The sequence below is a fragment of the Acinetobacter sp. YH12041 genome, assembly GCF_013419975.1.
In the GTDB taxonomy this organism is placed as follows: Bacteria; Pseudomonadota; Gammaproteobacteria; order Pseudomonadales; family Moraxellaceae; genus Acinetobacter.
The window spans coordinates 1-115343 of record NZ_VOZC01000001.1; the positions used below are offsets into that span (position 1 = coordinate 1).

The window sequence follows — 115343 nt, forward strand, 5'->3', positions numbered from 1 at the left end:
GGACCAGAGTGGACGAACCTCTGGTGTACCGGTTGTGACGCCAGTCGCATCGCCGGGTAGCTATGTTCGGAAGGGATAACCGCTGAAAGCATCTAAGCGGGAAGCCTACCTCAAGATAAGATTTCCCCGAGACTTTATGTCTCCTGAAGAGCCGTTGAAGACTACGACGTTGATAGGTTGGATGTGGAAGTGCAGTGATGCATGAAGCTGACCAATACTAATTGCTCGTGAGGCTTGACTATACAACACCCAAGCAGTTGTATATAAAGCATCAATTGATTTCATATTGATCTAACGATCAGACGAAAACTTGATTTAGTTAAGCTAATCGAACAAACTACTACGACTCAGATACATCTGTTAATGCATTCTATTTGAAGAAAGCTAGGCAAACGAAGCGCAAGCAACGTAGATAAGACCATAGCGAGTAAGCATACCAGTTGTGCTGGCGACCATAGCAAGAGTGAACCACCTGATCCCTTCCCGAACTCAGAAGTGAAACCTCTTAGCGCTGATGGTAGTGTGGGGTCTCCCATGTGAGAGTAAGTCATCGCCAGCTCATTATTCCAAAAGCCCTCTGCTCACGCAGGGGGCTTTTTTTATATTTATATAATCACTTTTCTCTCTTTAACGACTAATTTTTTACAGCTGTATAATCTCTGATCAGCTGTAAAATGTTATACTACTCGTGTAAATATTTTTTATTCTCTGAGTCATATGCAGCAGATTCTCATAAACACATTTGTGTTGATATGGCTCAGTTTGATTTCTCCACAGCTATACGCTGTAACAGAATTAAATTTTGATCATCATCAGTATGTCAAACTCGATGGAGAATGGGATTTCTACCCCAATCAGCTGATTGATCCCACTTCTGGGCAGTGACCATCTCAGTTAACTTCCTCTAATCAGACTCTTGCTAAAGTTCATTTACCTAATTCTTTCCTGACCTTAACAGGTCATAAAGACCATATTGGAACTTTTCAAAAAGCCTTCAGGCTGCCTGAATCAGTCATCAATCATGCGGTTTATATTTATGTGCCTTATCAGTATGGGGCTTATCGCATGTATGTCGATGATCATCTCCTGATAGAAGTAGGGCAGGTAGGCATACATGGTCAGCATCAGACCATGATGGCGCCAAAGTTGGCTTCTTTCTTTCCCTCACAGCGGGAAGTGACGATTACCATTCAGGCTTCAAGTTATCACCATATCCGTGGCGGGCTGGAAAACAGCATGTTTATTGGCTTTAACCAGCCTATTCTGGATAAGTTTTATGATCAGGTAATTCCTTTAAGTGTGATCAGTGGCGTTCTGCTGATGATTGGCTGCTTTATGGTGTTCTTTGCAGTATTTCGCAGCCTTAAAACGCAAGCAGGTAATTTGCTGCTGTTTCTAGGGTTATTTATTCTGTGCTTGAGCCTACGTAGCTTCTTTGCAGTCTCATTCATTTATACTTTATTCACGAATATTTCCTAGGTATGGGGCACACGATTTGAGTATTTACTGACTGAATTGGCGACTCTGTTCTTCTTGATTTATATCTATTTATTGCCGTATCGACTGTTAAATCCTTATTTATTAAAAATCACAGCTTTGTTAATTAGTATCAATGTGGCTGTGACCCTGTTTACGCTGCCTTATATCTTCCAGAGCTTCTTTTTCCAAAGCTTTAGTATTGCAGTACTGGTTTTTATTAATCTGCTTTATGGCGCTTACCGCATGCACAAATCGCATGTGCGTTATTCCAAGATCAATTCTATTGCGGTGGTGCTGGTCTGCCTGACCTTCCTGCATGACTATTTACTTGCGCTTAAGGTAATTGATTCAGTTGAAATTGCATTTTATACCTCCTGTGCCTGTTTTATTTTAATTACCTTTCAGCTCAGCCGTAATTATGCGGTGCAAAGTATTAATACCGAGTTGTTAAACAAGCAGCTTTTGCGCCTGAATAAAGAACTTGATCAGAAGGTTCAGGACCGTACACGTGATATTACTCTGCTTAATGAGAAACTCGCGCAGCAGGTGAGGCTGGATTCGCTGACAGGTGCCTATAATCGCTTTGCCTTAAATGAACAGCTTCAGCAGCAATATGAACATGCGATCGTAAACCAAACTTCGCTGGCTGTTTACATGATCGATGTCGATTATTTTAAAAACTATAATGACTATTATGGTCATCTCAAAGGTGATTATATTTTAAAAACACTGGTTCAAACCATTCAGCAAATATTGCCTGAAAATGGTTTCCTGGCACGTTATGGTGGTGAGGAATTTGCAGTTTTACTGGCAGATATTTCCTGGCAGGAAGCCGAAGCTTTTGCCGAGCAACTTTGTGAGGTTATTCGTCAGCTCAATTTGGAACATGCCAACCGTGAGGATGACAAGACCTGGATCAGTATCAGTGTTGGGGCAGCGATTATGGATGCAGAGCATATCTATAAAAATGTTGACCGTTTACTGAAAACAGCAGATCAGCGGTTGTATCAGGCGAAAATTCTTCGCGATTCAGCCTGTATTAAATAATAAAAAATCCAATCAATACATCAGCTATCTTTATCCGATCAAGTTATATCCGCTTACGATTCCTTTACTTTTTTATTATTTTAGCCGCTGTCTGGAATGCTAAATTGGTACTTATCTGAATGAAATTAGCATGAAAAATAACAATGAAACAAACTCAAATTGCAGCAATTTTATTATTAGGCTTAGGTTCCTATAGCCTGACTGCCTGTGCCCAAGACAAGATTTCATCACCGGCAGCTGGGCAATCCGCTGCCCAAACCACACAGCAAGCCTATAAAGTTGAAGAATTTGCGCAATTAAATGAGCCATGGGCACTGACTGAGTTACCAGATCAGCGTTTACTGATTACCGAAAGATCAGGAAAATTGAAATTATTTAATCCAGCCAATCGCAGCACCCAAACTGTTCAGGGTATTCCTCAAGTGGCCTATGGCGGACAAGGTGGCTTAGGCGATATCGCACTCCATCCTGACTTTGCCAAGAATCAGTGGGTTTATCTCAGTTATGCCGAACAGGGACAGGGTGGTTATGGTGCAGTCGTGGTTCGTGGCAAGCTCGATCTCACCAAGAGCACGCCACAGCTTACTCAGATCAAAAAAATCTGGACTCAGGTACCGAAATTTTCTTCAGGACAGGGCCATTATGGGCACCGGATTATCTTTGGCTCGGATAACAAACTCTGGATCAGTTCGGGTGAACGTCAGCAATTCAATCCAGCTCAAGACATGAAATCCAATGCCGGCAAGATTATTCGTCTGAATGACGATGGTTCAATTCCTTCCGACAATCCATTTATGAATCAGGGTGAAATTGCCAAGCAGGTCTGGAGTCTGGGACACCGTAATCCTCTCGGTCTGGCATTTGATCCACAAGGGCAGCTTTGGGTGATTGAAATGGGGCCTAAAGGTGGTGATGAGCTGAATAAAGTGATGAAGGGCAAAAATTATGGCTATCCGATTGTCTCTAATGGGGAGCATTATGATGGCAAGCCGATTCCAAATCACAGTACCCGACCAGAGTTCGAAGCACCGGCATTAGATTGGACTCCCGTAATCTCTCCTTCAGACTTGCTGTTCTATACTGGCAATAGCTTTCCTCAATGGAAAAATAAAGCCATTGCTACAGGTCTGTCTTCTCAGGCAATGATTGTAATCGATACCACTCAAAATCCTGCGAAAGAAATACAGCGACTGGATATGAAAGAGCGGATTCGTGGTGCGATCCAGGCCAAAGATGGCTCATTCTGGGTGATTGAAGATGGTCCAAAAGCCAAGTTGCTTAAGATGGCCGCAGCTGAGTAAAAAGCTAAATAGTTAATATCAGAATGAAAGAAAAAGGCCCTAACTCCTGTGAGGGCCTTTTCAAATTTAGCTCAGATACCTTTCCTCCGGTATCGATCAGCATCCTACCGATGTTTTATTCTTGTTTTTGCAAGACTTCCTGTCTTGGTATGCACTCAATATAGCCTGAGTCAGAAAGACCGAGTAGAGGCATTGACCGCATCTGCTGTAGGCCAGAGGCGACAAGCTCACTTGAAAATATTTGTCCGATCAAATCCCAAGTTATCAGGACAATTTTACGATATGGTAGAGATAGAAGACCTTATTGAAGCTCATCTCTCTATTCAATAAAAAAATATTTAAAAAAATTCCATAACATAATAGAAAGGAGAAGCACATGCCTACCGTTCAAATTGAAGTCCGGCAGCAATATTCCCAGGCTGATGAAGAGCAGTTACTCGACAGCGTATTTCACTGTGTGAAAAATGCCTTTCAACTGCCTGACTATGACCGTAATATCCGGCTGGTGGTACATGAAGCCCATCGTTTTCAATATATGGTTCATCTGGCCCAGCCTGAATACTTTACCTTGATCAGTATTGACTGCTTCGCTGGCCGAAGTCTGGAGACCAAGCGCAAACTGTATCAGCAGATTATAGAAAGCTTGGGAAAACTGGGCATTCCGCCTGATCATATTCTGATTCATCTGCGAGAAAGTCCATTGGAAAACTGGGGAATCCGCGGTGGGCAAGCAGCCTGTGATGTCAATTTAGGCTTTAATGTAGAGATCTGACCTTTTTAGAAAAATACCAGATTTTAAATACAAAAAAGCCCCACCATCCTGTTGAGGCTTTTCTGGATTTGCTTTTCAGATCTGACTCCTGTCTGACCTGTCAACGTCCTGTTACTCTGTGCTTTTTATTGTTGTTGTATCGCTTTGCAGACTTCCTGTCTGTCTATGAATGAAACTATAGCCTTGAACTGAAAGTGAGAATAGGCGACAAATTCTGCGCTGCCTGTAGGCTAAAGTGCACATCGCTGTCGTCCTCAGGCACTGACATACTGGATCAGCTTATCCACGACATCTCTGAGTGTTTTATTGTCGAATTCATTCCCTTCAAAGCTGTAGTCTTTATTGCGACTAAAAATGTCCCGCAGCTCTACAATCGCATTGGTATCCACCATACCGAGCTGAGTGCCGACCTGGCGGATCTGGTCAATGGAACGTGAGCCGTTGGTGACACCATAACCGATATAAGCTGCCGGTTTGCCTTGCCATTCCTTGGCCAGATAATCCAGGGCATTCTTTAATGCTGGGCTATAGCCATGGTTATATTCAGGACTGATAAAAATAAATGCATCCGCAAGAGCAATAAAGTCGGCCCATTCCTGCTGTTTCGGCTGATCATAAATACCGGTCAATGGGGGATGAGAACCAGCAAAAAGCGGAAGGTCCCATTCTTTTAAGTCGACAAGTTCGGTTTCAAGCGTGCTAAAACCATATTTTTTAATTTCCTGTAGTACCCAATGTGCGACCTTAATTGCTGTACGTCCTTCACGCACACTGCCAACCACAATATAAATTTTCATATCTTTCCCTTTCTTATCGTATTCTCATCAAATTAAATTAATCAGATTTATTAATAGAGACTAGAGAGGATTTGTATCTAGAAACTAAAAAAGCTCCCGAAGGAGCTCTTTTAAATCATGTGATTAGCTGATATTACATCAGCTTCACGCCTTGCTGGCCAGCCGGAGTGACTTTGAAGATTTCGACTTCAAAGGTGATATTTTTACCTGCAAGCGGATGATTAAAGTCCACTTCGGTAATATCATCATTTACGGATCTTACTACGCCATACAAAGTCGATTTGGCCTTGTCTTCAAACTCGATCATGTGACCTTCGATCGGACGTTCGCCAAATTTCACCGTATCAAATTTTTGAACATTTTCAGGATTCCACGGACCAAAAGCTTCTTCGGGTGGAAGGCTGACAGTACGACGGTCACCAGCACGCAAGCCCATTAAGGCTTTTTCAAAACCTGGTAATAGGTTGCCATCACCAATGGTCAGGCTTACCGGTTCTTCACGGCTACGGGTATTGTCAATTTCTACGCCACTTTCGATCGCGACAGAAAAATGAAGCTCGACTTTAGAGCCGTCTTCAACACGAGTTTCCTCGTTAGGATTAATAAAATCAGTCATGTTGCGCCTGTGCACGTTGAATTCGGTGTTTTTCCAGGAAAAACGTATCAATCAGCAGCAGAATCGTACCTAAAGTAATGGCACTATCCGCAATATTAAAAGCAGGGAAGTGGCTGTTCTGATAATAGACATGAATAAAGTCAACCACATAACCCAAAGAAATGCGATCAATCAGATTACCAATAGCACCACCCAGAATCAGGGCAACTGCTAGTGGCAAGACTTTCATGCTCTTTGGCATACGCATCAGCCAGAACACGAAAACCACAGACACTAAGCCTGCAAGAGAAGTAAAGAAATAACGTTGCCAGCCACCGGCATCGGACAAGAAACTAAAGGCAGCGCCATAGTTATGTAACAGTGTCCAATTTAAAAAGGGCAGGACGGGCACCGGATCTGCATATTCCAGATGTGTTACCGCAATCCATTTGGTCCATTGATCTAAAATGATCGCCAGAATAGCCAGTCCGATCCACCACAAATTGTGAGGATAGAACTGGAACAGACCCTTTTTCTGCTGTGGGTTAGGCATATTTTCTCTCTTCACCTTGGCCGCTCGGGAGGTTAATAATACAACGACCGCATAGTCCTGGATGTGAGGCATGTGTATTCACATCAGGAAGCACGTGCCAGCAGCGTACACATTTCTCGCCATCTGCCGCAGATACTTTCACGCGTAGGCCTTCAAGTTCAGCGTCATTGCCTTGAGCAGCATCAAACGGATTCACGATCACCTGAGAAGTGATCAGAACGAAACGCAGCTCATCACCCAGACGGTCTAGAACAGCTTTCAGTTCATCATTGGCCCACAGCTCAACTTTGGCAGACAGGTTTGAACCCACCAGTTTCTCGTTACGCGCATTTTCAATGTGCTTGTTGACCGCAGATTTCACTGTAATCAGGGTTTGCCAGTCTGCTTCAGACAACAGGTTTGCCTGTGCTGAAACTGGAATATCGTACCATTCAGCAGTGAACACATATTTCTCGCTTTGACCTGGAATTAGTGGCCATGCTTCTTGAGCGGTGAAGCTCAGGATTGGTGCCATCCAGCGAACAAAGGCTTGTACCAGATGATACAGCGCAGTTTGCGCAGAATGACGTGCCTGTGAATCTGCTTTAGTGGTGTACTGACGGTCTTTGATGATGTCTAAGTAGAAACCACCGAGGTCGTTAATACAGAAATTGGTCAAGGCATTGGTCACGATATGGAAGTTCATATCTTCATATGCTTTCTTGATGGTTTCCTGTACATCATTGGCGCGTTGCAGGATGTATTGATCCAGTGCAATCAGTTGATCTACAGGTAGTGCATCAGTTTCCGGATTGAAGCCATTCAAATTCGCCAGCAAGAAACGCAGGGTATTACGGATACGACGGTAACCATCTGATGCACGGTTAAAAATTTCTTTACCTGCGGTCATTTCATAACGGTAATCTGCTGAAGCGATCCAGAAACGCAGGCCGTCTGCACCCATGTTCTTGATAATGTCTTGCGGAGTAATAATATTACCCAGCGATTTCGACATCTTGCGACCTTTCTCATCAACCACGAAACCGTGAGTCAGCAGACCTTTATATGGCGCACGTTGATTGATTGCCATAGAGGTCAATAATGAAGACTGGAACCAGCCACGGTGTTGGTCAGAGCCTTCAAGATACAGATCAGCCGGATCGGTCAATTCTTCACGGTCACGCAGCACTGCATAGTGGGTTGTACCAGAGTCAAACCATACGTCTAAGGTATCGCGAACCGCGTTGTACTGCTCAGCATCATCACCAATGAAGTCTTTCGCTTCACGGTTATACCAGGCATCAATACCTTCCTGTTCGATCAGTTTAGCCACTTCTTCGATCAGTTCAGGTGTACGAGGATGCAGTTCATTGGTGTCTTTATGCACGAAGAATGGGATTGGCACACCCCAGGTACGTTGACGTGAGATACACCAGTCCGGACGGCCTTCGATCATTGCCTGGATACGGTTTTTACCCCAATCCGGAACGAAGCTGATGTCATTTTCAATGGCATTCAATGCGCCCTGACGCAGACCTTTTTCATCCATGCTGATGAACCATTGTGGGGTCGCACGGAAGATAATCGGAGTTTTATGACGCCAGCAGTGCGGGTAGCTATGCTTGATAGGCTTATGTGCCCATAGCTTGTTAGCTTCGCCAAGCGCCGCAATAATTTGTGGATTGGCCTTGTAGATATGTTCGCCTGCAAATAGTGGTGAAGTCGGTAAATACACACCATTACCGCCCACTGGATTATCTACTTTCAGGTTATACAGCAGACCAACTTTATAATCGTCCACACCGTGGCCAGGTGCAGTATGTACAGCACCAGTACCGCTGGTTGCAATAACGTGTTCACCCAGAATCACTGGCACTTGACGCTCAGCGATTAAAGGATGTTGTAGTACCAGATTCTCAAGTTTCGCACCGGCAAAATCGGCAATCACTTCAACCGCGTTAAAGCCATAACGTTCAGTCGCAGATTCAACCAGATCTTTAGCCAGGATAAAGTTTTGCGCCGCTTTATCTTCACCACGTGCAACAACCAATTGGTATTCAATTTCAGCGTGCAGAGCAACCGCCTGATTCGCAGGCAGGGTCCAAGGCGTAGTCGTCCAGATCACGATATCGGTTGAGTCTTTAACTTCAACACCTAAACGTGCAGACAGATCCGCCAGATCCACCACGGTGAAACCCACGTCAATCGCGTCTGACTTTTTATCTTCATATTCAACTTCAGCTTCAGCCAGTGCTGAACCACAGTCCAGACACCAGTTCACCGGTTTAAGACCTGGCTGGATATGGCCATTTTTCGCGATTTCACCGAGTGAACGCACGATGTTGGCTTCCTGCTTGAAGTTCATGGTGAGGTAAGGATTGCTCCAGTCACCAAACACGCCCATACGGATGAAGTCTTTTTTCTGTAGCTCCACCTGACTCAATGCATATTCGCGGCAAGCTTTACGGAAAGTAGGCGCATCCACTTTAATGCCGACCTTACCGACTTTTTCTTCAACTTTCAGTTCAATTGGAAGACCGTGACAATCCCAGCCTGGCACATAAGGCGCATCAAAGCCGTCCATGATGCGGCTTTTAATGATGATGTCTTTAAGTACCTTGTTGACTGCATGACCTAAGTGAATCTGGCCATTGGCATATGGAGGGCCATCATGAAGCACGTATTTTTTCTTGCCAATTCGCGATGCACGAATCTGCTGATAAATGTCATCGGCATACCACTCTTCTAACCATTTCGCTTCACGTACTGCCAGATTTGCTTTCATTGCAAAGTCAGTACCTGGGAGGTTCAGCGTGGCTTTATAATCCACTGCATTTTCAGGAGTTTGCTTATCGCTCATGCAAGTTGTCTTCCAATTTAATCAGTCATTAGACTGACACGTTTTACAATAAAAATACGGGACATTAAAAGGGAAATGTGGGGTGTTTTCGACGAAACTCAAGCAGTTTCTCAACATCATCATCAATTCCGGCCTTTAACGCTTCAAGCGAAGGATAATCTTTTTCGCCATGCAGATAATTCAAGAAGGTTACCCGCATTAACAGGCCATACAGATTAGCAGAAACATCAGGAAAATGTACTTCTAATCGCCATTCCGGATGAGTCTGTTTGATCGCAGGGCGGGTACCTACATGACCGGCACCAAACAGGCTGCCCTGATCATAGCCGGCAATACCCGGCTGTTCAGGATTTTCTTGCTGAACCTTGGCGCTGAGTGATCCGGTTTCACAGACGACTTCAACCCCATAAATACCCTGCAGACAGGGTCTATGCCGGTTTAACCGGACATTAATGGTCGGGAAATCAATGGTACGACCAATCTGGTCGCCGTATTGCACCCGGCCGGTAATACTATAAGGACGTCCCAGTAATTTGGCTGCCAGAGCCAGGTCACCCGCTTGCAGAGTCTGACGGATGCGGGTAGAACTGACCCGTTCACCATCCAAGGCAATGGTATGCAGGTTGGTAACCTTAAATCCGTAGTCTCGCAGGAATTCACTATTACCTTGACGGTTTTTACCAAAGTGAAAATCATCCCCCAAGACCAGATGCGCTGCATTCAGTTTATCTTTCAGAATGTCGGCAAAGGCTTCGGCACTCAGGCTACGAAAATGATGATCAAACTTGGCGACCGCAATATAGTCCACACCCAGTTCGCTTAAATATTCCACTTTTTCACGCAAAGAGGAAATACGCGGCGGTGCTTCATAACCTTTAAAAAATTCAAGCGGTTGTGGCTCGAAAATCATCACAACAGTTTTTAGTTGCTCAGCTTCTGCAACAGCTTTTAACTGTTTGATCATGGCCTGATGACCCAGATGCACGCCGTCAAAATTACCAATCGTAACGGCGGTTTTTGGCAATTCAGAATGTGACGCTAAAGCATTGAGACGGAGCAGCTGCATAGGCGAAATCAGGGAATTGAAAAATAGGAAAGGCTATATATTGCCATAATCTCAACGATTCGTCTTGTTGTTGTGTTTTTATGCAAAAAAATTATTGAAAAATCACGAAACCCATCAAGAAGAAAGTGTGCCATCCAAGAATCTTCTGCGGTTATTTAAGTGAAAGATCTGCAAAACAGAAATCTAAAAACCCGCTTTTCATTGCCTGGATTTTGCTTTCTAATGTCACGGTTTTCTCAGTATCGAGTAGTTTGCATGTCAGATTCGGCACTCATTATGGCATTGGCCAGTGAATCCAAAGGTTTGTTCGAAGCAGAAGGTGTAGAAGTCCACTATAGTGGCATCGGCAAGGTGAATGCTGCTTTTAAGGCTTTTGAAGTGATTCAGAAAACTCGCTGTAAGACCCTGATTAATCTGGGCACCGCAGGCAGTTCCCATTTCAAGGCGCATGAACTGGTCGAAGTTAAGCGTTTTGTGCAACGTGATATGGATGTTTCACCCTTGGGGTTTGACGTCGGCATTACCCCGATGGATAATCATTTGCCGGGTGCAATTGATCTGGAACCGTTCTTTGCCCATTTACCGAAAGGGGTTTGTGGAACAGGGGACAGCTTTGAAATAGACTTACCAAAAGTGGCTTGTCAGCTGGTGGATATGGAAGGCTATGCGCTGGCCAAGGTATGCAGAAAATTGGATGTGCGCCTGATTTCAGTCAAATATATTACTGACGGTGCAGATGATAGCGCTCACTTGGACTGGGAAGAGAATCTGCTGCTGGGTGCGCAGAAATTATTGAATTTATATCGAACGTTAAAATAATAATAAAGGGTGAGAGAAGGGGTCGGCGACCATAAAATTTATGGTCGTATGCCAAATAATTTTTGCGTTGACCTATTTTTCTTGTGTACGCGGAAGTACGCCGTACAGCATCATATGTACAGTATGCTGGATAATCCGTTGTTGCATGCTGCGGTTACGTAAGGTCTTGCCTGTTACCATTTCCATCTGAGTCGCGAAATCTGCATAGTTCTGGGTTACCGCCCAGATATTCAGAATCAGCAGTTCAGGATCGATATCTTTAGAAATCTTGCCTTGTTCCTGCCAGTTTGAAATCACTTTGGCTTTACGCTTGACCAGTTTTTTCAATGGACCTTTTAAGATTTCTAAAATGTGCGGCGCACCCTGAATCACTTCCAGAGCGAACAGGCGTGAAGCTTTAGGCTGGGTACGCGATACTTCAATTTTTTGCATCAAATAATTGGTAATCGCTTCTTCAGGCTCAAGATCAGCTTCTAGCATTTGTAAAGGTGCCAGCCATTTTTGTAGAACGGTCGTTAAAACCTCTACATAGAGCGCCTCTTTATTTTCGTAATAATAGAAAATATTCGACTTATGCATTTCTGCAATTTGCGCGATCTCATCTAAACTCGCCCCATTAAAACCGTATAGGGAAAAAACATCGAGTGCAGCATTCAGCAGCTGGTTGCGTTTTTGAGTACTCTTTTTTTGTTCCATCAGCAAATATTAAAAACAATTAAAAAGGGAATTTTTAATTGTACGTCAAATCATCAGATTTGTGCATCAAGTCAGGTGCTAATTTTATGAATAATGATGATTTATTCTTTAGATTAAAGATATAATTAGTATCGGTTTAAGGCGCAGGAATTAAAAACCAAGCTTTTGAAAAGGTTGATGATTTTTTAAGTACTAATTATTACCTTGAAGCATCATAAAGTTAAAATAAAATTAATGAATGAAGTTGAAATTTTGCCAATTGCTGAATAAATAATCAGTGAGACAGATATTCTCTTGATTCGAAATAAGGAATCCAGAATAAACAGTTATTCCAGATTCCCTCACATTTTAGGTTGCCAGAACGGCATTCAGAACCTGCTGTTCAAGTTCGGCGAATTTCACATTCTTTTGTCGTGGACGTGGAAGATCAACTTTGAACTCTTTGGCAATATGGCCTTTATCCAACAGGATAATCCGGTCTGCCAGTTGTACGGCTTCACTCACGTCGTGGGTGACCAGAATCGCGGTAAAGCCCTGTTCAGTCCATAATTTTTCAATTAGGTTCTGCATATCCAGACGGGTCAGGGCATCCAGCGCACCAAGTGGTTCATCTAGCAATAAAATACGTGGCTTATGTGACAAGGCACGTGCCAGAGCTGTACGCTGACGCTGACCACCAGACAGTTGTGAAGGCCAAAGTCCAGCTTTTTCTTTTAAGCCGACTTTCTCCAGCATTTGTGATGCATTGTCATGCTGGTCTTTGGGTAAGCCGAGTTGCACGTTCTGTTCGATGCTGCGCCATGGCAATAAACGCGGATCCTGGAACATCACGCGGATATCATCAGCGGTGATGCCTTCACGGATATGACGTGCGGACTTGAATTTAATTTCGCCATAGCTCTGTTTTTCTAAATCTGCAATCAGACGAAGCAGGGTACTTTTACCACAGCCACTACGTCCAACAATCGCCAGAAATTCACCCGGCTGAATATGCAGGTCCAGATCTTCCAGTACCTTCACCGAACCATAGAACTTGTGCAGCTGTTCAATAATGATTTCGGCACCCGCAACGGCATTGGGGTTGATGTCGGTTGCAGCAGGCTCCTGCACTGTAGTCGGATCATTGGCAAGACGCCCTAAGCTGAGATCAGTCATCACATGCTCCTCAATATTTTTTCAATTATTTTTGATAGCCAGCATGCCAGCGCAGCAGGAATCGTTCTAAGGCCACGGCTAGGACATCTGCCAGTTTACCGAGCAGGGCATACAGTAAAATACCCACCAGTACGACATCAGTTTGCAGGAATTCACGCGCGTTCATGGTCATATAACCGATACCGGACTGGGCAGAAATCGTTTCAGCCACAATCAGCAGTACCCAGACCAGACCAAGTGAAAAACGTAGGCCGACCAGAATTGAAGGCATTGCCCCTGGCAGGATGATTTCTTTATAAAGCTGCCAGCGAGTCAGGCCATAGCTTTTACCCATTTCAATCAGCTGGGGATCGACTGAACGAATCCCATGATAGGTATTGATATAGATCGGGAAAAACACACCAATCGCGACCAGAAACAGCTTGGCTGATTCATCAATCCCGAACCAGAGAATGACCAGTGGAATTAAGGCCAAAGCCGGGATATTACGGATCATTTGCAAGGTGGTATCCAGCAGGGTAGAAGCCGTTTTGGATGAACCATTCAGTAGACCCAAAATTAGCCCTAGACCACCGCCTACCAACAAACCACTTAAAGCACGGCCAGCACTCACTTTGACATGTGTCCACAATTCACCGCTGAGCAGCAAATTCCAGAACGCGATGACTACGGCACTTGGTGCAGGCAAAATGCGGCTTTCCAGCAAACTGGTACTCGACGCGATTTGCCAGAGTAGAATTAATCCGACAGGAACTAACCAGGGCAGCAAACGCTGCCCAAGCTGTGTTCCACGTGAAACCTTCTTTTCTGCGAGGGTTTCAACTGAAACGACTTTCGACATTAAGCTGGCTCCTGAATACTCTCAGCCTTCTTGTTCTCATCTGGAGTGTAGTTATTTGCCACAATCTCACCGAATGGACCAGTCAGGTTTGGCTGAGCCAGTTTTTGCTGAGTTTCAAGCGGAAGTAATGGGAATACCAGTTCCGCAAAACGGATCGATTCTTCCAGATGTGGGTAGCCTGAGAAAATGAAGGTATCGATACCTAGATCAGCATATTCCTGAATACGTGCTGCGACAGTTTCTGGATCTCCTACAAGCGCTGTACCTGCACCGCCACGTACCAGACCTACACCTGCCCACAGGTTTGGAGACACTTCGAGTTTGCTACGGTCGCCATTGTGCAGCTCAGCCATACGACGTTGGCCGACAGAGTCCATTTGCTTGAATTTCGCTTGTGCAGCAGCAATGGTGGCATCATCCACATACTGGATGAGCTCGTCTGCTGCTCTCCATGCTTCTTCATTGGTTTCACGCACGATCACATGCAGACGGATACCGTAGCTCAGCTTGCGACCTTTCGCTTCCGCTTTGGCACGCACATTTTCAATTTTTTCTTTCACTGCTGCAGGTGGCTCACCCCAAGTCAGGTAACTGTCAACCTGATCAGTGGCCAGTTCAACGGCTGCATCTGAAGAACCACCGAACCAGAGTGGTGGATATGGTTTTTGAACTGGTGGATAAAGCAGTTTGGCATCATCTACACTGAGACGTTCACCATGGAAAGTGAAGCTTTCGCCGGTATGTGAACGGGTCAGAATTTCACGCCAGATTGTCGTATATTCAGCTGCAGTCTTGTAGCGTGTTGCATGATCTTCATAAACGCCGTCACCTTTTAGTTCTTGCTCATCACCACCCGTCACCAGGTTCAGCAATACACGGCCACCAGACAGACGGTCAAAGGTTGCAGCCATACGTGCAGTCAGGGCAGGCGTGGTAACACCTGGACGCAGCGCGACGAGGAATTTCAGTTTTTTAGTCGCATCAATCAGGCTGGCTGCGGTTAACCACGGATCTTCACATGAACGGCCAGTCGGGATTAATACACCTTCATAACCAAGATTATCGACCGCAACCGCAATCTGCTTCATGTAGGCATGATCAACCTGGCGTGCACCTTTGCTGGTACCTAAGTAGCGGCTGTCGCCATGTGTCGGGATAAACCAGAAAATTTTCATGTCTTTGATCCTTAGATTATTTGCCTGCCCAAACGGCTTGCTGAATATTGATAGATTTCGGAATGATCTTGAGTTCGCTGAAACGGTTTGCGAGTTCCTGCTGATCGGCAATTACTTTCTTGGTGAGCGGTGCCGCACCAGACGGATTCGGACGACGCTGGATAAAGGTCTGGCTGACAATCGGTTTTAGACCGGTACTTTGTGCAAAGATGCTTGCAGTTTCAGCCTTATGGCTTTGTACCCATTTATCTGCAACATTGACCTGCTTGATAATGCCTTTTAATGCTTGCGGATGATTTTTGATTAAATTTTCTGAAGCCAGGTAAAAGGTGTAATTGGGACTTAAGCCCTTACCTGAAGATAAAACTCTGGCTTTATCTTCTACTTGAGCCGCAGCATAGTACGGATCCCAAATTGCCCAGGCATCAATCGCCCCTTTCTGGAAAGCTGCACGCGCATCAGCAGGGCTTAACCAGACCGGCTGGATATCGGTCCATTGCAGACCCGCTTTGCGTACTGCCTGCACCAGTAAATAATGTGAGCTTGAACCGCGGTGTACGCCAACACGTTTACCTTTGAGCTGGCTCAGCTTGGTAATTTTGGAATTATGCTGGACCAGAATGGCAGAAGATAAAGGTTTTGCAGTTTCATAAGCAAAATAGTGCAATGGCTTATTGCCTGCCTGAGCGTAGACAGGAGGTGTATCTCCAGTTGCACCCACATCGATAGAACCTACCGCCAATGCTTCTAAAATTTGTGGTCCGCCTGGGAATTCATTCCAGCTGATTTTTGCATTTGGAAATTCTTTTTCAAACAGTTTTTGCTGCTGGGCAATGACCAGGTTCACAGAAGCTTTTTGATAGCCCACACGAAGCTGTTTAACAGAAGGATCTACTGCCCAAGCGGCACTTGAACCCAACATCGCGCAAGCAACTAATGCAGCGTTCATTCCATGACTGGAGGTCTTGAACCATGTGATTGCTTTGTTGTGTAGCTGATGTTGAGTCATGATTAAATCCCCTAAATTGTTCTTTGGTTTACTTCGCGATAATTGCAGATTGAATATTCAGTTTGGCTGGAATCAGTTGCTGGCCATAAAAGGCATCAGCCACCTGTTGTTGTTTTTGTGCCACTTCGGGAGTGAGTGGTTTTACCCCAAAGCCCATGCGTGAAATAGACGTTTTCAATACATCAAAGGCTAGGCCTGTCGGTTTTTCCAGAAGTTTGGCGGCTTCATCCTGATGAGCAGAGACCCACTCAGTGGTCAGATTGAGTTCATTCACGACAGCTTCAATAATCTGTGGGTTGGCTTCAGCAAACTTGCGATCTGCCAGATAGAACTGATGGTTACTGATGATGTTCTCACCCGTTGCGATGACACGGGCACCAATCTGATGTTCTGCTGCAGCGAAGAACGGGTCCCAGATCACCCAGGCATCGACAGCACCGCGTTCAAAAGCGGCACGGGCATCAGAAGGTGGCAGGTAAACCACTTCGATATCACTGAGTTTCAGATTGTTGGCTTCAAGGACTTTAAGTAGTAAGTAATGAACATTTGAGCCTTTATTTAAGGCAACACGTTTGCCTTTCAGATCCTGAACTGACTGGATATTCGAATCTTTTTGTACAATTAGCGCTTCAGCTTTCGGTGCTTCAGGCTGATTGGCCACATAGACCAGATTTGAGTTCGCTGCTTGAGCAAAGATCGGTGGCGCTTCACCGGCTTCACCAAAAGATACGCTGCCGACATTCAAGCCTTCAAGCAACTGAGGACCAGCCGGGAATTCAACCCATTTCACATTCACGCCTTGTTCTTTTAATGACGTTTCTAAGGTGCCACGTTCTTTTAAGATCGGCAGTACGCCATATTTCTGGAAACCAATATTCAGGGTCACGGCTTCCTGTTTTTTGCCACAGCCAGAAAGCATCATCACGCCAGCCACCGCAGCACTAAGGACCGCAGTTTTTGTGAATAATTGAATGTGTGATTGGCGCATGAATCAGAACTCCTGAAAATTTAGAAATGTGAAATGAAGAACTTAGGCATACGCTAAAGCTTTTTACTTTTCTAAAAAAATAACTATTCAGGAATTTCTAATGAAGAAAAAAGATAAATAAAAAAGTGCAAAACTTATGCAGGAAAGTGATTTACACATTAATTTAGGAAGAAAGAATTATTTATATAAGGCAATGAAATATAAAATTATTTATTCTAAATAAAGTGGCCAGATATGCTTATTAGAAAATCAGCAATAAGATTTTTATGCTGAATGCAGGTTTTATGAATATCGTTATCTAAAATAAAGATATGAGAGCGCATAAAAAAGTCACTTTAAAGTGACTTTTTACAGACAATTGAATTGCGCTGATAATTATAAAAAGCCTGTCGGGCATCGGGCAAATCATCTACTGATGCCGGTTCAAAGCCCTGTTCCAGAAACCAGTGTGCAGTACGGGTCGTTAAAATAAACAGTTGCTGAATACCCAGACTTTTGGCCTTATCTTCCAGATAATGCAGAATCTGGCTACCGCGGTTGGATTGACGGTAACTTGGATCTACTGCAACGCAGGCGATTTCTGCGGAACGCAGTTCATTGCCCGTAGTCGGAATCGGATACAGGGCAGCACAGGCCAGAATCATGCCGTCACGCTCAATTACCGCGAACTGGTCAATTTCATTTTCCAGACGCTCCCGCGAACGGTAAACCAGAATACCTTCTTCTTCTAAGGGGCGGAGCAAACGGATCAGGCCACCGACATCCTGAATATCGGCCATACGCACTTCTTCATAATGCGCATCGGTGATCATGGTGCCGGAACCATCCCGGGTGAACAGTTCTTCCAGCAAGGCGCCGTCATAGGTATACGAAATCAGGTGAACGCGATTGACGCCATTTCGGGAAGCTTCCTGAGCGGCCTTGAGCTGGAGCCGAATTTCAATATCCTGTTCATCAGAAAGAATATAGTCATCCAGTTGCTGTGGGGTTACTTCCCGTTTTAACTGACCCTTACTGTCGAGCAGACCATGCTGTCGACCCAAGATAATCAGTTTATCGGCTTTGAGGCGAGTCGCAGTTTTGGTGGCAACTTCTTCAGCTAGAAGGTTAAAAACTTCGCCTGTGGTTGAATAGCCGGTCGGACCGAGAATCACAATATTATGATTGTTCAGATGACGTTGAATCGCATCGGTATCAATGGCCCGAACTTCACCAGTTAACTGAAAATCGACCCCGTCACGGATGCCATAAGGTTTAGCTGTCACAAAATTTCCTGAAACGGCATCAATGCGCGCACCATACATGGGTGAATTGGCCAGCCCCATCGACAATAGCGCCTCAATCTGTAAACGGATCGATCCTACTGCATTCAGTACACAGCTTAAGGATTCACGTGTCGTCACCCGACGCTGCTGGTGGAAGGGGGTCTCGAAACCACTCGCAGCCAGATTCTGGTTAATCTGCGGACGCGCGCCATGTACCAGAATCAGCCGGATTCCTAAAGAATTGAGCAGGGCAATATCATGAATGATGTGCTGAAAGTTGCCATGCAATACCGCTTCACCATCAAACATGATCACAAAGGTTTTATTGCGATGAGCATTGATATAAGGCGCAGAATGGCGAAACCAGTGCACATATTGCAAGGTGTTGCTCGGTGAGGTTTCTGCTGCAGTCATAGCTGTGCCTATTTCAACATTTAAAGATCTAGCTTTGATTCTAATGAAAAAATACTGAAGTGGAAGTACAGATATAAAAAAACACCTGAAGCGAGCTTCAGGTGTCTGCTAGAAGGGCAGAAAAGAGAATGATTAGTTGATGATTCGAACAATCTTGTCATTACGATCGTTGACTAGTACATAGTCACCATTGATTTTATACCATTGCTGGTTTTTACCTGCTTTCGGCAAACGGCGTGCTTCATAGCCACTGACTTCAAAGCGACGGTTGTCATACTGGTTTGGCAGTTTTTGACCTACACGCCAGTCACGGCTTGGGTTAACCCCACGGTTGTTGTAACGACGGTCATCCCATTTTTTTGCATCTTTATGATTCCAGTGCGGTGCTGGTTTATGCGGTGCATAACGTGGATCATGATGCTGCGGTGCTGCCATTGCAGAAGTAGCAACCAGCGCACTAAGAGATAAGGCAATTGTAGTTAAAACTTTTTTCATGGCTCTCACCTAAAAATCTGTACATGTTTTCGATGAGATTAAATTAGCGAATAAGTAGATAGAAAGCGTGAGGCCAGTTTAGTGGAATTGTTAAATTCATGAAGGAATTTAGGAGATTAGCCACGATTAAAAGGAAAGCTCTAAAATAAGAAAAAGCCTAAAAAGGCTCATCCGAAAAATCAAAAAGCCCAAACGAGGTTGGGCTTTGCATCAGGTTCTAAATCAGTCTCCGATAATCCGGACAATACTGTTATTTTCAGAGTTCACCAGAATGTAGTCATTGTTGACTTTGTACCATTGCTGCTTACGGTCTGGTTTAGGCAGTTTATGGTCCTTATATTCGACCTTGTAGCCATTACTGCGATAATGCTGCGGCATGACATAGCCAGGCTGCCAGCGTAACTGTTGCAGACGTTTAACACCACGTTCTTCACGCATACGACGTTTATCATACTGGTCTTGGTGATCGTCATGGAACTCACGCGATTTCTTGGCCTGATGATGACCCGGACCCCGTTCCATACGCTGTTCATCATTGAAATGAGGGGCAGCGTTTGCAACATTTGCCAGCATGAATGCACTGCAGGACATCGCCAATGCTACCAGAACCTTTTTCATGTTGAACCCTCATTCAATTGTTCATTTTCTACAGTAACTAATGTACGGAAAAATTGCAGAGAAACTGTGAAGAACTGGCTGAAGTTTTATATCAATTACAGAGAAATTATGATTATGCCATGATTTTACATAAGCTTAGGATGCACTTCAGTCAGTTGACCAGTTATGCCCAGCCCCATTGGCATTTCAGCAAAACCGGGATCAAGATGCAAGCGCGATGTCCTGAATTGTGTATCAAAACCGTCTCAAAATAGTGGAAAAATATTCTTTTTAAGCGCCAGATCTTGATTCAGTCATTACAATTTTTTAGTTCCACTGTTCTGTTAAACCCTGTAAGGACTGAATGGCTTCAGCCACAGACTCTGCCTCGACTGCATCTTCTAAAGCCAAAATCAGGGCAGTTGATAACTGCAAATTTTCAATACGACGAATAGTTTCAGTTTTACGTTTTTGGTCTGCCATTTAATTTTCCTTCGCTTTGATTTAACTTGAAAAGCATTATAAAAATTTTATATTAATTTGGAAAACCGAATAATTTTATATTGTTGATTCATTAAAACGATTTATATCTGTTTTTTAAAGAATTTAAGAATAAAAAAGAGCACCATCCGTAAATGCGCTCTTTCGGGATTTAATGAACGATCTTAATAGGCATAGTTCAGGTCAGTATAGTCACTTAGAGACTTCTGCACATGTGCCTGAATAAAGGTACGCACATCTTCTGCTGTCATTGCTTTGCCCTGATTGCTGATCACATGTTCAATTTCAGGCTGACCTTCGATCTTGATGCGATAGACAAAGTGTTTCGCCACCTGATAACGATCATCCAGCTTCTCGATACCCGTCACATAATGATAGGAATGTTCAAAATTCAGATCGGTATGGGAAAAGACAAATTGATCAAACAGTTTTAGTTTTTGACCATTTTCGAGTGCCTGAATGTCATCGATAATGCTGGCATCAAACTTCATGCCGTATTTTTCAGAGATCGGCTGCTGATCGACCAGCAGAGAAACCATGCCATCTTCCAAAGTCGTCACGGTGATGTTGTTTAAGTCAGTCATGTTGCACTCAAATAAAAATCTGTTGGCGCTAGTATAGGGGAATTTGCAGCGAACTGAATAAAGACAGTATTGCAGAGATAAGAAAGGTCTGGCTGATTCAGTCTGAAATCTGGATGAATGGGGCAGGAGAATAAGCAGCTTTCAAATGAGCCTTATCTTTATAGAGTTTAAAAAACAAAAAGCCAATGCGGACATTGGCTTTTAAATAGGTGGCAGTTAAAGCTTAATCTTGAGCATCAATACTTTGACCGTTCATATGCAAGCTATCTTCACCCATCAGGTACAGATAAGCTGGCATGATGGAATCCGGTGTCGGTAAAGTTTTCGGATCTTCATTCGGATAAGCCTTGGCACGCATTGCGGTACGTGTAGCACCCGGATTGATACAGTTAAAACGGATATTCGAATTGACCCGCTCTTTGGCAAATAACTGGCTGACTGCTTCAATGGCAATTTTTGAAACTGAATAAGCGCCCCAGCATTCCCGGGCTTCACGACCTACGCCGGAACTGGCAAAGACCACAGAAGCGTGTTTGGATTTTTCCAGCAGGGGTAACAGGGCTTGAGTAATCACAAAAGGCGCACGAAGGTTAACTGCCATGACGTCATCCCAGACATTAACCGGATAATCTGCCAGTGGCACTCGCTCGCCTAAAATACCGGCATTATGCAAAATCCCGTCCAGACGGCCAAACTGCCGATCGAGCGTGTCGAGCAATAATTCATAATCACGTTCAGAGGCGCTAGATAACTGTAATGGGAGAATGGCAGGTTGCGGCGCACCCAAACTTTCAATTTCATCATAAATGACTTCAAGCTTGTTTAAGGTACGCCCGTGCAGAACTACAGTTGCTCCATGCAGGGCATAACTGATTGCTGCTGCACGACCAATGCCATCGCCCGCACCCGTGATCAGGATGATACGATCTTTTAACAGATCGGGGCGAGGTTGATATTCTGAATACTTCATTATCTACCTCCTCATTATTATTGTTAAGTGTCTTTAGTAGCTTCAGGAATCAAGACAGGACACTTGGCTCGCTCAAGACCAGTTTCTGAATGTGCTGATGTAACTCATTCACTGTATTCACTATATAGTCGGCTTGCCAGGCTGTTAAGTCATCTTTGTATTGCAGTGGTAAATAACCGTATGCTGCCAGTATGGTGTACATCTTGGCATTGCGGCCGGCATCAATATCCCTGGGATGGTCACCGACATAGATACAGTCCTCTGCAGCCAGCTGTAGCTGCTCGGCAGCCAGATACATCGGCTCCGGATCTGGCTTGGTTCGGGTCACATCTTCCGGACAGACCAGTACGGCACAGCGCTCGGTCAGGTTTAAAGCTTTGAGTAAAGTTTCGCTCAACCAGCGCGGTTTATTGGTCACAATTCCCCAAGGGATATCATTTTCCTCTAATTCTTTAAGTAGAGGATACATTCCGCTGAACAGATCTGTATCCACAGCAATATCTGCACCATACATATCCAGAAAACGCTGGCGATGATCCAAGAAAACCGGGTCTTCCAGTTGCAGTTCCGGATAGACCAATTTGACCATAGCACGTGCACCTTCTGAAACCTGGGTACGGATCAGATCAGCTTCCACCACGTCACGGCCGGCTTCACGGCACATATGCTGGATAATACGGATAAAGTCAGCTGCGGTATCAATTAAAGTACCATCGAGGTCGAATAGAACCGCCTTCATTGGGCAGCCTCTTGCGCACTTTCTTTAACGGTATACACCATATAGTTCACGTCAACATTCGGTGCCAGCCAGTAACGCTTGGTCAGCGGGTTATAATGCAGGCCAGTCATATCTTTCAGTTTTAAACCGGCATTACGGATGTCGTGCGCCAACTCAGAAGGCTTGATGAATTTGCTGTAATCATGTGTACCTTTGGCCAGCATACGCAGGATATATTCTGCACCAATGATCGCGAACAGATAAGATTTTGGATTACGGTTAATGGTCGAGAAGAAGACATGACCACCCGGTTTGGCCAGTTTATAACAGGCCTGAATAATAGAGGCTGGATCAGGTACATGTTCCAGCATTTCCATACAGGTAACCACATCGTATTGACCGGCTTGCTCTTCTGCCAGCTGTTCTACCGGAATCTGACGGTATTCAATATTGCTAACATCTTCCTGCTCAGCATGGATGCGTGCCACATTCAGTGGCGCTTCGCCCATATCAATGCCCAGCACCTGAGCGCCACGGCGCGCCATGCTTTCTGACAGGATGCCCCCGCCACAGCCCACATCCAGCACTTTCTTGCCGCTCAAGCCACCAGCATGTTCATCAATCCAGTTGAGACGTAGCGGATTGATCATATGCAATGGGCGGAACTCGGAATGCTGATCCCACCATATAGCTGCAAATGCTTCAAACTTGGCAATTTCTTGTGGATCAACATTCAATTGCGACATCGGTGTTACCTCAATCAGTCGTGATTATTTAAAATTTAAGTTCGCCCAGAGGCGGTATAAACAGATTTAACTTCTTGTAAATCAGTACACTTGTTTAGTGTAGCGATTCTGGAAAAAAAAGCGATAAAAGCTGTAAAAAAGTTCACAGAATAAAAACGAAACCGGCATAATTACTTTATAGTGAAGCCATAAATTAGACATAATGATTTAGAGGACGATAATCCCAATGAAAAAATTTATTTTAGGCACTGTAGCCGCATCTGTTTTGGCATTTTCTGGCAGTGCAATGGCCGCCAACTTTGTAGCAGGTCAAGACTATCAAGTCCTGGCGAATCCAGTAAAAGTTGAAAAGCCGGGGAAAATTGAAGTCCGTGAATTCTTCTGGTATGGCTGTGGTCACTGCTATTCTCTTGAACCACACATGCAAAGCTGGTTAAAAAAATTGCCTAAAGATGTACGTTTCGTGCGTACCCCAGCCGCGATGAATCCACTATGGGAACAGGCAGCTCGTGCGTATTATGTGTCTGAAGCTCTAGGTGTTCGTCAAAAAGCACATTTGCAGCTATTCCATGATATTCATGCGAAGAAACAGCCAATTCTGGAACAGGCTCAATTGGCTAAGTTCTATACCCGTTATGGTATTTCTGAAGCGAAATTTAATACCACTTATAAATCATTCCCGATTTCTTCAAAAATCGCACAGGCCAAAAATCTGGCTGCGACTTATCAGTTAAGCGGCGTACCAGCGGTAACCGTAAATGGTAAGTATGTGGTTCAGGGCGATGATGCCAAAGTGGTTCAAGTGGTAAATTATCTGGTTGAAAAAGAGCGTAAAGCTAAATAAAACCAGATCTGCATGAATCTAAAAACCCGCTGTTATATGCGGGTTTTTTATGTCAGGATAAAATTGAACTGCGAAATAGATTTCACTCAGATGAGATCTCAGGCTTGAGATAAAATTCCACGAAATAACAGTTCTAACTGCTTTAGGCTTTGCGCTTTGAAGTCATTTATCCGAGTTTGCCGCAGTGCAGGATCAGGCTGTGCCTGAAGCTGAATCCAGCCCATAGCCCAGTTTAATGCGAGAGGAACTAAGATCTGTGCCAGTGCGGTTAATTCGGCTGGAGAAGGAGATTGCTGGACGGCTGGAATCTGTTCCAGGGTATGCCTTAAATCTTGGGTCAGATAATGAATTTCCCGCTCAATCCCTTGTCTGAGAATGTTGGAACCGCCCCAACGTTCGGCACTGACAAATGTCCAGGCTTCGGGATGGGCATTGACTGCTTGAAAAAACAGTTCGATTTTGGCTGAAAGCTCATCCAGAGAAAAATCTGCAGGTCCCAACTGACTCAGCACACCTTTGAGATGAATTGACACCTGATCCAGAAGTTCCAGCCCCAACTGATCCATATTCTGAAAGTGTCGATAAAACGCAGCAGGCACCAGCCCGACTTCATGAGTGATTTCGCGCAGGCTGATGCTGCTAAATGCATAGCCACGGCTGCTCAATGCCAAGGTAGCATCGAGGAGGGCCTGGCGGCTTTGGTGCTTGCGTTCTTCACGTAAAGACATAGGGATTTTCCTTCGGCAGATTTGCAGTTTAGCAAAAAACATCTGTCCATCGCAGTAGCGCAGATGGACTGAAAAATCTATACAAGCAAAGCGTGTCCAGTGATTTTGTAAATGATCTGTCCTCTGTTCCAATCTTGGCGGAGGCTTCTGTTATACTGAGCCGCAATTATTTTTAGTCAACAGCAGGACCTATTATGCGTATCGACCAACGAGCATTAGATCAATTACGTGAAGTGAAAATTACCCGTAACTATACACGTTATGCGGAAGGTTCCGTATTGGTTGAATTTGGTCATACCAAAGTGCTGTGTACTGCCAGTGTGGACAGCTCTGTACCACGTTTCCTGAAAGGTCAGGGTCAAGGCTGGGTAACAGCAGAATACGGCATGCTGCCACGTTCAACACATACCCGTAGTGATCGTGAAGCTGCTCGCGGCAAACAAAGTGGCCGTACTCAGGAAATCCAGCGTCTGATCGGTCGTAGCCTACGTTCAATGGTCGACCTGAAAAAACTTGGTGAAAATACCATTACCATTGACTGTGACGTGATCCAGGCAGATGGTGGTACCCGTACTGCATCAATTACGGGTGCAGCCGTAGCATTGATTGATGCCATGAACGTATTGCTTGAGAAAAAGAAAATTAAACAGGACCCACTTAAAGGTCTGGTAGCAGCCATTTCTGTAGGTATTTTTAAAGATGAAGTCTTGCTGGATCTTTGCTATGAAGAAGATTCAAACTGTCAGACTGACTTGAATGTCGTGATGACTCAGGCAGGTGAATTTATTGAAATCCAAGGTACTGCTGAAGATAAGCCATTTACCCGTGAGCAATGCAATGACATGCTGGCCATGGCTGAAAAAGGGATTCAGGAACTGATCAAGAAACAGCAAGAAGCTTTGGGCTGGTAAGCTTTTCAAGTTGTAAAAAACGCATCTTCGGATGCGTTTTTTATTGTACCTACACATTGCCTGACAAAAAATGAACAGGATCTGTCTACTGTGTAACCTCTGTTTTAAGCGATGATCTTTTAACCAAATCTCATTCAGAGGGGTATAACATGAAAATATGGTTGATGGCATTTTCAGTATTTGCTGTACTGGGTTTAACTGCCTGTGATTCGAATTCTCGTGATGAAAACCGTGATGGTGCAAATATGAAACGAGGAAGTGATACCAATTAACAGAGTAGAGGCCATTCAACCTCTATGATTTATATCCTTGAGAATAAGAAAAAGGGTGCTATGGCACCCTTTTTTAATAATAAGACTTTAACCATTAAAACGCATCGACAGGTCAATGGCTTTGACATCTTTGGTTAGTACGCCCATCGAAATATAATCTACGCCTGTACTCGCCACTTCACGTAAGTTATCAATGGTGATATTGCCTGAGGCTTCCAGTTTACAGCGACCAGCCACATGTTTGACCGCATCAATCATTTGCTGCTGACTGAAATTATCCAGCATCACGATATCAGCCTCGGCTTCTAGGGCCTGATTCAGTTCATCCCAGGTTTCAACTTCCACTTCAACTGGTTTACCCGGTGCAATCTGGTGGGCCATGGCAATCGCCTGGCGAATGCCGCCGGCTGCCATAATATGATTTTCTTTAATCAAAAAGGCATCGAATAGGCCCAGACGGTGATTCTGACCACCACCGACAGCAACAGCATATTTTTGGGCAATACGTAAGCCTGGCAGCGTTTTACGGGTATCTAAGAGCTTGGTATGCAGACCGTCCAACTCTTTGACATAGGTTGCTGTTTTGGTCGCAACTGCAGACAGCGTCTGTACAAAGTTCAGGGCAGGGCGTTCTACAGTCAGTAGGCTACGTGCAGAACCGGCCAGTTTTAGAAAAGCTTCATTGGCAGCGACATGATCGCCGTCATTTTTTAGCCAGATCACTTCTACACTCGGATCATAGGCCTGAATCAGGGCATTGACCCAAGGCTGACCAGCAAGAACCATTGCTTCACGGCTAATAATCGTGGCAGTCGCCTGTTCATCTTCAGGAGTCAGCAGGGCAGTAATGTCACCATCGCCAATATCTTCGGAGAGTGCCTGTTGAATATTGATCTGAATCGACTGTTCTAGCAAAGCCTGAGATATGCTCATGAGTATTTCCGTATCTTTTTTAGCCGTGAAAAATTGTGCGTTATCTTAACACCGTTACATTAAAATGAGCGATTTTTCATACAGCCTGCCGGGATGAATTGAGATTTGCCTATGAAAGTTTTAGCATTAAGCCGGCTGCAATCCTGATATTGCAGATTTTATTTTTGTACAGGACAGTTTTATGCAACAGGCAGCTGAGTTTCAAATCCGGGACGGGCAATTGCTCGGGGCGCGCCAGATCCCTTCTCCAAATTTTAATCAGCGGCCTGAACATACCGACATCCAGTTACTGGTAATCCATAACATCAGTCTGCCGCCGTCACAGTTTGGTGGTGGCTATATTGAACAGTTTTTTCAGAATCAGCTGGAGTGGTCAGTGCATCCGTATTTTCGGACTATTGAAGGCATGCAGGTGTCGGCGCATCTGCTGATTTTGCGTTCTGGTGAAGTGCTGCAGTTTGTGAATTTCAATGACCGAGCCTGGCATGCAGGTCGTTCCAGCTATCTGGCCAAAAAAGAATGTAATGATTATTCCATCGGGATTGAACTGGAAGGCAGTGATGACCTGCCGTTTGAACAGGCACAATATGATGCCTTGGTCAAAGTCACCGCCTGTTTACAAGACTATTATCCAAAAATGCAACAGCATATTGCCGGACATTCGGACATTGCACCGGGACGTAAAACCGATCCGGGACCATATTTTGACTGGTGTGCTTTTCGTGCCCAGTTACAACATTATAAGAACCCATGACCCTTCAGGAAGTCATGTGATTAAGCAATGAACTTCTTTTGCAAGTTTCATTACAATAGGCCCAAATTAATTATTAGGTGAATAGGATGGCGCTTTGGCGTTCGACCGTAATTGTCAGTGCGATGACCATGTTGTCGCGGGTTCTGGGATTGGTCCGGGATGTGGTTTTACTGAATGTATTCGGTGCCGGTAAAGATTTCGATACCTTCGTGGTGGCATTTCGTATTCCAAACTTTTTCAGACGACTCTTTGCAGAAGGGGCATTCTCCCAAGCCTTTATTCCGGTACTGACTGAATATAAGACCAGTCGTACCCATGCAGAAGTGCAGATCCTGATCAGCCGGGTCTTTGGCTGTCTGGCCACTTTCATGACCACCCTGACCATAATTGCCATCATTGCCGCACCGGTGATCATGTATATCTATGCGCCTGGGTTCCATGGCGATGAAGCAAAGTTTGCGCTGGCCACAGACATGTTCCGCCTGACCATTCCCTACCTGCTATTTATGTCATTAACGGCTTTTGCCAGCAGTATTCTTAACAGTTATGGCTCTTTCAGTACGCCAGCCTTTGCTCCGGTTTTATTGAATATCGCCATGATTGCTGGTGCGCTCTGGCTCACGCCTTTTATGGCAGAGCCGATTATGGCATTAGGCTGGGCCGTTGTGATTGCCGGGATTTTACAACTGGCGATCCAGATTCCAGAATTATGGCGTAAAAACCTGCTGATTCCACCGAAAGTAGACTTCAAACATGAAGGGGTGGATCGCATCATGAAACTGATGCTACCGGCTCTGTTTGGTGTATCTGTCACACAGATCAATCTGTTACTGAATACGGTTTGGGCTTCTTTTATGCAGGATGGTTCAGTGTCGTGGCTGTATAGTGCTGAACGGATGACCGAGTTGCCATTGGGTCTGATCGGTGTCGCAATCGGTACCGTAATTCTGCCGTCTTTATCCACACAGCATACGGAAAAGAATCCGGAAAAATTCCGTGGCATGATGGACTGGGCAGCGAAAGTCATCGTACTGGTGGGTCTACCAGCCAGTATTGCCTTGTTCATGCTGTCAACACCGATTATTCAGGCATTGTTTGAACGTGGACAGTTTACCTTTGAAGATACCCAGATGACTGCCTTGGCACTGCAATGTATGAGTGGTGGTGTGATTGCCTTTATGCTGATTAAAGTCTTTGCTCCCGGCTTCTATGCCCAGCAGGATACCCGTACACCGGTACGCGTCGGTTTAATGGCCGTGGCAGCCAATGCGATTCTGAACGTGATCTTTATTGGTTTCTTTAAGCTGATTCATTGGGAAGCGGAGCATATGGCACTGGCACTGGCTTCAACCGGTTCAGCCATGGTCAATGCAGGTCTGCTGTATTTCTATCTGCATCAACGCAATATTTTCCGTTTTGGCGCACACTGGAAAAAAATCTTTATGCAATTCATGTTTGCCAATGTGGTGATGATTGCAGCCTTGGCCTATGCACTGAGCTGGTACAATGGTGATGTATCACAGTGGATGCGTGTACTGGAAGTGCTGATTTTATGTGTGGTAGGAGTCGTGGCGTATTTGGCCGCATTGGTCGCTGCTGGTTTCAGACCACGCCATATCAAACCGTAATTCATTTTGGGCGCATAAAAAAACAAGAGCCAAATGGCTCTTGTTTTTTCTGTAGGAAACTTTTCCTTAAGCAGAACTCAGTCGCTAGACCTTGCCGCGAGAAAGGAAACCAACAATGGCAAGAATAACGGCAATCACCAATAAGATAATTGCGAAATCCTTAGATAAGCCTGCTACTCCACCGAAACCAAGTAGACTGGCAATCAAGGCAATCACAGCAAAAATAATAGCCCAGCGAAACATATCAATTCTCCATGTGTTTTTATTCTCAAATCCAGTATAGGAATATTCGATTTTGGGCACTGTTAGTGTTTTGTTGATGTACTGTCTCTGATTTAACAATAGTTTACGTGATATTAATAAGATTCACGTCCCTACATTTCCTTTGTTGAGACTTGGTATAATAAGCTGATTTTTACCATAGCCGTTTTGATTATGTCTGATGCCTTACGTCCATACTTCTGGAAAAAATATAGTCTCACTGAGCTGACGCCAGAAGAATGGGAAGCGCTTTGTGACGGTTGTGGGCTTTGCTGCCTGATCAAGCTGGAAGATGAAGACACCCACGAAGTCGCCTATACCAAAGTGGCTTGCAAATTACTGGACTGCAAAACTGCCCGCTGTTCGGATTATCCGAACCGGCTGCAATATGTGCCGGATTGTATCCAGCTGACACCTGAGAAACTGGACACTATTCACTGGTTACCCTCAAGCTGTGCTTATCGCCGAGTTGCTGAAGGGAAAAGCCTGCCATCCTGGCATTATCTGAAGACGGGTTCACGACAAAGCGTGATTCAGGCCAAAAAATCCGCTGCTGGTCGCTGCTTAAGTGAAGTCGATATTGATGAAGATGAAATTGATGAATATATCGTGCGCTGGGTGCGCTAATGATTAGCGCAATCCAACCCCGTCAAATGATTAAATAAAAAAATTAAGCTGCCTGTTGTAGCAGTTGCTGTGCTGAAGACCCGGACATAGGACGATAAAAATAAAAACCTTGTCCGATCTGGCAATCACAATTGATCAATGTGTCTAGCTGTTCGGTATTTTCAATACCTTCGACCAGTACATCCAGAGAAATACTGGAACCAATCTGGGTAATGGCTTTGACAATGGCCAGCGCAGACGGATCATTGTTCATGCGTTCTACAAAGTTGCGATCAATCTTGATGCAGTCGACCGGATATTCCTGCAAACGGGTCAGGGAAGAATGACCGGTACCGAAGTCATCCAGAGAAATATGAATTCCATGTTTTTTCAGCAGGTTCAGTGCCCGGATCACATAATTGGCTCCGCCTTCAGACAAGCTCTGCTCGGTAATTTCCAGCTCAACCTTATGCGCAGGAATATCGAATCGGGACAGACGAGCCAGAAATTTCTCAGCATAGTCATCGCGCAGGAATTCAACTGGAGCTGCATTGATTGAAATTGGCAGAATATCCAGACCTTCGGCCTGCCAGCGGCTCATATCCTCAAAGACTTTCAGCTGCATGGTTTCACTGATGCGCGAAGCCAGATCATAGTCCTGGAAAGCTGAAAAAATATGAGAGGGTAACTGGATCTGATGCTGCTGATCCTGCCAGCGCAGCAAGGCTTCGAAACCAATCACCTCACCATCGGAGAGGCGAACCTTAGGCTGATAATAAGGAATAATCTGATCCGCATGAATAATCTTGCGTGCCAGCGTCAGTTGTTTGGTCATGTTTTCCAGTGATCTGAACATCTCCTGATTAAACATGCGAATCCCGCCACGACCACTATTTTTCAGATCATTCAGGGCAATATCGGCACATTTCAGCAGGTTAGAGCTATTCTGGGCATCACGCGGATAAACGGTACAACCAATACTCATGCCGATACTCATACGATGGCCGACATAACTCACTGGTTGTTCTAGTTGAGCATAGGCCAGTTGTGCGGTATTAATCAGCTGGGCTTCGTTTTCCAAGTTTTTGACCAGAATGGCAAACTCATCTCCGCCCAGACGGGCAACGACTATATTGTTGGAGCCAAAACAGGCCTGAAAACGCTTGCCCAAGACATGCAACAAATGATCTCCGGCAATATGACTCAGGGTGTCATTGATATGCCGGAAATAGTCCAGATCGATCAGGAGCAGGCCAACCATCATTTGCTGTTGCTTGGCTTTTAGCAGCACCTGTTTAAAGGTCTTATAAAAGGCATTGCGGTTATACAGTCCGGTCAGCTCATCACGCTGAATTACGGCTTTTAAACGGCTTTCGGCTATTTTTTGCTGACTGATATTACGTGAAACACACAGAATATTTTGGGGAATATTATTTTCGTCCAATACCGGAGTCAGTAAATGATCCCAATATTCTGGGTCCTGATTCTCTGTCTGGGCTTTTTCTACAAAACGGCTATTTAAGCCTTGAGCAGCCTGTTTTAAAGCGCGTTGTCCGGTTTTTTTAACTTCAGCGGGTAACAGGTTTAACCATGAATGCGGGGCAGGCTGCTGTTCAGGATCAATCCCTAACTTATGACAGGCAGACTGATTGATATGACGGATCTCGCCTTGTGGAGACATGACTTTAATACAGTCGACACTGGCATCCAGCATATTTTTCTGGGTAGAAATCACCTGAGACAGCTGTTGCTGAATCTCAAAATATTCATGAATATCGGTCAGGGATACTGACCATTGCAGCAGATGTTCCGCTGTATGCTGAAACTTGATGGCCAAGGCACACATACGGTAGCTGGAATCGGCCGATTTAATCCGGCACTGGGTATTAAAGCCTTGTTGCTGATTCAGGGCAGCATGCCATTGCTTAGAAAACGCTGGTTGATCATCTGCATGAATCAGGCTTTGCCATTCTTTAGGACCATATTCACTTAAATTGGTGCCTAAATAATCCGAAAGTGCCTGATTAAAATACTCAATATTATCCTTGCCCAGCACCCAGAGTGGATGTGGCACATCATTAATCAGATCCTGTAATAATCTGTATTTTGCCTGTTGTTCATTAGAAGATTGTATCGAGGTTGAAATAAGCGACTCAGCGCATTCTGCAGTTGTTCGTCTAGATTTATTATGCTTCATGCATCCCCACCGATACCACCCAAAGAGCATCCAATCAGTTGCTCAAGTCCATTCTAATTAATATGAGACAATGTGAAATTTACAAGCTTATTAACCTGTAATTAATCATGTTCTATTTATCTACTTTTCATAAGATTAATCCATTCATTGTAAAAAAAATAGAGCTTTCTTACATAAATTAAATTTTTCTCATAAATGTTTGAAATATTGGAATCAAAACTACCGGTGTTAGAATGAAAGCAGAATTTAATTTGAGCCAATAATAAGATGTCAGACAGTCATATCCCGCTTCCAGAACGCTTGCGGCCTCGCGACCTTGCAGAAATTATCGGGCAGGATCACTTGCTTGGAGAGAATGCACCTCTACGTCAGATGATTGACCAGGGGCATTTACCATCGATTATCTTCTGGGGGCCACCTGGAGTAGGTAAAACCACGATTGCCTTGCTACTTGCCCAAGCGGTGGACCGGCCATTTATCAGCCTGTCTGCACTCAATACTGGTGTGAAAGAATTGCGTGAAGTCATTGCAGAAAGTGGTGATCTGCTGACGCCTGTGGTGTTTATTGACGAGATTCACCGTTTTAATAAATCCCAGCAGGATGCACTGCTGAATGCCGTCGAAAAAGGTAAAATTACCCTGATTGGTGCGACCACAGAGAATCCGTCTTTTGAAGTAAATAGTGCCTTGCTATCACGTTGTCAGGTCTATACCTTAAATGCGCTGAGTGATGAAGCGATTCAGACTTTACTGACTCAGGCGATTCAGACTGATAAATTTCTGCAAGAACGCTATATCCAGATTGAAGAATTTGACGCCTTATTGCAGTTTGCCGCAGGAGATGCCCGTAAGGCACTCAATCTGCTAGATCTGATTGCCAGCACTTTTGAGGCTGATCAGGAAAATATCATTACCAATGCGATTGTGGTCAAAGTCGCACAGCAGAATATTGCCCGTTATGACAAGTCTGGCGAGCAGCACTATGATCTGGTTTCGGCCTTCATCAAGTCGATTCGTGGCAGTGATCCGGATGCTGCCCTGTACTGGATGGCGCGTATGCTCAAAGGTGGTGAAGATCCGGTCTTTATTGCCCGCCGTATGCTGATTGCAGCATCAGAAGATATTGGCAATTCCAATCCGAATGCCTTGTTGCTGGCGGGCGAATGCTTCCGCTCAGTTCAAGCGATTGGCATGCCGGAATGCCGGATTATTCTGGGACAATGTGCGGTTTACCTGGCGACTAGTGCCAAAAGTAATAGTACCTATCTGGCGATTAACAAGGCGATGGATCTGGCTGAAAAAACGGCCAATTTGCCAGTGCCTTTACATCTACGTAATGCACCGACCAAAATGATGAAAGAGCAGGGCTATGGGGTAAATTATCTGTATCCGCACAACTATCCGGAACATTTTGTCCTGCAAGATTACCTGCCGCCTGAGCTGAAAGGCACCAAGCTGTACGAATCGGCACGTAATAAGCGTGAAGTAGAAGGCGAACGTCTGCAACAACGTCGCTGGCAGCAGGAACAACAGCAGCAATAAGCAAAAAAAAGCCCAATTCAAGGAGAATTGGGCTGAAATAGGATGTCTTGGGGGAGATACATCCTAGAGGGTAAGGGTATAAATCTGGTCAGCAACATCAGATGGATTGCATCTGCTGAGGATGTTGCTGGGATGCAGTAATATTAAGGCATGCATTGAATAATGTAAAAACGATCATTTTTATTAATAAAATTCATTTTTTCGATCATAAGATTAGACAATAAAAAACCGGGCTATTAACCCGGTTCTTTGAAGCACTATTAGTGCTTAGATATCTTCAAGATTGATACCTAAACGTGCTGCAACTTCTTCGTACGCTTCAACCACGCCGCCTAGGCCTTGACGGAAACGGTCTTTATCCAGTTTTTTCTTGGTGTCTTTATCCCATAGACGGCAACCGTCTGGAGAGAATTCGTCACCCAGTACGATACGGTCGTGGAACACACCAAATTCAAGTTTAAAGTCAACCAGAAGCATATTACCCGCTTCGAATAATGCTTTAAGCACATCGTTCACTTGGTAAGTCAGTTCTTTCATTTTTGCCAGTTGTTCAGCAGTCGCCCAACCTAAAGCAATCGCTTGAGATTCGTTCACCATTGGATCGCCTAGCGCGTCATCCTTGAAGAACAATTCGAATGTAGGAGGAGTTAATTCTTTACCTTCTTCTACACCCAGACGACGGCATAAAGAACCCGCAGCATAGTTACGTACCACACATTCTACTGGAATCATTTTAAGTTTTTTCACTAACACTTCAGTTGGTGTCAGCAGTTTCTCAAAATGAGTTTCAATACCAGCAGCAGCCAGCTTTTCCATGATGAAGGCGTTAAAACGGTTATTCACCTTACCTTTACGATCCAGTTGTTCGATTTTTTCGCCATTGAATGCGGACGCATCGTCACGAAAAACTAAAATCAGGTGGTCTTCACTGTCCGTGGTATAGACAGATTTCGCTTTACCAGTATAGAGCAAGGTTTGTTTTAACATGAGGGAACCTTTTACAAAAAAAAATGCCTAGAAAATGTCTAGGCTGGCCAATTTTGGTAAATCTGGTTTAACAGTTCTGCTGCTTTTTCGCGGTCGGCAAAACTGTTATCGGGATTAAACACAGCCAGGGTGTTACTCGAACCTGCGGGAGAGAGTCTTAAAACATAGGTTTGCTGATCAACCTGAATCGTTACTTCATAACGATCTTTATTTTGACCAACGATAGAATGGTTAAGGCTGCTAAGCGTGGCAAGAGTGTATTGCCATATTGTAGCAGCATTTCCATCAATTTTGAGCAGTGGATTTTGATTTCCGTCAGTGACTAATTGCGGCTTTCCTGAAAAATTTTCTTGAGTTTCATCTGCTTGAGTTGAATTTACTGGCTGTGCAGTAGGGCGTGGCATCGCAAAGCGGTTACCACGCTGATTTTCAAGTTTTGGTGCATTTTCCAGGGCAAGCGGATCCACTGTCGGAGCAGGGTACAAAGGCGTTGCAGGACGAACCATTGACCCTTCAGGATATTGCAATGGTTGCAGCGTGGTTGTTTCTTTATAGTCCAAGGTACCGTTTTTAAAGGCCATTGAACTACAACCTGCTAAACTGAATACTGAAAGTGCCAGGGTAAGTCCTAAACGTAATTGCATAATCGTTGCTCTTTATTTAATGACGCTCGCTTCTACAAGTGCCTCATGAAGCGGAGCGCGATATTGTTCTGCAAGTGGTGTTAATGGAAGGCGAATACCTGTACCAATTAAGCCCATATCATGGAGAGCCCATTTCACAGGAATTGGGTTTGATTCGCAAAATAGAATATTGTGTAAATTTGCAACCTGAGCATTGAGCTCTTCAGCACGTGCAGCATCGCCTGCAATGGCTGCAGCACATACTTCACTCATGACTTTAGGTGCAACGTTGGCAGTCACAGAGATATTACCTTTGGCACCATGACCCATTAACTCATAGGCAGTTGCATCATCACCTGAGTAAACAGTCATGTTTTTGCCTGCCAGACCTTCAATCAGGGCAGCACCACGGGCTACATCACCTGTTGCATCTTTAATGCCTACGATCTGTGGAATATCTGCCAGACGGATCACGGTTTCATTAGCCATATCCACGCCAGTACGGCCTGGAACGTTATAAAGAATTTGAGGTAGGTCAACCGCTTCAGCAATGGCTTTATAATGCTGGTATAAACCTTCCTGAGTCGGTTTGTTGTAGTAAGGAGTAACCAGCAGGGCAGCATCAGCGCCAAGTTCTTTGGCTTCCTGAGTCAGCTCGATTGCTTCACGAGTCGAGTTTGCGCCTGTACCGGCAATGATAGGAATACGTTTGTTGGCAACACGAATGATTTCTTTGATCACTTGAGTGTGCTCGCTCATGCTGAGCGTTGATGCTTCACCAGTAGTACCTACAGCCACAATGCTGTTAGTGCCTTCTGCAATATGCCACTCAACCAGCTTCTCGAGACCCTTCCAATCTACGCTGCCATCTTCAAACATGGGGGTGACGATTGCGACAATGGAACCCTGAATGGTCTGTGCTTGCTGAGTCATTTTAAAAAACTATCCTATTTGTCCATCCGAAGAGAATGAGAAAACATATTTGGGATGGGTTTGTATTTTGATTTGTAGCAAATTCAATAGATTTGCACTGAATTGAATATTGCTTATGCAAATTATGACTGATCAAACGCATAAGAACAATATGCTTTAGTAAAAGCCACTGAATTCTTTATACAAAGCCTCTAGGCAACAATCAAGTTTTAATCGTTATGATTTTTTGCTGTCCAAATCATCCTTTATCCTCCAGCAGGATAAAAGCTAATGAATTCATTTTTTCAGGAAAAAATACACAGAATAAGTCACTTAAGTGAATTAAATAGATTTAGAAAACATTCTTTTATGGTGTTTTAGGGGAGTATTAATATTTATATTCGATGAATTAAGAGCTAAAATATATCGAATAATAAACCTCATTTATGAGGAATAAAAAGCAAAAATGCCTGAACTAATCTTTTTTTCGTATTAGTGATCGGCCCCGAATTTTTCTCACTGTTGAATTTCCGGGTTTGATGTATAAGTCTAAATCCAAAAATACTGGGATTTTAATACTTCTCATTAATTGCTTTTTTGACTTTATCGAACAGCATCTTAAGGTCATCAATTTTCTGGATTTTTCAGTATATCCGAGCAAATTGTTCAACTTATTGGTAGTTAATTCTATTTGAGCGCTCATAGATGATGGCCTCTCTTTTGAACGCTGATTGAACAAGGATATTCCAATGGAAAAATCAGACAATAAGCACGCGATCATCACGGTAGGGATCTGCTTTCTGATAGCTGTGATTGAAGGCCTGGATATTCAGGCTGCCGGGATTGCCGCTGCTGGTATTCGTGAGCACTTTGGTCTGGATAGCTCACAATTGGGTGTGTTTTTTAGTGCAGGGATTCTGGGCTTATTGCCTGGTGCACTGGTCGGTGGTCGATTTGCGGACCGTATTGGCCGTAAGAAAGTTTTAATCTGGTCAACCGCAATTTTTGCACTATTTACCTTATGTACCGTGTGGGTGAACAGTTTCCACAGTTTGCTGGCAGTCCGTTTTCTGGCGGGTGCGGGTCTTGGCGGTGCAATGCCAATCTTAATCACGCTGGCTTCTGAAGCCGTGGCTCCACAAAACCGTGGACGTGCCGTGGGCCTGATGTACTGTGGTATGCCAGTCGGTGCAGCAATCTTGTCTTTAATCGCAGCAACTGAATTCGGTGCAAACTGGAAAAATGTTTTTTACTTAGGTGGCTTATTGCCCATCATTGTGATTCCACTGATGATGTTGTGTCTGCCTGAATCTAAAGAATACATAAAGGCACAAAACAAGACAGCCGCAGAACGTGCAGCATCTCCTCAGGGTTCATTCAAGGATCTGTTTAACTCTGACAACTTGCTTCGTACGCTTTGCATCTGGGTGAGTTACTTCTTCACCCTGATGGTGGTGTACATTATGTTGAGCTGGTTGCCATCATTGTTCATGGAACTGGGCTTCACCCGTAAAGATGGTTCAACTGCACAGTTCTACTTTATGGTGACCGCAACGATTGGTACCGTGATTTTGGGTATGCTGACGGATCGCCTGAAAAAAGCGTATGTCATTCTATTGATGTACGGCGGTATCCTGGCGGGTCTATTAGCGTTGAACGGTGCAAGCTCACTTGAGCAAATGTACATGGCCGCAGCACTGGCAGGTGCCTTTGTGATTGGCTGTCAGGGTGTACTCTATGCCTTCGGTAGTATCGTTTACCCAACTGAAGTACGTGGTACAGGGGTAGGTGTTGCTTCCGCAGTTGGCCGTATCGGCGCCATGCTTGGCCCTGCAATTGCGGGTCAGCTACTGACAGCAGGCTTCGGTGCAGCAGGGGTGATCTCGGCAGCGATTCCATGTATCGTAATCTCTGCGGTATGTATGCTACTCCTGGTCAGCCGTACCAAGGTTTAAAAATAAAAAGATGAATATCCGAAAAGCCTGCACTGATGCAGGCTTTTTATTTTCCAGTATCAGTTCAGCTTAAGACAAATTCTTTCTATGTTTTGGAGAGCAATAGCTTTTACAGTTAACTCATCATGCGTTTTATCAGAATGCAGAGTCATTCTATTTTTACCTAAAGGGCTAAAAATTTTCTTTAGTTTTAAGCTATGCTTGGATGCAAACTCAGATTTCAAGGGATGAAAATGATGCAAAATGCGGCGCTGATTGTGGTGGATGTACAAAAAGGATTTACCCCAGGTGGAAATCTGGCTGTTACCAATGCCGATCAGATTATTCCGAATATCAACCGATTGGGGCAGTACTTTCAGAATATTGTGCTGACTCAGGATTGGCATCCGGCAGAGCATATCTCCTTTGCAGACAATCATCCTGCTCAAGCAGCCTATGACACGATTCAGCTGGATTATGGTTCTCAGGTCCTTTGGCCGAGTCATTGTGTACAAGGGACTGAAGATGCTGAATTCCATCCGGAGCTGAACCTTCCGCAAGCCCAACTGATTATCCGTAAAGGCTTTCATCAAAATATCGACAGTTACTCCGCCTTTATGGAAGCTGATCAAAAAACCAGTACCGGTCTGGCCGGCTATTTACGTGAGCGCGGTATTGATACCGTGTTTATCGTGGGTATCGCGACTGATTTTTGTGTGGCCTGGACTGCGATGGATGCCTGCAAACTCGGCTTTAAGGCCTATGTCATTGCGGATGCCACCAAAGGTATAGACCTGAACGGTTCGCTACAACATGCCTGGCAGGACATGCTGGCACAGGGTGTAAAACGGATTTATCTGAAAGATATTATTAATGCTGCCTAAGCGCTGACTTAAGGCGATTAGGGCCATTTGCCATTATGCAATGGTTTGTTTACTTTGAGGCATCCACAGATGCCTTGATTTCTTTTTCATGACCCCTGGATTTTCCCATGTCAGCACTTCTTCAATTTAGCCAGTTTGTCCAAAAGACCTTTGCTCTATGGGTCATTCTGTTTTCAGCCATTGCCTTGATGCTGCCGGATCTTTTTGTCTGGTTACGCGCCTATATTCCCTGGATGCTGGGTCTGATCATGTTCGGCATGGGCATGACCATGACGCCAGGTGATTTTAAAAGTATCTTGCAAAGTCCCAAGGCCGTTGCGATTGGGGTCGTGGCTCAGTTTATGGTGATGCCAGGATTAGCCTTTTTGCTCTGTCAGCTATTCCAGCTTCCGGCTGAAATTGCGATTGGTGTGATTCTGGTGGGCTGCTGTCCAGGTGGCACGGCATCTAATGTGATTACCTATATGGCCAAAGGCAATACGGCCTTGTCTGTGGCGTGTACTTCGGTATCAACTTTATTGGCACCGCTTTTGACTCCGGCAATTTTTTATCTGCTGGCCAGCCAATGGATTGAAATTAATGCCTTATCTATGCTGATTTCGATTCTACAAGTGGTGCTGTTTCCAATCATTTTAGGTTTGATTGTCCGTGCCCTTCTAAAAACCAAGGTAGAAGGCTATATCCAAGTAATGCCAGTAATTTCGGTGATTGCCATTGTCGCAATTGTGGCGGCCATTATTGCTGGCAGTAAAACCCAGATTCTGGAATCCGGGTTAATGATTTTGGGTCTTGTGGCTTTACACAATGGAATGGGCTACTTGTTGGGTTATTGGGCAAGCCGAATATTGAAACTGGCAGAAATCGATTGTCGCGCGGTTTCGATTGAAGTGGGAATGCAGAATTCCGGTTTAGGGGTAGCGTTGGCTGCGACCCATTTTGCCGCGTCTCCCATCACTGCGGTTCCAAGTGCTATTTTCAGCCTATGGCATAACATTTCTGGACCCGCCTTGGCGACGTACTGGGCCGCCAAAAGTAAGACAATTGAATCTGCATCAGCACAAGATACTTCCGCAGATAGATAACATCCTGACTGCTGAAGATTTTATTTCTCTCATATAAAAAGCCCGATATTCAATCGGGCTTTTTGCTTTCTGTGACTTAGGACGCTTTAGACTGTTTCGATTTGAGAATCTCGGTTCTGAAGCTTTGCGCTAGTTCAGCACTTTCCGCATCCATCCCATTGACCACAAAGGCATGACGGGTCAGAACATTGGTCGGATTTGGCATGCTGACCAGCTCAAAGTGGTCCGCGATCTGTTTCAACAAGGCATTAGGAACATGCAGTGCACTTTCCTTAGCGACTAGTTGCTGAACCAGACGTTCTGCAGCCTGAACGGAATTAAGCTGCATTTCTTCAACGGCTGAAGAAATTGCGCTACGTGTCTGCAGGACAAAACGTTTTTCTTCGCGATAACGCTTATACAGGACTTCTGAAAGCAACTGGAATACTGAACTGATCATGGTCAGACAGGCGAGGGCATCTGGCTTCTCTGCCGCAATACTGATACTGGCACCTTTTTCATCAAACTTGTGTACGGTACAAATATCCGTGCTGTTCAGTTTGTAGTGCTGGATGCACAGTTCAGTAGCTTTGTTCAGGAAAATCTGGCACAGATTGAAATAAGGAACCGATACCGTCTTATTCACACTATCTAGCAACTGTTTTGGATCATAGAACTGAATGTTCAAGCTCAGGCTATCGGTATCTAGGACCACAGGTTTACTGTCTTTTTCTTTCGGTTTGTTTTTCAGGGCTTGCTGTGCCTGGGCAATGGCGAGGGCAGCATTATGCTTTTCCTGTTCTAATGCCTGAGTTAAAGTCTGAATCTCGAATTTCAGTCGCGATTCATTATTGATACGTGCCAGATACTCGGTACGGCTTGGACGCGCTACCGCACGATAACCGACCCAAAGCAAACCATGAATAATGAAAGAGAACAGAATGGCGAGCCATTGAGTCCGCAGAATTTCACCAATACTTGGCTCAATCAGGGTGATTTCGATCACACCGACTTTTTTCTCGTTTTGCAGGGCATCACGGACAAAAACTTCCCCATCACGGGTCTTGGTCAGTCCACCAGTGGCTAAAACCTGACCATTCGCATCCAGGATACGAATTGAAGCAACGCTTGGGTTAGTCGCATAACGGTTGGCCAGAAGTGCCAGAGAAACGCGGTTCGCCGGTTCAAGCTCCGCCAGGCTGTCTGTGACCAGTTGGCTCGTCATGAGCTGTCCCTGGTTGGCACGGTTATCATTCAGTTGGTGAGTCGTTGCCAATACCAGTAAAAAGGTATGCAGAGCAAAACTTACAATCAGTAGGCTAGCAAATAGCCCTTGTCTAGGCGCATTCAACGTAAACTTCCAAGGCAATTCTGTTCAATTTCGATTATGATTCTAACAATAGTTGTAGCTCAGACCCGAGTCAATTCATGCGAGAAATCATTCTTATATCATTCTTAGGACCCGACCAGCCTAATCAATTTACACGATTAATGCAGGTTTTGTCCGCTCATTCCTTACAGATTCTAGATGTGGGGCAAGCGGTCATTCATAATCAACTGACCTTAGGTATTGTTGTATCGTCTGATGACCAAACTGCAACAGCATTAGCCATGAAGGAAATCCTGATTCTAGCACATGATATCGGGTTAACAGTGCGCTTTAAACCAATCTCTGCTGCTGAATATGAACAGTGGGTAAGAGAGGGCGGCCGCACGCGTTATATCGTAACGGCATTGGCCCCGGAATTAAATGCCTCTCACCTGCAAGCTGTAACCCAGATTGTGTCGAGTCAGGGCTTCAATATTGAAACCGTGACCCGTCTTTCTGGCCGTCCTGAGCTGGATGGTTCCAATACTGGCCCTAAACGTGCCTGTGTACAGTTTGGTCTGAAAGGCCAGATGCTGGATGCAGCAGCCATGCGTGCAGCCTGCTTAAGCCTGTCGAATAACCTGAATGTCGATGTGGCAGTACAGGAAGATAATGCTTACCGCCGTAACCGTCGTCTGGTCTGCTTTGACATGGACTCGACCCTGATCGAGCAGGAAGTCATTGATGAGCTGGCGATCGAAGCTGGTGTCGGTATCCAAGTCTCTGAAATCACTGAACGCGCGATGCAGGGCGAGCTGGACTTCCAGCAAAGTTTCCGTGCCCGTGTTGCTTTATTAAAAGGCATGGATGCATCGATATTGCCAAAAATTGCTGAGCGTCTGACCGTGACTGAAGGTGCAGAACGCCTGATTTCAACCCTGAAAGCACTGGGCTACCGTACCGCAATTCTGTCTGGTGGATTCCAGTATTTTGCAGAATATCTGCAAGCCAAACTGGGAATTGATGAAGTTCATGCCAACGTTCTGGATGTGCAGGATGGCGTGGTGACAGGCGAAGTCAAAGGTCATATTGTGGATGGCGCACGCAAGGCTTTATTGCTCCGTGAAATTGCCGACAATATGGGAATTTCTCTGGAACAGACCATTGCTGTAGGTGATGGTGCCAACGACCTGCCAATGCTTTCAATTGCGGGCCTAGGTGTGGCTTTCCGTGCCAAGCCTTTGGTTCGTCAAAATGCCAATCAGGCCATTTCCAGCGTGGGTCTGGATGGTGTGCTCTACCTGCTCGGTGTACATGATAAAGATCTGAGCCGCGCGTAACACATAGCTTTTCGGTGAAATCCAACGCGGCCTTAGGGTCGCGTTTTTTTATATTTTTAGCTTAACTTTTATCGAGGGACGGCGCAGCTTGTCTATAAATACCCCGATCATCTTAAACGGAAAATATTTTTTTTAAGTCGATGAAAGGGCATATGATTTTGTAATGACACGCCAACATCGACGCAGCAATTGATCCACAAATACTGTGAAAATAAAAAATGTAATGACAAAATAATATCGCGACAGAGTATGTCGTAAGGGGAGAAAACAGGACTTTTTTTATGCAAAAAACTCAGCATAATGCATGCATAGAGATACAAATCAACACATTCCATTTTATTGATTTAACGAAATTCAATAGGTAGGACGGTTGCAATATCAAGCATACACACTATCCTTTTGGATGGAGGGGTTTATATGGTAACAGCGAATCTAGCAACTCTCGTAGGCTTTAGTTTAGTCGCCGCGGCTGTGCTTGCTGTTTTCTTCTCGCCTTATCGTCGCTGGTTAAGTTTTATGGCTGCGGGAATGCTAGCCTGGGGCCTGATCGAAGTGATTCGAGTAGGTACTCAAGCCTTGTTTGAGCTCCCGATGACATATAGCTATCTGACAGCTTTAACGGCCGTGATGGTCGTAGTGACCTTACTGTTATTGCGTGAAGATCGACGTGCAGAGCGTGCTTTGGCTAAACGCCGTTATATCGAACATACACCAGTGTATGAAGATGACCAGCAGCAGCTATCTAGCCGTTAAGTTCTCTAATATCAGCGAAATAATGCACCTGCGGGTGCATTTTTCGTTTAGAAATATGATACAAAGTCCTGCATCTGCCTGGCTTTGATCTATGCTAGGATATTTGTCAATTTTCGTACAATTAGAATAGGCATAATTCCATGAAACTGTCCTCCATTCCTGTGCTCAAACTTCCTCTGGTTGACCTCAGTACCGATCCACTTGATTTGCTGGTCGCAGGTCTTGCATTACGTATGAAGCAGTTAGCGCGTACCAGTCCGAAATTTATTGAATTGGTACATGAACGCCAGTTCCGTATCCAGATCGGAACAGATGAAGGAATGGCACGTCAGATCGTTGTGAATAATGGTCATATTGATACTGTTTCAGGTGATGCAGAAAAAGCTGATTTTGTGCTGCAATTTGCTGACAGCGAACAGGGTGTAAAAACGTTGCTCAAAGGTGATCCGACTGCATTCATGACCGGTATGCAAAGTGGCACAATTAAAATGGAAGGCGATTTTGGTCTGCTGGTCTGGTTTAACCAGGTCGCGAAAATGATTCCGCCTAAACTGCCAAAACCGGTCAAAGAAAAAGTAAAAATGGCACGTCAGTTTATTAAAGAGAAAACTGGTAAGTAGTCTAAAGGCTTATTGAATAATCATTTTTCTACTGTAAAGTACCCCCTTTATTTTTAGGGGGTATTTTATGAAAAAATTAATTACAGCAAGTTTAATTGCTACATCATTAACCATGACAGGTTGTGCGAGTATTATTTCAGGATCAACTCAAACGCTGACATTTAAGTCCGTTCCTGAACAAGCATCAATTTCTATTGCAAATAAATCTGGTGAAAAAGTCCATACTGGCGTTACGCCTGCAACAGTGACGCTTAAGCGTGGGAATGGATTTTTTAAACCAGCAGCTTACGATGTAACGTTTAAAAAAGAAGGATTCCAGACTAAAACTGTTCAAGTTACTGGCACAGTAAATGGCTGGTATATCGCAAATATTATTTTTGGTGGCTTAATCGGATTATTGATTGTTGATCCTGCGACAGGTGCAATGTATACCTTAAATCCAAGTGACATCAATGCGGTTCTTGAAGAGAATCAGACTGCCTCACAAAAAGGACAACAATCCCTTACGGTTATGTTAGTTCAAGATATTCCAGCGGATATAATGATCCGAGCAAAATATATTACGACTCTCTAAGAGTGTATAAAAAAAGCCCTCATTTAGAGGGCTTTTTTCATTCTAGAACAATGACAGTTTATTCAACTTCCAGATTAAACGTTACTGGTCCATCATTAACCAGATGTACTTTCATATCGGCCGCAAAAATACCGGTTTGTACATTTTCGAACTGGCTCTGCGCATATTCAACCAGCTGTTCATACAAGGCTTTGGCATCGCTTGGCGGCATGGCTGGACCAAAATCCGGACGTAAGCCTTTTTGGGTTTGAGCCATCAAGGTAAATTGGGACACCAGTAGTAAACCGCCACCGGCCTGACTGACATTCCAGCCCATCTTGCCTTGCTCATCATCAAAGAAGCGATATTTCAATATCTTATCAATCAGTTTTTTGCCTTTTTCCAGATTGTCTTCTTTACCGAGGCCCAGAAAAACCAGAATACCTTTGCCAATTTCTCCGGTGGTTTCACCATCGACCACGACTTTGGCTTCCAGTACCCGTTGTAATAATGCACGCATAATCAATTTCAGTCAGATTCAAAATTGCCGCCATTGTAGCAAGATCAGACTCATCTGATATTAAGCTAATATCTAAAAAATGAGCTTAATTTATTGATTAGCATTGATAATATTTTAAACTATCTAAAAACACGATCATAATAATAAAAATTATCTGTTTTATCTATTTTATACTCTCACGTATCTTAGCTGCATGCAGGAAAGGTATTAAATTGAGAGATTTAGAAATGTTTAAGCGTTCATTACTTGTTGCAATGCTTGCAACGGTGACAGCTGCCCAAGCTGCGCCATTAACCAAAGATAACGGGGCACCTGTCGGTGATAACCAGAACTCAATCACTGCGGGTCCACAAGGTCCAACTTTGCTGCAGGATGTACAACTGGTTCAAAAACTGCAACGTTTTGGCCGTGAGCGCATTCCTGAACGTGTGGTTCATGCACGTGGCACGGGTGCTTATGGTGAATTCGTTACGACGAAAGATCTGTCTGATTTAACGATTGCTTCTTTATTCAAGGCAGGTACCAAAACTCCAGTTTTTGTGCGCATGTCTACCGTCATTCATGGTAAAGGTTCACCAGAAACCCTACGTGACCCGCACGGTTTCGCCATCAAGTTCTATACTCAGGAAGGTAACTGGGATTTGGTCGGTAACCAGACGCCAGTCTTCTTTATCCGTGACGCAATCAAATTCCCGGATTTCATCCATGCGATGAAACCAAGCCCGGTCACCAACGTACAAGATGCCAACCGTGTGTTTGACTTTCTGTCTAGCCAGCCTTGGGCAACCAACATGCTGACTTATGTTTATGGCAAGCAAGGTGTCCCAACCAGCTACCGCGAACAGGACGGTTTTGGTGTACATGCCTACAAACTGTATAACGACAAAGGCGAATACAAGTACGTGAAATTCAACTTCCGCTCTAAACAGGGCGTGAAGGGCTTGAACGTCAAAGAAGCAGCTGTGCAACAAGGTAAAGATTTCAACCACTTGACCAACGATCTTTATAACAACATCTATGCAGGTAATTTCCCGAAATGGGATCTGTATATTCAGGTGCTTGATCCTAAAGATCTGAACAGCTTTGATTTCGATCCGCTAGACCCAACCAAAATCTGGCCAACCAAACTGGTTCCAGAAGTGAAAGTCGGTACATTGACACTCAACCGTATGCCGAAGAACTTCTTCAATGAAACTGAACAGGCTGCATTTGCACCAGGTAATCTGGTCCCAGGTATCGAACCATCTGAAGACCGTTTGCTTCAAGGCCGTATCTTCTCTTATTCAGATACACAAATGTATCGTCTAGGTGCGAACCATCAGCAAATTCCGGTAAACCGTCCTGTGGTGAATGTGAATAACAATAACCAGGAAGGTCACATGAATGTGTCTGAACGTGACTCTGATGTGAACTACGAGCCAAGCCGTAAAGAGCCAAAACCGGCGACTGAAAAAGCGCGTGCAGTTGAAACGCCATTGACTGGTCATGTGCAACAGATCGGTACTAAAGAGCAAAACTTCAAGCAAGCAGGTGACTTGTACCGTTCATATACTGCCAAAGAGAAAGATGACCTGATCATGAACCTGGCGGCTGATCTGGGCAATGTCAAAGATTCAGAAACCAAGCACATCATGTTGTCTTACTTCTATAAGGCAGATGCTGACTACGGTATGCGCATGACTAAAGCTGTAAATGGTGACATCGCCATCGTTAAAGCCAAAGCTGCAAAATTAAAAGACTAATTCCGATTGGTCTTGAGGAACTGGTGACTAGGGCCTAGCGCATCACCTCCAAAAAGTCCTGTAATACTCCAAACCTTTCCTGCACCCTAGGGGGAGTTTTACAGGCACTCTGTTTTTTATTCCATCTCAGGTCAATTAAGTCTTTAGAGACTTAAATTTTCCTTTCGATTTCTGTTGGAGTTCATCATGAAAGTTCTACCATATGCATTTTTAGCCAGTATTCTTGCCTTTAGCTCCGCATTCGCAACTGCTGCTGAAGTGAAGAATGTCTCCCCTGCAAAAACTGCGGCAAGCGTTCAGATGACCTCACAACAGGAATTGATCGATCTGTTTTTTGCGGCCGCTAAAATCGGCAATAGCGAAGTGATCAATGAATTTTTAAAACACGGCTTTCCAGTCGATGTACGCAATAAAGATGGTTATACCCCGTTGATGATGGCGACCTATTATGGCCATCAGGATATCGTGACCACCTTACTGGCCAAAGGGGCAGACCGCTGCGCCCGGGACAATCGTGGCAATACGGCATTGATGGGTGCCTTGTTCAAAATGGAATTTGCCATTGCCAAACAGCTGCGTCAGGTCGACTGTGATGCTCAAGCCAAGAAAACCGGGCAAAAAACCACAGCTGAATTTGCCAAGGTGATCGGTCAGGAAAAGCAGCTACAGAAAATTATCAAGGAACAGGAAAACGGGGTGAAAGCAGTCAAATAACCGAGCAGGAAGCAGTTTATTTTCTTGAACTTTTGTCGATAATTCAGCTAGCTGTACGTAAATCCTGCAATATTGCCTAAACTTTTATGCTTTAATGCGGGATAAGCACAGCGATATTTTCCTTAGTTATGGCTCCAATTATCCACTCTTTGTTAGATACTGACTTGTATAAATTCACCATGCTACAAGTGGTATTACACAAGTTTCCGCAAACGCATAGTGTCTATCATTTCCGTTGTCGCAATCTGGAAGACACGGAATATCCGCTGACGGATATTCTGGATGATTTGAATCACCAACTGGATTTGCTGTGTCAGCTCAAATTTAAAGAAGACGAATTACAATATTTACGCAGCCTGCGTTTTATCAAAAGCGATTTTGTGGATTATCTGGAACTATTCCAGCTCAAACGGCGTTTTATTAAGGCCACCATCGATAGTGAAGGCCGCCTGGATATTACTATTGAAGGCCCCATGGTTCAGGCAATGATGTTTGAAATCTTTGTACTGGCCATTGTGAATGAATTGTATTTCAGCCGCATCCGTACACCTGAAGTGCGGGCTGAGGGTGAGCGCCGTCTTAAGGCCAAAATCGAACTTTTAAAACAGTATGATGCCGCGCAGAATCCGAATGATCCACCATTCTTGGTGTCAGACTTTGGTACCCGCCGTCGTTATAGTTTTGATTGGCAAAAGCATGTCGTCGAAGAATTCAATAAAGCTGCACCGCACGTGTTCCGTGGGACCAGTAATGTATACTTAGCCAAAGAATTGGGCATTACTCCGATCGGGACGATGGCGCATGAATTTCTGCAAGCCTTTCAGGCCTTGGATGTACGTTTGCGTAATTTCCAGAAAGCAGCCCTGGAAACCTGGGTTCAAGAATACCGTGGTGACCTCGGAATTGCCTTGACCGATGTGGTCGGGATGGATGCTTTCCTGCGTGACTTTGACCTGTACTTTGCCAAACTGTTTGATGGCTTGCGTCATGACAGTGGCGATCCCTATGAATGGGGTGACAAAGCTTATGCACATTATAAAAAGCTGAAAATTGACAGTAAAACCAAAATGCTGACTTTTAGTGATGGTCTGAATCTGGAAAAAGCCTGGAAATTACATCAATACTTCAAAGATCGCTTTCAGGTCAGTTTCGGGATCGGCACCAATCTGACCAATGATATGGGGCAGACGCCGCTAAATATCGTATTGAAACTGGTGGAATGTAACCGTCAATCTGTGGCGAAAATCTCCGATAGCCCAGGCAAAACCATGACAGATAATGATACCTTCCTGGCTTATTTACGTCAGGTGTTCAATATCTCAGAACCTGCCTAAAAATCTCTGCTTTATTCAAAAAACCGCTTCAATCATGAGGCGGTTTTTTCTTAGATGATGGTCTTTCTTAAATTAGCTTTAGCTAAAATTATGCTAAGGATCTAGATAAAAACAACATAATTGAAAAAATGAGCTGTGCTAAGATCAAAAGGATTTGACCGCAATGACAACTACTAAGATGACAGCTTCCGCCTTTGACTTTGGTCTGCTGATTGAAGCAGAAGATTTGGTTCCGCATTTGGGACACGAAAAACTTCGAATTGTTGATTTAAGCCGGGCGTCGGTTTATGAACAATTGCATATTCCACATGCCTTACATCTGCAACCCAAGCTGCTGGTTCGTCAGGAAGAAACAGCCATGGGCCTGTTACCGGACGTAGAAGGGCTGAAAGCTTTAATTCGTTATCTGAATATTTCTCCTGAACATCATGTCGTAGCTTATGATGATGAAGGTGGGGCATGGGCAGGACGTCTGCTTTGGAACCTGCATTGTTTGGGCTTTGAAAATACCAGTTTACTCAATGGTGGCATCCATGCCTGGCTGGGTGCGGGACTACCGACTTCATCGGATCAGGAAACGTTTACACCTGTCGATCATCTGGTTCCAGTCAATCTTGAGAGAAAGGCTGAGTTTCAGATCGATTATAATGAACTAAAACAACTCATTGAAAATGAAAATATTCAGGTATGGGATTGTCGTACAGAAGATGAATATACCGGCCTTCGTCTGGCTGCGCGACGCGGTGGTCACATCCCGGGCGCACGTCATTTTGAGTGGAGTACTGCCCTTAACCGGCAAAATCATTTAAAATTACATCCTTTACCACGTACTCAGCAGCGTCTGGAACAACTGGGATTTGATCTGGATCAGCCGGTTGTGGTGTATTGTCAGTCCCATCACCGTTCAGGTCTGGCTTATATTCTGGGTCGCTTATTCGGCTGGAATATTCGAGCCTATGATGGTGCGTGGAGTGAATGGGGCAACCGCCTCGATAGTCCAATCGCTACAGGAGAGGTGCCATCTTGAGCATCACATCGCGTCTAAAACAACAACTGTTTATCCAGGCCCAAAAAGTGGTGCCACAGCATCGCCTGTCCCGTGTGGTGGGAAAAATTGCAGCCAGCGAAAATCCGATTGTAAAAACAGCCGTGATCGCAGCATTCAAGACTAAATACGGGATTGATATGTCGATTGCTGAGCAAACCAATGCTTTAAAATTCAAATCATTTAATGATTTCTTTACCCGTGGACTAAGAACCGGGGTGCGTGCGGTCGATGCTGATTCAACTGCGATTGTATCTCCGGCAGATGGCGCGATTTCCCAACTGGGTAAAATTGAAAATGGCGATGTGTTTCAGGCCAAAGGCCAGAAGTTTACGGTTGAAAACCTGATTGCTGATCCGCAACTAGCAGAACCATTCAAGAATGGTGAGTTTGCGACGGTGTATCTGTCACCACGTGACTATCACCGTGTTCATATGCCATTTGCCGGGACTCTGACTGAAACTTTATATGTACCGGGTGAATTGTTCTCGGTCAACCAGACCACGGCCGAAAATATTCCGGGCCTGTTTGCCCGTAATGAACGTATGGTATGTCTGTTTGATACCGAACTTGGTCGTATGGCAGTGGTTCTAGTTGGCGCGATGATTGTGGCTGGTATTGAAACTGTAGCGACTGGCAAAGTAAAACCCTCTGGCCGTATCGAGCTGAATCAACATAATCTTTTCTTAGAAAAAGGTGCTGAGCTGGGTCGTTTCTACTTAGGTTCAACCGCTGTTATTCTGTTTGAAGAAAACAAGATGCAATGGGATGAGAAGTTTAAAGCCAATTCAACCGTGTTGATGGGTGAGGCTCTAGGTCACATTATCTAAGTGCCCAAAGCCTCCCTTTTAAAGGGAGGTTGGAGGGATTAAATATTTGCTAACTCAGAATAAGTAAATCCCCCTCATTCCCCCTTTAATAAAGGGGGAGGTTCTCTAAAAAGTGAGGGAACAAAAAAAGCGCCATCTGGCGCTTTTTATATTTAAACCTTATCGTTTGACTACGATCGAATCGATACCACTGTGCTGTAAGGTTTGCTGTGCAATAATGGCAGATTCCGCTGAGTCATAAGGTCCAGATACTACACGATACCAAACCTTGCCATTTTCCACACTGCGGACTACATCTGCAGATAAACCGTTGAGAATGATTTCTGCACGGCGGGCATCTGCCTGATCCGGGTCATCAAAACTACGGACTTGTAAAATATAGCTTGCAGAAGCAGGAGTTGGGGCTTCGGTTGCATCCAGACCCGGCTCAGTTGCTGTTTCTGATTCATCAACTTCTGGTCTTGGTGCCTCTACAATCACCACTGCTTCCTGATTTTTTGCTTCAGGAACCGCCTCTTCAGGAATCGGTGTTACTTGCTGTTGTGGCAACAGATCATAAAAACGGTAGTCTTTATTGGTATCTTCTTCTTGAGAATGCTCAGCTGTAGTCTGGTTTTTAGGTTTAACGGGTTCCCATGGCTTCCACAGCATGAGTGCCATTAAAAAACTTAACACGATTAAAATGATCACGAGTGTGCCGAGCCAGGTAGGAATAAGTGGCTTTTTAGGCTTATTCGGTCTTTCAGATACACCGCGCTGCGTTTTTCCAAACACTTGGGATTTCCTCTTATTTATCGGGGCAAATAGAAAAGGCATAACAGCAGTTATGCCCCTACTATGACTTCATCCTATGTGATCGTGATAGAAAAGTCATTATCTAGATCACAAATCACACAGAATTTTAATTTATCTGCATCTTCAAACACATAGCTAAAGTTACAAAATGTTTATTCAGCAGATAAACGGTATGAGCATGCTTACTTCGAGCAGGGCTCTCCGTCTTGCGTCAATGTAAAAGTAGTGCTTTGCATTTTCGCTTCGAGCATAGCTCTCGCCTTGCGAGCATACAAAACAGTGTTTTGCTTACATGCTCTCAGGCGCCGATACACCAAGCAGTTCCAGACCGTTACGCAGTACTTGGCGAACATTTACAGATAACAGTAAACGTGCCTGAGTCAATTCTGCATCATCGCCCAGAACCTTGTTGTCGTTGTACCAGCCATGGAACAGCGCAGCCAGCTCTTTCAGGTAGTTACCAATCTGATGCGGTTCATAGCTGTTTGCAGCACGAACGACAATCTCTGGATAAGCTGCCAGCTTTGCCAGAATTTCAGTCTCCGCTTCCAGCTCAAGTTTGGCTGCCAGACCACGTGCAGTGGCTGCATCAAAGTTCACACCTGTAGAGGCTGCCTTTTCTAACATACGGCAGATCCGCGCATGCGCATACTGGATGTAATACACGGCATTGTCCTTGCTTTGAGATACGGCAAGGTCAAGGTCGAAGTCAATGTGCTGTTCAGATTTACGCATGACATAGTAGAAACGCGCTGCATCATTACCGACTTCTTTACGCAGGTCACGTAAAGTCACGAACTGGCCTGAACGAGAGGACATCTGTACCATCTCTCCACCACGCCACAGGCTGACAAACTGAACCAGAAGTACAGTCAGTTTTTTCGAGTCATAGCCCAGAGCATCAATCGCTGCTTTTACACGTGCGATATAACCGTGGTGATCTGAACCCCAGATATCAATGATATCGGTATAGCCACGTTGTAATTTGTTTAGGTGATACGCAATATCAGACGCGAAATAAGTGGTTTGACCATTACGGCGTTTCACTACGCGGTCTTTTTCATCACCAAATTCAGTCGACTTGAACCAGATGTTGCCATCTTTTTCATACAGGAAGCCACGCTGATCTAGAGTTTGTAGCGCTTCACCAATTTTTTCAGTCAAAGTTGCTTCGCTAAACCATTGATTGAAAGTCACTCCGAATTCACCGAGGTCATCTTTAATATCATCAAGGATGGCTTTTAACGCAGCCTGATGGAAGACGCGGTAACCTTCATTTAATAAGGTTTGTGAGTTGAAGATCAGGCCATCAATGTGTTTTTCTTTATCGCCTGAAACAACCACTTTATTGCCTTCAGCATCCGGTTCGGCAGCATACTGTACGTCTTCAGGGACATCTTTATAAACGTCTGCAACAGGGCGAACATAGATATCGCCGTCTTTATCAATAATGCTTTGTGCGATTTCTTTAACGTAATCACCTTGATAGGCATTTTTCGGGAACACCAGTTCCTGACCTGTCAATTCTAAATAACGCAGATAAGTTGAAGTCGCCAGAATATCCATCTGACGGCCAGCGTCGTTGACATAATATTCACGGTCAACTTTGGCACCTGTCGCTTCAAGCAGATTTGCAACAGTCATACCATAAGCAGCGCCACGACCATGACCTACATGCAGGCTGGAAGTCGGGTTCGCAGACACAAATTCAACCTGAACGCGTTTTTCCGCATTGGCCTGGGTACGACCATACGTTGCCTGTTGAGCCTGAATCTGATCCAGCACAGCAAAACGCTGGTCTGCATTTAAAAAGAAGTTAATAAAGCCTGGGCCTGCAATTTCTGCCTTGCTGATATCCGCCACTTCAGGCAGGGCAGCAAGGATTTTTTCTGCTAAATCACGCGGTTTCATCCCCGCAGCTTTAGACGCGATCATGGCAATATTTGATGCAAAGTCACCGTGGCTGCGGTCTTTGGTACGCGTCAAATTACTTGTATTGTTCCAGTCAGATGGGAGTACGTTTTGTGCCTGTAAAGTTTGCACTGCATGATCGAGAGCTGCTTGGATTGCCGTATTCATAATCAGTCGAAAATAGATATCGCAGAAAAACAGCAAATATAGCAAATTTCCGACTCTTTAGGTAAAACCATTTATGGGGAATAAAAAATATACGATTAGCAGCCTATGGTTTCTATCCCTCGGTCGGTCATCAATGAAGGATCACATGAGAAAGAGGGGAATAAATAAGTTGCAAACTTTACTATAAAAAATGAATCATCCAGCAATCAAAATGGCCTATATTAGCCTGATTGAAACTATAAAAAGAGTCAGCATGGATTCAAAACAGCGTCCGACCATCATCGGCAATATTCCCAAACTTCCAGCCAAATGGGCCTTGGTCATTGTGCCTTTTATCTTGTCCTGCCTGATGAGTGGAATTATTTCCATGATTAACATGCTGCGCAATCTGGGCTGGATTGAGGGCTTTATGGCCCTCTGGTTTCATAACTGGATGATTTCCTGGGCGATTGCTTTTCCGATTGTGGTGACGCTTTTACCTTTTGTACGCAAATTTGCCGGCTTGCTGGTCGATATGTCAGGAAATCAGCCACCCAAATAATTGTTTTCTATCAATGAGAATTAAGAAAGAAGTTCTAGAAGGTAAAAAGCATTCACTAACAGATGGGCTCTCTAACTAAAAATCAATTAAATCAGATGCTCGACTGCAGCGCGGATGATCCCAAGGATCAGACCAATACAGGCCCCGACCACGACACCATTGACCCGGATCATATGCAGGTCACCACCGACTTCGTTTTCAATCTTGTCGATCATCTCAGTCGAATCCCATTCATGAATACGTTCACTGATAAAACGGATCACTTTCTCACTGTACTGGTCACTCAAATCGACAGCGATACCACTGAGACGGTTATTCAGCAACTCACGCACTGAAGTATTTGAAATAATATTTTCACCGACTTGCTGAATGGCGACTCGCAGATTCTCCGCAATCCCCGAATCCGACTTTTGCAAATCTGCTTTGATGGCATCGCATAAAATGACCACTGCACCACTGATAAAATTTAGCACTTGCGGACTGTCAAGCAGGGCATCTTTAGTTTCATTCAGTCGCTGGCTGGCCATACTTTCAGAATCTGCCAATTGCTGCATCAATTCTTGAGCTGTTTCTTCAATTTTAAGCCGCCACGGATGGTCGGGATCTGCCAGCATGGCTTCCACCCGCTGAATCACCGAATCGATACTGCGTTGCTGCACATCAATACCGATCCAGCTGGCGCCTTTGGCCAGACGCCAGACGCCCATTTCCTTGAATAAAGTGCGGGTCAGCTCACGGGTTTGTTCTGGATGTGAAGTCATCCAGGCATGTACCACATCTAGGCCGCGTTGCAGCACATCCTGATGGAAATCATTTTCCAAAACAGCGCGCAGCATTTCGCTGGCCAGGGTATTGATCTGGGTGTTTTTGACCCATTGCACACTATTGCTCTGAATAAATCCGGCGATCTGTTCCTGCCCGACAAATTCAAATACTTTGGGTACGGTCTGCTGAATCACTTGTGTGACTTGAGCATTATTCTGCGGATTGGCCAGCCAGCGGCCAGCAGCCAGACTTAAATCGGTACTGGCCAGACTGCGCTGCACAATTTGCGGGGAAAGGAAATTTTCCTGCACAAAGCGCCCCATAGATTCGGCAATCCGGGCTTTATTGCGTGGAATAATTTCAGTATGGTCACGTAAAAATTTTGGAATCGGTAACCGGCCAAAAGGATTGCGGAACAGCACGGTAATTGCATACCAGTCCGCCAGACCACCGACTACACCTGCTTCGGCAGAGAGCATCAGAATATGAATCAGCCAGACATATTCAGGCAGCAGTTTGGCAGTAATCATCAGCGCCAGCCAAGCCAGTACTGCGACGACCAGTGCAATAGTCGCAAAACGTTTACTGCGTTGTAAGCTCGGTGACGGCTGCTCTTTCTGCATAAATCATCCTGTTATTAGGGCGTGGCCGGCTGCGGTTGGAGTACTTGGCCGGATGGACTTACTCCATATTTAGCGCCAAGTGATTGTAAAATCAAGCGGGCATCAAAGGCATCTTTCGGCTCCTGACCGGCTTTAAAGCACTCAATGGTATAAGCCACTTGAGCAGGATCTAAAGTGACAGTATAGGGCTGGTCATAGAATGGATCGGGCCAGAATCCCGGATAGCGACGGGAATAACCATAAGGACGATAATAGCCGTATGGATAGACGCTAGGCGCCGGATAGACAATCGCCTGACGCGGTGGTTGCTGGGTACGGTTGCTTGGATCGTTCAGTACCCGGAAAAACTGGAAACCGTTCTGAACTGTGGTCTGCGCGGCTTTCAGCAGGGTAATTTCTTCGGCTGTACCGAAACTCATATTAGGTCGCGCCTGAAAACTGATGCGATAAGTGTTGGCATTCAGTGGAGTAGTGCTGTACTGGCCGAGCTGGTCAAAGGTAAGCGGCTTGGACGGTGTCGTTGCACAGCCAGAAAGCAGGGCAGTCGTCGCAAGGCTCAGGGCAATGACGGTTTTTTTCATCTTCGTTCTCCTGATAGGATGATCCAGCGAGTTACAGACCTCTAGAAGCTGCTATCTGGCTGGGTCAGGAAACTCAATTCTTCCTCGGTGGATTCACGGCCCAGAATCTGGTTGCGATGTGGGTAGCGTCCGAAACGGTCAATAATGATTTTATGCTTGATTTCATATTCGAGGTTTTCTGGATTGCCGAGGCGCTGAAATAATTTTAGCGCAAATTCATGGATTAATTTAGATTCGCTATGCATGAAAGGCATATAAAGAAAGGAACGTTGCTCCGGACTCAGCTGTTTATCCAGATCCTGGCTGATGGCTTCCTGAGCCAGTGCCAAAGCCAGACTATCCTGAGCAAAAGCACGCGGCGTATCCCGAAAAATATTGCGTGAGAACTGGTCCAGAACAATGATTTCAGCTAATCGACCATCAGCATTCTTACGCCATGACCACAGTTCAGCTCTACTCGCCTGTTCCAGAATATCACCAAATTTTTCCTTCAAACTTTGGTCGAACTGGTCACTTTTGGCAAACCAGTTGGGTTGAGTTTCAGGACTAAACCAAAAGTCTAAAATATCTTGATAATTCATATTGTTTACAATTTATTAGCATTTATTTGTCAATAAAATCACAAATTTCACATGTCTTATAGAGAAACTTTGTGTTAAAAATTTGCCCAACTAAAAATCAATGGTTTGCTTGAAAACTAGGCAGGGCAGCATGTGCTGTCTGGAAATCGCGGTATACTAAGCTAAACCGATGATTCTATTTTAATAGTTACCCCCATTAAGCGAGATTGTAATGAGTCAACCTGAATCGACTGCCCATGATGTATTACCGGAATGGGTAGATTCGTCGCTCATCAAAGGAATGCTGCGCGGTATCGAGCGTGAGAGCTTGCGTATGCAAAGCAATGGTTTCCTGTCACAGGAACCGCATCCTCATGCCTTAGGTTCAGCTCTGACACATCCGCATATTACGACCGATTATTCTGAAGCCTTGATGGAGTTTATTACTCCACCGAAAGAGAGTATTACTGAAGCTCTACACTATCTGACCGACATTCATGCCTTTGTACACCGTCATCTGAAAAATGATGAAAAGCTCTGGCCGATGTCTATGCCATGTATGCTCGACAGTAAGGATGAAAATATTCCATTGGCGCAATATGGCAGTTCCAATATCGGCTTATTTAAAACGCTGTATCGTCATGGTTTAGGCGTGCGTTATGGCCGTCGTATGCAGACCATTTCCGGGGTTCACTATAATCTGTCTTTCCCGGATCATTTCTTTATAGCGCTCCAGGAACAGGAAACTGATGAAGAGCTGCGCGCTTTAAGTCTGCAGGATTATCGCAGCCATCGTTATATGGGGCTGATCCGTAACTTTATTCGTTTAACCCCATTGGTGATTTTCCTGGTTGGTGCCAGTCCAGCCGTTTGCCAGTGTTTTATGACTGGACGTGATCACCACTTATTCCCGCTGGTACGCGGTACTTTATATACGCCTTATTCGACTGCATTACGAATGGGACGCTTTGGCTACCAGAATTCAGCGCAGAAACAGCTGGGTATTCACTACAATAATCTGCAGGATTATCTGGAAGGTCTGCAAAAAGCGGTCAGAACACCGTACAAACAGTTTACCCGTCTGGGTCTGGATGATGCCAATGGTCAGCCAATTCAGATCAATGACCATGTGCTACAGATTGAAAATGAATACTACAGTCTGGTGCGTCCAAAGCAGGTACCTAAAGAAGGTGAAACTCCATCGCAAGCCTTGCAAAATCGCGGGATCGGCTATGTTGAGCTGCGTGCTGTAGATGTCAATCCGTATAGCGCGATCGGGATCAATGAAGATACTGCCGGCTTCCTGGAAGTAGTGGCACTGTACTGCTTATTGCAAGACAGCCCGGCATTGCTGGATGCCGAACAGGAAATCATTGACCAGAATCAGGCTGAAGTGGTCAATCGTGGCCGCGCCTATAACGCTGCGATTATGGAAAATGGCCAGCGTTATATGATTGAAGACTGGTGTAATCTGCATTTGCAACGTATGCAGCCACTGGCTCAATTGCTCGATCAGGCTTATGAAACTGATCTATATAGCAATGCTATGCAAGCCATGCAGATCCGCGTCGATGAAGTTGATGCGACCTTGTCAGCCCTGATTGTCGGAGATATTCGTAGCCACAGCAGCATGTGGCAGTTTGGTCAGCATTTGGCCCATCAGCATAGCAATCTCTATGAATCACATCGATTAAGCAAAGAAACACTTAAATATTTCAATGAATTGTCACAAAAGTCATTGCAGCAACAACAGCAGCTCGAGCAAGATAACACGATCAGTTTTACTGAATATTTAGCCCAATATCGATAATAAATAAGAGGATTAACCATGCAATGGGGTTATCGCTTCGTGAGTGGTGTGTTGTTTTTGGCATCTGTTGCCGGGATGGCATTTGCTTTATATCTTGAGCATGGACAGGGTCTGAACCCTTGCCCATTGTGTGTGTTTCAACGAATCGGATTGATCGGACTAGGGATTATTTCCCTGATTGCCTTGCTGCATAATCCGAAATCCAATGCCATGAAGCGTGGTTATGCTTTCTTAGGCTCGCTGAGTATCTTATGGTCAGTCGGTGTCGCTGCACGGCACGTCTGGCTACAGAACCTGCCCCCAGATCAAGTGCCGAGCTGTGGCCCAGGTCTGGATTACTGGCTGGAAACTTTGCCGATGAAATCGGTATTACAGCAGGTATTAAACGGTTCAGGTGAATGTGCCGCAATTGACTGGACGTTCCTGGGGCAATCTTTACCGGTCTGGTCATTGATGTTCTTCAGTATTTTATTGCTGATCAGCCTGTGGCAGTTATTCCGCAAATATCAGACTGCGCCCGTCAAACGTCTAAGAGATAAATACTGATTTTCAAAATTGGAATCAAAAAAGCCAGTCTACAGACTGGCTTTTTTTTATCACTCTCTTAGAGGCGAACCAAATTTTTTACCTTCAATCAGGTTAGGGCAATGCCTTCAATACTGTCCAGATCGGTCACGTATTCATGAATTTGCGTATAGGTTTCATCTTCCACACTTGGATAGAACCAGCGTACAATCTGTTCGGCCACCAGTGGATGATACTGAATTTCAAAATGATTCAGTCCATAGAAAATCGCCTTATGTGCGTCGGGTACTTTCAGATCAAAACGCGGATGGGGATGTTCGCCCAAGGCACTTTTGACACTGACCAGATAATCACCGATCACATTAAGCGTTTTGTTGGTATGGTGTTCAAACTCGATCGTACCTGCCACCAGATAGGCATCAATATGCGCAGGAATCGGTGCCGGTTTACGGTTGTCGTCCATAAAGCCAATCCGTACCGGATTATGTTCCCAGTCATCATCCCGGACGCTGCCATGACGTAAGTCTAGAATTCCGTTACTACGAATATTCACCACATGTCCCACAATTTTCACTAAAGGAAAATGTCCGAGCTTTTCCTGCAAACTAAAACCAAAACGTTCCAGTACCGCACCATGATGCGGTGAGCCCAGACAGACCAGATTTTCTACCATCGGAATCCAGTCATAGACATTTTGTTTGCCATAGAACAAGGCGCTGCGTGACACCAGACCGCCCATACTGTGTCCGATCAGATCAATACTGGTAATTCCTGGATTACGTTTGACCAGATCCTGCAAGGCATTGGCCAGACTGCGGCCATTGGCTGAAATGCGGCGTCCGGTATTGTAGTTCAGGTACAGCATGGTGTTATGGTCACGCTGTGCCAGTAATTTTTCTCCAATGCCCGGATATTTGCGGGTTGACCAGTCCAGATGGTTCATGCACAGACCATGCACAAATAGGGTAATGCGTCCGGTTAGCTCACCTTGTTGCAGAGAACCATAATGATCGTAAATGAGCATCGGCAGGGCGAGAGGATTCTGATATTTCAGCAGATAATCGCCAATAATCCCGTTCAGGGCACTGACCATAAAATGCATGGTCGGGGTCAGAGGTTTATTATGTAATTTTGGAAATCTTTCAATAATACGGCGCAGTCCAGGCGCAATCAGGGTATTGCCATAATGAAAGATCATGTCATAAGACATTTGATACAGACGTACGATATAAGGAATATTCTGGAAAGTTTTGGAATTTTTTTCACTCAGCCCGAATACGCTCATTAAAATTTCACGCTGAATCGATTTAATCAGCTCCTGTACTACATCACTAAAGCGCATGGTGACCAATTGTGCCAGGCCTTCCAGGACATCTGCCTGGCTAAGCGGAGTTCGATCCCATCGACAATAGGTTTCATGCAATGGCGTTAAACTTGGCATTTGATCCTATCCTTTATATGAGCCGTAGACATCTTTCTTTTTTGAGCACTTCGCGGTATAAATTCTTTTTTTCAGTATTCTTGATTCTCAATTTATTCGGAATACTCTTAAAATAGCGAGAATTGCATAACATTAAAGGCTTTTTTGTCAGACAATTTAAGCAATTAAGTGGTTATAAAATGAAGTGTATTTCACACTTTTAAATTAAATTTTGACATTTTGTTTGTTTTTTATTGATTGCCGATGAATATCATTTACCTGCATGGGTTCAAGAGTAGTAGCAGCTCAATTAAAGGCCAGTTATTGGAACAATACTGTGCAAAGTACCCGGATATTCAGGTGCATTTACCCGATTTGAACATGCCGCCCATAGCTGCAATTCAGAAGATTTCTAAATTGATCCAGTCGATGGATCAGGTAGCATTAGTCGGCAGTAGCTTGGGGGGATTTTATGCGACATATCTGGTCGCTCAAGCGCATGTGCCGGCTGTACTGATCAATCCGGCAATGCGACCATGGCAGCTGTTTCGTGAACTATTTGATGATGAATTGCCCCTGCAGGTTCATCCGAACTGGTGCCTGAATGACGCAGATCTTGGCCAGCTCGAAGCCATGGCGCTACCAACTGCACAAGATGCAGACAAAATGTTAGTGCTGTTACAACAAGGCGATGAAGTTTTGGATTATCGTGAAGCACATCGCTATTATAGTTCAGCTCGTCCACCTGCACTGCTGATGACCGAGGCCAATGGCAGCCATGGCATGGATGATTTTGCGGAGAAAATTCCGCTGCTCTTACAGTTTTTATCCGACTGCATAAAAAAGGAAACCGAATAACGTGTCTCAATATACGGCTCAATCTCTTGAAGTTTTATCTGGTCTAGATCCGGTGCGTCGTCGTCCGGGCATGTATACCGATACCTCTCGTCCAAACCACTTGGCGCAGGAAGTGATTGATAATGCGGTCGATGAGGCACTGGCGGGACATGCCAATAAAGTCACGGTCACGGTGTATAAGGATGGTTCATTATCTGTTGAAGACAATGGCCGTGGTATGCCCGTCGATATTCATCCGGAATATGGTCAGAGCGGGATTGAAATTATCCTGACCAAACTGCATGCCGGTGGTAAGTTCAGTACTGATAACTATCAATTTTCTGGCGGTCTGCACGGGGTGGGGATCTCGGTCGTCAACGCGCTTTCTAGCCGCGTAGAAGTTGAAGTTCAGCGTCACGGCAACCTGTATAAAATGGCCTTTGAAAATGGTGAACCGACTGCACCACTAGAAGTGCTGAAAGGCAAGGCACCGAAACGTGCCACAGGGACAACTGTTCATTTCTGGCCGGAAACCAAATATTTTGATTCTCCAAAATTCGCGCTTAAAGCCTTAAAACATAACTTAAAAGCCAAAGCGGTATTGGCTGCTGGTCTGCAAATTAACTATATCGACCAGATCAATGATGAAAAGATCACCTGGCAGTTTGAAAATGGTTTGGTCGACTATTTGATGGATGAGCTGGAAGACCGTGAAATCATTCCGGCTCCTGCTTTTGTGGCGACAGGTGATGCTGAGCGTGCCAGTGCAGAATTTGCCATCTGCTGGAATGTGGAAGGTGGAGAAAGTATTCAGGAATCCTACGTCAACCTGATTCCAACCGCACAAGGCGGTACTCACGTGAATGGCTTACGTTCAGGTGTGACCGATGCCATGCGTGAGTTCTGTGAGCTGCGTAACCTATTGCCACGGAATATGAAACTGTCTGCAGAAGATGTTTGGGATGGGGTGAACTATATCCTGTCACTGAAATTCCAGGAGCCACAATTCTCTGGTCAGACCAAGGAACGTTTATCTAGCCGTGAAGCCTCAGGCATTGTGCAGAATATTGCCAAAGATGCGTTTGCGCTATGGTTAAACCAGAATTCAGACATCGCTATGCAACTGGCGGAAATGGCCATTTCCAAAGCGGGTCGCCGTCTAAAAGCAGCCAAGAAAGTTGAACGTAAGAAGATTGTCGCTGGTCCGACTTTACCTGGGAAGCTGTCAGATTGTGTTGGACATGATCTGGATCAGTCTGAACTGTTTATTGTGGAAGGGGACTCTGCGGGTGGTTCAGCCAAGCAGGCACGTGACAAGAATTTCCAGGCGATCATGCCAATTCGTGGGAAAATTTTAAATACTTGGGAAGTCTCTTCGGATGAAGTGCTGGCCTCTCAGGAAGTGCATAACATTGCAATCGCGATTGGCGTCGATCCAGGTTCAGATGACCTGTCTGAACTGCGTTATGGCAAGATCTGTATTCTTGCCGATGCCGACTCGGATGGCTTGCATATCGCGACTTTGTTATGTGCGCTGTTTGTAAAACACTTCCCGATTCTGGTCGAAGAAGGACATCTGTTTGTGGCGATGCCACCCCTATTCCGTATCGATGATGCTAAAGATGTGCACTATGCGCTGGATGAAGATGAACTGGAAGGCATCCTGAAAAAATGTAAAACTAAGAATCCGCAGATCACCCGATTCAAAGGTCTAGGTGAAATGAATGCCAGCCAGCTTCGCGAAACAACTTTGGATCCAAATACTCGCCGTCTGGTGCAACTGGATCTGGATGATGTGCACCTGACTTCAGGTTTACTGGATAAACTGTTGGCCAAAAAACGTGCCAGTGACCGTAAAGACTGGCTGGAACAGAAAGGTAATCTGGCGGATATTGTTGTTTAAAATGACTTGCTGCTAATACCTATTAAAAAGCCCGCAATCGCGGGCTTTTTAATAGCTCAATTTAGGACTCAACTTTTAAATAATGCCCATCTGCATAGACATTATGTCCAAAGCCACAACCTGAACTGCCATTGTTCTGTTTTAAAATCACCTGCTGCCCCTGTTTAGGATCAAAAGCAAAATTGAGATTAATTTTGCAGTCATCTGATTGATAGGTCGTTTGGGTTTTATTAACAGGCATTGTGGTTTCGAATTCACCTATATTTGGACCATAAATCATGCTATTTAGTCCCATATAGAGGCCATTAAAATGAATCTGATAAGAATTTTTAATCCGTTTGACTTGAATGGTATTCCAGTGACCGAAGCCAGCATGCTGTATATAGATGCCAGCCAAGTTTTGAGTTTTTTGCGGGGAAGGAAGCTGTTTTAAATTAAATTGACTGCTTTTGGCTTGAGGAAAGACTGAGAACCAGGCCCGTGCCCATTGTGGCTTTCCTGATTTAAAATAGCTTAAGCCAACATTATTAAAAGCAGTGGCAATGGCATTTTCGGAAAAAGATACACCACTGTTTTCACTATGCATCTCACAAAAAGCAGACCAGGAAGCTTGCTGTTGAAATTGTCCTAGCGCATTTTGATACTGTTTCTGATCATAAAATTTTCTTCCCGAGTTGGCATAGCTTTTCACCTTGGCACATTCGGATCGGAGTTCAGTTTCAAAGTCTGAATTGGCGAAACTAAAACTACTCAGAGGGAGAATACTGATAAAGATAAGCAACTTATTCATAATTTTACTCAACTGACATTATTCTGGTTTTAATAGAAAATTTTATCTATCAGTAATTTTTCTAACAGATTATTGATCCAATTAGATTAAGTTTTACATAAAAAATAAAATATTTTGGTTTAATTCAGGTTGAGTTGCATCAATACCAGATCGCGCCATTGTCCAAATTTCTGTCCAACTTCCGGCATATAACCGGTTTGTTTAAAACCTAATTTCTCATGTAAGGCAATCGATGCCTGATTTTCATGGTCAATGGCACCAACCATAACATGGATAGCATTTTGCCGCGCATGTTCAATCAGCTTGAGCATCAAGGCTTTGCCCAGACCTTGCCCAATAAAGTCTGCATGAAGAAAGACAGAATGTTCAACAGTGTGTTTAAAGCCCTGAATGGGTCGAAAAGTAGAATAATCCGCATAACCTGCAATTTGCCTGGATGCTGAATGCTCAGCCACCAATAAAGGAAATCCCTGAGCATTTAATTCACTTAGCATGTTCTGAAAATCCTGGATCGTTTTTGGCGTGCTATTCCAGGTTGAGGTTCCGTATAAGATTTCAGCATTGTAGATCGGGAGTATCTGTTCCAGATCTTGAATTTGAGCAGGACGAATAACAAAGCTCATAAGCAGATGCCAAAAAAGAAAGAGAATATCTAACCATAACCTGAATTTAGGCAATAAAAAAGCAGAACCGAAGTCCTGCTTTATTCATTCTAAAAACTTAGAAGTGGTATTTAACCAATGCGCTGACATCGTGTTGATCAACGTCAGTACCGAATTTGTTATTCCAAACAGAATGTTCAATACCAAGGTAAAGTTTAGTCTCAGGAGAGATATGCTTACCAACGTTCCATTTATATTGTGAAGTCCAGTTCAATTCGCTTTTCTGATCAGGACCTTCAGCGGTTGACCAGTCCAGGAAAGCATCTGCCAGGAACTCTTCGCCACCAATTTTAAATGGAACTGCATAAGTGATCGTCATTTGATAATCGTCTTTTTGCAGGTCATTGTCAGCTTTGTAGAAGTTAATATTCGCATAGCTAGTATATGGAATATCAAGTGCAAAACCGATCCCGTATAGGTAGTTATTAAAGTCACTCGCACCGCTATTGCCTTCCCAAGTAGTCGCAATAAGCACGTCTTTAATTGGGCCAAGTTCAAGCTTTTGACCAGTGACTGCACCTAAACTTAAACGCGGTGCAACTTCGAAGTAAGTTTCATTACCGAAGTCATTATTGGTACGGTCAGCAAAGGCAAAGATATCACCATATTTTAAACCAGCTGCATATTCAGCAGTAATGGTTGATTGATCAATTTTTTCATTACCAGCTTTATATGGTGCTTTATAGTTTTCACCATATAAAGCTGACAGACTAAAATCCTGCCAAACTGCTGCCTGAGTGAAAGCTGCTGTTGAAGCCAATGCACAAAGTGCCGCGATTTGTGTAAATTTCATTTAAATATCTCCCCCGAGAAAGCAGCTTAAGGATACTACAGATTAATAAGTAAAAATAAAGTCAAAATTGATCACTGACAGAAATATTTCATCGTCCTGAGCTGATGATAATTTGAGATATTGGGAGAAGAAGGTTTATAGGATATTTGAAGCGAGTTAAATTTTTATATTTAAATTAATTTTAAGAATTGAGACTCAATTTTGAAGCTGATTAAAGTAATTACATAGATCTTTTATGAACAGGGCAAAGACTGCTTTAATTTTGGGAAGGTCATGTGAATAGTATTTCGATTGTTCCAAATCTGGAAGGTCAATCACGATCCGGTAAGCAGTTGTCACGATCGGTTGTCCTTTTGCTAAAAAAATCAAAATATCACTTGCATATTTTCAAGAGAGGACCGATATTCGAAGTATAGGAACACGGTTCTGCAGACTCAAAAATGTGTTCATCATTCAATCTGGAGGGTTTTATCCAAAGCGATTTGAAGATGTGAAATGCAATATAAAACAGCAAGCTATACACGTGCCAAGATAAAAATTCTGCACTAAAAAGTTAAAATGATTTGAGGATGGTATTTTATGAACATTGAACTCCGTACCGATAAAAACATTCGCAATAGTGATCGTCTAATTACTTACGTTCGTACCGAATTAAATCAGGAATTCCAGCGCCACAGTGAGCGTATTACCCATTTCTCAGTACATCTTAGCGATGAAAATGCCGCCAAAGGAGGCGATGATGATATTCGCTGCATGATCGAAGCACGTCCTGCCGGCTTGAAGCCAATTGTCGTGAACCATCATGGTCATAATGTTGATACTGCCATTCATGGTGCCATCGACCGTTTAAAACGCAGTCTGGAACATGTGATTGAGAAAAAAGATAACGTACGTAGCACTCCGCTAAAACTTGCGGAAGAAGATACGGGTACAGATCTAGAACAATAAATAATTCGCAGATGAAAAAGGCCCCTACGGGGCTTTTTTCAATTTTAGATAAAATAAACGAATGAGAACAAAACAAATCCCGCTTTATTCGGCATAATAGTGAAAAACGAATTTGAAGTGAGCTCCATCATGTTAACTGCGCAACAACAGCTTTTTGTGCAAGCACTCGAAGAACTCAATCTGGGTCAGGTCAAACAGCTTTTGGCAGATGGACTTAACCCGAATTTTATTGATCTGGAAAAAGGCCCAGTTATTTCCATCTGGTCAGATGGCCTGTTCAAATGGTGGGAAGAAGTCTGCGAAGCTTATGAAGCGGGCAGTCCCTTAACTGCTGAAGAAAAACAGCAACGTCTGGATGTACATTTACAGATTCTGGAAGCGCTGATCCAGGCTAAAGTCAATTTGCATCTTTGGGATGCTGAAGAAGTTTATGGCCCGCTTTGGGATGCGGCCAGTGCAGCCTGTGTACCTGCAGTGCAGCGCCTATTAGAAGAAAAAGTCAATCCGAACAGCAAGGATGAAGAAGGATTAACCATTCTGTCATCGATTAGTGATTTATTCTTTGATTGTGATTTTGATGAAATTAACTGGGCAGAAGCACTGGAAGAAGAAAAACAAACCCTAGAATTATTGCGTAGTCATGGCGCAAAAATGACCAAGGAATTACATTAAATTTTAAGAAAGAGCTCCAACAAGATGAAGACAACTTTAAGAATATTGGGTTTGATGGCACTGACGGGTGTCAGTGCACAGCTTTGTGCTGCAGTTGAATTTGACCGACCAGGTGAAGGTTTGGGTACCAGTACCGTACCAGTGGGTCAGTTAGCTTGGGAACAGGGTTTACCGAGTTTCTCTTATAGCGAAGCGACTGTGGATGGAAGCAAGCTGAAACAAACCACTTTAAATGCCGACGTCTTGTTGCGTACCGGTTTGACTGATGATCTGGAATTACGTTTAGGCTGGGCTGGTCCGGCCTGGTCACAAACCAAGTTCAATGGTCAGACTGAAGAGGATGATGGTTTAGGCGATGTCAGTATTGGCCTGAAAAAAGCCATTGATCTGGATGATGAAAAACTCAGTATGGCGCTGATGGCTGAAGCTATTATTGCCACAGGTAATGCTAATTTTAGTAATGAAGAAGATATTTATAGCCTGAGCTCAGCAGTTGCTTATCAATATAATGATTTGGTGAATACTGCACTGACCATGCGTTATGAATGGCAGGATAGCAACTGGGCAATTACTGCGATTCCAGCTTTAGGCTATCAGATTACTGAGCGCTGGTCAGGTTATTCGGAACTGATTTATCGTAAAGCCGAAAGTCAGAATAATGAATATGCACTAGGGACTGGCGTCATGTATGCATTGAATGATCAGGTACAACTTGATGCCAGTGTTGGGGTAGATCTGGAAGGTCAGAATAAAGGTTACTTCTCAGGCTTGGGCGTATCATTCCTATTCTAAGCTGCTCTTATTCCGATATGACCAAAGCACTACAGTTTAAGATCGGGAGAAAAGTTTTTTCTCCAGTCTTATTGGGCACAGTGTTGCTTAGTAATATTGCTCAGGCAGAAGCGCCTTTGCTTTCGCCTGAGCAGGCTTTTCCTCTGAGTATCAGTTCAGTCACTCAGCAACAGGCTGAACTTAGCTGGGAAATTCCGCAAAACTATTATCTTTATCAGCATAAGGTAGAGGTAAAGCAGGGAAGTCAGCCGATGACCTTGCAATTACCACCCGCTGAAGATCTATATGATGAAAACTATGGTCATACCCAGGTTTATTATCAGCAATTAAAAGTTCAGATTCCGACCCACGCGGGTCAAACTTATCAGGTTAGCTGGCAAGGCTGTGCCAAAGACCGGCTTTGTTACCCACCCCAAACCATTGAATTCAAGACTGACTTATCCGGTCTAGTGCAATATGAATCTACTGGCTCGGGTAATAAACGGTTACTGGATCTAAGCAGTTCTTCCTCACAGCACAACCGGATTCTGGAAAATTCTGCTGATGATTTAGAATCAGGAAATACAGATAGTAAAATCGTTGAAGTCATTTCTACCCGATCCAGCAGCGACTCGGCACAAGACCAGCAATGGTCTGCACGTCTGGCTGAAAGTTCACTGGCTTACGGATTACTGTTGTTTTTTGGCTTGGGCATTTTGCTGGCATTTACGCCATGCTCTTTGCCGATGCTGCCAATTCTGACTTCACTGATTGTTCGTGATAGCAAAGGCATCAAGGCCTGGATAATTGCCCTAAGCTTTGTAAGCAGTATGGCCGCAGTCTATGCTGTACTGGGCTTGATCGCGTCTTCAGCCGGACTCAACTTTCAACGCTGGTTACAGCAACCTGCCACTTTGATGGCATTTAGTGCGCTATTTGTGGTGTTTGCTCTTAACCTGTTTGGCCTGTTTGAAATTAAAATGCCACAGCGTCTGACGCAGCGTCTGGACCGGGTTCAGGCGATGCAGCAAGGGGGTACCTTGGTCAGCGCTGCGGTTATGGGATCTGTTTCTGCCTTGCTGGTTGGTCCCTGTATGACGGCACCATTAGCCGGTGCATTATTATTTATTTCCCAGACCCAGAACCAATGGCAAGGCGCAGTGCTCCTATTTACTTTAGGCTTCGGTATGGGCACTCCGTTGCTGCTGGCCAGTATTATGGGGGCACGCATCCTGCCCCGAGCCGGGCACTGGATGAATCAGGTAAAAGTACTCTTTGCTTTCATCATGCTGGCTTTGGCCTTGTATTTTATTCGTCCGCTGATTTCAGAAGCTGCATTGCAGTGGCTGTCGCTAGGTTTGGGTTTAAGCTTTGTTGCCTATGTTCTGGCACGATTATTCTGGAAAAATACCGGACTGCGCTGGCTCTATCTCATCTGTTTGGCCATTGCAGTGCCTTATATTACATATAGTCAGTATCAGCATAGTCAGCGTTTTTTTGTTGAAACTGCCCAACAACAGGCGAGTTGGCATATAGCAAAAACAGCCACTGAATTTGAACAGTTACTGGCTACAGTACCGAAAGGGCAGAAGGTCATTGTGGATGTCTATGCTGATTGGTGTGTGGCTTGTCAGCCGATTGAACATAAAGTATTAAAGGCAGCTGCTGTCCAGCAGGCCTTAGCCCCTTATTTTCTGATCAAGCTCGATCTTAGTCAATATGATACTACGCATCAGGCTTTACTTAACCGATGGGAAATTCTGGGACCACCGACCTATTTATTTCTCGACACTCAGCAGCAGGAGATTCGCAGCTTACGTTTGACAGGTGCATTTAGTGAAGCAGAATTATTGGCACAGCTACAGCGTTTAGAGCAGCTCTAACATTCACTTTAAAGCTTTTCTGGTGCATGCTTTAAAGTGAATAAGGCCAATGAAAATATCAGGCTGGTTGAACTTTTAGAGGTTCCAGATAAGATTTCACCTGATTCCGTCCACCGGCTTTAGCCTGATAAAGGGCCTGATCGGCCTGACTCAGGAGTTGCTGTGGGCGTAATTCTGGTTTTGAAATAGCAATGCCAAAGCTGGCAGTCACCGGGATCAATTGTCCTTCATCACTAAAAATCTGTAGCTGCTGGATCGCGCTTCGGCAACGCTCTGCAACCTGCTGAGCTTTTTCCAGGCTGGAATTATTCAGGACCAGAATAAATTCCTCACCGCCGAACCGTCCCACCACATCACTCTCACGCAATTGCTGGTTCAGTACCGCACTGACTTGTACCAGTGTTTCATCGCCCTTGTGATGTCCATAGTAATCATTAATCTTTTTGAAATGATCCAGATCCAGCAGCACCAGGGCATAGTTAAAAGTTGCAGTACTATTTAACTGATCCAGACATTGATTAATGCTACGGCGGTTAAACAGATTGGTCAGAGGATCGATCTGGCTGAGATGGTTAATCAGCTGTTCGCGATAGCGCCATTGACTGAGTAAAATCTCAAATAAAATCATGCAGACAGCAAGAATCGGCAGGATAAAATACAGCATTGATAACAGCCAGAAGCTATTATGGAAAAACTGGTCCTGAATATTAAAAAGTGGTGAATAAGGCAGTTGTTGGTTAAAGCTTAGATAGGCACAAGTTACCAGAAACAGTGAGGCCGGAATCAGCATGCTATAGACCAGTCTCCGGTGAAACAGGACTAGACCTACCGTCATCAGGCAAACATAGGCAATTGTGGCTACCGGGCTAATCACGCCTACGATATATGCATCCCGACACAGGGACACCACAAAGATGCCCACTGCCAGATAGGGAAAATATCGTTCTATCAGTGCATTGCCCTGAAATTTATAACAGGGATAAATCAGAAGAACCAGCGCCAGTAAAAATAGGCCATTCATGTGAATCTCTGAACGAACGACATCAATATGGACATGCTGCCAGTATTGCGGATGTGACAGGACAAACAGGTCCCAGCTTAGCCAGCTGATATGTATGCCACAGCCCAGTGCCAGCATCAGGATACACTTTTTCAAAATTCCCCAGTTCATCACCACTTCATCTTCGATCAGATATTTCTTGAGTCGATGATTCTGGAATTTTTGTAATACTGCTGACATTCGCTTCATACAACAGGTCTGACCTTTATTGTTATTGCTAAGTTTTTAAAAGATGGAAAAATATTGCTTTAATTATTTACAGAAATATAACATAAAATTAATTCATTGATAATCAGTAATATTTATCAAAAATTAAAAAAAAGGAGAAAAATTAAGCTGGAAATTTATTGTTCTAAATACGCAATGAAGTGTTTTATTTAAACCCATTATTTCATTATTTAAAGTTTATTAAGCTATGTCCATTCCCGAACAATGAACGGACCAGATTAAGCAATGAAAATTTTACAGATTGATTCCAGTATTTTAGGCGATGCCTCTATTTCCCGTCAGTTGACTCAAGCTATTGTGGGACAGCTTCAACAGAAACATGGTGAGGCTGTTGAGCTTGAATATCTGGACTTGGCTGCACAGCCGATTCCACATTTAACTGCCGAAATTTTGATGGGTCAAAATCTTGAGCAGGCGGCTTTAGGAGAACAGATTTTACAGCAGTACTTACAGGCGGATATCGTGGTGGTTGGGGCCGCTATGTATAACTTCGGTCTACCTTCTACCTTAAAAGCCTGGATTGACCGCATTAGTGTGGCAGGGCGTACTTTTAAATATACAGAAAATGGCCCAGTGGGTCTGGCAGGTGAAAAGAAAGTCTATATTGCCAGTAGCCGCGGTGGTGTTTATGGCGAACAAAGCCCAGTCGATTTCCAGGAAGCTTTCCTGAAAACTGTATTTAACTTTACTGGCGTAACTGATGTGCACGTAATTCGCGCTGAAGGCGTCAATATGGGTGATGTAGCGAAACAGCAGGCAATTGAAACTGCGATGACGCAAGTAAGCCTGATCTAAAAAGCGATAGATAATCACTAAACAGAAAAGGTCAGCAATCGCTGACCTTTTTTATGGCTTCTTTTAAATTTCTAGTCTTGATCTAGACGATGAGCAAATTCTGAAAGATCCGCTAGCGCTTGTCGAGCCTCTTCAAACCAGGCACTAAACATCTGAAAGTTATGCCACATCCCGGTATATAACTTGAATTCAACCTCGACACCAGCCTGTTCCGCTTTTTCCTTGAAGCGTGTGGCATCATCCAGCAGAATTTCTTTAGACCCCACCTGTATATGCATCGGTGGCAAACCACTGAGATCGGCAAAAAATGGGGAAATTTCCGGATCGCCACGATCCATTGTACTCGGTACATAATACTGAATCCCGGTTTTCAGGGTTTCAATCGACAGTAGGGCATCATGTTTCTGATTATAGCGTAGTGATTCACTGGTCAGGGTCAGATCAAGGAAAGGGGAAAGTAGAATCAGTCCACTCACCTGTGGCAGGCCTTCCTGCTGTAATTTGAGTGCCAACGCCAACGCCAGATTAGCGCCACACGAATCTCCGGACAGAACAATGTCCTTAGCCTGAATGCCCTGATCTAATAACAGGTTATAGACATCAAACACAGCTTCCAAAGGTTCAGGATAAGCAGATTCAGGAGCCAGAGGATAATCAATATGCAGTACCTGCATCTGGGTGCGAGCGGCAATCTGGGTCATAAAGGCACGATGGGTATTTAAGGAACCGAGATAAAAAGCACCACCATGAATATGGAAAATCAGCTGGCTGGATTCCTGCTGTGGTTTGATTTCCTCGGCATGTACACCTGCCAGCCGGAGCGAACGGATTTGTACGGACTTATCTTGCGGAAAAATCTTGCACATCTGCTCCAGTGCGACCCGTAAGGAGCTTGGAGGAAGATTGAACCGACTAGGCGCGCGGATGGTCGCTTTTAAAAGACTTTCTGTAATTAATTGTTTCGTCACGGGGCTCATCTTCATCTTCTTTCCATCTTTTTCTGCTTTTATTGATTATGTAGATTATTTACCAACAATATTTACAAGGTTACACTAAATAGTCACAGGTAAAAATTGCAAAAATGTTGTGACTTTTTAATACTACATCGGTCTATCTCAGACTAGGGAAATGAAGAAAAATGAAAAAAATTACGCTAATGTTAGGACTACTCGGCTTATCTGCGCTGGCCAATGCTGCAGATCCTTTAAATGGTACCGTTTGGAAAACGATTGACGACGAAACCAAACAACCAAAGGCTATAGTAAAATTTACTGAGCAAAAAAATGGGACATTATCTGCAAGCATCCAATCGGTATTAACACCGGGTGAAGAAAATGCTTGTACAAAATGTGAAGGTCCGTATCACAATAAATCGCTGAAAGGTTTAACGATTGTGAAAGGCCTGAAAAATACAGGCGGAACCAGCTATGACAGTGGTTCGATCCTAGATCCAAAATCTGGTAAAACTTATAAGCTGAAAGGCAACCTGACAGATGGTGGCAAGAAGCTTGAGCTGCGCGGTTATATCGGCGTGTCTGCTTTAGGTCGTAACCAAACCTGGATTCGTGCCAAATAATAGATCATGACCGTTCTCTAAAAACTACCATAAAAAAGCCTGACAGAAGTCAGGCTTTTTTTATTCTTCCAGCTCATCTGGGATGATTAGTCTTTTAGCTTTTGATAAGCGGCTTCGTCAAAACCAGCGATAAAACCAGTTGCAGTCTGTAATACCGGACGTTTGATCAGGCTGGTATGAGTAGTTAAGGCGGTAATCAGATTATCTTCACTGGCAAGCGCATTTTCCTGTTCTTCTGCAGTGAGTTTACGCCAGGTAGTACCTTTCTTGTTCAGTACCACATCTTGGCCTAAAGCATCTAGCCAGGTTTTAACAGTATCCGCGTCAATTCCCTGTTTTTTATAATCATGAAATTCGTAAGCCAATCCCAGTTCATCAAGTAAATCAAAAGCTTTTTTCATCGAATTGCAGTTTTTAATGCCATAAATCTTGAGCATGCTCGCTGTATCCCAAACAGTTTATTTATTGATGGCTTAGCTTAGCTGAATTTATGCCGATCGCCTATGTGCTTCCAAGAAGCTTGTTTTTAAGCAATATTTAAAAGACATGTCATTCGATTGACATCGTTTAAGAGCAGAATGGGTATTAAAAAGTAAATGGTAAAGTTTAAGAATAAGAAAAAAATGAAGGTACTGAAATGAGAAAACCCGCATCTAATCATCCTGATTATGCGGGTCTCAATACAACGTCCGTTGTCACATCCATGAAAAACAAGCTAAATCTGATAGTTTGTTTTATTTTCTTCCTACGGCGTCCTGTCCTTATAGTGTCATCCTGACATATCCCTGTGCCGTGTGAGTATCATGCGCTGTTAGGGTCTGAAGATAAACCTGAAAATACGTCATGTAGTGTAGGTAATAAACCTTAATTGAGTGAACGATTGTTCACTCAATCTTTCGGTCAGTTTTAGATTTTATAGTCAATAATCACGGGTGCATGGTCACTAAACCATTCATCTTTATAGACCCAGGCATTTACAGTACGGTCTTTCCAGTCCGGTGAACAGGCCTGATAGTCAATCCGCCAGCCCACGTTCTTGGCGCGGGCTTGTCCACGATTTGACCACCAGGAATACAGTTCGGCTTCTTTACGAACTTCGCGGAACGTATCGACATAACCCAACTCATCATAAATATGATCCAGCCATGCGCGTTCATGTGGCAAGCAGCCTGATGCTTTCTGGTTACCGGACCAGTTTTTAATATCGATGCGTTTATGCACGATGTTGTAATCACCACAGACAATGATGGATTTGTCTTCATCGCGCCATTGTTTCAGGATCTTTTTATACTCTTCCAGAAAGTGATCTTTACGTGCCTGCGCTTCATCGCCCGAAGAACCTGAAGGTAAATACAGCGAACAAATATGTGCTGTTTTTTCCAGACCCAAATCAAATTCTGCCGAGATAAAACGGCCTTGAGAATCGGCCAATTCAAAACCCAGACCATCGGTAATCGAAACGAAAGGCAGACGGCTATAAATCGCTGTACCGGCATAACCTGGACGCTCGGCAGGGAACAGGTGGGTATACCAGCCTTCAGGCTTAAATTTGTCAGTCCACTGCGCATGGGTAATCCGGCTTTCCTGCATGCAGATCACATCGGCATCAGACTGTTCGATCCACTCCAGCAAGCCCTTGCTGACAGAAGAACGTAAACCGTTGACATTAATTGAAACGACACGAAGAATTTTTTGATCACCTGGATAGCTACTCTTTGGTATCATGCGCAAGTCTTACCCTTAATTAATGGATTTAGGAGCACCTCATGTCAACGCCAGCTCAGTTTAACCCGAAAGCTTTTATCGAACTCGCATTATCACGTGGTGTGCTTAAATTTGGTGAGTTTACTTTAAAATCAGGACGTGTGAGTCCTTATTTTTTTAATGCTGGTTTGCTCAATGACGGTGAAGCCTTGTCACTACTGGCTTCTGGCTATGCTGCAAAATTAACTGAATGTGACAATGTTGAAGTGATTTTTGGACCAGCATACAAAGGCATTCCTTTTGTAGCGGCTACAGCAGTGGCATTGTCTCAAAATCATGGCGTAAGCGTGCCATGGGGCTTTAACCGCAAAGAAGCCAAAGATCACGGTGAAGGTGGTGTGCTGGTAGGTGCTTCAGTGGAAGGGAAAAAAGTCTGGATTATTGATGATGTGATTACAGCCGGTACTGCCATTCGTGAAGTAGTCACCATCCTGAAAAATGCCGGTGCGCAAATTGCAGGCGTACTGGTTGCTCTTGATCGTCAGGAAAAAGGCCAAGGTGAATTATCTGCTATTCAGGAAGTGCAAAAAGAACTGGAAATTCCAGTACATGCGCTAATTACCATGAAAGATTTAATGAATTACCTAGATGCAAAAGGCGATAGCGAAGCATTGGCGAAAATGGAAGCTTATCGTGTGAAATACGGAATCTAAGACCTGATTCACCAGATAAAAAGTAAAGCCTTAGTAATCTAAGGCTTTACTTTTTATAGGAAGAAAGATTCTGTTCAGGCGACTGTATATAAAAGAAATATAAATAATAAGATAGAAATTCTGATCTAGATAAACTTTAAATTTGATAAGTTATATTATCTTCTTCAAAATTAAATTCTATCTAAATATTCTTCTCAATATATAAATCTTGATCAAAATTATTTTATCAAGAAAGAACAATATTTTTAAAAGAAACTCATTAAAGAATGAATTACCCCCCCATAAAGTCCCTTTACAAATAAAATGAATAAGGTAGTTATGGTCATTGTTTACAAATTGTAATCCGCCTATATTGAAATAAACATTACGTAATTAATTATAAGAATTTCATAATTTTAATTGATTTAAAATAAGAGTACTAGGAATGGATTACTGGAACAGTGTTTTATTTATATCGATTATAACGGTGGTAGGTTTGGCCATTATTGTCATGCTGGTGGGCTACAAGATGTGGAAAAACCTGGTGGTGACTTTACTGATCTCTACAACGATTGGCTTTCTGATTATATGTACTATTAACTTTATCTTTGGGGAAAATCTGAATTTGCCCTGGATTCCTGATCAGAGCTGGCATCATAAGATCACTTTGGAAATTGCCCTGATGAGCTTACTGATTGGCGGGGTCAGTACCTTTATTATTATGCTGGGAACCATGATTTCGAAAAATAATCGTTAAATCATAAAATTAGATGTATTTAGTTGAAAGATAATGCATTTATAAGCAAGGTATTATTATTTTTATTCAGGTTTTAATCAATTTTCTAAACGAGATAAAATACTCAGGGTGAGTATATATACTGATTTGATTTAGAAGATATTAATCCTCGTGTATTTCACATTTTTTGCAGTCCAATAAGACGCCCAGTTTTTCTTTACGGCCTTGTTCGGTCATGACCCAAGGACGGTTTTGCCAAGGTGGATCATGCCGCACATGCTGACCATGACCACAGGCCAGTTCAGCGACCCAATGATTTTCTTCATCCAGATGAAAGCCGACAATTGCCTGCTGCATGATAAATGCTCTTGTTGATTAAAGTATTTAAGCATTTATACAAAATTAGTCATGCAAAATCACCATAAACAAAAGAAACTGCACAGGCTATACTCCTTGCTAATGTATTTTTAAGAAAGAGCACAGAGACATGCGCGTACTTGTTGTGATGGATCCCATCGAAAATGTAAACCTGAAAAAAGATTCAACCATGGCCATGTTATGGGCAGCTGCACGCCGTGGACATGAACTGGGTTATGCATTACAGCAAGATTTATATATCGACCAAGGTAAGGCCTTTGGTCTGATCTCGCCTTTGCAGGTATTTGAAGACTATAACCATTACTACGAACTGGGTGAAAAGAAAAAAGAATCGATTGCGGCTTATGATGTGGTGCTGATGCGTAAAGATCCGCCATTCGACATGAACTTTGTCTATACCACTTATATTCTGGAACAGGCAGAACGTGAAGGAGCATGGATTATCAACAAACCGCAAAGCCTGCGTGACTGCAATGAAAAGCTGTTTGCTACTCAGTTCCCGCACCTGCAAGTTCCGACTTTGGTAACGTCGCAACAAAGCCTGATCCGTGAATTTTTAAAAGAGCATGTTGATGTGATTGTAAAACCATTGGATGGTATGGGCGGCACCGGAATTTTCCGTCTCTATCAGGATGGTATCAATATTGGCTCAACCATTGAGATTCTGACCAACAATGGTAACCAGCCGATTATGGCACAGCGTTATATTCCTGAAATTGTAGAAGGGGATAAGCGTATCCTGATGATCAATGGCGAACCAGTACCGTATTGTCTGGCCCGTATTCCGCAAAATGGTGAAGTGCGTGGCAATCTGGCAGCAGGTGGTTTAGGTCAAGCACGTCCATTAACTGAGAATGATAGAGCCATTGCAGCGCAAGTGGGGCCTTATCTCAGAGAAAAAGGTTTGGTATTTGTCGGTCTGGATGTGATTGGCAATTATGTCACTGAAATTAACGTCACCAGTCCAACCTGTATCCGTGAAATTGATACTCAGTTTGGTACCTCCATTGCAGATGACCTGTTTGATGTACTGGAAGCCGGTCTGGGTCAAGCCTAAGCTTTCAATAATAAAAAAGAGCCTCGTCTGAGGCTCTTTTTATTGGCCATAATGCTTGAATAAAAGCAGGGTCATTAAGATTCCTAATATAGAGAGGCTGGCGGTAACTGCCGCGATATAAGCCCAATTCTGTGTAGTCGAAACTAGTGCTGCGCTCAAAGGCGGCACAAAAAATTGAGCACAGGCTGAAAGCTGTAAAACCAGACCCACACTGGCTGCTGCGGCATTGGCACGCGGGGCATGCTGCAAAGTAATGGCAAAAACAGTGGTCGGGATAATTCCACCAATCAGTGAAAACAGTACAGCACTTATAAACTGTAAGTCGAACATGAGCCATGAACTGGCTGCAAAAGCCAGAAAGCTGCTGCACAGCATGGCTGTAAATCCGGTACTGAATAGCGTCTTGGGTTTCCAGCCACGTTGTAACAACATACCTGCACCAAAAGTGCCGCCCAGATTGGCAAGTACCACGATTGAAACCAGAATGCCTGCAACTTTTAAATCAATACCATGTTCGACGTACATGCTGGGCAGGAACCCGGTCACGGTAATCCACTGACTGGTATAACAGGCAAAAATAATAGCTAAACACAGAATGGGTGGATGGGTAAGGGTAACTTTGACAATCTGCCAGAATGAAGTATTTGACGGTACTGGTTGAGGAATTGTGTTAGATGCAAATGCCATTGAATCTATTCGCAGGTATCGTTTAATGATGCCTGCAATAATCAAGCATAGACTGCCGAGAATAGCCCAAATATTCTGCCAGTTCAGGTATTCGAGTAAAACAGGAATACTAAAAACAGCAAGACTGACACCGACACCCATATAGGAACTCCAGAGTCCCATTTTAAAATTCAGTGTTTCAGGCCGACTGATCCGTTTTAAAATTGCAGGCGCGCACAAGGAAATAGTTAAAAATCCAATCCCTTCGGTAAAGCGGAAGAAATATAAGGCTGTGGCATGCTGAATCCAGAGGCCAGCGATACTGCTCAGTCCTAAAATGATTAACGCCAAAATCATGCAGCGCTTTAAACCCACTTTTTCCGAAAAAGCACCAATACAAAGGGCGAATAGCATCCCGGCCCCTTGTACTAAAGACAGAGAAAACCCGGCTTGCGTAAAACTTAAGCCTAAATCCTGTTGCAGAATAGGAATAATAGCAGACAGTTTGCCGACATGCATGGCCGCCAGATAACCGGCTAAAATAATCCATAGATCACGAATTGATATTTTTGACATCTATAATGCTTGAATCCATTTAAGGAGTATGCAGATCAATTTGAAAAAAATTATATAGAGATAGGGATAACATAAAATTTTATTCAGATTTATATGATTTAGGCATAAGTTAATAGGATGAATTAAATGGAAAAATAGCCAGTAAATAGTGAAAAATGTATAGATTTAGGGAATGACTATAAAAAGATTAAATGAAAAATATTCAAAAATTATGCTTATATTTCACTTAAGTCTAAGGAAAAATGCAGACCTTATAATAAAACTAGTTTAAACTTCAAATTAGTATGAAAAAAACAATGAAACGCTTGTTGAAATAAGGTAAATAAACTTTCAAGGGCAAGCGTTTGTGATTACAATTGATGACTTAAATTAGACCTCCTGTTTCATTTTTTAATTGAAGAATTAGACCGTGACCGACGCTCAGCAAAAACAGCCTAAACATGTCATGATGATGGCCGCAGGTACGGGTGGACATGTGTTTCCAGCGTTAGCCGTTGCAAAAGATCTACAACAACAAGGAATTGAAGTGTCCTGGTTGGCAACACCAGCGGGCATGGAAAACCGATTATTAAAAAACCATAATATTCCAATTTATCAAATCGATATTCAAGGTGTGCGTGGCAATGGTTTTGTGCGTAAAGTCTTGGCCCCGTTTAAAATTTTAAAAGCCACTCTTAGTGCTATGAAGCATATGAAACAGCTCAAAGTCGAAGCTGTTGCAGGCTTTGGCGGTTATGTGGCAGGACCGGGTGGTCTGGCAGCGCGGATCCTGGGTATTCCTGTAATTATTCACGAGCAAAATGCAGTCGCGGGTTTTACCAATACCCAGTTGTCACGGGTCGCTAAAACGGTATGTCAGGCTTTTCCTGATACTTTCCCGGCACAAGACAAAGTAGTAACCACCGGTAATCCGGTACGTAAAGAAATTACAGAAATTTTAAATCCGTCCTGGCGTTATCAGGAGCGGGAAAAAGCTGGCCAGCCGCTACGAATTCTGATTGTTGGTGGTTCACTTGGGGCACAAGCCTTAAATGAACGTGTGCCGGAAGCCTTGAAACAGTTGAATGTGCCGTTAAATGTCTATCATCAGTGTGGTCAAAATCATGCTGAAGCAACGCGCGCACGTTATGCAGACAAACCCGCCTCCTTGCAGGTTGAAGTTCAGCCGTTTATTGAAGATATGGCCCAAGCTTATAGCGACGCCGATCTGGTCATTTGCCGTGCCGGTGCACTGACAGTTACTGAAATTGCAACTGCTGGTGTAGCTGCGATTTTTGTACCGCTACCAAGTGCGGTTGATGATCACCAAACTGCGAATGCCAAATTCCTGGCCAATCAGCAGGCAGCCAAAATCTGCCCGCAGGCTACTTTGACGCCAGACAGTTTAAAAACCTTATTAGAGCCGATGCTTGACCGTCAGGTATTGATGGAAATGGCGATCAAAGCACGCCGTCAGGCTCAACCCGATGCGACCCAGCATGTGGTCCGTTTAATTCAAGAATTGTAATCCGAGTAAATTATGTCTCCAGTAACCCCAGCAGACCAAGCAAAGAAATTAATTAAAGTCCCGGAAATGCGCCGGATCAAGCATATCCATTTTGTAGGGATTGGTGGTGCAGGGATGTGCGGGATCGCGGAAGTACTGAAAAACCAGGGGTATAAAGTTTCTGGTTCAGACATCAAGGCCTCTAAAACTACGGCTCAATTAGAAGAAAATGGTATCAAGGTCTATATCGGCCATGCAGCCAGCAATATTAAGGGTGCCAATGTCATCGTGGTATCTACCGCGATTGATAAGGAAAACCCGGAAATCAAGGCAGCTCTTGAAACCCGTACACCGGTAGTCCGTCGTGCAGAAATGCTGGGTGAGCTGATGCGTTACCGTCACGGGATCGCGGTTGCAGGCACTCACGGTAAAACCACAACCACCAGCCTGATCACCTGTATGCTGGCAGAAGAAAATCTGGATCCAACTTATGTGATCGGCGGTTTGCTAAACCGTACCGGTGTGAATGCCGCTTTGGGTGCAAGTCGTTATATCGTGGCAGAAGCCGATGAATCAGATGCCTCATTCCTTTATCTAGAACCAATGGCTGCCGTGGTAACCAATATTGATGCTGACCATATGGATACTTATGGTGGCAGCTTCGATGTTTTAAAAGACACCTTTATCCAGTTCCTACAAAAACTACCATTCTATGGTTTGGCGGTTGTGTGTGGTGACGATGCCAATATCCGTGAAATCATGCCGCGTATTGGTCGTCCATTACTGACTTATGGTTTTAATGAAGATAATGACATTCGTGCCGTCGATGTCGTACAGGAAGGTATGCGCAGCCACTTTACCGTATTACGTAAAGATCGTGAGCCGCTACGCGTGACTGTGAATCAGCCGGGTCTGCACAATGTACTCAATGCCTTGGCTGCAATTGGGATTGCAACGGATGAAGGCGTATCCGATGCAGCCATTTGCCGTGCACTGGAAGGCTTCAGTGGTGTAGGTCGTCGCTTCCAGGTACAAGGTCAATTCGAACTTGAAGGCGGCGATGTGAAACTGGTCGATGACTATGGTCACCATCCAAAAGAAGTAGAAGCCACTATTAAAGCGGCTCGTGCCAGCCATCCAGATCGCCGTCTGGTGATGATGTTCCAGCCGCACCGTTTCAGCCGTACCCGTGACTGTTTTGATGACTTCGTAGAAGTGCTTTCACAAGTTGATCAGCTGCTCTTACTTGAAGTGTATCCGGCAGGGGAAAAGCCAATTGTAGGTGCAGATAGCCGCGCATTGGCACGTAGTATCCGTTTACGTGGGGAAGTTGAACCAATCCTGATTGATCCGGTTGAGGGGAACCTGAGCCAGGTGATGAAAAAGGTATTGCAAGCAAATGACTTGTTATTAACCCAAGGCGCAGGTAATGTTGGAGCAATCTCAATCGAACTTGCTCAAAATCATTTATATGTAAAGTAAAATAGTCATGTTATGACTGATTGAACAGATTCAAAAGGTTTAAGGATATAAACGTGTCAAATGCTTCAAAATTCGGAAAAGTTGCCGTATTGCTGGGTGGTAAATCTGCAGAGCGTGAGGTTTCGCTAGATAGTGGAACCGCCGTACTTGAGGCATTAATGCGTTCTGGGGTCAATGCAGAAGCGTTTGATCCACAAGAGCGTAGTGTTACCGAGCTGGTAAATTATGATCGTGCGTTTGTGGTATTGCATGGTCGTGGCGGTGAAGACGGTCAGATTCAGGGTGCGCTGGAATGGTTGAATATTCCATATACCGGTACAGGCGTACAGGGTTCTGCCATTGGTATGGATAAAGTCAAAACCAAACAGGTTTGGCAGGGTTCAGAATTACCTACTGCGCCATATCGTATCGTGACCAAGAACTCGAATGCGCAAGAAATTGTATCTGCTCTAGATTTGCCGCTGATCATTAAGCCTGTACACGAAGGTTCGAGTATTGGCATGAGTAAAGTTGAAAAAGTAGAAGACTTTGCCGATGCGATTGCCAAAGCCACTGAACATGATGCCGTGGTTATGGCAGAGAAATGGATCACAGGCCGTGAATTTACCATTGTAATTCTGAATGGTCAGGCCCTACCTGTCATTCGTCTGCAACCGCCAGAAGATGTGGCTTTCTATGACTATGAAGCTAAATATCAGCGTAATGATGTGGAATATGGCATTCCATGTGGCTTAAGCGAGTCTGAAGAGAAAGAATTGCAAGCCTTGGCTCTACGTGCCTTCCAGGCGGTGGGTGCAAGTGGTTGGGGCCGTATTGATGCAATGCAGGATGAACAGGGTAAGTTCTGGTTACTGGAAGTGAATACTGTTCCAGGTATGACCAGTCATTCTCTGGTACCAAAAGCGGCTGCAGCCGTCGGCTATAGTTTTGATGCGCTCTGTGTAGCGATTCTGGAACAAACATTAAACGGTGCGGCACACTAAGTTATGGCTCAACTCCCAGCAACCATGCGCCGTAAACGTGCTGCGATTACCTCAATTCACGACAAGCCGCCGACACGCAAAGAAAAACTGACCAACCTGGGTGGTTGGGTCTTGTTGTGTGTCGCGCTGGTGGTGCTGGCTTTTGGGATTTTTGGCCTGTACAAGGTGATGACGGATGCTCAGGTAGCAGAGCTGAAAGTGGCAGGAACGCGTTCAGCAGCTGAAGAGCGCCAGGTCATGCAGTACGTTTCACCGATTGTGACTGAAAACTATTTTACTTCGGACCTGGAATCGATTCGTGACCGTGCACTGGAATTGTCCTGGGTGGATCGTGTCGTGGTATCTCGTGCCTGGCCAGACAAAATTCATGTCCGGGTAATGCCGCATCATGCCATTGCACGTTGGGGAACAGGGCGTTTACTAAGTGACAGTGGTGTGATTTTTACGGAAGTCACACCCAAGAATTATCAGGCATTACCGTTACTACATGGGCCGGCGAGCCATGCAGAAACCATGATGCGACGTTATAATGAAATCAATCAGTTATTTTTACCACAAGGTATTCGTTTAAAAGAATTATATTTAACTGAACGAATGACCTGGTTTATGCAGTTTGATTCAGGTTTGCGTGTGATTGTCGATAAAGACCAAACCATGAGCAAGTTGCAACGTTTGAGTCATCTGTCCTATAGCGAACTAAAACCGGTATGGTCGAAAATTTCAGCGATCGACCTGCGTTATCGCAATGGATTGGCGATTCAATGGAAAAATTCAATTCCGCCTAAAATTGTAAATGGTCAATTTATTGTAACCATTAATGACACGGGCGTTGAGAATAATGTAACAGTAAAGCCATAATGACCGGCTTTAAAAACTAGAGGCCTTATAAAGCCATAAATCTAACAAACACGTAATGGTAGTAGTTAATAATGAGTGAAGCTGTTCCCTCGGTTGTGGCGATTGACATTGGGACACACAAAGTTTCAGTTTTGATTGGTAAGGTACACGCGCCAGACAATATCCAAGTGATTGGGATGGCGACCGCTCGTAACCGAGGCATGAATAAAGGAAAAATTGTCAGTCTCGATAAAGTCATTACCGCCATTAAAAACGCCGTACAAGAAGCGGAAGATATGGCTGAATGTCGTGTGCATTCTGCGTGGATTTCGATCCCAAGTGCTGAATTAAAAAGCTTTTATGCCTCGGGTCGTACCACCATTGATAATAGTGAACATTCAATTACGACCAGTGAAGTGGTACGGGCACTTGAGCTGGCCAAAGCCAGTCATGTCACCTCAGATCATTATCTGGTCAGTGCGGTGCCTTTAGGCTTCGAGCTGGATGATGCGCCGGAATGGGTACTCAACCCGATCCGTATGTCGGCACATAGCATGACGGGACATTATCATTTGATGATGTTACCGATCAGCACTATGCAGAATATTGACCGCGCTTTAAAAGGGGCCAATATCGGTGTGGAGAAAATGGTGGTGTCCTGTCTGGCTACTGCTGAAGCCAGCCTGCTGAAAGATGAAAAAGAATATGGCGTGTGTCTGGTGGATATCGGTGCGGGAACCACCAATATTGCTGTTTATTTGGATGGCCGTTTGGCGTTAACCCATACTATTCAGCGTGGCGGTGAACATGTGACCCGTGATATTGCAGCAGTTTTACAGACCACGACAGAAGAAGCAGAACGTCTGAAATTGCTCTATGGCTGTGTTGACCTAAAAGTGGTTAAACCAGAGCATATGATTCAGTTCCAAGGCATTGATGGACCACAAACCATTAGCCGGATTGAACTGACTGAAATTATCATGGCGCGTTATGAAGAAATCATGGGTCTGGTGCGTGATGAACTGGTGAACCATGGCGCGATGCAGGGACTGTATCATGGTGTGGTGCTGACTGGTGATGCCAGTCAGATTGAAGGTATGGTCAGCTTTGTACGCCGTACCTTGGGTGTATCTGCACATCTGGGCAATCCGCCGGTACAGGTCTATGCGGATGAACAGCACCAGGCGGCTTTACGTCGTTCCCAGTACGCAACAGTGGCTGGTTTGCTGATGTTTAGCCAGAGTGATACCCAGGAAACCCTCGTTGAGACCGAAGACGGGGACAAGTTATCAGTAACACAGCGCATTAAACGGGCATGGTCAGGTTTTAACGAAACGTTAAAAGCGATCTTTTAAGCGATTTTTATTGTGAATATTGTTGGGAAGTTGTAGTTAATCGGGCTTGTACTTGACAAGTGCTTGCTTGAGCAGCATTCTTAAAAACAATTTTTATCAAGATTAAGGCAGTATACGGGCTTAGTGACTGCCAATTATGAATTAGGAATTTTATAGGTCATGGCCTCATTTGAATTTTTCGAAGAAGATCATAGCGATAGCAATGGTCAAGCCCGTTTCACTGTATTTGGTGTAGGTGGTGCGGGTGGTAATGCTGTACAGCATATGTTGCAGTCCGATATCCAGGGCGTAAAGTTCGTCTGTGCCAATACAGACAAACAGGCACTGGATCGCATGGAAGCCGAATTTAAAATTCAGCTGGGCGAGCAAAGTACACGTGGTCTGGGTGCTGGAGCAAATCCACAGGTCGGTCAAGCGGCAGCAGAAGAAAGCCGTGAACTGATCCGCCAGCAGCTTGAAGGTACCGATATGGTATTTGTCACCGCCGGTATGGGTGGTGGTACAGGTACCGGTGCTGCGCCAGTCGTTGCTGAAATTGCTAAAGAAATGGGTATCCTGACTGTTGGTGTCGTGACTACGCCATTCAACTTCGAAGGTAAACGCCGTCTGCAATCTGCCGAGAAGGGGATTGAAGCACTAGAGCAGCATGTAGATTCTCTGATCATCATTCCAAACCAGCGTCTATTGAAAGTCTTCCGTGATATTTCAATGAAGGATGCGTATAAAAAAGCGGATGATGTACTGTTGAATGCGGTACGTAGTATCTTTGATCTGGTGGTACGTCCTGGTCACATTAACCTTGACTTCGCCGATCTGAAAACTGCAATGAGTACACGTGGTTATGCCATGATGGGGGTAGGCTTGGGTCGTGGTGAAAACCGTGCACGTCAGGCAGCAGAGCAGGCGATTCGCAGCCCATTACTGGATAACGTCACCATCATGAATGCCAAAGGTATTCTGATTAACGTGACTGGTGGTGATGACGTAACCTTCGGTGAAATCGAAGAAATTACTGATGTTGTAAACCAGATCGTGGATCTGGACGAAGGTCAGGTCTTCTACGGCACAGTATTTGACCCTGATGCTCGTGATGAAATCAGTGTAACGGTGATTGCGACTGGTTTGACTCGCCATGCTGCAGATTCGGTTGAGCCAACTAAACGCGCGAATGTACAGGCAGTACGTCCATCATCATCACAGGCAGTAGTTGAAGATGATGATGTACCGGCAATTCAGCGTCAGCAAAATGAAGCAGGTGCAGCAGCTAATCCTGCCGCTTCAGTTTCTAGTCCGCGTCCAACGCCAATGAGCATCCAAGATTATCTTAAAAATCAACAGCGCAAATAATATGTAACAGCATGTGTTTACGATGATTGCACAGAAAAGGTGGCTTTAGAGCCACCTTTTGTTTTTTATCAATGGCCAAATATGCTAACGTATAGCGGTTTTATTGGTGAACAGATGATAAAAAGCATGTTGAAACAACGTACCCTGCAACGTATCGTGAAAGCGAGCGGAATCGGTCTTCATAGTGGGCAGAAGGTTATGATTAACTTTGTGCCACACCACGCCGATGGGGGCATTGTGTTTCGTCGTATTGATCTGGATCCACCTGTCGATATTCCTGCAGATGCCTTATTGATCCAGGAAGCCTTCATGTGTTCGAACCTGGTTCAGTCAAATGCCAAAGTGGGTACGATTGAGCATGTGATGAGCGCCATTGCAGGATTAGGTATTGATAACCTGATTATTGAAGTGTCAGCTTCAGAAGTTCCCATTATGGATGGCAGTGCCGGACCTTTCATTTATCTGCTCATGCAGGGCGGCTTGCAAGAACTAGATGCACCAAAGAAATTTATTAAAATTATTAAACCTGTTGAAGCCCTGATCGATGATAAACGGGCGATTTTCAGCCCACATGACGGCTTTCAGCTAAATTTCACTATTGATTTTGATCATCCTGCCTTTAAAAAAGAACATCAATCTGCCAGCATCGATTTTTCTACAGAAACCTTTGTTTATGAAGTCAGTGAAGCGCGTACATTCGGCTTTATGAAAGACCTTGACTACTTGAAAGCCAATAATCTGGCTTTGGGTGCAAGCTTGGAAAATGCCATCGGTGTAGATGAAACCGGCGTAGTCAATGAAGAAGGTTTGCGTTTCTCGGATGAGTTTGTACGTCACAAAATTCTAGATGCAGTTGGTGATTTATACCTGCTAGGCCACCAGATTATTGCCAAATTTGATGGTTACAAATCAGGGCATGCTTTGAATAATCAACTATTGCGTAACGTGAAAAGTGACCCAAGCAGCTATGAAATTGTAACATTTGATGACGTAACTCAATGTCCAATTAGTTATGTAACTGTGACATAAGTCCTTGTCTTTGTGTCTTTGTGTTATAACTTAGCTGCGTCTAATGTGACACCTGTCACATAAAAACAACATTGGAATTTATTACATCTCATTGCAATGTTACTTTTTATTGCTTGCCAAACGTAGTAAAGCTTGGCTAAGCTTAGGGTCGCTTATAAAGTCAGCAGCACCGCGAAGTAATTCCTGTGTTTCTGGACTCAAGGCTCTTTCAGATTTTTCTGGAACCGGTTGAACAGGGGATGGATTCCTTAAGCAAACCTGGATTTTAGTGAGATCTTTTAATTCGTTTATTTGAGAGAGTTGTGAGATGTATTGCTTTTGAAGATAGGCCAATTGAGAAATCATGGCTTGGTTTTCACCAGTAATCGTTAACACACCATTTTGATAGCAGGCAACTTGCCATTGTTCGGGTTGAGGCAATAGCGGTTGTACGAGTTTCGTAAGCTTCTGCCATGCAGAAACTTGTGATGAGAGAAACGAAAAGTTTCCTGTTTTTATCTGTTTTCTTGTTTTTTGAAAGACGTTGACAGGTTCCGACATACATAATTCCTACATGTTTATGTCTTAATCTTATGCGCTTCTTAAAGTGGATATCAAGGAAGAGATCTTCAAGAAACTCGATTAGCAGTTTAGAGAGGTTTTTTATGCATATGCCTATGCGACGTATCCTATTGGCATTTTCTATTTCGGTTTCAGCTGCTTCAGTAGCTTTTGCAGATTTAGTGGATCTGAATCAACAAGATGCTACACCTGACCGTCTTGAGCAGTTAACACGTACTTTATCGCAGGGTTCTTATACCCATCCTGAAGATATTGATATTCCCGCACAAACTAAATTAAATGTTCAGCTACGTGAAAAACCGGTTGAACTGAATAATCAGACCATTGCTCAAAAATATGGCAATTCTTCATCCAGTAAAGTTGCATCTTCAAATAATCCTTATTCGTGGTTAGTGGCTCATCCATTACCCGACATGAAACGTGTCAGCTCAAATTTTGGCGGCCGTACCATGGGTGGTCGTGCTGAAAATCACTCAGGTCTAGATCTGGCTGCTACAAGCGGTACACCGATCTATGCAACTGGTCCTGGTATCGTAACCAAATCGGGTTGGGGTACAGGTTATGGTCAGTATGTCGAAATTAACCATGGTAATGGATACCTTACTCGTTATGCCCATGCTTCACGCTTGATTGCACGTGTGGGAGATCAGGTGCAAGCCGGTGATCATATTGCGAATGTAGGTTGTACAGGTCGTTGTACTGGTCCTCATCTACACTATGAAGTAGTAAAAGACGGTCAACGTAAAAATCCTTCAACTTATTTAGCAATGTTGCCTTAAGCGTAGCTTTGCTCAAAATAACTGAAATACTTTAATACGTCTGATACTTGATACTCATAAAAAATCAATCAAACCGCTTTTAAGGCAATTAGACTGAACATTTCTTCCAGGGAGTAGAGAAGGAGTTCGGTCTAATTGCTTTTAGATATTATATTATCACCGAGAATTATAACTGTCGTATAAAAAAGCGCCATTATTGACTTCTTTTTGTTACTTTGTGTAAGAAAGTGTCAATGGATATTTAGATAATAAATAGTACTCCAGAACCGCATTCAGCCAGAGCCATACCTGCATAAGCCGTAAATATGATACATATAAGTGATCAATTTGGCTTTCAGGAACTGTAGATTATGGCGTTTTATGGAGATACCGACGCTCAAGAAACCCAAGAATGGCAAGATGCTTTTGACTCCGTTTTGCAGCACATGGGAACCGAGCGCGCCGCCTTTTTACTTGAAAAACTTTATCAACGCGCAATTGCCAAACATGTTCCTATTCAGCGTTTAAATACTCCCTACTTAAACACTATTTCTGTAGAAGAACAACCTGCGATGCCGGGCGACCAGGACATGGAGCGCCGTATTCGCGCGCTGATCCGCTGGAATGCTTTGGCAATGGTGCTTCGCGCAAATAAAACCGGTGATGACTTAGGTGGTCACTTGGCCAGCTTTGCTTCATCTGCCACTTTATACGATGTGGGTTTTAACCATTTCTTCCGTGCCAATAACGACAGCTTCGGTGGCGACCTGATCTACTATCAAGGTCACTGTGCCCCGGGGATTTATGCCCGCTCATTTCTAGAAGGCCGCTTAACTGAAGAGCATCTGAATAATTTCCGTCGTGAAGTCGGCGGCAAAGGTCTGCCTTCTTATCCTCATCCTTACTTGATGCCAGACTACTGGCAGTTCCCGACGGTATCGATGGGCCTGGGTCCAATCATGTCGATCTATCAGGCGCATATTCAAAAGTATCTGATGAACCGTGGCCTGATTAAGGAAGAAGACCGTAAAGTCTGGGCTTATCTGGGCGATGGCGAAATGGATGAGCCGGAAAGCTTAGGCGCGATTTCACTGGCGGGTCGTGAGAAGCTGGACAACCTGATCTGGGTGGTGAACTGTAACTTGCAGCGTCTGGATGGCCCGGTACGTGGTAATGGCAAGATCATTCAGGAACTTGAATCATTGTTCCGTGGTGCTGGCTGGCGCGTGATTAAAGTTGTCTGGGGTCGTCATTGGGATCCGCTACTGGATAAAGACAAATCTGGTGCACTCAAAGCGATTATGGAAGAAGCAGTAGATGGTGATTATCAGCGCTATCAGGTGAAAGGTGGTGCTTATGCACGCGCACATTTCTTTGGTAAATATCCAGAAGCAGAAGCTTTGGTCAAAGACCTGAGCGATGAAGATATCGATAATCTGAACCGTGGTGGTCATGATCCGTACAAAGTCTTTGCTGCCTATGCAGAAGCGACCAAGGCCAAAGGTCAACCAACGGTCATTCTGGCGAAAACCGTAAAAGGTTATGGTCTGTCTGATGAAATTGAAGCGGTGAACAAGACGCACCAAATCAAGAAAATGCAGCTGGAATCATTGAAATATGTACGTAACCGTTTCAACTTGCCATTTACTGATGAACAACTGGAAGAAATTCCATTCTACCGCCCAAGTGAAAATTCGCCTGAAATTAAATATATGAAGGCACGCCGTGAGGCACTGGGTGGTTATCTGCCAGCACGTCGCAAAGAAAGCGAATCTTTACCGATTCCTGAACTTTCTGTATTTGATGCTGTGCTTAAAGGTTCAAACGGTAAAGAACAGTCCACCACCATGGTCATGGTTCGCCTCATCTCTGCATTATTAAAAGAGAAAGCAATTAAGGACCGTGTGGTGCCGATCGTGCCAGATGAAGCGCGTACCTTTGGTCTGGAAGGGATGTTCCGTCAATTGGGGATCTATGCAGCGCATGGTCAACAATATACCCCTGAAGATCAGGAACAGTTGATGCATTACCGTGAAGCCAAAGATGGTCATATGCTACAGGAAGGGATTAACGAAGCCGGTGCAATGAGTGCATGGGCGGCGTTGGCGACCAGTTATTCAACCAATAACCTGCCAATGATCCCGATGTACATGTACTACTCAATGTTCGGCTTCCAGCGTATTGGCGATATTGCCTGGGCAGCAGGTGATGCACAGGCGCAAGGTTTCTTGCTGGGTGCAACCGCTGGCCGTACTACCTTAAATGGTGAGGGCTTGCAGCATCAGGATGGTCATTCGCATATTCTGGCCAACACCATTCCAAACTGTGTCTCTTATGACCCGTGCTTTGGCTATGAGCTTGCCGTGATCGTGCATGATGGTCTGCAACGTATGTATGTGAATCAGGAGCGTGTGTTCTATTATCTGACCTTGATGAACGAAAATTACGAACATCCACCAATGCCGCAAGGTGCAGAAGAAGGCATCAAGCGTGGTATGTATCTGCTGGAAGAAGACGAAAAAGCGACGGTTCAGTTGATGGGTTCAGGCGTGATTCTGCGTGAAGTCATCAAGGCCGCAAAAATCCTGCGTGAGGAATATCAGATTCATGCCAATGTCTGGAGCGTGACCAGCTTTAACGAACTCGCTCGCGATGGTATGGCATGTGAAGAATATAACCGCCTGCATCCACTGGCTGAAGAAGCGAAAGAGCCATGGGTGTCTCAGCAGTTACGTGACAAGGACGGTATTGTGGTATCGGCTACCGATCACATGCGTGCCTATAGCGAACAGATCCGTGCCTATCTTCCAGATAGCCGTCCATTCGTAGCCTTGGGTACCGATGGTTATGGCCGTTCAGATACCCGTGGCAACCTGCGTAGCTACTTTGGTGTCGATGCTGCACATATTGTCGTAGCAACCTTGAAGAAGCTGGCAGATGAAGGCGAAGTCGATGCACGTTTAGTGAAAGACGCGATCTCTAGCTTTGAGTTAGATACTGATCGTCCGGTGGCTTGGGCACCTCAGGCGACTCCTGAATTGCATCCAGTTGCTGACTACAAAGAGGAGAACTAATCATGCAAATTACGACTCCAGATATTGGTGTAGACAAGGCAACTGTGGCAGAAATCCTGGTGAAGGTGGGTGACACCATCGCTGTAGATGAAAGTATTGTGCTGCTGGAATCGGATAAAGCCTCTGTTGAAGTGCCAAGCACTTCAGCAGGTGTGGTCAAAAACATCCTGATCAATCAGGGTGATGAAGTATCTGAAGGTACTGTCTTGATTGAACTGCAGGCTGAAGATGATGCCGGTACGGTAGAAAGTCAGGAAGCTGATGCTGCTGACAAAACTTCGGAAAATACCCCAACTCAATTGCCTGATGAGGAAATTCTGCAGGAAGTGGCGACACATCAGCCTAAAGCCTCTAGCCAAAGTGAACAGTCCTCTCAATCGGCTTCTACATCTACTGTAGAAGTGAAATTGCCGGATATTGGCGTAGAAAAAGCCCTGGTGGGTGAAATTCTGGTTCAGGTTGGCGATGAAGTTGAAGTTGATCAAAGCCTGGTCGTGGTTGAATCGGATAAAGCGACAGTTGAAGTACCAAGTACGGTTGCAGGTACTGTGGAAGCGATTCATATTCAGGAAGGTGATTCAGTCAAAGAAGGAGTGCTGATTCTGACAGTGAAAACTGCAGATTCGGCACCAGCTGCTGAGCAAGCAGCGCCTCAAGCGGCAGAAAAGCCGAAAGCTCAAGCAACACCTGAAGCCAAAACTGAAACAGCGTCACAACAGGCGGCATCCCCTGCAGGCGATATTGAAGTAAAAGTACCTGACTTGGGTGTAGACAAGGCTGCTGTAGCAGAAATTCTGGTACAGGTCGGTGATACGGTGGAGAAAGACCAGAGCATCATTGTGGTCGAATCAGATAAAGCGACAGTAGAAGTGCCGAGCACGACTGCCGGAGTGATTAAGGCGATTCATGTTGAGCTGGGCCAGAGTGTTTCTGAAGGTGTGGCACTGATTACGATTAAAGCTGAAGGACAAGCATCACCTGCTGCAGCTCCAGCGGAAAAATCAGAAGCACCTGCAGTCAAAGCTACGCCTGCACCAGCCACAGCTCCAAAAGCTGAACCTGCTGCGACACCTGAAACGCATAGTGCAGACAAGCTCACCAAAGAGCAGAACGCTGCCAATGCCAAAGTTTATGCTGGTCCTGCTGTGCGTAAACTGGCTCGTGAACTGGGTGTGGTATTGGCAGAAGTGAAGGCTTCTGGTCCGCATGAACGTCTAATGAAAGAAGACCTGTTTGCGTATGTGAAAAATCGTCTGACTGCACTGCAAACAACAGTTGCACCTGCGGCAGTTACAGCTCCTGCTGGTTTGCCAAAACTGCCTGATTTCAGTGCTTTTGGTGGGGTAGAAGAGAAAGCCTTGACACGTCTGCAACAGGTTTCGATTCCGCAGTTATCGTTAAATAACTACATCCCACAAGTGACCCAGTTTGATGCAGCCGATATCACTGAGCTGGAAGCTTGGCGTAATGAGCTGAAAGGCAACTTCAAAAAAGAAGGTATTGGCCTGACCATCATGGCTTTCATTATCAAGGCTGTAGCTTATCTGCTCAAAGAAGAGCGTGAGTTTGCCGGTCACCTGTCTGATGACGGTAAATCGGTATTGCTACGGAATGAGATCCATATGGGCATTGCGGTTGCGACGCCAGATGGTCTGACTGTTCCTGTATTACGTAACCCGGACCAGAAGTCGATCAAGAAGATCGCTATTGAGCTCGGTGAGTTAAGCCAGAAAGCGCGTGATAAGAAATTATCACCTAAAGATCTGCAAGGTGCGAACTTCACCATCACCAGCTTGGGCTCAATTGGCGGTACAGCATTTACGCCGTTGGTGAACTGGCCGCAAGTGGCGATCTTGGGTATTTCTCCTGCGACCATGCAACCGGTATGGAATGGGGAGGGCTTTGATCCACGTTTGATGCTGCCACTGTCACTGTCTTATGACCATCGCGTAATTAATGGTGCCGATGCTGCACGCTTTACCAATAAGCTGACCAAGCTGTTAAAGGATATTCGTACACTCTTGATCTGATTCATGAATGTATGAAAATAAAAACCCTGCTCCGGCAGGGTTTTTTTATATGACAATTTGTAAATATAAACACGGTTGGCTATAATGGGCGCACTTCATTGGGGAGTAGCCGCCTTTTGCGCAAAGCAGAAGGGTGATGGTCAACATATTTGCTCAACAGGGCATGGTCATCATAGCAAAGAACCAAATAAGCTTCTCGAAGCTTTCTTTTGTTGGCAAGACCTTTGATTTACCATTCTGCAGATTTTGGCTGGCGGGAAGGGTGAATCATCGGTAGAAAATGCCAGCCAGAGAAAGACCGCATGTACGAATTCCTGCTTTCCACGGCCATCGTTGCACTTGCCGAAATGGGTGATAAAACCCAGTTACTGGCTTTGCTTCTTGCAGCACGTTTCCGCAAACCGACACCGATTTTAATTGCAATTTTACTGGCAACCCTGATTAACCATGGTCTTTCAGCAGCCCTGGGGCAATGGGTCACTACCGTTATTGGGCCAGAAATTTTGCTGTGGATCGTGTCAGTCGGTTTTATTGGGATGGCAATCTGGATGCTGATTCCGGATGAATTAGGGGATGAAAACGACAGTATCAATAAATGGCAAAAGTACGGCGTGTTTGGTGCGACTTTTGTGCTGTTCTTCCTGGCTGAAATTGGCGATAAAACCCAGATTGCGACAGTGGCACTGGCAGCACGTTTTGACAGTGTGCTTTGGGTGATGATGGGTACTACCGTCGGAATGATGATTGCCAACGCACCTGCGGTATTTATCGGTGATAAACTGGCGAATAAACTTCCAATCGGCCTGATTCATAAAATTGGCGCCAGTATTTTCTTGATCATTGGTGTCGGCACCTTGGCACAACATTATTTATTTTAAAAATAAAAATCAATTTCGTATAAATCCTGAGCTAAAAACTCGGGATTTTTTATTGTGAAATTGTGCTCAATTTACTGATAAATAAAGTGATATATCCAGTTTTATTGATTGTAAGTTCATTTAATTCCCTATATGTTATATGCCTATAGAAAAACCATCCTAAACGAAAAAAATTGGGGATTACTGATGGCCTTCGAGCGCACCACATCGCAAGTCTTGTTTGATAATGGGACACATAAATGTATTAGTTTTACCAGTCTCGTTAAAGGTGAAGGTGTCCAGGCAAACCAATTTCTGATTTTAGACAATGAGCGTGCTGCAGTACTTGATCCGGGCGGTGATTTAACTTATGTACCGTTGACAATGGAACTGAACCGCTATACCCGGTTAAGCAATCTGGATTATGTGATGGCATCGCATCAGGATCCGGACATTATTACGTCCATGCCGCGCTGGCTGGTCTATACCGAAGCCAAAGTCGTAGCTTCCAAGCTCTGGGCGCGTTTCTTGCCGCATCTGAATTCAGCCTTTATGAGTGACCGTATGAAAGGTAACTGGCTGGATCGTCTGGTTGAATTGCCGGATCATGGTCAGATCATTCCACTCGGTCAATCCAGCATTATTGCTATTCCAGCGCACTTTTTACATTCAGTCGGTAATTTCCAGTTTTATGACCCGATTGCCAAGATCCTGTTTTCTGGTGATATGGGGGCGTCAATGGTCGAGGATGCTTCAAAGCCACTGGAAAATTTTGCAGCGCATATTCCGAAAATGAAAGGATTTCACCAGCGCTATATGTGCAATAACAAGGTGATTCGTTTATGGGTACAGATGGTACGTACCATGGATGTAGACATGATTGTGCCACAACATGGAACACCATTTGTGGGTAAAGAACAGATTAACCAGTTTCTGGACTGGATTGAAACACTGGAATGTGGCACTGATTTAATGGATGAAACTGTTTTTACTTGTCCTGAATAGTTCAAGAAAATTTTAAATTTTTTCTTGAGTAGAAAAACAACATTTTTTATATTTTCCGCCGGCAAAAAAAACTGTTTTTGATGACGAGAATTTATAAGAAATGTTGTCTCAAGTTCCTACACAAGATGCATGTTTAAGTTGTGGCGCATGTTGCGCCTATTTCAGGGTTTCATTTTATTGGGCAGAGGGGATTCCCATGCCTGAGCACTATACTGAGCCTGTCACCTCGGTCTATTCATGCATGGCGGGAACCAATCAGAAAAATCCGCGCTGTGTTGCGCTAGAAGGCAAGATTGGCGAGCAGGTGAGTTGCGGCATGTACGAGCTACGTAGCTCATCCTGTAAAGAAGTGCAGATCGCTGATGCCCAGTGCAATAAAGCACGGATGGCACACAATATGATTCCATTCATCCAGATTGAGCCGGATGAAGCCGAAAATGATGATAATTTCGAACGGGTGAGCTAAATTCAAACTCAAGATTTAAAAAGCAGGGTATGGACTCTGCTTTTTTTATGGGAGAAAAAATTAGTAAGGGATTTTGTAAAGCAAATAAATATGATGACTACTCTGGCATATTTAAATTGTTGATTGAATAGTCAAATTTACAGGTTTAGATATTCGGATTAAATCTAAGTCCAGATTTAGACAAAATAAATTTTGCAATTGCAATGAAATTTAGAGCTAAATTTGTTTATAATAGCGCACGGAAATTACCAGTGAGACTGTTATGTTGACCATCGTTCAAGACGCGTTAACCTTCGATGATGTCCTATTACTCCCTGCCTACTCTACTGTTCTCCCAAAAGATGTCTCTCTAAAGACACGCCTGACTCGCGGCATTAACCTGAATATCCCACTTGTTTCAGCAGCTATGGATACTGTGACTGAGTCACGTATGGCAATTGCGATGGCACAAAATGGCGGTATCGGTATTCTGCACAAGAACATGGATATTGCTGCCCAGGCCGCAGAAGTACGCCGTGTGAAAAAATTTGAAGCCGGTATGGTGAAAGATCCGATCACAGTTACCCCAGAAACTACAGTACGTGAACTGATCGCTGTAACTCAAGCGAATAACATCAGTGGCGTACCCGTGGTTAAAGACGGTAAAGTGGTTGGTATCGTGACAGGTCGTGATACACGTTTTGAAACCAATCTGGAACAGCCGGTTAGCAATATCATGACTGGCCAAGACCGTCTGGTGACTGTGCGTGAAGGCGAATCGAAAGAAAACATTCAGGCCTTATTGCAAAAAAACCGTATTGAAAAAGTGATCGTTGTTGGCGAAAACAACGAATTAAAAGGCTTGATCACGGTAACTGATTTCCGTAAAGCGGAACTTTATCCAAATAGCTGTAAAGATGATTTAGGTCGTCTACGTGTAGGTGCAGCAGTCGGTACGGGTGCTGAAACACCAAGCCGTGTAGAAGCACTGGTTGATGCTGGTGTAGATGTGATCGTTGTGGACACTGCACATGGTCACTCTGCGGGTGTGATCGAGCGTGTACGCTGGGTCAAACAGAACTACCCACAAGTTCAAGTGATTGGCGGTAATATCGCCACTGGTGATGCTGCGCTTGCCTTGCTTGATGCGGGTGCGGACGCCGTAAAAGTGGGGATTGGTCCTGGCTCAATCTGTACAACTCGTATTGTGGCTGGTATTGGTATGCCACAAATCTCTGCAATTGATTCTGTTGCACGTGCATTGAAAGAACAGATTCCATTGATTGCTGATGGTGGTATCCGTTTCTCTGGAGATATGGCAAAAGCGATTGGCGCTGGTGCAAGTACCATCATGGTGGGTTCACTGATGGCCGGTACTGAAGAAGCACCGGGCGAAGTTGAATTCTTCCAGGGCCGTTACTACAAGGCTTACCGTGGTATGGGTTCTTTGGGTGCGATGGCTGGTGCGACTGGTTCTGCTGACCGTTACTTCCAGGATTCTAAAGCCGGTGCTGAAAAACTGGTTCCTGAAGGTATTGAAGGTCGCGTACCGTACAAAGGCCCAATGGGCAATATCGTGCATCAGATGATGGGCGGTCTGCGTTCTTCTATGGGCTATACTGGTTCTGCAACGATTGATGATCTTCGTCAAAATGCCAAGTTTGTGAAAATCACATCTGCCGGTATGTCTGAGTCTCACGTGCATGATGTAACCATCACCAAAGAAGCGCCAAACTACCGTATGGGTTAACTTTCGCTGATTGTTTACTCTAAAAAAGCCGTCATCCTCATGACGGCTTTTTTGTTTTGGTGTACAGTGTTGCACAATGAAAAAGGATGATGTAAATCACCCGCTAAGAAGTGAGACAAAGCATGAGTTATTTTGGTACCGATGGTATTCGTGGAAAATTTGGTGAGTTACCGATTACACCTGAATTTGCCCTGAAATTAGGTTTTGCGGCAGGAAAAGTATTAAAACGAAATAGCAAAAAAAACAAACCATTGGTGGTACTGGGGAAAGATACCCGTTTATCTGGTTATATTCTGGAATCTGCGCTACAGGCAGGACTCAATGCGGCAGGTGTTTATGTGCATCTGCTTGGACCTTTGCCAACACCTGCCATTGCCCATTTGACCCGTGCTTTGCATGCTAGTCTCGGTATTGTCATTTCTGCATCACACAATCCGTATTTCGATAACGGGATTAAATTTTTCTCGAGTGAAGGCAAAAAACTGCCTGATGCTTTGCAGGATGAGATCAACCAGGAACTGGAAAAAGAACTGGTGATCGAAGATAACGCGAACTTGGGTAAAAGTTTCCGTGTGAAAGATGCTAATGGTCGTTATATCGAATTCTGTAAGTCGACTTTCCCATACCATTTAGACCTGAATGATTTAACCATTGTCGTTGACTGTGCCAATGGTGCAGCTTATAGCGTTGGCCCTGCGGTTTTCCGTGAACTGGGTGCTAAGGTTATTTCCATCTATGATGAACCGACCGGTCTGAATATCAATGAGAACTGTGGTTCAACTCATCCGGAAAATCTGCAAAAAGCAGTGGTTGAGCATGGTGCTGATTTAGGCATAGCCTTCGATGGTGATGCTGACCGCGTGATTATGGTCGATAAAAACGGTGAGCAAATTACCGGCGATCATATTCTGTATATTCTTGCGACTCAGGCAAAAAATAAGCCAGCTGGGATTGTTGGTACCTTGATGAGCAATATGGCGCTGGAACTGGCCCTCGAGAAAGCTGGGGTAGAGCTGCTACGTGCCAAAGTCGGTGACCGTTATGTACTGCAAGGTCTGGAAGAAAAAGGCTGGTCGATTGGTGGTGAGCCATCAGGCCATATCCTGACTTTGGACAAGAGCACCACAGGCGATGCGATTATTGCTGCGCTGCAAGTCTTAACCGTGATGGTCGAGCAGAAGAAAGCACTGCACGAGTTAGTGGCTGATTTTAAATTATTGCCGAATGTCTTGGTGAATGTACGTCTGAATACCATGTTTGACCCGTACTCAGTGCCTGCTTTGACTGCAGAATTTAGCAAAGCTGAAGAACAGCTCAAAGGCCGTGGCCGTTTACTGATCCGTAAATCAGGGACTGAACCGGTGATCCGTGTCATGGTGGAAGGCGAGGATCTTGCAGAGGTAACCACACTGGCAAATTCATTGGCTGATGCGGTACGTGCCAACGCCGCTTAAATGGGGGAAGAGTGAATGAGCGATCTGATTAAGGATCTAAGTGAACTGCGTCTGAACTACCAAAAAGGCGAGCTACATGAAGATCAGGTCAATCCCAATCCGCATATGCAGTTTTTGCAGTGGTTTAACCATGCACTTGCTGCACAGCTGCATGAACCTTATGCCATGTCATTGGCAACTGCAAATGCACAGGGTCGTCCGCATGTGCGCACAGTGTTGCTGCGTGGTGCGACTGAAGCGGGTTATGATTTCTATACCAATTATGATAGTCAGAAAGGTCTGGATCTGGCCGAAAACCCGTATGCTGAACTGCTGTTTTACTGGCAGGAACAGGAACGTCAGATCCGGATTAGCGGTAAGGTAATTAAAATTTCGGAAGAAGAATCAACTGACTATTATCATAAACGTCCGCGCGAAAGTCAGATCGCTGCGCATATCAGTACCCCGCAAAGCGGTGTGGTTGCGAGTCGTGAAGAACTACAGCAACGTTTCTGGAATCTGCATCAGCAGGTTGCCAATCAGGAAGAGCTGGATAAGCCGGGATTCTGGGGCGGCTATCGTTTGCAGCCGGATTATTATGAATTCTGGCAGGGCCGTCCCAACCGTTTACATGACCGCCTGAGTTATGAAAAAATCGATGGGGCGTGGAAACTACAACGATTGATGCCATAACAATGCCTAAACTTGAAATCAAGCAAAGACCTTTACTGACACGCCCTGAATCTTTTCAGGGCGTGCCTTCATTTGTAGCTAACATTCTGGCACGCCGTGGCGTGGAATCTGAACAGGAGCTGGAGCTGAAACTCAAGCATCTGCTGGCTCCGACCATGAAAGGCTTAACGGAAGCGGTCCAGCTGATTGATCAGGCTATAGATGCCGGCCAGAAAATCGTAATTGTCGGTGACTATGATGCTGATGGGGCGACCAGTACCACACTGATGGTACTTGCTCTGCGTGATATGGGTGCTCATGTCGACTATCTGGTTCCTGACCGGTTTAAGTATGGTTATGGCCTGACACCTGCGATTGCGGATCTGGCTTTTGCTAATTTTACGCCGGATCTTTTAATCACAGTGGATAACGGGATTTCCAGTCATGAAGGCGTGAAACAGGCGCAAGATCATGGTATGCAGGTGATTATTACCGATCACCACTTAACTACCAAGCCTACACCTGCAGCAGAGGCTGTGGTCAATCCCAATCAGCTGGGTTGTGATTTTCCAAGTAAGGCCTTGGCAGGTGTAGGGGTAGCTTTTTATGTTCTGGCAAATCTATCGACTCATCGTAAAAAGTTGGGTAAATCTTCAACGGTTATTACCAATTATCTGGATCTGGTCGCTTTAGGTACTTATGCAGATGTCGCAAGTCTGGACTATAACAACCGTATTCTGGTGGATGCCGGCTTAAAACGGATTCAACATCATCTTTGCCGACCTGGCATCAGTGCCTTGCTGGAGATTGCTGGTCGTGATGCAGCTACGCTCAAAGCACAGGATCTGGGTTTTGTGCTTGGTCCACGTATTAATGCTGCGGGTCGTATGGAAACCATGGATATCGGGATTGAGTGTCTGCTCGCTCCGGATCTGGCAACCGCTTATCCACTCGCAGAACAGCTGAATCAGCTCAATGTCGAACGCCGTCAGGTAGAAGGCAAAATCAAACAGGAAGCTTTGACTGAACTGGAAAAAATCCAGCTGGATGAGAATACTTTGCCAGCCGCACTGATCATGTTTGAACAGCACTGGCATCAGGGCGTGATCGGGATTGTAGCGGGGCGCTTAAAAGAACAGTTTCATCGTCCAAGTATTGTGTTCGCAGCAGATGAAGATGGGATTCATATCAAAGGTTCGGCACGTTCCATCGAAGGGATTCATATCCGGGATAGCATTGAACGGATAGCAGAGCAGTATCCGCATCTGGTCAGCCATTTCGGTGGACATGCGGCTGCAGCGGGACTAACCATTAAAAAGCAGCATTTTGCTGAATTTAAACAGGTCTTTGAACAGCTGATTGCAGAGATGGATGAAAGCCTATTTACCGCTACGCTGTGGACTGATGGGGAACTACCGGCATCAGCTTTCCAAATTGAAACGGTCGATTTACTGCAAAACTTAAGTCCATGGGGGCAAAAGTTTCCTCAACCGATTTTTGAAGGCATCTTTAAGATTCTGGATTACCGCTGGCTCAAGGATGTACATCTGAAATTACGTGTTGCCTTAGAGAATGGACAGGTTGTGGATGCGATTGCTTTTAGTGCCATCGATAAATACAAGTTTGATCCGATGAAGCAGCATGTTCGTCTGGTCTATGAACTGGATAAAAATGTATTTAATGGCAATGTCAGCCTGCAAATGCGAATTGCTCATCTGGAACAATAAATTATTCAAATAAAAAACCGCTCAATTGAGCGGTTTTTTTGGACTTTTAATCTTACAGATTAGAAGCGGTAAGCAGCTCGTATATTGAATATATCAGCATTATCACCAAAATCAATAGAACCTTCTAGGCTAACTTGCTGGTTAAAGAATTTCTTCGCACGAATAGTAAAGACATCGCTACCTTCAAAGTCAGAATCAGAGTAGCCCAGACCAACACTGAAAGTCTTGTCTAAATATAAATCTGCACCGAGATTATAGGCATCAATGTCACCAAAGCTTGCGCCCCCCTCAAAATTCATATCATATTGACCAACTTGAGTAACATATTTGGCACGTAAGGTTGGATCAATTTCATCATCTGCATCATCTTGAGAAATGCCAATAAGACCGATCGCAACTAAGAAGCCAGGCACAGGTAAATAACCGACTTCAGCTGTATAACTAGTCTCATCAACAGCATCATTATCAAAATGAGAAATATTGCCGTTCAAATAAAAATCTGAGTTCGGAACAAAGTATTCAATGCCTGCGCCGATGCCAAAAGTGTCAGAATCATCTTCATAACTTAGAACGCCATTTATATTACTAGCGCGATTTAAGAATGCAGCTTCATTTAATGGAGAGTTTTTAACTTGAACCTGATTAAAATAATAAGTACCGTCAATCGCGAATCTTGTGTCTGAACCACCTTGATCACGATCAATAATACCAATAGAGCCCCCAACTTCAGTTTGGTAAGCATGAGCAGTTCCTAGGCCAGCAAGAAGTGCTGTAGCAAGAGTAAATTTCTTAAGCATTTAGAGTTCTCTCTTTGTTATAAAATACATCTGTTTTATTAACAGCTGTAACAAATTGTACAGATAATAATCGCCCCGTCAATGTGCAAAAACTACCTAAATGCTTGTTTAAAGTGCAATAAAAAACCCATCCGAAGATGGGTTTTTTATAGTGAAATTTCTTAATCTGAATTAGAAGCGGTATTTTGCAGCCAAACCGAATGAGTTGTAATCTCGGTTAAACTGTTCGCCAAAGCCTACACGACCTTCCAAGCTCACTTGTTCATTAAAGAATTTACGAGCGCTTACACCAAACTCACTACGATCTGTCAGATCATTGTTATGGTAGTCAGCACCAACACTTAAAGTTTTATCGATGAAGTAGTCAGCTTTTAAGTTGTACTCATCCAGGTCGCCAAATGCAGCGCCAGCTTCAAGGTTAATGTCTTTACCATTGCTCAAGGTAGTCACATATTTAGCACGTAATGTTGGATCTACACCGTCGTCCTGGTCATTATCCCAACCTTTCACACCTGCTGCAATTAACAGACCTGGTGCAGGTAAATAACCTACTTCTGCAGCATAAGTAGTTAGATCGTTATCAAACTCATCATTATCTTGCAGATCATGGCCACTTACTTTACCACTTAAGTAAAAATCTGAATTTGGTACGAAATACTCTGCGCCTACACCATAACGATGCGCTTCAGAATCACCAACTTCTCGGTATTCATACTCAGCTTTCACATTACTTGCACGGTCAAGGAAGGCTGCTTCGGCTAATGGTGCATTACGTGTTTCAACTGGATTAAAGTAATATGTGCCATCAACACCAAAAGAGCCGCTTGAGCTACCATTATCCGGGTCTGTTAGGCCTGCAGATGCACCCACTTCTACTTGATAAGCATGAGCTGCTGTACCTGTAAGAGCTACGGCTGAAAGTAATGCTGAAGCGATTGCTAGTTTTTTCATGCGGATACTCCCCTCTGAAAAATATGGCTAAAATTAATACACTTTTTGTTACAACTTTAAGTCTAGACCAATTCCAATAATCGTCAATCAAAGGAAAGTTACTACATTGTGAGTAAGGTAATATTATGTAATTTTCATTTAATAACTAATTGAATTCAAAAACTAAAAATGAAATGTTTTGTTTTATTAAAAGTGTGTAGATATTGTGGAATGTATTGAAAATGCTATTTTTTTATCTTATTTTGTAGAGGTTTTAGGGTTTTAAAATGAATCAAAAACTGAGTATAAAAATACAGCGAAATATATTTAACAATAGAATGAGAAAGTATTAAAAATAATATTTAGCTATTTTATCGGGCTGACAAATTTTGTAATTAAAAAATGTGCTAGTGACATTTTCTTACTTAGCTTTAAAGATGGATTTATCGCTATAAATTGGCGAAATAGACTGTGATATAATATTGACCTAAGAATTTATACCTAATTTTGATTGAGAGTAATTCACGTGGAAATTAATCCGTATCTAAACCAATTAAAAGACTTAAACGAACGTGGTCAAACACTACGGGGGTATCTTTGACTACGATCTGAAAAAAGAGCGTTTAGAAGAAGTCCTGCGTGAATTAGAAGACCCGGCGATCTGGAATGACCAGAGTCGTGCTCAGGCCATGGCCAAAGAAAAAGGCGAGCTTGAAAGTGTACTTAATGTACTGGACGGCTTAACGACCCAGCTTGAAGATGCCCAAGCAATGCTTGACCTTGCGGTTGAAGCAGATGAAGAGGCCATGCTGGAAGATGTGCAGGCTGAGCTGAATGCGGCTGAAGAAGGACTGGCGAAGCTTGAGTTCCGTCGTATGTTCAGCAATCCGATGGATCCAAACCCTTGCTATGTGGAAATTCAGGCAGGTTCCGGCGGTACCGAAGCACAGGACTGGGCATCTATGCTGCTACGTATGTACATGCGCTGGATCGAACGTCATGGTTTTAAAGCTGAACTGATGGAAGAATCTGATGGGGATGTTGCCGGGATTAAATCTGCGACGATTCGTGTCGAAGGTGAGTATGCTTATGGCTGGTTGCGTACCGAATCTGGTGTACACCGTTTAGTGCGTAAATCACCATTTGACTCGGGCAACCGTCGTCATACGTCATTTTCTGCCGTGTTTGTCTCACCTGAAGTAGATGACAATATCGAAATTGAAATCAATCCTTCAGATGTCCGTACCGATACCTACCGTGCATCAGGCGCGGGTGGTCAGCACATTAACAAAACTGACTCTGCCGTGCGTTTAACTCACATTCCAACTGGTATCGTGGTGGCGTGTCAGAACCAGCGTTCACAACATGCCAACCGTGACCATGCCTGGAAACAGTTGCGTGCCAAGCTGTATGAGCTGGAAATGAATAAACGTAATGAAGCTGCACAGGCATTGGAAGATTCTAAGTCCGATATTGGCTGGGGTAGCCAGATCCGTTCTTATGTTCTCGATGATTCACGTATCAAGGATTTGCGTACAGGAGTGGAAAATTCCAATACTGGCGCAGTTCTGGACGGTGATCTGGACAAATTTATCGAAGCAAGCCTGAAACAGGGCCTGTAAGAAATCGTTTAAAAGCTGGCGTAACAAAGCTTTAACAGACTGTGACTCTTATATCTAAATTATTCGATATATAAATCGAAAAAATACGATATAATGGTCGCAGATGCTGAATGAAGTTTCGTTGCGCCACTGATTGTGATGTGCCTATGGACCTTGATCTAATTTTTAAAGCCTTAGCCAATCCGACCCGTCGACAAATTCTGGAGTGGTTAAAATCTCCAGAGCAATATCTGTCTGCGGAAGAGTGTGGTGGCTTTCAACGTGGGGTCTGTGCAGGTCAAATTGAACGTTTGGGCCAGGTTTCACAGTCCACCATGTCCAATCACCTGTCGGTATTACAGCAGGCTGGCCTGATTACTGCGACCAAGCATGGACAGTGGTCATATTTCTCCCGCAATGAAACTTTGATTCAGCAATTTATCGAACACCTACAACAACACCTTTAACAGGTGGGAGTAACGATGGCTGAATTAAATTCTCCTTTAACGCTCGGTGCGTTAGAGCTTAAAAACCGTGTCATCATGGCGCCGCTGACCCGTAGCCGCGCAACTGCTGATCGCGTTCCAACCCCCATGATGGTTGAATACTATGCGCAACGTGCAAGTGCTGGCCTGATCATTTCTGAAGCGACAGTGATTTCTGAAGAAGCCAATGGCTATCTAAATACCCCAGGATTGTTTACCGATGCTCAGGTCGAAGGCTGGAAAAAGGTCACTCAAGCGGTTCATGAGAAGGGCGGTTTGATTGTTGCCCAGCTTTGGCATGTTGGTCGTGTATCGCATCCGGATCTGTTAAATGGTGAAACACCAGTCTCTGCAAGTGCAGTACAACAGGCGGGTCATGTCAGCTTGTTACGTCCAAAACGTCCATACGTTACGCCACGCCCCTTGGAAGTTTCTGAAATTCACGCGATTACCGAGCAATACAAGCAAGCCGCGATTCGTGCCAAAGAAGCCGGTTTTGACGGTGTTGAATTACATGCTGCCAATGGTTATCTGATTGACCAGTTCCTGCAAAGCAAAACCAATCAGCGTGAGGATGAATACGGCGGTTCAGTCGAAAACCGTACACGTTTCCTGCTAGAGGCGACTGATGCACTGATTGAAGTATGGGGTGCGGATCGAGTAGGGGTACATTTTGCGCCGCGTGGTGATGACCATGACATGGGCGACAATGATCCACGTGAAACATTTGGCTATGCCATGGAGCAACTGGGCAAGCGCAAGATTGCCTTCTTCTTTACCCGTGAATATCTGGCTGAAGACAGTATTTCCGAATATATGAAAGAGCGTTCTGGTGGAGTGCCTTATATTGCCAATATGCAACTGAGTCGTGAAGATGCGATTGAGCTGTTGGCAGCTGAAAAGGCAGATGCAGTCGCATTTGGTAAAGCCTACATTGCAAATCCTGATCTATACGAACGTCTGCTTGATAATGCACCGCTTAATGAGCTGAAAATGGAAAATATGATCGGCAGTCAGGTGGCTGAAGGTTATATTGATTATCCAACTTTGGCAGAAGTTAGAGTATTAAGCACCATAGAATAATTCGAAATAAGAGCCACATCGATTAACATGTTGATGTGGCTCTGTTATATTTTGCCGATTGAATCTGTTTTGGGGCGCAATGTGGCTACTCCATTCTGGTATAACGCAGCCTTGGCGCTAGCGAAACCGCTTTATCAATCCCGTATACGTAAACGTGCAACCAGTCCGGAACAATTACAACAAGAACTGCTGGAACGTTTTGGTCCTTTCCAGTCCCCTAAAAACCTACAGACGATCTGGTTTCATGTGGTATCCGTAGGGGAAACCAATGCCGCTCAACCTTTAATTGAACATTATTTAAAACTTGGGCATCCGGTTCTAGTGACCAATACCACCAAGACTGGGCAGGCACGTGCCAAATCTCTCTTCTTAAAAGAACCTTATTTAGACTTATTCCAGGCTGTATATTTGCCAGCTGACCAGAAAACCCTGATTCGTGATTTTTATCAAAAATATCAGCCTAAAGTGCTGTTATTAATGGAGACTGAGCTCTGGCCAAATCTGATTGACCAGGCACCGAATTTTAATGTGCGTTGCCTATTATTGAATGCCCGTCTTTCTGAAAAATCTGCCAAAGGCTATGGCAAAGTCAAAGGCCTAACCCGTGGCATGCTTAAGAATTTAACCGGCCTTTTGGCTCAGGATACAGCAACCCAGCAGCGTTATATTGATCTGGGTATAGCTTCAGAAAAAACTCAGGTCTTGGGCAATATCAAGTTTGATATCACGGCACCGCAGCAATTTATTAATCATGCTGCCCAATTGAAACAGGAATGGTCTCTACAAAGTCGGAAAATTATCACTCTCGCCAGTACACATGCCCCAGAAGAGCAGCAATTGATGGCTGAGCTTAAAGCTGCGTTAGATGCAACTCCAGCATTGGTTTGTATCGTGGTGCCACGCCATCCGGAACGTTTTGATGAGGTGTTCCAAGCTGCACAGTCCTTAGGTTTAAGAACCCAACGTCGTAGTCTGGGGCAACGTATCGAAGAAGATACTCAGGTTTATCTGGCAGATTCCATGGGCGAGATGTGGCTGTGGTATGCCTTGAGCCGAGCCTGTTATGTTGGCGGCTCTTTGAATGAACCAGGTGGTGGGCATAATATTCTGGAGCCGGTTGCGCTGAATGTCCCAACGATTCTGGGTAAAAACTATTTTAACTTTCAGACGATTGTGGATGAGTTTGTCCAGGCGCATGCCGTAGAAGTGGTGCAGGATGCTAAGCAGGCTGCTGAGACTTTGCTAGAAATTCTGAATAATTCAGCTAAAGCTGAAAGCTTGAATACTGCTGCACAAAAGATTATGCAGCAAAATCAGGGTTCACTTGAAAGGCATATTCAGGTGATTGATCAATATCTTTGATTATATTCTGATTTGTGAAGAAGCCGATTTTCATGAATTGACTGTATAAGGTTAAAACTAAGCCTTATCTTTATAGATTTAATGCTAGCGCTCTTCTTTCTTTTACTTTTGTTTCGGCAAAAGTAACAAAACCATTTGTCATCCACAAAAATCGTCATATACCATCTTTTTGCAAAGATATCGCAGAACCTATATAAGGCAAAAAGAGTCCTGCCTAGGACAATTGTGGATGACGTTTCCGCGTATCCAGTGATGGATTTGTTGAGTTAATTTTTTATGAATATCGTCCTGCTTGATCCCCGCCAAACTGAATCTGAACTATGGCCGATTAGCTCAAAGCGACAACTGGAGCATTTGCAACAGCATCTTGAGATTCAGGTTGGTGACACATTAAAAGTTGGGATTCGGGAAGGGAAACGGTATTTAACTGAAGTTGTCGAAATTTCTGAAAAAGCAGTTTTATTGAAACCCATTCAAGAAGAATCAGTTCCTGCAAAGCTGCCTGTTACCTTGATTGTGGCCTTGCCACGCCCTAAAGTTTTGCGCCGTCTGATCATGGATGCTGTGACCATGGGGGTAGAAAAGATCATTTTATTGCATAGCTATCGGGTGGATAAAAGCTATTGGCAGACCCCATTTTTGCAGCAGCTGAATCATTATATCGATCTCGGGCTAGAACAGGCAGGAGATACGCTTGCTCCGAAAATTGAGCTGTATAAACGCTTTAAACCTTTTGTTGAAGATATTTTGCCGGGACTCATTACAGCAGACTGTCCAGCCTTTGTTGCACATCCTTATGCGGAACAGCCGATGCCATATGCACTTCAGCATCCTTGCACGATTGTCATTGGCCCCGAAGGTGGCTTTATTCCGTATGAAGTTGATTTGCTCATAAAAAACGGCTGCCAGGCAGTGAGCCTTGGCAACCGTATTCTCCGTACTGAAACGGCGATTTCATATGTTTTAGGTCGACTGTTTAGCGCGAGCTGAGGCATCTTCATGGCCATCGCCACGATAGACTTTCACTTCCTGCACCGGATATGGAATCGAAATATTATGTTCAGCAAAGGCTTGTATCACCCGTTCCTGAACTGCACTGATTGAGGTGCCTATGCCTGTTTCAGTGGTATTGACCCACCATAAGGCTTTGAGAGTAATCGAGAAGTCTGCCAGTGCAATCACATTGACGCTAAATGCAGGTTGACTCAGGATGGTCGGATCTTTATCCAGAATTGCAGTAATAATATCCTTGGCTTTCTGGATATCATCTTCATAACCGATCCCGACCGAAAATTCACAGCGGCGACGGGTATAAGCAGTATTCACTGTCACTGCACTGGTATAGACCGTAGCATTTGGAATTACGATACGACGACCATCTGGCGAGCGTAAAAAGGTTGCACGAATCTGGATATCTTCCACGGTACCTTCCAGACCATTCACGATAATGTCATCGCCAATCTTGAAGGGTTCGCCCAGCAAAATCAGTACACCTGAGAGCAGATTCTGGAAAATATCCTTAAATGCGAAACCGATCGCCACCGAACCAATCCCAAGCGCACTCATCAGCTGACCCGGGGTGAAACCTGGAATCGCAATCACCAGCCCGATTAAAACACCGAAGAAAACAATCACGGTACTACCGACACGGTTCAGCACCAGTACCAGATTCTGTCGGGTATAAGTACGGTTTTCTAAAGTCTTACGGACAAAAAACTTAAACAGTTTTGACAGTAACCAGAAAATGACAATGACTGTCAGTGCGATGCAGAAATAAGGCACACGCTCCCAGAAACCCTCCATGATCTTGTCAATGGTGCTATAGGCATCATTGTACTTGGAGGTATGTTCGATCACGGTTTGGGCAGTTTTTTCAGTCGCCTGATGCAGGAGCTCAGTCGTCCCTTCAGTTACCTGGCTTAAAGTATTCTCTTGTTCAGCCACAAAAACTCCACAATTTAAATTTCGCTTATTTTGCCTCAACTACAGCAAAAAATTAACAACAGCGAAATTTATACACAATATATTTATGCAAAACAGACACAACTGTCTTAAAAGAACTCAGTCGTTTTTTGTTTCACTTCACTTGGGATTCTTGAAGGTTCACCTTCACTCATATAAGAGAATAACGCAGTCGTCGCCAACAGGCTGAGTACGGTAAAAATGATTACCAGCCAGGCCACAATTTTTTCCCAGACGGGGCTTGTACGTATCGGGCCATACTGATTGCTGCCTCTTGTTCCTGGAAAAAGCAGGATATAAATCCAGACCAACAGATTGATCAAAGGCACGAAGAATAGCAGCATCCACCAGCCACTGCGGTCCAGATCGTGTAAGCGTCGTACCGTAATCACAATACCGAAATACAGATAGACCAGCATGATCGCTAAGGCAAACAGGCTGGACAGGCCGTGCAGGGAGATTTGCCAGTTTGAATCTACTGATAGGCTGGCAATGTTCACAATATCAATACTTAAACCTAGCGCAATACTGCTGCATAAGAAAATAAACTGTAAAAATGCAGACCAGGCAATAAAACTCAAACGTCCAAATCGGCCCCTGATCGATAGGGGATGATCTGCTGCAGGAAAAGGAGGAGGGAAATAGGAAGGTTCAGTTGAATTCATGGGCAAGATCCTAAGCCTGTATAAAATACAGCGAGAGTGGGCGACTCATTTTATTTGACGATAGCAATATCTAGCTGACTTTGGCCATAGCTGAGCATTATCCGAAGTTATTCTGATTGAATTTGAATAAATAATCTACGACGAAAGCATGATTGTCGGATTTGAAATATGCAGTACATACTGCCATTATGCATAAAAAACAATCAACAAAATGCCATCAAGCTCTCGTGATGAGATAGAACAAGATCAAGGAAGCGAACAATGAAAGAAATCTATCCAGTACCAGTAGAATTTAAGAAAACCGCACGTACCACTGATACAGAGTATTTTGAGCGTTATCAGCAATCCATTGAACAACCGGATCAGTTCTGGGCTGAACAGGCACAGCGCCTGGACTGGATCAAACCTTTTACCCAGGTTAAAAATACCAGTTTTGATAAAGACAATTTTAAAATTGAATGGTTTGCAGATGGCCAGCTCAATGTCAGTGCCAACTGTCTGGATCGCCATCTTAAGGAACATCCTTATAAACCAGCGATTATCTGGGAAGGGGATCATCCATCCCGTCACAAGATTATTTCTTTTCATGAGCTTTATGATGAAACCTGCCGTTTCGCCAATGTCCTGAAAAAGAACGGAATTAAAAAGGGCGACCGGGTGGTGCTGTATATGCCAATGGTCTCGGAAGCCGCAATTGCCATGCTGGCCTGTGCCCGAATTGGTGCAGTGCATTGTGTGGTGTTTGGTGGTTTCTCACCTGATTCTCTGGCCAGCCGGATTGAAGACAGTCAGGCCAAAATGGTGATTACCGCAGATTCGGGCATGCGTGGTGGCAAAGCTATTCCACTGAAAGCCAATGTGGATGAAGCCCTGAAAGTCGCCGGTACCGAATCGGTTGAACATGTCATCGTTGTACATCGCACCGGCAATCCGGTAGAAATGCAACAGGGGCGTGATCTCTGGTATCACATGGAAATCATGACCGTCAATGAGATCTGTCCGCCTGAGCCGATGAATGCAGAAGATCCGCTATTTATTTTATATACCTCGGGTTCAACCGGAAAACCTAAGGGCGTACTACATACCACAGGCGGTTATCTGACTTATGTGAATTGCACCTTCCGCGAAGTTTTTGACATTAAACAGGATGATGTGTTCTGGTGTACTGCCGATGTCGGCTGGATTACCGGGCATTCCTATGTACTGTATGGTCCGCTCTCTAATGGTACGACTACGGTCATGTTCGAGGGAGTGCCGCAATATCCGAGCTGGGCACGTACCGGACATATCGTCGACAAGCACAATGTGACCATTCTCTATACTGCACCGACAGCCATTCGTGCCATGATGCGTGAGGGGGATGCCTATGTACGGGAAAGTGATCGTAGCAGCCTGAGAATTTTAGGTTCGGTCGGTGAGCCGATTAACCCGGAAGCCTGGAACTGGTATTACTCGGTAGTCGGTGAAAGCCGCTGTCCGGTGATTGATACCTGGTGGCAAACCGAAACTGGTGGCTTCATGATTACGCCTTTACCAGGTGCGACCGACCTGAAACCGGGTTCTGCAACCCGACCATTCTTTGGTGTGCAACCCGCCATTGTCGATGCAGAAGGCAAGGAAATTGAAGGGGTGGCGGAAGGAAATCTGGTAATTAAGGATTCCTGGCCCGGTCAGATGCGCACCATCTGGGGTGACCCAGACCGCTTTATTGACGCCTATTTCTCGACCTATCCGGGTACCTATTTTACTGGTGACGGCGCACGTCGTGATGAAGATGGCTATTATTGGATTACCGGTCGTGTCGATGACGTACTCAATGTTTCAGGCCATCGTCTGGGTACGGCAGAAATTGAAAGTGCATTGGTTGCACATGAGGCAGTTGCCGAAGCTGCCGTAGTGGGTATGCCGCATGACATCAAAGGTCAGGGGATTTGTGCCTTTGTTACCTTGCAGGCAGGAACTGAAAGTACTGAACAGCTGCGCGGTGAACTGGTAGCTTGGGTACGTAAAATTTTAGGGCCAGTGGCAACGCCAGACGCCTTGCACTGGGCACCTGCTTTACCTAAAACCCGTTCAGGTAAAATCATGCGCCGGATCTTAAGAAAGATTGCTGCCAATGAGCTGGACAGTTTGGGTGATACCTCAACCCTGGCAGAACCACAGGTCGTGGATCACTTGATCGCTGAAGTGCAGCGTAATCAGGCATAAGTTTAGGACGTTCAAATACCGGCATTATTTGCCGGTATTTTTGTCTCAGGAATAAGCTCTGCATGCTTTCGAATATAGTGCCAAGCTGCAATCTGCTAAGCTAAAACTATGCTGAACTTAGGTCAAAAGAATGAATGTACGACAACAATATCTAGATCAATCTCCCCTGCAAATTGCCCAGCAACTGACAGAAACTTTTGCCCAAACAGCCGCAGCTCGTGACAAGCAGGGCGGTAATCCTAAAGCCGAGCGTGATCTGATTCGTCAGAGCGGTTTACTGGGCCTGTCTATTCCAAAACAGTACGGCGGTCAGGAAGCAGACTGGCAGACAATTTTTAAAACCATTCAAATCATTGCCCGAGTCGATAGTTCATTAGCACATGTTTATGGGTTTCATCATTTGCTGATTGCAACGGTTCAATTATTTTCCCAACCGGAACAATATGGCCCATGGTTTGAACAGACCGCTCGGGAAAACCTGTTCTGGGGCAATACCCTAAATCCACTGGACCGTCGTACTACCGCAATAAAAGTTGCTGAAAAAGAATATATTTTTGATGGGCATAAAAGCTTCTGTTCGGGCTCCATTGATTCCGATATTTTACTGTGCTCAGGCTATAACGATGCTGGAAAATTACTCATTGGGGTGATTCCAACAGCACGTAAGGGCGTAAGTTTTCTCGGTGACTGGAATAATATGGGTCAACGCCAGACCGATAGCGGCACCAGCCATTTTGAGCAGGTCAGAATTCATGAAAATGAATTGCTGTTAAATCCCGGTCCACTGAGTACACCGTATTCAAGCTTACGTCCTTTAATTGCCCAGCTGATCTTTGTACACATGTTCCTCGGTGTAGCAGAAGGTGCGTTTGAAGTGGCCAAACAAACCGTACAGACTCAAAAAGCCTGGTCTAAATCACTGGTAGAAGAGGCTGTGAATGACCCTTTTACCCAGAAGCATTTTGCCGATTTTTATGTGCAGCTCGAAAGTGTACGTCTCTTGGCAGATAAAGCGATTCAAACCTTACAGGCCGCGTGGGATCTGGGCAATGATCTCACTGCCGAGCAGCGTGGTGAAGTTTCAGTGGCGATTGCTACAGCCAAAATCGCGGCCACCAATACATCTCTCTATATCACCCAGAATATTTTTCAGGTGATGGGCGCGCGTGCGACCACAGCCAAACTGAATCTGGACCGTTTCTGGCGTAATGTTCGCACCCAGACCTTACATGATCCGGTAGATTATAAATATCAGGAAGTTGGGGAATGGATATTGACCGGGAAAGTGCCTGATCCAAGTTTTTATTCTTAATATGAAAATAAAAAGCCTCCAATATTGGAGGCTTTTCATATTAGATGAAGTGATAGTTTCTTCTAAATCTGCTTAAAGGCTTCTATGGCTCGTACACGAGAGGCTTTTAAATCGACAATCGGTTTTGGATAATCCAGTTCCAGATCAGGATTTTTGGCATAAGGTTCATGAATGGATTTGGCATCCAGATGCGCCAGTTCAGGCACCCACTGGCGGATATAGTCTCCATTGGGATCAAACTTCAGGGACTGGCTGACCGGATTAAAAATCCGGAAGTAGGGCACAGCATCCATGCCGGTTGATGCGCACCATTGCCAGCCGCCATTATTCGCAGCCAGATCGCCATCAATCAGATGCTGCATAAACCAGCTTTCACCCAGTCGCCAGTCGATCAGCAAGTTCTTACACAGGAACATCGCAGT

111 protein-coding genes, 2 rRNA genes and 1 riboswitch (1 of these 114 running past the window's edge) are annotated in these 115343 nt (G+C 44.4%); of the genes, 64 read left to right on the forward strand and 49 right to left on the reverse strand.

The features are described 5' to 3' along the window. From FTU00_RS00005 to FTU00_RS00030, 6 genes are all read left to right on the forward strand, one after another. Positions 1–242, forward strand: a 23S ribosomal RNA gene (locus FTU00_RS00005); the annotation flags it as partial. Between the two features lie 202 nt (positions 243–444). Then, a 5S ribosomal RNA gene (gene rrf / locus FTU00_RS00010) occupies positions 445–559 on the forward strand. Positions 560–1038: 479 nt separating this feature from the next. Continuing rightward, positions 1039–1479 carry a hypothetical protein gene (locus tag FTU00_RS00015; RefSeq protein ID WP_180178848.1) on the forward strand — a complete coding sequence of 147 codons (441 nt, stop codon included), beginning with the start codon at positions 1039–1041 and terminating at the stop codon, positions 1477–1479. A gap of 54 nt (positions 1480–1533) precedes the next feature. Then, on the forward strand, positions 1534–2526 hold the full coding sequence (locus tag FTU00_RS00020; protein WP_180178849.1) for a GGDEF domain-containing protein: 993 nt from the start codon (positions 1534–1536) through the stop codon (positions 2524–2526). Between the two features lie 143 nt (positions 2527–2669). Further along, positions 2670–3827, forward strand: coding sequence for a PQQ-dependent sugar dehydrogenase (locus tag FTU00_RS00025; protein WP_180178850.1), 1158 nt, complete (start codon positions 2670–2672; stop codon positions 3825–3827). Positions 3828–4203: 376 nt separating this feature from the next. Then, complete coding sequence (locus FTU00_RS00030) at positions 4204–4599, forward strand: tautomerase family protein (RefSeq protein WP_180178851.1); 396 nt, start codon at positions 4204–4206, stop codon at positions 4597–4599. Between the two features lie 254 nt (positions 4600–4853). Here FTU00_RS00030 and FTU00_RS00035 read toward each other — a convergent pair whose 3' ends face one another. From FTU00_RS00035 to ribF, 5 genes are all read right to left on the reverse strand, one after another. Continuing rightward, positions 4854–5396: an NADPH-dependent FMN reductase gene (locus FTU00_RS00035; RefSeq protein WP_005232867.1), complete on the reverse strand. Its 543-nt coding sequence runs from the start codon at positions 5394–5396 to the stop codon at positions 4854–4856. 133 nt (positions 5397–5529) lie between these two features. Continuing rightward, positions 5530–6012 (reverse strand): peptidylprolyl isomerase, encoded by a 483-nt coding sequence (locus tag FTU00_RS00040; protein WP_125278879.1) that lies wholly within the window; start codon positions 6010–6012, stop codon positions 5530–5532. After that, entirely contained in the window at positions 6005–6544 is a 540-nt protein-coding gene (gene lspA / locus FTU00_RS00045) for a signal peptidase II (protein ID WP_004781354.1), read from the reverse strand. The genes FTU00_RS00040 and lspA overlap by 8 nt, the downstream gene beginning before the upstream one ends. Further along, entirely contained in the window at positions 6537–9383 is a 2847-nt protein-coding gene (gene ileS / locus FTU00_RS00050) for an isoleucine--tRNA ligase (protein WP_180178852.1), read from the reverse strand. The genes lspA and ileS overlap by 8 nt, the downstream gene beginning before the upstream one ends. A 64-nt stretch (positions 9384–9447) precedes the next feature. Beyond that, complete coding sequence (gene ribF / locus FTU00_RS00055; RefSeq protein WP_034705207.1) at positions 9448–10449, reverse strand: bifunctional riboflavin kinase/FAD synthetase; 1002 nt, start codon at positions 10447–10449, stop codon at positions 9448–9450. A gap of 255 nt (positions 10450–10704) precedes the next feature. On the opposite strand from ribF, the gene FTU00_RS00060 reads away from it, so the two are divergent. Beyond that, positions 10705–11268 carry a 5'-nucleosidase gene (locus FTU00_RS00060; RefSeq protein WP_180011126.1) on the forward strand — a complete coding sequence of 188 codons (564 nt, stop codon included), beginning with the start codon at positions 10705–10707 and terminating at the stop codon, positions 11266–11268. A 72-nt stretch (positions 11269–11340) separates the two neighbouring features. Here the strand turns inward: FTU00_RS00060 and FTU00_RS00065 are convergent, their stop codons facing one another. The 14 genes from FTU00_RS00065 to ubiG form a co-directional block, all read right to left on the reverse strand. Then, positions 11341–11964, reverse strand: coding sequence for a TetR/AcrR family transcriptional regulator (locus tag FTU00_RS00065; protein WP_005232857.1), 624 nt, complete (start codon positions 11962–11964; stop codon positions 11341–11343). 348 nt (positions 11965–12312) lie between these two features. Further along, the gene (locus FTU00_RS00070) at positions 12313–13119 is read right to left on the reverse strand and encodes an ABC transporter ATP-binding protein (RefSeq protein WP_180159631.1); all 807 of its coding nucleotides are present in this window, start codon (positions 13117–13119) and stop codon (positions 12313–12315) included. 25 nt (positions 13120–13144) lie between these two features. Next, a complete protein-coding gene (ssuC, locus tag FTU00_RS00075; protein WP_166137594.1) occupies positions 13145–13960 on the reverse strand; it encodes an aliphatic sulfonate ABC transporter permease SsuC in 816 nt (271 codons plus the stop codon). Next, a complete protein-coding gene (gene ssuD, locus FTU00_RS00080) occupies positions 13960–15135 on the reverse strand; it encodes an FMNH2-dependent alkanesulfonate monooxygenase (RefSeq protein WP_180178853.1) in 1176 nt (391 codons plus the stop codon). The genes ssuC and ssuD overlap by 1 nt, the downstream gene beginning before the upstream one ends. 16 nt (positions 15136–15151) lie before the next feature. After that, entirely contained in the window at positions 15152–16084 is a 933-nt protein-coding gene (locus tag FTU00_RS00085) for a sulfonate ABC transporter substrate-binding protein (protein WP_257218576.1), read from the reverse strand. 88 nt (positions 16085–16172) lie between these two features. Further along, positions 16173–17132 (reverse strand): sulfonate ABC transporter substrate-binding protein, encoded by a 960-nt coding sequence (locus tag FTU00_RS00090; RefSeq protein WP_179991886.1) that lies wholly within the window; start codon positions 17130–17132, stop codon positions 16173–16175. Between the two features lie 335 nt (positions 17133–17467). Further along, on the reverse strand, positions 17468–18811 hold the full coding sequence (gene argA / locus FTU00_RS00095) for an amino-acid N-acetyltransferase (RefSeq protein WP_180178854.1): 1344 nt from the start codon (positions 18809–18811) through the stop codon (positions 17468–17470). Between the two features lie 132 nt (positions 18812–18943). Further along, on the reverse strand, positions 18944–19306 hold the full coding sequence (locus tag FTU00_RS00100; RefSeq protein ID WP_159124174.1) for an RcnB family protein: 363 nt from the start codon (positions 19304–19306) through the stop codon (positions 18944–18946). Between the two features lie 222 nt (positions 19307–19528). After that, positions 19529–19924: an RcnB family protein gene (locus tag FTU00_RS00105; RefSeq protein ID WP_034704024.1), complete on the reverse strand. Its 396-nt coding sequence runs from the start codon at positions 19922–19924 to the stop codon at positions 19529–19531. A 306-nt stretch (positions 19925–20230) separates the two neighbouring features. After that, positions 20231–20386 carry a hypothetical protein gene (locus tag FTU00_RS00110; RefSeq protein WP_004781372.1) on the reverse strand — a complete coding sequence of 52 codons (156 nt, stop codon included), beginning with the start codon at positions 20384–20386 and terminating at the stop codon, positions 20231–20233. A gap of 182 nt (positions 20387–20568) precedes the next feature. Next, positions 20569–20988, reverse strand: coding sequence for a hypothetical protein (locus FTU00_RS00115; RefSeq protein ID WP_166137573.1), 420 nt, complete (start codon positions 20986–20988; stop codon positions 20569–20571). 223 nt (positions 20989–21211) lie between these two features. After that, the gene (locus FTU00_RS00120; protein ID WP_004781375.1) at positions 21212–21958 is read right to left on the reverse strand and encodes a YciK family oxidoreductase; all 747 of its coding nucleotides are present in this window, start codon (positions 21956–21958) and stop codon (positions 21212–21214) included. A 49-nt stretch (positions 21959–22007) separates the two neighbouring features. Further along, positions 22008–22697, reverse strand: coding sequence for an HAD family hydrolase (locus FTU00_RS00125; protein ID WP_180015455.1), 690 nt, complete (start codon positions 22695–22697; stop codon positions 22008–22010). Continuing rightward, positions 22694–23422 (reverse strand): bifunctional 2-polyprenyl-6-hydroxyphenol methylase/3-demethylubiquinol 3-O-methyltransferase UbiG, encoded by a 729-nt coding sequence (gene ubiG, locus FTU00_RS00130; RefSeq protein WP_034704015.1) that lies wholly within the window; start codon positions 23420–23422, stop codon positions 22694–22696. The genes FTU00_RS00125 and ubiG overlap by 4 nt, the downstream gene beginning before the upstream one ends. A gap of 226 nt (positions 23423–23648) precedes the next feature. On the opposite strand from ubiG, the gene FTU00_RS00135 reads away from it, so the two are divergent. Further along, on the forward strand, positions 23649–24266 hold the full coding sequence (locus FTU00_RS00135; protein WP_004781380.1) for a thiol:disulfide interchange protein DsbA/DsbL: 618 nt from the start codon (positions 23649–23651) through the stop codon (positions 24264–24266). A 98-nt stretch (positions 24267–24364) separates the two neighbouring features. Here FTU00_RS00135 and FTU00_RS00140 read toward each other — a convergent pair whose 3' ends face one another. Next, on the reverse strand, positions 24365–24994 hold the full coding sequence (locus FTU00_RS00140; protein ID WP_180178855.1) for a TetR family transcriptional regulator: 630 nt from the start codon (positions 24992–24994) through the stop codon (positions 24365–24367). A 194-nt stretch (positions 24995–25188) separates the two neighbouring features. On the opposite strand from FTU00_RS00140, the gene rph reads away from it, so the two are divergent. Further along, positions 25189–25905: a ribonuclease PH gene (gene rph, locus FTU00_RS00145; RefSeq protein WP_004781384.1), complete on the forward strand. Its 717-nt coding sequence runs from the start codon at positions 25189–25191 to the stop codon at positions 25903–25905. A 149-nt stretch (positions 25906–26054) separates the two neighbouring features. Further along, the gene (locus FTU00_RS15525; protein WP_257218575.1) at positions 26055–26177 is read left to right on the forward strand and encodes a hypothetical protein; all 123 of its coding nucleotides are present in this window, start codon (positions 26055–26057) and stop codon (positions 26175–26177) included. Positions 26178–26264: 87 nt separating this feature from the next. Here the strand turns inward: FTU00_RS15525 and nadC are convergent, their stop codons facing one another. Then, complete coding sequence (gene nadC, locus FTU00_RS00150) at positions 26265–27110, reverse strand: carboxylating nicotinate-nucleotide diphosphorylase (RefSeq protein ID WP_034704010.1); 846 nt, start codon at positions 27108–27110, stop codon at positions 26265–26267. Positions 27111–27291: 181 nt separating this feature from the next. Between nadC and ampD the strand changes: the two genes are divergently transcribed. Together ampD and murJ are read left to right on the forward strand one after the other, a co-directional pair. Further along, the gene (gene ampD / locus FTU00_RS00155) at positions 27292–27864 is read left to right on the forward strand and encodes a 1,6-anhydro-N-acetylmuramyl-L-alanine amidase AmpD (RefSeq protein ID WP_180011118.1); all 573 of its coding nucleotides are present in this window, start codon (positions 27292–27294) and stop codon (positions 27862–27864) included. A 77-nt stretch (positions 27865–27941) separates the two neighbouring features. Next, a complete protein-coding gene (murJ, locus tag FTU00_RS00160) occupies positions 27942–29492 on the forward strand; it encodes a murein biosynthesis integral membrane protein MurJ (protein ID WP_180139195.1) in 1551 nt (516 codons plus the stop codon). 84 nt (positions 29493–29576) lie between these two features. On the opposite strand, the gene FTU00_RS00165 is transcribed toward murJ, so the two are convergent. After that, on the reverse strand, positions 29577–29735 hold the full coding sequence (locus FTU00_RS00165; protein ID WP_004647174.1) for a DUF1328 domain-containing protein: 159 nt from the start codon (positions 29733–29735) through the stop codon (positions 29577–29579). Positions 29736–29927: 192 nt separating this feature from the next. Between FTU00_RS00165 and FTU00_RS00170 the strand changes: the two genes are divergently transcribed. Beyond that, positions 29928–30380, forward strand: a complete 453-nt coding sequence (locus FTU00_RS00170) for a YcgN family cysteine cluster protein (protein ID WP_004781392.1) — start codon at positions 29928–29930, stop codon at positions 30378–30380. 43 nt (positions 30381–30423) lie between these two features. Here FTU00_RS00170 and FTU00_RS00175 read toward each other — a convergent pair whose 3' ends face one another. Further along, complete coding sequence (locus FTU00_RS00175; RefSeq protein ID WP_180178856.1) at positions 30424–32556, reverse strand: bifunctional diguanylate cyclase/phosphodiesterase; 2133 nt, start codon at positions 32554–32556, stop codon at positions 30424–30426. A gap of 267 nt (positions 32557–32823) precedes the next feature. On the opposite strand from FTU00_RS00175, the gene FTU00_RS00180 reads away from it, so the two are divergent. Further along, complete coding sequence (locus FTU00_RS00180) at positions 32824–34098, forward strand: replication-associated recombination protein A (RefSeq protein ID WP_034704000.1); 1275 nt, start codon at positions 32824–32826, stop codon at positions 34096–34098. Positions 34099–34365: 267 nt separating this feature from the next. On the opposite strand, the gene purC is transcribed toward FTU00_RS00180, so the two are convergent. From purC to dapA, 3 genes are read right to left on the reverse strand one after another with little or no spacing between them, the layout of a single operon-like run. Further along, complete coding sequence (gene purC / locus FTU00_RS00185; RefSeq protein ID WP_004781395.1) at positions 34366–35085, reverse strand: phosphoribosylaminoimidazolesuccinocarboxamide synthase; 720 nt, start codon at positions 35083–35085, stop codon at positions 34366–34368. Positions 35086–35123: 38 nt separating this feature from the next. After that, positions 35124–35729: a lipoprotein-34 precursor (NlpB) gene (locus tag FTU00_RS00190; RefSeq protein WP_034703997.1), complete on the reverse strand. Its 606-nt coding sequence runs from the start codon at positions 35727–35729 to the stop codon at positions 35124–35126. Positions 35730–35741: 12 nt separating this feature from the next. Further along, entirely contained in the window at positions 35742–36641 is a 900-nt protein-coding gene (gene dapA / locus FTU00_RS00195; protein WP_125278859.1) for a 4-hydroxy-tetrahydrodipicolinate synthase, read from the reverse strand. Positions 36642–37369: 728 nt separating this feature from the next. On the opposite strand from dapA, the gene mhpT reads away from it, so the two are divergent. From mhpT to FTU00_RS00210, 3 genes are all read left to right on the forward strand, one after another. After that, on the forward strand, positions 37370–38575 hold the full coding sequence (gene mhpT / locus FTU00_RS00200) for a 3-(3-hydroxy-phenyl)propionate transporter MhpT (protein ID WP_180002565.1): 1206 nt from the start codon (positions 37370–37372) through the stop codon (positions 38573–38575). 233 nt (positions 38576–38808) lie between these two features. After that, positions 38809–39438 carry a bifunctional nicotinamidase/pyrazinamidase gene (gene pncA / locus FTU00_RS00205; RefSeq protein ID WP_159124185.1) on the forward strand — a complete coding sequence of 210 codons (630 nt, stop codon included), beginning with the start codon at positions 38809–38811 and terminating at the stop codon, positions 39436–39438. A 107-nt stretch (positions 39439–39545) separates the two neighbouring features. Beyond that, the gene (locus FTU00_RS00210) at positions 39546–40520 is read left to right on the forward strand and encodes a bile acid:sodium symporter family protein (protein WP_166137546.1); all 975 of its coding nucleotides are present in this window, start codon (positions 39546–39548) and stop codon (positions 40518–40520) included. 76 nt (positions 40521–40596) lie between these two features. On the opposite strand, the gene FTU00_RS00215 is transcribed toward FTU00_RS00210, so the two are convergent. Next, the gene (locus FTU00_RS00215) at positions 40597–41850 is read right to left on the reverse strand and encodes a hypothetical protein (RefSeq protein WP_159124187.1); all 1254 of its coding nucleotides are present in this window, start codon (positions 41848–41850) and stop codon (positions 40597–40599) included. A gap of 77 nt (positions 41851–41927) precedes the next feature. Here FTU00_RS00215 and serB point away from each other — a divergent pair, with 77 nt between their 5' ends. The 4 genes from serB (at position 41928) to FTU00_RS00235 (ending at position 45095) form a co-directional block, all read left to right on the forward strand. Next, a complete protein-coding gene (gene serB / locus FTU00_RS00220; protein WP_180178857.1) occupies positions 41928–43148 on the forward strand; it encodes a phosphoserine phosphatase SerB in 1221 nt (406 codons plus the stop codon). A gap of 417 nt (positions 43149–43565) precedes the next feature. Beyond that, entirely contained in the window at positions 43566–43901 is a 336-nt protein-coding gene (gene aciT / locus FTU00_RS00225; protein WP_034703185.1) for a ciprofloxacin tolerance protein AciT, read from the forward strand. A gap of 140 nt (positions 43902–44041) precedes the next feature. Beyond that, positions 44042–44521, forward strand: coding sequence for an SCP2 sterol-binding domain-containing protein (locus FTU00_RS00230; protein ID WP_004281258.1), 480 nt, complete (start codon positions 44042–44044; stop codon positions 44519–44521). A 67-nt stretch (positions 44522–44588) separates the two neighbouring features. Next, positions 44589–45095 carry a hypothetical protein gene (locus FTU00_RS00235; RefSeq protein WP_180178858.1) on the forward strand — a complete coding sequence of 169 codons (507 nt, stop codon included), beginning with the start codon at positions 44589–44591 and terminating at the stop codon, positions 45093–45095. Between the two features lie 58 nt (positions 45096–45153). On the opposite strand, the gene dtd is transcribed toward FTU00_RS00235, so the two are convergent. Continuing rightward, on the reverse strand, positions 45154–45594 hold the full coding sequence (gene dtd / locus FTU00_RS00240; RefSeq protein WP_180178859.1) for a D-aminoacyl-tRNA deacylase: 441 nt from the start codon (positions 45592–45594) through the stop codon (positions 45154–45156). Positions 45595–45821: 227 nt separating this feature from the next. Here dtd and FTU00_RS00245 point away from each other — a divergent pair, with 227 nt between their 5' ends. From FTU00_RS00245 to asd, 5 genes are all read left to right on the forward strand, one after another. After that, on the forward strand, positions 45822–47336 hold the full coding sequence (locus FTU00_RS00245; RefSeq protein ID WP_180130205.1) for a catalase: 1515 nt from the start codon (positions 45822–45824) through the stop codon (positions 47334–47336). Positions 47337–47522: 186 nt separating this feature from the next. Then, positions 47523–48050: an ankyrin repeat domain-containing protein gene (locus FTU00_RS00250; protein WP_180130203.1), complete on the forward strand. Its 528-nt coding sequence runs from the start codon at positions 47523–47525 to the stop codon at positions 48048–48050. Positions 48051–48178: 128 nt separating this feature from the next. After that, positions 48179–49384 carry a nicotinate phosphoribosyltransferase gene (gene pncB / locus FTU00_RS00255; RefSeq protein ID WP_180178860.1) on the forward strand — a complete coding sequence of 402 codons (1206 nt, stop codon included), beginning with the start codon at positions 48179–48181 and terminating at the stop codon, positions 49382–49384. A 178-nt stretch (positions 49385–49562) separates the two neighbouring features. Further along, entirely contained in the window at positions 49563–50411 is an 849-nt protein-coding gene (locus tag FTU00_RS00260; protein WP_180178996.1) for a sulfurtransferase, read from the forward strand. Further along, positions 50408–51259 carry an archaetidylserine decarboxylase gene (asd, locus tag FTU00_RS00265; RefSeq protein WP_180178861.1) on the forward strand — a complete coding sequence of 284 codons (852 nt, stop codon included), beginning with the start codon at positions 50408–50410 and terminating at the stop codon, positions 51257–51259. The genes FTU00_RS00260 and asd overlap by 4 nt, the downstream gene beginning before the upstream one ends. A gap of 159 nt (positions 51260–51418) precedes the next feature. Here asd and FTU00_RS00270 read toward each other — a convergent pair whose 3' ends face one another. Continuing rightward, complete coding sequence (locus FTU00_RS00270; RefSeq protein WP_180178862.1) at positions 51419–52033, reverse strand: SPOR domain-containing protein; 615 nt, start codon at positions 52031–52033, stop codon at positions 51419–51421. 309 nt (positions 52034–52342) lie between these two features. Then, positions 52343–54133, reverse strand: coding sequence for an arginine--tRNA ligase (gene argS / locus FTU00_RS00275; protein WP_180178863.1), 1791 nt, complete (start codon positions 54131–54133; stop codon positions 52343–52345). Between the two features lie 253 nt (positions 54134–54386). Here argS and FTU00_RS00280 point away from each other — a divergent pair, with 253 nt between their 5' ends. Beyond that, positions 54387–54674 carry a DUF2798 domain-containing protein gene (locus FTU00_RS00280; protein ID WP_125278848.1) on the forward strand — a complete coding sequence of 96 codons (288 nt, stop codon included), beginning with the start codon at positions 54387–54389 and terminating at the stop codon, positions 54672–54674. Between the two features lie 86 nt (positions 54675–54760). Here FTU00_RS00280 and FTU00_RS00285 read toward each other — a convergent pair whose 3' ends face one another. The 3 genes from FTU00_RS00285 to FTU00_RS00295 are packed head-to-tail and all read right to left on the reverse strand — an operon-like array spanning position 54761 to position 57224. Continuing rightward, complete coding sequence (locus FTU00_RS00285) at positions 54761–56062, reverse strand: DUF445 domain-containing protein (protein ID WP_159124210.1); 1302 nt, start codon at positions 56060–56062, stop codon at positions 54761–54763. Between the two features lie 14 nt (positions 56063–56076). Next, positions 56077–56643 carry a hypothetical protein gene (locus FTU00_RS00290; protein ID WP_180025288.1) on the reverse strand — a complete coding sequence of 189 codons (567 nt, stop codon included), beginning with the start codon at positions 56641–56643 and terminating at the stop codon, positions 56077–56079. Between the two features lie 41 nt (positions 56644–56684). Next, positions 56685–57224: a DUF924 family protein gene (locus tag FTU00_RS00295; RefSeq protein WP_180178864.1), complete on the reverse strand. Its 540-nt coding sequence runs from the start codon at positions 57222–57224 to the stop codon at positions 56685–56687. A gap of 211 nt (positions 57225–57435) precedes the next feature. On the opposite strand from FTU00_RS00295, the gene gshA reads away from it, so the two are divergent. Continuing rightward, positions 57436–59013 (forward strand): glutamate--cysteine ligase, encoded by a 1578-nt coding sequence (gene gshA / locus FTU00_RS00300; RefSeq protein WP_180178865.1) that lies wholly within the window; start codon positions 57436–57438, stop codon positions 59011–59013. An 18-nt stretch (positions 59014–59031) separates the two neighbouring features. Further along, the gene (locus FTU00_RS00305) at positions 59032–59559 is read left to right on the forward strand and encodes a disulfide bond formation protein B (protein ID WP_166137516.1); all 528 of its coding nucleotides are present in this window, start codon (positions 59032–59034) and stop codon (positions 59557–59559) included. A gap of 88 nt (positions 59560–59647) precedes the next feature. Here FTU00_RS00305 and FTU00_RS00310 read toward each other — a convergent pair whose 3' ends face one another. After that, a complete protein-coding gene (locus tag FTU00_RS00310; RefSeq protein WP_166137513.1) occupies positions 59648–60979 on the reverse strand; it encodes an alpha/beta hydrolase in 1332 nt (443 codons plus the stop codon). Positions 60980–61222: 243 nt separating this feature from the next. Between FTU00_RS00310 and FTU00_RS00315 the strand changes: the two genes are divergently transcribed. Beyond that, entirely contained in the window at positions 61223–61816 is a 594-nt protein-coding gene (locus FTU00_RS00315) for a YqiA/YcfP family alpha/beta fold hydrolase (protein WP_180104724.1), read from the forward strand. 1 nt (position 61817) lies between these two features. After that, positions 61818–63698, forward strand: a complete 1881-nt coding sequence (gene parE / locus FTU00_RS00320; protein ID WP_180178866.1) for a DNA topoisomerase IV subunit B — start codon at positions 61818–61820, stop codon at positions 63696–63698. 61 nt (positions 63699–63759) lie between these two features. Here the strand turns inward: parE and FTU00_RS00325 are convergent, their stop codons facing one another. The 3 genes from FTU00_RS00325 to FTU00_RS00335 all read right to left on the reverse strand — a co-directional run bounded on the left by FTU00_RS00325 (position 63760) and on the right by FTU00_RS00335 (position 65943). Next, entirely contained in the window at positions 63760–64488 is a 729-nt protein-coding gene (locus FTU00_RS00325) for a hypothetical protein (RefSeq protein WP_180178867.1), read from the reverse strand. Positions 64489–64607: 119 nt separating this feature from the next. Further along, positions 64608–65111, reverse strand: coding sequence for a GNAT family N-acetyltransferase (locus FTU00_RS00330; RefSeq protein WP_180178868.1), 504 nt, complete (start codon positions 65109–65111; stop codon positions 64608–64610). Between the two features lie 97 nt (positions 65112–65208). Then, positions 65209–65943: an outer membrane protein OmpK gene (locus tag FTU00_RS00335; protein ID WP_159124200.1), complete on the reverse strand. Its 735-nt coding sequence runs from the start codon at positions 65941–65943 to the stop codon at positions 65209–65211. Between the two features lie 579 nt (positions 65944–66522). Here FTU00_RS00335 and FTU00_RS00340 point away from each other — a divergent pair. From FTU00_RS00340 to dsbD, 4 genes are all read left to right on the forward strand, one after another. Further along, positions 66523–66891, forward strand: a complete 369-nt coding sequence (locus tag FTU00_RS00340; RefSeq protein WP_005232722.1) for an HPF/RaiA family ribosome-associated protein — start codon at positions 66523–66525, stop codon at positions 66889–66891. 129 nt (positions 66892–67020) lie between these two features. Continuing rightward, complete coding sequence (locus FTU00_RS00345) at positions 67021–67563, forward strand: ankyrin repeat domain-containing protein (protein WP_004781453.1); 543 nt, start codon at positions 67021–67023, stop codon at positions 67561–67563. Between the two features lie 24 nt (positions 67564–67587). After that, a complete protein-coding gene (locus FTU00_RS00350; protein ID WP_166137494.1) occupies positions 67588–68355 on the forward strand; it encodes a transporter in 768 nt (255 codons plus the stop codon). A 17-nt stretch (positions 68356–68372) separates the two neighbouring features. After that, positions 68373–70217: a protein-disulfide reductase DsbD gene (gene dsbD, locus FTU00_RS00355; protein WP_180178869.1), complete on the forward strand. Its 1845-nt coding sequence runs from the start codon at positions 68373–68375 to the stop codon at positions 70215–70217. 58 nt (positions 70218–70275) lie between these two features. Here dsbD and FTU00_RS00360 read toward each other — a convergent pair whose 3' ends face one another. After that, positions 70276–71466 (reverse strand): GGDEF domain-containing protein, encoded by a 1191-nt coding sequence (locus FTU00_RS00360; RefSeq protein WP_180002584.1) that lies wholly within the window; start codon positions 71464–71466, stop codon positions 70276–70278. Between the two features lie 264 nt (positions 71467–71730). Between FTU00_RS00360 and FTU00_RS00365 the strand changes: the two genes are divergently transcribed. Then, positions 71731–72300: an FMN-dependent NADH-azoreductase gene (locus tag FTU00_RS00365; RefSeq protein ID WP_180030984.1), complete on the forward strand. Its 570-nt coding sequence runs from the start codon at positions 71731–71733 to the stop codon at positions 72298–72300. 71 nt (positions 72301–72371) lie between these two features. Here the strand turns inward: FTU00_RS00365 and FTU00_RS00370 are convergent, their stop codons facing one another. Next, positions 72372–73283 carry an alpha/beta hydrolase gene (locus FTU00_RS00370; RefSeq protein WP_180052510.1) on the reverse strand — a complete coding sequence of 304 codons (912 nt, stop codon included), beginning with the start codon at positions 73281–73283 and terminating at the stop codon, positions 72372–72374. 155 nt (positions 73284–73438) lie between these two features. Between FTU00_RS00370 and FTU00_RS00375 the strand changes: the two genes are divergently transcribed. After that, positions 73439–73876, forward strand: a complete 438-nt coding sequence (locus tag FTU00_RS00375; protein ID WP_004781465.1) for a DUF2147 domain-containing protein — start codon at positions 73439–73441, stop codon at positions 73874–73876. An 86-nt stretch (positions 73877–73962) separates the two neighbouring features. On the opposite strand, the gene FTU00_RS00380 is transcribed toward FTU00_RS00375, so the two are convergent. After that, complete coding sequence (locus tag FTU00_RS00380; RefSeq protein ID WP_180011101.1) at positions 73963–74313, reverse strand: Spx/MgsR family RNA polymerase-binding regulatory protein; 351 nt, start codon at positions 74311–74313, stop codon at positions 73963–73965. 469 nt (positions 74314–74782) lie between these two features. After that, complete coding sequence (locus FTU00_RS00385) at positions 74783–75601, reverse strand: exodeoxyribonuclease III (RefSeq protein WP_159124217.1); 819 nt, start codon at positions 75599–75601, stop codon at positions 74783–74785. Between the two features lie 41 nt (positions 75602–75642). Between FTU00_RS00385 and pyrE the strand changes: the two genes are divergently transcribed. Together pyrE and FTU00_RS00395 are read left to right on the forward strand one after the other, a co-directional pair. Further along, positions 75643–76293, forward strand: coding sequence for an orotate phosphoribosyltransferase (pyrE, locus tag FTU00_RS00390; RefSeq protein WP_180178870.1), 651 nt, complete (start codon positions 75643–75645; stop codon positions 76291–76293). A 424-nt stretch (positions 76294–76717) separates the two neighbouring features. Then, positions 76718–77029 (forward strand): hypothetical protein, encoded by a 312-nt coding sequence (locus FTU00_RS00395; protein WP_159124191.1) that lies wholly within the window; start codon positions 76718–76720, stop codon positions 77027–77029. 141 nt (positions 77030–77170) lie between these two features. Here FTU00_RS00395 and FTU00_RS00400 read toward each other — a convergent pair whose 3' ends face one another. After that, the gene (locus FTU00_RS00400; RefSeq protein ID WP_004781474.1) at positions 77171–77365 is read right to left on the reverse strand and encodes a DUF3565 domain-containing protein; all 195 of its coding nucleotides are present in this window, start codon (positions 77363–77365) and stop codon (positions 77171–77173) included. Between the two features lie 130 nt (positions 77366–77495). Here FTU00_RS00400 and gshB point away from each other — a divergent pair, with 130 nt between their 5' ends. Beyond that, positions 77496–78443, forward strand: coding sequence for a glutathione synthase (gene gshB, locus FTU00_RS00405; RefSeq protein ID WP_159124190.1), 948 nt, complete (start codon positions 77496–77498; stop codon positions 78441–78443). A 39-nt stretch (positions 78444–78482) separates the two neighbouring features. Here gshB and FTU00_RS00410 read toward each other — a convergent pair whose 3' ends face one another. After that, positions 78483–79685, reverse strand: a complete 1203-nt coding sequence (locus FTU00_RS00410; RefSeq protein ID WP_180178871.1) for a CynX/NimT family MFS transporter — start codon at positions 79683–79685, stop codon at positions 78483–78485. Positions 79686–80094: 409 nt separating this feature from the next. Between FTU00_RS00410 and murG the strand changes: the two genes are divergently transcribed. From murG to lpxC, 7 genes are all read left to right on the forward strand, one after another. Continuing rightward, on the forward strand, positions 80095–81192 hold the full coding sequence (gene murG / locus FTU00_RS00415) for an undecaprenyldiphospho-muramoylpentapeptide beta-N-acetylglucosaminyltransferase (RefSeq protein ID WP_159123787.1): 1098 nt from the start codon (positions 80095–80097) through the stop codon (positions 81190–81192). A gap of 12 nt (positions 81193–81204) precedes the next feature. Continuing rightward, complete coding sequence (gene murC / locus FTU00_RS00420) at positions 81205–82653, forward strand: UDP-N-acetylmuramate--L-alanine ligase (RefSeq protein WP_005232692.1); 1449 nt, start codon at positions 81205–81207, stop codon at positions 82651–82653. A gap of 53 nt (positions 82654–82706) precedes the next feature. Then, complete coding sequence (locus FTU00_RS00425) at positions 82707–83636, forward strand: D-alanine--D-alanine ligase (RefSeq protein WP_159123788.1); 930 nt, start codon at positions 82707–82709, stop codon at positions 83634–83636. Positions 83637–83639: 3 nt separating this feature from the next. Continuing rightward, positions 83640–84494, forward strand: coding sequence for a cell division protein FtsQ/DivIB (locus FTU00_RS00430; RefSeq protein ID WP_180139372.1), 855 nt, complete (start codon positions 83640–83642; stop codon positions 84492–84494). A 71-nt stretch (positions 84495–84565) separates the two neighbouring features. Continuing rightward, positions 84566–85828, forward strand: coding sequence for a cell division protein FtsA (ftsA, locus tag FTU00_RS00435; protein WP_159123790.1), 1263 nt, complete (start codon positions 84566–84568; stop codon positions 85826–85828). A 159-nt stretch (positions 85829–85987) separates the two neighbouring features. Continuing rightward, entirely contained in the window at positions 85988–87175 is a 1188-nt protein-coding gene (gene ftsZ / locus FTU00_RS00440; protein WP_179991920.1) for a cell division protein FtsZ, read from the forward strand. Positions 87176–87301: 126 nt separating this feature from the next. Further along, positions 87302–88204: a UDP-3-O-acyl-N-acetylglucosamine deacetylase gene (lpxC, locus tag FTU00_RS00445; RefSeq protein WP_034170289.1), complete on the forward strand. Its 903-nt coding sequence runs from the start codon at positions 87302–87304 to the stop codon at positions 88202–88204. Between the two features lie 99 nt (positions 88205–88303). Here lpxC and FTU00_RS00450 read toward each other — a convergent pair whose 3' ends face one another. Continuing rightward, complete coding sequence (locus FTU00_RS00450; protein ID WP_004781492.1) at positions 88304–88744, reverse strand: DciA family protein; 441 nt, start codon at positions 88742–88744, stop codon at positions 88304–88306. A 110-nt stretch (positions 88745–88854) separates the two neighbouring features. Here FTU00_RS00450 and FTU00_RS00455 point away from each other — a divergent pair, with 110 nt between their 5' ends. The 10 genes from FTU00_RS00455 (at position 88855) to recJ (ending at position 102516) form a co-directional block, all read left to right on the forward strand. Beyond that, the gene (locus FTU00_RS00455) at positions 88855–89544 is read left to right on the forward strand and encodes a M23 family metallopeptidase (protein WP_180178997.1); all 690 of its coding nucleotides are present in this window, start codon (positions 88855–88857) and stop codon (positions 89542–89544) included. Between the two features lie 350 nt (positions 89545–89894). Continuing rightward, positions 89895–92597, forward strand: a complete 2703-nt coding sequence (aceE, locus tag FTU00_RS00460; RefSeq protein ID WP_125279167.1) for a pyruvate dehydrogenase (acetyl-transferring), homodimeric type — start codon at positions 89895–89897, stop codon at positions 92595–92597. Positions 92598–92599: 2 nt separating this feature from the next. Beyond that, positions 92600–94627 carry a 2-oxo acid dehydrogenase subunit E2 gene (locus FTU00_RS00465; protein ID WP_180178872.1) on the forward strand — a complete coding sequence of 676 codons (2028 nt, stop codon included), beginning with the start codon at positions 92600–92602 and terminating at the stop codon, positions 94625–94627. Between the two features lie 88 nt (positions 94628–94715). Then, a riboswitch (yybP-ykoY riboswitch) is annotated at positions 94716–94856 on the forward strand. Positions 94857–94929: 73 nt separating this feature from the next. Beyond that, the gene (locus FTU00_RS00470) at positions 94930–95505 is read left to right on the forward strand and encodes a TMEM165/GDT1 family protein (protein WP_159123792.1); all 576 of its coding nucleotides are present in this window, start codon (positions 94930–94932) and stop codon (positions 95503–95505) included. 186 nt (positions 95506–95691) lie between these two features. Further along, entirely contained in the window at positions 95692–96489 is a 798-nt protein-coding gene (locus FTU00_RS00475) for an MBL fold metallo-hydrolase (protein WP_159123793.1), read from the forward strand. Between the two features lie 100 nt (positions 96490–96589). Further along, positions 96590–96955, forward strand: coding sequence for a YkgJ family cysteine cluster protein (locus FTU00_RS00480; protein WP_166137458.1), 366 nt, complete (start codon positions 96590–96592; stop codon positions 96953–96955). A 262-nt stretch (positions 96956–97217) separates the two neighbouring features. After that, on the forward strand, positions 97218–98684 hold the full coding sequence (gene guaB / locus FTU00_RS00485) for an IMP dehydrogenase (RefSeq protein ID WP_034170242.1): 1467 nt from the start codon (positions 97218–97220) through the stop codon (positions 98682–98684). A gap of 122 nt (positions 98685–98806) precedes the next feature. Beyond that, a complete protein-coding gene (gene glmM / locus FTU00_RS00490; RefSeq protein WP_034703592.1) occupies positions 98807–100138 on the forward strand; it encodes a phosphoglucosamine mutase in 1332 nt (443 codons plus the stop codon). A gap of 15 nt (positions 100139–100153) precedes the next feature. Next, complete coding sequence (gene pdxH, locus FTU00_RS00495; protein ID WP_180178873.1) at positions 100154–100810, forward strand: pyridoxamine 5'-phosphate oxidase; 657 nt, start codon at positions 100154–100156, stop codon at positions 100808–100810. A 2-nt stretch (positions 100811–100812) separates the two neighbouring features. Further along, on the forward strand, positions 100813–102516 hold the full coding sequence (gene recJ, locus FTU00_RS00500; RefSeq protein ID WP_180025270.1) for a single-stranded-DNA-specific exonuclease RecJ: 1704 nt from the start codon (positions 100813–100815) through the stop codon (positions 102514–102516). 59 nt (positions 102517–102575) lie between these two features. Here the strand turns inward: recJ and FTU00_RS00505 are convergent, their stop codons facing one another. Both FTU00_RS00505 and FTU00_RS00510 read right to left on the reverse strand, forming a co-directional pair. Then, on the reverse strand, positions 102576–103313 hold the full coding sequence (locus FTU00_RS00505; protein WP_180178874.1) for a putative porin: 738 nt from the start codon (positions 103311–103313) through the stop codon (positions 102576–102578). A 171-nt stretch (positions 103314–103484) separates the two neighbouring features. After that, complete coding sequence (locus FTU00_RS00510) at positions 103485–104264, reverse strand: putative porin (RefSeq protein WP_180178875.1); 780 nt, start codon at positions 104262–104264, stop codon at positions 103485–103487. Positions 104265–104769: 505 nt separating this feature from the next. Between FTU00_RS00510 and prfB the strand changes: the two genes are divergently transcribed. The 5 genes from prfB (at position 104770) to FTU00_RS00535 (ending at position 109764) form a co-directional block, all read left to right on the forward strand. Then, a protein-coding gene (prfB, locus tag FTU00_RS00515) for a peptide chain release factor 2 (protein WP_180178876.1) occupies positions 104770–105865 on the forward strand; the annotation gives its coding sequence in 2 pieces (ribosomal slippage) (positions 104770–104841 and positions 104843–105865; 1095 coding nt in all). A gap of 146 nt (positions 105866–106011) precedes the next feature. After that, entirely contained in the window at positions 106012–106311 is a 300-nt protein-coding gene (locus tag FTU00_RS00520; RefSeq protein ID WP_121979733.1) for a helix-turn-helix transcriptional regulator, read from the forward strand. A gap of 15 nt (positions 106312–106326) precedes the next feature. Beyond that, on the forward strand, positions 106327–107412 hold the full coding sequence (locus tag FTU00_RS00525; RefSeq protein WP_166139484.1) for an alkene reductase: 1086 nt from the start codon (positions 106327–106329) through the stop codon (positions 107410–107412). Positions 107413–107493: 81 nt separating this feature from the next. Then, on the forward strand, positions 107494–108774 hold the full coding sequence (locus FTU00_RS00530; protein ID WP_180178998.1) for a 3-deoxy-D-manno-octulosonic acid transferase: 1281 nt from the start codon (positions 107494–107496) through the stop codon (positions 108772–108774). A 276-nt stretch (positions 108775–109050) separates the two neighbouring features. Continuing rightward, complete coding sequence (locus FTU00_RS00535; protein WP_179991928.1) at positions 109051–109764, forward strand: 16S rRNA (uracil(1498)-N(3))-methyltransferase; 714 nt, start codon at positions 109051–109053, stop codon at positions 109762–109764. On the opposite strand, the gene FTU00_RS00540 is transcribed toward FTU00_RS00535, so the two are convergent. Together FTU00_RS00540 and FTU00_RS00545 are read right to left on the reverse strand one after the other, a co-directional pair. Next, the gene (locus tag FTU00_RS00540; protein ID WP_159123798.1) at positions 109738–110718 is read right to left on the reverse strand and encodes a mechanosensitive ion channel family protein; all 981 of its coding nucleotides are present in this window, start codon (positions 110716–110718) and stop codon (positions 109738–109740) included. The two genes, FTU00_RS00535 and FTU00_RS00540, sit on opposite strands and share 27 nt — an antisense overlap. Before the next feature lie 107 nt (positions 110719–110825). Next, positions 110826–111401: a DUF805 domain-containing protein gene (locus FTU00_RS00545; RefSeq protein ID WP_180031012.1), complete on the reverse strand. Its 576-nt coding sequence runs from the start codon at positions 111399–111401 to the stop codon at positions 110826–110828. 261 nt (positions 111402–111662) lie between these two features. Between FTU00_RS00545 and acs the strand changes: the two genes are divergently transcribed. Next, positions 111663–113609, forward strand: coding sequence for an acetate--CoA ligase (gene acs / locus FTU00_RS00550; protein ID WP_180178877.1), 1947 nt, complete (start codon positions 111663–111665; stop codon positions 113607–113609). Positions 113610–113739: 130 nt separating this feature from the next. After that, positions 113740–114921, forward strand: coding sequence for an acyl-CoA dehydrogenase family protein (locus FTU00_RS00555; protein ID WP_180034023.1), 1182 nt, complete (start codon positions 113740–113742; stop codon positions 114919–114921). Positions 114922–114983: 62 nt separating this feature from the next. Here the strand turns inward: FTU00_RS00555 and FTU00_RS00560 are convergent, their stop codons facing one another. Beyond that, positions 114984–115343, reverse strand: the 3' portion of a protein-coding gene (locus FTU00_RS00560) for a deoxyribodipyrimidine photo-lyase (RefSeq protein ID WP_180178878.1). Its footprint extends 1050 nt past the window's final position; only the last 360 of its 1410 coding nucleotides appear in the window; its start codon lies off the right edge, out of view; its stop codon occupies positions 114984–114986.

What these genes read in the sequence shown, in the direction of transcription:
- FTU00_RS00025 (WP_180178850.1), top strand. Translation starts at nt 2,670, where the DNA reads ATGAAACAAACTCAAATTGCAGCAATTTTATTATTAGGCTTAGGTTCC.
- FTU00_RS00030 (WP_180178851.1), top strand. Translation starts at nt 4,204, where the DNA reads ATGCCTACCGTTCAAATTGAAGTCCGGCAGCAATATTCCCAGGCTGAT.
- FTU00_RS00035 (WP_005232867.1), bottom strand. Translation starts at nt 5,396, where the DNA reads ATGAAAATTTATATTGTGGTTGGCAGTGTGCGTGAAGGACGTACAGCA.
- FTU00_RS00040 (WP_125278879.1), bottom strand. Translation starts at nt 6,012, where the DNA reads ATGACTGATTTTATTAATCCTAACGAGGAAACTCGTGTTGAAGACGGC.
- lspA (WP_004781354.1), bottom strand. Translation starts at nt 6,544, where the DNA reads ATGCCTAACCCACAGCAGAAAAAGGGTCTGTTCCAGTTCTATCCTCAC.
- ileS (WP_180178852.1), bottom strand. Translation starts at nt 9,383, where the DNA reads ATGAGCGATAAGCAAACTCCTGAAAATGCAGTGGATTATAAAGCCACG.
- ribF (WP_034705207.1), bottom strand. Translation starts at nt 10,449, where the DNA reads ATGCAGCTGCTCCGTCTCAATGCTTTAGCGTCACATTCTGAATTGCCA.
- FTU00_RS00060 (WP_180011126.1), top strand. Translation starts at nt 10,705, where the DNA reads ATGTCAGATTCGGCACTCATTATGGCATTGGCCAGTGAATCCAAAGGT.
- FTU00_RS00065 (WP_005232857.1), bottom strand. Translation starts at nt 11,964, where the DNA reads ATGGAACAAAAAAAGAGTACTCAAAAACGCAACCAGCTGCTGAATGCT.
- FTU00_RS00070 (WP_180159631.1), bottom strand. Translation starts at nt 13,119, where the DNA reads ATGACTGATCTCAGCTTAGGGCGTCTTGCCAATGATCCGACTACAGTG.
- ssuC (WP_166137594.1), bottom strand. Translation starts at nt 13,960, where the DNA reads ATGTCGAAAGTCGTTTCAGTTGAAACCCTCGCAGAAAAGAAGGTTTCA.
- ssuD (WP_180178853.1), bottom strand. Translation starts at nt 15,135, where the DNA reads ATGAAAATTTTCTGGTTTATCCCGACACATGGCGACAGCCGCTACTTA.
- FTU00_RS00085 (WP_257218576.1), bottom strand. Translation starts at nt 16,084, where the DNA reads ATGAACGCTGCATTAGTTGCTTGCGCGATGTTGGGTTCAAGTGCCGCT.
- FTU00_RS00090 (WP_179991886.1), bottom strand. Translation starts at nt 17,132, where the DNA reads ATGCGCCAATCACACATTCAATTATTCACAAAAACTGCGGTCCTTAGT.
- argA (WP_180178854.1), bottom strand. Translation starts at nt 18,811, where the DNA reads ATGACTGCAGCAGAAACCTCACCGAGCAACACCTTGCAATATGTGCAC.
- FTU00_RS00100 (WP_159124174.1), bottom strand. Translation starts at nt 19,306, where the DNA reads ATGAAAAAAGTTTTAACTACAATTGCCTTATCTCTTAGTGCGCTGGTT.
- FTU00_RS00105 (WP_034704024.1), bottom strand. Translation starts at nt 19,924, where the DNA reads ATGAAAAAGGTTCTGGTAGCATTGGCGATGTCCTGCAGTGCATTCATG.
- FTU00_RS00110 (WP_004781372.1), bottom strand. Translation starts at nt 20,386, where the DNA reads ATGGCAGACCAAAAACGTAAAACTGAAACTATTCGTCGTATTGAAAAT.
- FTU00_RS00115 (WP_166137573.1), bottom strand. Translation starts at nt 20,988, where the DNA reads ATGACTGACTTAAACAACATCACCGTGACGACTTTGGAAGATGGCATG.
- FTU00_RS00120 (WP_004781375.1), bottom strand. Translation starts at nt 21,958, where the DNA reads ATGAAGTATTCAGAATATCAACCTCGCCCCGATCTGTTAAAAGATCGT.
- FTU00_RS00125 (WP_180015455.1), bottom strand. Translation starts at nt 22,697, where the DNA reads ATGAAGGCGGTTCTATTCGACCTCGATGGTACTTTAATTGATACCGCA.
- ubiG (WP_034704015.1), bottom strand. Translation starts at nt 23,422, where the DNA reads ATGTCGCAATTGAATGTTGATCCACAAGAAATTGCCAAGTTTGAAGCA.
- FTU00_RS00135 (WP_004781380.1), top strand. Translation starts at nt 23,649, where the DNA reads ATGAAAAAATTTATTTTAGGCACTGTAGCCGCATCTGTTTTGGCATTT.
- FTU00_RS00140 (WP_180178855.1), bottom strand. Translation starts at nt 24,994, where the DNA reads ATGTCTTTACGTGAAGAACGCAAGCACCAAAGCCGCCAGGCCCTCCTC.
- rph (WP_004781384.1), top strand. Translation starts at nt 25,189, where the DNA reads ATGCGTATCGACCAACGAGCATTAGATCAATTACGTGAAGTGAAAATT.
- FTU00_RS15525 (WP_257218575.1), top strand. Translation starts at nt 26,055, where the DNA reads ATGAAAATATGGTTGATGGCATTTTCAGTATTTGCTGTACTGGGTTTA.
- nadC (WP_034704010.1), bottom strand. Translation starts at nt 27,110, where the DNA reads ATGAGCATATCTCAGGCTTTGCTAGAACAGTCGATTCAGATCAATATT.
- ampD (WP_180011118.1), top strand. Translation starts at nt 27,292, where the DNA reads ATGCAACAGGCAGCTGAGTTTCAAATCCGGGACGGGCAATTGCTCGGG.
- FTU00_RS00165 (WP_004647174.1), bottom strand. Translation starts at nt 29,735, where the DNA reads ATGTTTCGCTGGGCTATTATTTTTGCTGTGATTGCCTTGATTGCCAGT.
- FTU00_RS00170 (WP_004781392.1), top strand. Translation starts at nt 29,928, where the DNA reads ATGTCTGATGCCTTACGTCCATACTTCTGGAAAAAATATAGTCTCACT.
- FTU00_RS00175 (WP_180178856.1), bottom strand. Translation starts at nt 32,556, where the DNA reads ATGAAGCATAATAAATCTAGACGAACAACTGCAGAATGCGCTGAGTCG.
- FTU00_RS00180 (WP_034704000.1), top strand. Translation starts at nt 32,824, where the DNA reads ATGTCAGACAGTCATATCCCGCTTCCAGAACGCTTGCGGCCTCGCGAC.
- purC (WP_004781395.1), bottom strand. Translation starts at nt 35,085, where the DNA reads ATGTTAAAACAAACCTTGCTCTATACTGGTAAAGCGAAATCTGTCTAT.
- FTU00_RS00190 (WP_034703997.1), bottom strand. Translation starts at nt 35,729, where the DNA reads ATGCAATTACGTTTAGGACTTACCCTGGCACTTTCAGTATTCAGTTTA.
- dapA (WP_125278859.1), bottom strand. Translation starts at nt 36,641, where the DNA reads ATGACTCAGCAAGCACAGACCATTCAGGGTTCCATTGTCGCAATCGTC.
- mhpT (WP_180002565.1), top strand. Translation starts at nt 37,370, where the DNA reads ATGGAAAAATCAGACAATAAGCACGCGATCATCACGGTAGGGATCTGC.
- pncA (WP_159124185.1), top strand. Translation starts at nt 38,809, where the DNA reads ATGATGCAAAATGCGGCGCTGATTGTGGTGGATGTACAAAAAGGATTT.
- FTU00_RS00210 (WP_166137546.1), top strand. Translation starts at nt 39,546, where the DNA reads ATGTCAGCACTTCTTCAATTTAGCCAGTTTGTCCAAAAGACCTTTGCT.
- serB (WP_180178857.1), top strand. Translation starts at nt 41,928, where the DNA reads ATGCGAGAAATCATTCTTATATCATTCTTAGGACCCGACCAGCCTAAT.
- aciT (WP_034703185.1), top strand. Translation starts at nt 43,566, where the DNA reads ATGGTAACAGCGAATCTAGCAACTCTCGTAGGCTTTAGTTTAGTCGCC.
- FTU00_RS00230 (WP_004281258.1), top strand. Translation starts at nt 44,042, where the DNA reads ATGAAACTGTCCTCCATTCCTGTGCTCAAACTTCCTCTGGTTGACCTC.
- FTU00_RS00235 (WP_180178858.1), top strand. Translation starts at nt 44,589, where the DNA reads ATGAAAAAATTAATTACAGCAAGTTTAATTGCTACATCATTAACCATG.
- dtd (WP_180178859.1), bottom strand. Translation starts at nt 45,594, where the DNA reads ATGCGTGCATTATTACAACGGGTACTGGAAGCCAAAGTCGTGGTCGAT.
- FTU00_RS00245 (WP_180130205.1), top strand. Translation starts at nt 45,822, where the DNA reads ATGTTTAAGCGTTCATTACTTGTTGCAATGCTTGCAACGGTGACAGCT.
- FTU00_RS00250 (WP_180130203.1), top strand. Translation starts at nt 47,523, where the DNA reads ATGAAAGTTCTACCATATGCATTTTTAGCCAGTATTCTTGCCTTTAGC.
- pncB (WP_180178860.1), top strand. Translation starts at nt 48,179, where the DNA reads ATGGCTCCAATTATCCACTCTTTGTTAGATACTGACTTGTATAAATTC.
- FTU00_RS00260 (WP_180178996.1), top strand. Translation starts at nt 49,563, where the DNA reads ATGACAGCTTCCGCCTTTGACTTTGGTCTGCTGATTGAAGCAGAAGAT.
- argS (WP_180178863.1), bottom strand. Translation starts at nt 54,133, where the DNA reads ATGAATACGGCAATCCAAGCAGCTCTCGATCATGCAGTGCAAACTTTA.
- FTU00_RS00280 (WP_125278848.1), top strand. Translation starts at nt 54,387, where the DNA reads ATGGATTCAAAACAGCGTCCGACCATCATCGGCAATATTCCCAAACTT.
- FTU00_RS00285 (WP_159124210.1), bottom strand. Translation starts at nt 56,062, where the DNA reads ATGCAGAAAGAGCAGCCGTCACCGAGCTTACAACGCAGTAAACGTTTT.
- FTU00_RS00290 (WP_180025288.1), bottom strand. Translation starts at nt 56,643, where the DNA reads ATGAAAAAAACCGTCATTGCCCTGAGCCTTGCGACGACTGCCCTGCTT.
- FTU00_RS00295 (WP_180178864.1), bottom strand. Translation starts at nt 57,224, where the DNA reads ATGAATTATCAAGATATTTTAGACTTTTGGTTTAGTCCTGAAACTCAA.
- gshA (WP_180178865.1), top strand. Translation starts at nt 57,436, where the DNA reads ATGAGTCAACCTGAATCGACTGCCCATGATGTATTACCGGAATGGGTA.
- FTU00_RS00305 (WP_166137516.1), top strand. Translation starts at nt 59,032, where the DNA reads ATGCAATGGGGTTATCGCTTCGTGAGTGGTGTGTTGTTTTTGGCATCT.
- FTU00_RS00310 (WP_166137513.1), bottom strand. Translation starts at nt 60,979, where the DNA reads ATGCCAAGTTTAACGCCATTGCATGAAACCTATTGTCGATGGGATCGA.
- FTU00_RS00315 (WP_180104724.1), top strand. Translation starts at nt 61,223, where the DNA reads ATGAATATCATTTACCTGCATGGGTTCAAGAGTAGTAGCAGCTCAATT.
- FTU00_RS00325 (WP_180178867.1), bottom strand. Translation starts at nt 64,488, where the DNA reads ATGAATAAGTTGCTTATCTTTATCAGTATTCTCCCTCTGAGTAGTTTT.
- FTU00_RS00330 (WP_180178868.1), bottom strand. Translation starts at nt 65,111, where the DNA reads ATGAGCTTTGTTATTCGTCCTGCTCAAATTCAAGATCTGGAACAGATA.
- FTU00_RS00335 (WP_159124200.1), bottom strand. Translation starts at nt 65,943, where the DNA reads ATGAAATTTACACAAATCGCGGCACTTTGTGCATTGGCTTCAACAGCA.
- FTU00_RS00340 (WP_005232722.1), top strand. Translation starts at nt 66,523, where the DNA reads ATGAACATTGAACTCCGTACCGATAAAAACATTCGCAATAGTGATCGT.
- FTU00_RS00345 (WP_004781453.1), top strand. Translation starts at nt 67,021, where the DNA reads ATGTTAACTGCGCAACAACAGCTTTTTGTGCAAGCACTCGAAGAACTC.
- FTU00_RS00350 (WP_166137494.1), top strand. Translation starts at nt 67,588, where the DNA reads ATGAAGACAACTTTAAGAATATTGGGTTTGATGGCACTGACGGGTGTC.
- dsbD (WP_180178869.1), top strand. Translation starts at nt 68,373, where the DNA reads ATGACCAAAGCACTACAGTTTAAGATCGGGAGAAAAGTTTTTTCTCCA.
- FTU00_RS00360 (WP_180002584.1), bottom strand. Translation starts at nt 71,466, where the DNA reads ATGAAGCGAATGTCAGCAGTATTACAAAAATTCCAGAATCATCGACTC.
- FTU00_RS00365 (WP_180030984.1), top strand. Translation starts at nt 71,731, where the DNA reads ATGAAAATTTTACAGATTGATTCCAGTATTTTAGGCGATGCCTCTATT.
- FTU00_RS00370 (WP_180052510.1), bottom strand. Translation starts at nt 73,283, where the DNA reads ATGAAGATGAGCCCCGTGACGAAACAATTAATTACAGAAAGTCTTTTA.
- FTU00_RS00375 (WP_004781465.1), top strand. Translation starts at nt 73,439, where the DNA reads ATGAAAAAAATTACGCTAATGTTAGGACTACTCGGCTTATCTGCGCTG.
- FTU00_RS00380 (WP_180011101.1), bottom strand. Translation starts at nt 74,313, where the DNA reads ATGCTCAAGATTTATGGCATTAAAAACTGCAATTCGATGAAAAAAGCT.
- FTU00_RS00385 (WP_159124217.1), bottom strand. Translation starts at nt 75,601, where the DNA reads ATGATACCAAAGAGTAGCTATCCAGGTGATCAAAAAATTCTTCGTGTC.
- pyrE (WP_180178870.1), top strand. Translation starts at nt 75,643, where the DNA reads ATGTCAACGCCAGCTCAGTTTAACCCGAAAGCTTTTATCGAACTCGCA.
- FTU00_RS00395 (WP_159124191.1), top strand. Translation starts at nt 76,718, where the DNA reads ATGGATTACTGGAACAGTGTTTTATTTATATCGATTATAACGGTGGTA.
- FTU00_RS00400 (WP_004781474.1), bottom strand. Translation starts at nt 77,365, where the DNA reads ATGCAGCAGGCAATTGTCGGCTTTCATCTGGATGAAGAAAATCATTGG.
- gshB (WP_159124190.1), top strand. Translation starts at nt 77,496, where the DNA reads ATGCGCGTACTTGTTGTGATGGATCCCATCGAAAATGTAAACCTGAAA.
- FTU00_RS00410 (WP_180178871.1), bottom strand. Translation starts at nt 79,685, where the DNA reads ATGTCAAAAATATCAATTCGTGATCTATGGATTATTTTAGCCGGTTAT.
- murC (WP_005232692.1), top strand. Translation starts at nt 81,205, where the DNA reads ATGTCTCCAGTAACCCCAGCAGACCAAGCAAAGAAATTAATTAAAGTC.
- FTU00_RS00430 (WP_180139372.1), top strand. Translation starts at nt 83,640, where the DNA reads ATGGCTCAACTCCCAGCAACCATGCGCCGTAAACGTGCTGCGATTACC.
- ftsA (WP_159123790.1), top strand. Translation starts at nt 84,566, where the DNA reads ATGAGTGAAGCTGTTCCCTCGGTTGTGGCGATTGACATTGGGACACAC.
- ftsZ (WP_179991920.1), top strand. Translation starts at nt 85,988, where the DNA reads ATGGCCTCATTTGAATTTTTCGAAGAAGATCATAGCGATAGCAATGGT.
- lpxC (WP_034170289.1), top strand. Translation starts at nt 87,302, where the DNA reads ATGTTGAAACAACGTACCCTGCAACGTATCGTGAAAGCGAGCGGAATC.
- FTU00_RS00450 (WP_004781492.1), bottom strand. Translation starts at nt 88,744, where the DNA reads ATGTCGGAACCTGTCAACGTCTTTCAAAAAACAAGAAAACAGATAAAA.
- FTU00_RS00455 (WP_180178997.1), top strand. Translation starts at nt 88,855, where the DNA reads ATGCCTATGCGACGTATCCTATTGGCATTTTCTATTTCGGTTTCAGCT.
- aceE (WP_125279167.1), top strand. Translation starts at nt 89,895, where the DNA reads ATGGCGTTTTATGGAGATACCGACGCTCAAGAAACCCAAGAATGGCAA.
- FTU00_RS00465 (WP_180178872.1), top strand. Translation starts at nt 92,600, where the DNA reads ATGCAAATTACGACTCCAGATATTGGTGTAGACAAGGCAACTGTGGCA.
- FTU00_RS00470 (WP_159123792.1), top strand. Translation starts at nt 94,930, where the DNA reads ATGTACGAATTCCTGCTTTCCACGGCCATCGTTGCACTTGCCGAAATG.
- FTU00_RS00475 (WP_159123793.1), top strand. Translation starts at nt 95,692, where the DNA reads ATGGCCTTCGAGCGCACCACATCGCAAGTCTTGTTTGATAATGGGACA.
- FTU00_RS00480 (WP_166137458.1), top strand. Translation starts at nt 96,590, where the DNA reads ATGTTGTCTCAAGTTCCTACACAAGATGCATGTTTAAGTTGTGGCGCA.
- guaB (WP_034170242.1), top strand. Translation starts at nt 97,218, where the DNA reads ATGTTGACCATCGTTCAAGACGCGTTAACCTTCGATGATGTCCTATTA.
- glmM (WP_034703592.1), top strand. Translation starts at nt 98,807, where the DNA reads ATGAGTTATTTTGGTACCGATGGTATTCGTGGAAAATTTGGTGAGTTA.
- pdxH (WP_180178873.1), top strand. Translation starts at nt 100,154, where the DNA reads ATGAGCGATCTGATTAAGGATCTAAGTGAACTGCGTCTGAACTACCAA.
- recJ (WP_180025270.1), top strand. Translation starts at nt 100,813, where the DNA reads ATGCCTAAACTTGAAATCAAGCAAAGACCTTTACTGACACGCCCTGAA.
- FTU00_RS00505 (WP_180178874.1), bottom strand. Translation starts at nt 103,313, where the DNA reads ATGCTTAAGAAATTTACTCTTGCTACAGCACTTCTTGCTGGCCTAGGA.
- FTU00_RS00510 (WP_180178875.1), bottom strand. Translation starts at nt 104,264, where the DNA reads ATGAAAAAACTAGCAATCGCTTCAGCATTACTTTCAGCCGTAGCTCTT.
- FTU00_RS00520 (WP_121979733.1), top strand. Translation starts at nt 106,012, where the DNA reads ATGGACCTTGATCTAATTTTTAAAGCCTTAGCCAATCCGACCCGTCGA.
- FTU00_RS00525 (WP_166139484.1), top strand. Translation starts at nt 106,327, where the DNA reads ATGGCTGAATTAAATTCTCCTTTAACGCTCGGTGCGTTAGAGCTTAAA.
- FTU00_RS00535 (WP_179991928.1), top strand. Translation starts at nt 109,051, where the DNA reads ATGAATATCGTCCTGCTTGATCCCCGCCAAACTGAATCTGAACTATGG.
- FTU00_RS00545 (WP_180031012.1), bottom strand. Translation starts at nt 111,401, where the DNA reads ATGAATTCAACTGAACCTTCCTATTTCCCTCCTCCTTTTCCTGCAGCA.
- acs (WP_180178877.1), top strand. Translation starts at nt 111,663, where the DNA reads ATGAAAGAAATCTATCCAGTACCAGTAGAATTTAAGAAAACCGCACGT.
- FTU00_RS00555 (WP_180034023.1), top strand. Translation starts at nt 113,740, where the DNA reads ATGAATGTACGACAACAATATCTAGATCAATCTCCCCTGCAAATTGCC.